The organism is Planobacterium oryzisoli (assembly GCF_015354315.1).
In the GTDB taxonomy this organism is placed as follows: domain Bacteria; phylum Bacteroidota; class Bacteroidia; order Flavobacteriales; family Weeksellaceae; genus Planobacterium_A; species Planobacterium_A oryzisoli.
This window is the reverse complement of record NZ_JADKYY010000007.1, coordinates 1-115343: the sequence shown is the minus strand read 5'-3', so window position 1 is coordinate 115343 and position 115343 is coordinate 1. Positions and strand designations below refer to the sequence as shown.

Annotated in this window: 107 protein-coding genes, 2 tRNA genes and 2 pseudogenes (1 of these 111 running past the window's edge); 47 read left to right on the top strand and 64 right to left on the bottom strand. The window is 45.2% G+C overall.

Going from position 1 to position 115343, the window contains the following annotated elements; all coding sequences use genetic code 11:
* Together thiL and IC612_RS07000 are read right to left on the bottom strand one after the other, a co-directional pair.
* Nucleotides 1-51, bottom strand: the 5' end (the start) of a protein-coding gene (gene thiL, locus IC612_RS07005; protein WP_194739465.1) for a thiamine-phosphate kinase. The gene continues 1005 nt to the left of window position 1, outside the view; the window shows 51 of its 1056 coding nt (coding positions 1-51); its start codon is at nt 49-51; its stop codon lies beyond the left edge, outside the window.
* 13 nt (nt 52-64) lie between these two features.
* Nucleotides 65-565: an acyl-CoA thioesterase gene (locus IC612_RS07000; protein WP_194739464.1), complete on the bottom strand. Its 501-nt coding sequence runs from the start codon at nt 563-565 to the stop codon at nt 65-67.
* Nucleotides 566-646: 81 nt separating this feature from the next.
* Between IC612_RS07000 and IC612_RS06995 the strand changes: the two genes are divergently transcribed.
* The gene (locus tag IC612_RS06995; RefSeq protein WP_194739463.1) at nt 647-1858 is read left to right on the top strand and encodes a BaiN/RdsA family NAD(P)/FAD-dependent oxidoreductase; all 1212 of its coding nucleotides are present in this window, start codon (nt 647-649) and stop codon (nt 1856-1858) included.
* A gap of 6 nt (nt 1859-1864) precedes the next feature.
* Here IC612_RS06995 and mutS read toward each other — a convergent pair whose 3' ends face one another.
* On the bottom strand, nt 1865-4444 hold the full coding sequence (gene mutS, locus IC612_RS06990; protein ID WP_194739462.1) for a DNA mismatch repair protein MutS: 2580 nt from the start codon (nt 4442-4444) through the stop codon (nt 1865-1867).
* A gap of 56 nt (nt 4445-4500) precedes the next feature.
* Between mutS and IC612_RS06985 the strand changes: the two genes are divergently transcribed.
* The 8 genes and pseudogenes from IC612_RS06985 to IC612_RS10010 form a co-directional block, all read left to right on the top strand.
* Entirely contained in the window at nt 4501-5052 is a 552-nt protein-coding gene (locus IC612_RS06985) for an RNA methyltransferase (protein ID WP_194739461.1), read from the top strand.
* 84 nt (nt 5053-5136) lie between these two features.
* Nucleotides 5137-5790 (top strand): CBS domain-containing protein, encoded by a 654-nt coding sequence (locus tag IC612_RS06980; RefSeq protein WP_194739460.1) that lies wholly within the window; start codon nt 5137-5139, stop codon nt 5788-5790.
* Between the two features lie 5 nt (nt 5791-5795).
* Nucleotides 5796-6662, top strand: coding sequence for an NAD kinase (locus tag IC612_RS06975; protein ID WP_194739459.1), 867 nt, complete (start codon nt 5796-5798; stop codon nt 6660-6662).
* 70 nt (nt 6663-6732) lie between these two features.
* Nucleotides 6733-7803: a class II fructose-bisphosphate aldolase gene (gene fbaA / locus IC612_RS06970; protein WP_194739458.1), complete on the top strand. Its 1071-nt coding sequence runs from the start codon at nt 6733-6735 to the stop codon at nt 7801-7803.
* A 72-nt stretch (nt 7804-7875) separates the two neighbouring features.
* Nucleotides 7876-8727 carry an acetyl-CoA carboxylase carboxyltransferase subunit beta gene (locus IC612_RS06965; protein ID WP_194739457.1) on the top strand — a complete coding sequence of 284 codons (852 nt, stop codon included), beginning with the start codon at nt 7876-7878 and terminating at the stop codon, nt 8725-8727.
* Between the two features lie 40 nt (nt 8728-8767).
* On the top strand, nt 8768-9289 hold the full coding sequence (locus tag IC612_RS06960; protein ID WP_194739456.1) for a DUF6973 domain-containing protein: 522 nt from the start codon (nt 8768-8770) through the stop codon (nt 9287-9289).
* Nucleotides 9290-9341: 52 nt separating this feature from the next.
* Nucleotides 9342-11069: a M14 family metallopeptidase gene (locus tag IC612_RS06955; RefSeq protein WP_228512920.1), complete on the top strand. Its 1728-nt coding sequence runs from the start codon at nt 9342-9344 to the stop codon at nt 11067-11069.
* 268 nt (nt 11070-11337) lie between these two features.
* Nucleotides 11338-11706, top strand: a pseudogene (locus IC612_RS10010) (SAM-dependent methyltransferase); the annotation flags it as partial.
* Between the two features lie 37 nt (nt 11707-11743).
* On the opposite strand, the gene IC612_RS06945 reads toward IC612_RS10010, so the two are convergent.
* A complete protein-coding gene (locus IC612_RS06945) occupies nt 11744-13870 on the bottom strand; it encodes an elongation factor G (RefSeq protein WP_194739455.1) in 2127 nt (708 codons plus the stop codon).
* A 239-nt stretch (nt 13871-14109) separates the two neighbouring features.
* On the opposite strand from IC612_RS06945, the gene IC612_RS06940 reads away from it, so the two are divergent.
* Nucleotides 14110-15513 (top strand): nucleoside recognition domain-containing protein, encoded by a 1404-nt coding sequence (locus tag IC612_RS06940; protein WP_194739454.1) that lies wholly within the window; start codon nt 14110-14112, stop codon nt 15511-15513.
* Nucleotides 15514-15576: 63 nt separating this feature from the next.
* Here IC612_RS06940 and IC612_RS06935 read toward each other — a convergent pair whose 3' ends face one another.
* From IC612_RS06935 to mraZ, 15 genes are all read right to left on the bottom strand, one after another.
* The gene (locus IC612_RS06935; protein ID WP_194739453.1) at nt 15577-15987 is read right to left on the bottom strand and encodes a BrxA/BrxB family bacilliredoxin; all 411 of its coding nucleotides are present in this window, start codon (nt 15985-15987) and stop codon (nt 15577-15579) included.
* 196 nt (nt 15988-16183) lie between these two features.
* Entirely contained in the window at nt 16184-16630 is a 447-nt protein-coding gene (locus IC612_RS06930; RefSeq protein WP_194739452.1) for a GatB/YqeY domain-containing protein, read from the bottom strand.
* A 15-nt stretch (nt 16631-16645) separates the two neighbouring features.
* Entirely contained in the window at nt 16646-18415 is a 1770-nt protein-coding gene (ftsZ, locus tag IC612_RS06925; protein ID WP_194739451.1) for a cell division protein FtsZ, read from the bottom strand.
* Nucleotides 18416-18429: 14 nt separating this feature from the next.
* Nucleotides 18430-19806 (bottom strand): cell division protein FtsA, encoded by a 1377-nt coding sequence (ftsA, locus tag IC612_RS06920; protein WP_194739498.1) that lies wholly within the window; start codon nt 19804-19806, stop codon nt 18430-18432.
* A gap of 32 nt (nt 19807-19838) precedes the next feature.
* Complete coding sequence (locus IC612_RS06915; protein ID WP_228512916.1) at nt 19839-20672, bottom strand: cell division protein FtsQ/DivIB; 834 nt, start codon at nt 20670-20672, stop codon at nt 19839-19841.
* The gene (gene murC / locus IC612_RS06910; protein ID WP_194739450.1) at nt 20669-22039 is read right to left on the bottom strand and encodes a UDP-N-acetylmuramate--L-alanine ligase; all 1371 of its coding nucleotides are present in this window, start codon (nt 22037-22039) and stop codon (nt 20669-20671) included. The genes IC612_RS06915 and murC overlap by 4 nt, the downstream gene beginning before the upstream one ends.
* Nucleotides 22026-23132, bottom strand: a complete 1107-nt coding sequence (murG, locus tag IC612_RS06905) for an undecaprenyldiphospho-muramoylpentapeptide beta-N-acetylglucosaminyltransferase (protein ID WP_194739449.1) — start codon at nt 23130-23132, stop codon at nt 22026-22028. The genes murC and murG overlap by 14 nt, the downstream gene beginning before the upstream one ends.
* A 9-nt stretch (nt 23133-23141) precedes the next feature.
* Nucleotides 23142-24380, bottom strand: coding sequence for an FtsW/RodA/SpoVE family cell cycle protein (locus IC612_RS06900; protein ID WP_194739448.1), 1239 nt, complete (start codon nt 24378-24380; stop codon nt 23142-23144).
* Between the two features lie 9 nt (nt 24381-24389).
* Nucleotides 24390-25718 (bottom strand): UDP-N-acetylmuramoyl-L-alanine--D-glutamate ligase, encoded by a 1329-nt coding sequence (murD, locus tag IC612_RS06895; protein WP_194739447.1) that lies wholly within the window; start codon nt 25716-25718, stop codon nt 24390-24392.
* A 1-nt stretch (nt 25719) separates the two neighbouring features.
* A complete protein-coding gene (mraY, locus tag IC612_RS06890) occupies nt 25720-26961 on the bottom strand; it encodes a phospho-N-acetylmuramoyl-pentapeptide-transferase (protein WP_194739446.1) in 1242 nt (413 codons plus the stop codon).
* Nucleotides 26962-26970: 9 nt separating this feature from the next.
* The gene (locus IC612_RS06885) at nt 26971-28431 is read right to left on the bottom strand and encodes a UDP-N-acetylmuramoyl-L-alanyl-D-glutamate--2,6-diaminopimelate ligase (protein ID WP_194739445.1); all 1461 of its coding nucleotides are present in this window, start codon (nt 28429-28431) and stop codon (nt 26971-26973) included.
* 12 nt (nt 28432-28443) lie between these two features.
* Nucleotides 28444-30435, bottom strand: a complete 1992-nt coding sequence (locus IC612_RS06880) for a penicillin-binding transpeptidase domain-containing protein (protein ID WP_194739444.1) — start codon at nt 30433-30435, stop codon at nt 28444-28446.
* Nucleotides 30419-30784 carry an FtsL-like putative cell division protein gene (locus IC612_RS06875; RefSeq protein ID WP_194739443.1) on the bottom strand — a complete coding sequence of 122 codons (366 nt, stop codon included), beginning with the start codon at nt 30782-30784 and terminating at the stop codon, nt 30419-30421. The genes IC612_RS06880 and IC612_RS06875 overlap by 17 nt, the downstream gene beginning before the upstream one ends.
* Nucleotides 30785-30792: 8 nt before the next feature.
* A complete protein-coding gene (rsmH, locus tag IC612_RS06870) occupies nt 30793-31689 on the bottom strand; it encodes a 16S rRNA (cytosine(1402)-N(4))-methyltransferase RsmH (protein ID WP_194739442.1) in 897 nt (298 codons plus the stop codon).
* Nucleotides 31690-31704: 15 nt separating this feature from the next.
* Complete coding sequence (mraZ, locus tag IC612_RS06865; protein ID WP_194739441.1) at nt 31705-32172, bottom strand: division/cell wall cluster transcriptional repressor MraZ; 468 nt, start codon at nt 32170-32172, stop codon at nt 31705-31707.
* Between the two features lie 251 nt (nt 32173-32423).
* On the opposite strand from mraZ, the gene IC612_RS06860 reads away from it, so the two are divergent.
* From IC612_RS06860 to IC612_RS06850, 3 genes are read left to right on the top strand one after another with little or no spacing between them, the layout of a single operon-like run.
* Complete coding sequence (locus IC612_RS06860; RefSeq protein ID WP_194739440.1) at nt 32424-33194, top strand: alpha/beta fold hydrolase; 771 nt, start codon at nt 32424-32426, stop codon at nt 33192-33194.
* Nucleotides 33195-33238: 44 nt separating this feature from the next.
* The gene (gene yihA / locus IC612_RS06855) at nt 33239-33862 is read left to right on the top strand and encodes a ribosome biogenesis GTP-binding protein YihA/YsxC (RefSeq protein WP_194739439.1); all 624 of its coding nucleotides are present in this window, start codon (nt 33239-33241) and stop codon (nt 33860-33862) included.
* Nucleotides 33855-34301 carry a GNAT family N-acetyltransferase gene (locus IC612_RS06850; protein WP_194739438.1) on the top strand — a complete coding sequence of 149 codons (447 nt, stop codon included), beginning with the start codon at nt 33855-33857 and terminating at the stop codon, nt 34299-34301. Before yihA ends, IC612_RS06850 begins: the two co-directional genes overlap by 8 nt.
* On the opposite strand, the gene msrA is transcribed toward IC612_RS06850, so the two are convergent.
* From msrA to IC612_RS06825, 5 genes are all read right to left on the bottom strand, one after another.
* Nucleotides 34298-34858 (bottom strand): peptide-methionine (S)-S-oxide reductase MsrA, encoded by a 561-nt coding sequence (msrA, locus tag IC612_RS06845; RefSeq protein WP_194739437.1) that lies wholly within the window; start codon nt 34856-34858, stop codon nt 34298-34300. The genes IC612_RS06850 and msrA overlap by 4 nt on opposite strands.
* A gap of 24 nt (nt 34859-34882) precedes the next feature.
* On the bottom strand, nt 34883-35854 hold the full coding sequence (locus IC612_RS06840) for an ROK family protein (RefSeq protein ID WP_194739436.1): 972 nt from the start codon (nt 35852-35854) through the stop codon (nt 34883-34885).
* A 150-nt stretch (nt 35855-36004) separates the two neighbouring features.
* Nucleotides 36005-39076, bottom strand: a complete 3072-nt coding sequence (gene secA, locus IC612_RS06835) for a preprotein translocase subunit SecA (RefSeq protein ID WP_194739435.1) — start codon at nt 39074-39076, stop codon at nt 36005-36007.
* A 107-nt stretch (nt 39077-39183) separates the two neighbouring features.
* The gene (locus tag IC612_RS06830; protein WP_002662059.1) at nt 39184-39405 is read right to left on the bottom strand and encodes a DUF2795 domain-containing protein; all 222 of its coding nucleotides are present in this window, start codon (nt 39403-39405) and stop codon (nt 39184-39186) included.
* Nucleotides 39406-39535: 130 nt separating this feature from the next.
* Nucleotides 39536-40582, bottom strand: a complete 1047-nt coding sequence (locus IC612_RS06825; RefSeq protein WP_194739434.1) for a GDP-mannose 4,6-dehydratase — start codon at nt 40580-40582, stop codon at nt 39536-39538.
* A gap of 77 nt (nt 40583-40659) precedes the next feature.
* On the opposite strand from IC612_RS06825, the gene IC612_RS06820 reads away from it, so the two are divergent.
* Both IC612_RS06820 and IC612_RS06815 read left to right on the top strand, forming a co-directional pair.
* Nucleotides 40660-41451 (top strand): DUF2797 domain-containing protein, encoded by a 792-nt coding sequence (locus IC612_RS06820; protein WP_194739433.1) that lies wholly within the window; start codon nt 40660-40662, stop codon nt 41449-41451.
* Between the two features lie 86 nt (nt 41452-41537).
* A complete protein-coding gene (locus IC612_RS06815) occupies nt 41538-44144 on the top strand; it encodes a hypothetical protein (RefSeq protein ID WP_194739432.1) in 2607 nt (868 codons plus the stop codon).
* An 18-nt stretch (nt 44145-44162) separates the two neighbouring features.
* On the opposite strand, the gene IC612_RS06810 is transcribed toward IC612_RS06815, so the two are convergent.
* Both IC612_RS06810 and IC612_RS06805 read right to left on the bottom strand, forming a co-directional pair.
* Nucleotides 44163-44510, bottom strand: a complete 348-nt coding sequence (locus IC612_RS06810; RefSeq protein WP_194739431.1) for a hypothetical protein — start codon at nt 44508-44510, stop codon at nt 44163-44165.
* 147 nt (nt 44511-44657) lie between these two features.
* Entirely contained in the window at nt 44658-46718 is a 2061-nt protein-coding gene (locus IC612_RS06805) for a prolyl oligopeptidase family serine peptidase (RefSeq protein WP_407676051.1), read from the bottom strand.
* A 155-nt stretch (nt 46719-46873) separates the two neighbouring features.
* On the opposite strand from IC612_RS06805, the gene IC612_RS06800 reads away from it, so the two are divergent.
* Together IC612_RS06800 and mnmA are read left to right on the top strand one after the other, a co-directional pair.
* A complete protein-coding gene (locus tag IC612_RS06800) occupies nt 46874-47068 on the top strand; it encodes a hypothetical protein (protein ID WP_194739429.1) in 195 nt (64 codons plus the stop codon).
* 96 nt (nt 47069-47164) lie between these two features.
* Nucleotides 47165-48352, top strand: coding sequence for a tRNA 2-thiouridine(34) synthase MnmA (mnmA, locus tag IC612_RS06795; RefSeq protein ID WP_194739428.1), 1188 nt, complete (start codon nt 47165-47167; stop codon nt 48350-48352).
* Here mnmA and IC612_RS06790 read toward each other — a convergent pair.
* The 3 genes from IC612_RS06790 to IC612_RS06780 are packed head-to-tail and all read right to left on the bottom strand — an operon-like array spanning nt 48349 to nt 50748.
* The gene (locus tag IC612_RS06790; RefSeq protein ID WP_228512914.1) at nt 48349-49122 is read right to left on the bottom strand and encodes a LytR/AlgR family response regulator transcription factor; all 774 of its coding nucleotides are present in this window, start codon (nt 49120-49122) and stop codon (nt 48349-48351) included. The two genes, mnmA and IC612_RS06790, sit on opposite strands and share 4 nt — an antisense overlap.
* Nucleotides 49073-49402, bottom strand: a complete 330-nt coding sequence (locus IC612_RS06785; RefSeq protein WP_194739427.1) for a 2TM domain-containing protein — start codon at nt 49400-49402, stop codon at nt 49073-49075. Before IC612_RS06785 ends, IC612_RS06790 begins: the two co-directional genes overlap by 50 nt.
* Nucleotides 49402-50748 (bottom strand): 2TM domain-containing protein, encoded by a 1347-nt coding sequence (locus IC612_RS06780; RefSeq protein WP_194739426.1) that lies wholly within the window; start codon nt 50746-50748, stop codon nt 49402-49404. The genes IC612_RS06785 and IC612_RS06780 overlap by 1 nt, the downstream gene beginning before the upstream one ends.
* A 177-nt stretch (nt 50749-50925) precedes the next feature.
* Between IC612_RS06780 and IC612_RS06775 the strand changes: the two genes are divergently transcribed.
* Nucleotides 50926-51429, top strand: coding sequence for a superoxide dismutase family protein (locus IC612_RS06775; protein WP_194739425.1), 504 nt, complete (start codon nt 50926-50928; stop codon nt 51427-51429).
* A gap of 34 nt (nt 51430-51463) precedes the next feature.
* Here IC612_RS06775 and IC612_RS06770 read toward each other — a convergent pair whose 3' ends face one another.
* The 4 genes from IC612_RS06770 to IC612_RS06755 are packed head-to-tail and all read right to left on the bottom strand — an operon-like array spanning nt 51464 to nt 55700.
* A complete protein-coding gene (locus tag IC612_RS06770; protein WP_194739424.1) occupies nt 51464-52390 on the bottom strand; it encodes a S66 peptidase family protein in 927 nt (308 codons plus the stop codon).
* 4 nt (nt 52391-52394) lie between these two features.
* Nucleotides 52395-53081 carry a LysE family translocator gene (locus IC612_RS06765; protein ID WP_194739423.1) on the bottom strand — a complete coding sequence of 229 codons (687 nt, stop codon included), beginning with the start codon at nt 53079-53081 and terminating at the stop codon, nt 52395-52397.
* A gap of 21 nt (nt 53082-53102) precedes the next feature.
* Nucleotides 53103-55256: a ribonuclease R gene (rnr, locus tag IC612_RS06760; protein WP_194739422.1), complete on the bottom strand. Its 2154-nt coding sequence runs from the start codon at nt 55254-55256 to the stop codon at nt 53103-53105.
* 15 nt (nt 55257-55271) lie between these two features.
* Complete coding sequence (locus IC612_RS06755; RefSeq protein WP_194739421.1) at nt 55272-55700, bottom strand: RpiB/LacA/LacB family sugar-phosphate isomerase; 429 nt, start codon at nt 55698-55700, stop codon at nt 55272-55274.
* Between the two features lie 640 nt (nt 55701-56340).
* Here IC612_RS06755 and IC612_RS06750 point away from each other — a divergent pair.
* Nucleotides 56341-57531, top strand: coding sequence for a phosphoglycerate kinase (locus IC612_RS06750; protein ID WP_194739420.1), 1191 nt, complete (start codon nt 56341-56343; stop codon nt 57529-57531).
* A gap of 99 nt (nt 57532-57630) precedes the next feature.
* On the opposite strand, the gene IC612_RS06745 is transcribed toward IC612_RS06750, so the two are convergent.
* The 6 genes from IC612_RS06745 to IC612_RS06720 are packed head-to-tail and all read right to left on the bottom strand — an operon-like array spanning nt 57631 to nt 65975.
* Nucleotides 57631-58446, bottom strand: a complete 816-nt coding sequence (locus IC612_RS06745; protein WP_194739419.1) for a class I SAM-dependent methyltransferase — start codon at nt 58444-58446, stop codon at nt 57631-57633.
* A 23-nt stretch (nt 58447-58469) separates the two neighbouring features.
* Nucleotides 58470-60332: a tRNA uridine-5-carboxymethylaminomethyl(34) synthesis enzyme MnmG gene (gene mnmG, locus IC612_RS06740; RefSeq protein ID WP_194739418.1), complete on the bottom strand. Its 1863-nt coding sequence runs from the start codon at nt 60330-60332 to the stop codon at nt 58470-58472.
* 26 nt (nt 60333-60358) lie between these two features.
* The gene (gene ybeY / locus IC612_RS06735; protein ID WP_194739417.1) at nt 60359-60778 is read right to left on the bottom strand and encodes an rRNA maturation RNase YbeY; all 420 of its coding nucleotides are present in this window, start codon (nt 60776-60778) and stop codon (nt 60359-60361) included.
* On the bottom strand, nt 60778-62937 hold the full coding sequence (locus IC612_RS06730; protein WP_194739416.1) for a patatin-like phospholipase family protein: 2160 nt from the start codon (nt 62935-62937) through the stop codon (nt 60778-60780). The genes ybeY and IC612_RS06730 overlap by 1 nt, the downstream gene beginning before the upstream one ends.
* Nucleotides 62934-65381: a bifunctional UDP-N-acetylmuramoyl-tripeptide:D-alanyl-D-alanine ligase/alanine racemase gene (locus IC612_RS06725; protein ID WP_194739415.1), complete on the bottom strand. Its 2448-nt coding sequence runs from the start codon at nt 65379-65381 to the stop codon at nt 62934-62936. Before IC612_RS06725 ends, IC612_RS06730 begins: the two co-directional genes overlap by 4 nt.
* A 9-nt stretch (nt 65382-65390) precedes the next feature.
* Complete coding sequence (locus IC612_RS06720; protein ID WP_194739414.1) at nt 65391-65975, bottom strand: thymidine kinase; 585 nt, start codon at nt 65973-65975, stop codon at nt 65391-65393.
* 60 nt (nt 65976-66035) lie between these two features.
* Between IC612_RS06720 and IC612_RS06715 the strand changes: the two genes are divergently transcribed.
* The 5 genes from IC612_RS06715 to IC612_RS06695 are packed head-to-tail and all read left to right on the top strand — an operon-like array spanning nt 66036 to nt 70392.
* Nucleotides 66036-66977: a hypothetical protein gene (locus IC612_RS06715; protein ID WP_194739413.1), complete on the top strand. Its 942-nt coding sequence runs from the start codon at nt 66036-66038 to the stop codon at nt 66975-66977.
* A complete protein-coding gene (locus tag IC612_RS06710) occupies nt 66978-68366 on the top strand; it encodes a UDP-N-acetylmuramate--L-alanine ligase (RefSeq protein ID WP_194739412.1) in 1389 nt (462 codons plus the stop codon).
* A complete protein-coding gene (rsmI, locus tag IC612_RS06705; RefSeq protein ID WP_194739411.1) occupies nt 68363-69043 on the top strand; it encodes a 16S rRNA (cytidine(1402)-2'-O)-methyltransferase in 681 nt (226 codons plus the stop codon). The genes IC612_RS06710 and rsmI overlap by 4 nt, the downstream gene beginning before the upstream one ends.
* Before the next feature lie 4 nt (nt 69044-69047).
* A complete protein-coding gene (fabG, locus tag IC612_RS06700; RefSeq protein WP_194739410.1) occupies nt 69048-69791 on the top strand; it encodes a 3-oxoacyl-[acyl-carrier-protein] reductase in 744 nt (247 codons plus the stop codon).
* A gap of 7 nt (nt 69792-69798) precedes the next feature.
* The gene (locus IC612_RS06695) at nt 69799-70392 is read left to right on the top strand and encodes a 5'-methylthioadenosine/S-adenosylhomocysteine nucleosidase family protein (protein WP_194739409.1); all 594 of its coding nucleotides are present in this window, start codon (nt 69799-69801) and stop codon (nt 70390-70392) included.
* A 4-nt stretch (nt 70393-70396) separates the two neighbouring features.
* On the opposite strand, the gene IC612_RS06690 is transcribed toward IC612_RS06695, so the two are convergent.
* Both IC612_RS06690 and surE read right to left on the bottom strand, forming a co-directional pair.
* Nucleotides 70397-71443, bottom strand: coding sequence for a GMP reductase (locus tag IC612_RS06690; RefSeq protein ID WP_194739408.1), 1047 nt, complete (start codon nt 71441-71443; stop codon nt 70397-70399).
* 2 nt (nt 71444-71445) lie between these two features.
* Complete coding sequence (surE, locus tag IC612_RS06685; RefSeq protein ID WP_194739407.1) at nt 71446-72213, bottom strand: 5'/3'-nucleotidase SurE; 768 nt, start codon at nt 72211-72213, stop codon at nt 71446-71448.
* A 134-nt stretch (nt 72214-72347) separates the two neighbouring features.
* Between surE and IC612_RS06680 the strand changes: the two genes are divergently transcribed.
* From IC612_RS06680 to tsaB, 3 genes are read left to right on the top strand one after another with little or no spacing between them, the layout of a single operon-like run.
* A complete protein-coding gene (locus IC612_RS06680) occupies nt 72348-74474 on the top strand; it encodes a carboxy terminal-processing peptidase (protein ID WP_194739406.1) in 2127 nt (708 codons plus the stop codon).
* Between the two features lie 10 nt (nt 74475-74484).
* Nucleotides 74485-75240 (top strand): SDR family NAD(P)-dependent oxidoreductase, encoded by a 756-nt coding sequence (locus tag IC612_RS06675; protein ID WP_194739405.1) that lies wholly within the window; start codon nt 74485-74487, stop codon nt 75238-75240.
* A gap of 9 nt (nt 75241-75249) precedes the next feature.
* Nucleotides 75250-75921 carry a tRNA (adenosine(37)-N6)-threonylcarbamoyltransferase complex dimerization subunit type 1 TsaB gene (gene tsaB, locus IC612_RS06670; protein ID WP_194739404.1) on the top strand — a complete coding sequence of 224 codons (672 nt, stop codon included), beginning with the start codon at nt 75250-75252 and terminating at the stop codon, nt 75919-75921.
* A 40-nt stretch (nt 75922-75961) separates the two neighbouring features.
* On the opposite strand, the gene IC612_RS06665 is transcribed toward tsaB, so the two are convergent.
* Nucleotides 75962-77185, bottom strand: coding sequence for a PQQ-dependent sugar dehydrogenase (locus tag IC612_RS06665; RefSeq protein WP_194739403.1), 1224 nt, complete (start codon nt 77183-77185; stop codon nt 75962-75964).
* Nucleotides 77186-77205: 20 nt separating this feature from the next.
* On the bottom strand, nt 77206-77583 hold the full coding sequence (locus IC612_RS06660) for a hypothetical protein (RefSeq protein ID WP_194739402.1): 378 nt from the start codon (nt 77581-77583) through the stop codon (nt 77206-77208).
* 45 nt (nt 77584-77628) lie between these two features.
* On the opposite strand from IC612_RS06660, the gene IC612_RS06655 reads away from it, so the two are divergent.
* Together IC612_RS06655 and uvrB are read left to right on the top strand one after the other, a co-directional pair.
* A complete protein-coding gene (locus IC612_RS06655) occupies nt 77629-79194 on the top strand; it encodes a S41 family peptidase (RefSeq protein WP_194739401.1) in 1566 nt (521 codons plus the stop codon).
* Between the two features lie 79 nt (nt 79195-79273).
* Entirely contained in the window at nt 79274-81271 is a 1998-nt protein-coding gene (gene uvrB, locus IC612_RS06650) for an excinuclease ABC subunit UvrB (protein ID WP_194739400.1), read from the top strand.
* Here uvrB and IC612_RS06645 read toward each other — a convergent pair.
* The 4 genes from IC612_RS06645 to IC612_RS06630 all read right to left on the bottom strand — a co-directional run bounded on the left by IC612_RS06645 (nt 81268) and on the right by IC612_RS06630 (nt 84165).
* Nucleotides 81268-81501: a DUF3820 family protein gene (locus tag IC612_RS06645; protein WP_194739399.1), complete on the bottom strand. Its 234-nt coding sequence runs from the start codon at nt 81499-81501 to the stop codon at nt 81268-81270. The genes uvrB and IC612_RS06645 overlap by 4 nt on opposite strands.
* Entirely contained in the window at nt 81498-82580 is a 1083-nt protein-coding gene (locus tag IC612_RS06640) for an AI-2E family transporter (RefSeq protein WP_194739398.1), read from the bottom strand. The genes IC612_RS06645 and IC612_RS06640 overlap by 4 nt, the downstream gene beginning before the upstream one ends.
* A gap of 89 nt (nt 82581-82669) precedes the next feature.
* Complete coding sequence (locus IC612_RS06635; RefSeq protein ID WP_194739397.1) at nt 82670-83392, bottom strand: beta-carotene 15,15'-monooxygenase; 723 nt, start codon at nt 83390-83392, stop codon at nt 82670-82672.
* A 47-nt stretch (nt 83393-83439) separates the two neighbouring features.
* Nucleotides 83440-84165, bottom strand: a complete 726-nt coding sequence (locus tag IC612_RS06630; RefSeq protein WP_194739396.1) for a hypothetical protein — start codon at nt 84163-84165, stop codon at nt 83440-83442.
* Between the two features lie 85 nt (nt 84166-84250).
* Here IC612_RS06630 and IC612_RS06625 point away from each other — a divergent pair, with 85 nt between their 5' ends.
* Both IC612_RS06625 and IC612_RS06620 read left to right on the top strand, forming a co-directional pair.
* Nucleotides 84251-85198 (top strand): aminodeoxychorismate synthase component I, encoded by a 948-nt coding sequence (locus tag IC612_RS06625; protein WP_194739395.1) that lies wholly within the window; start codon nt 84251-84253, stop codon nt 85196-85198.
* Complete coding sequence (locus IC612_RS06620) at nt 85182-85775, top strand: aminotransferase class IV (RefSeq protein ID WP_194739394.1); 594 nt, start codon at nt 85182-85184, stop codon at nt 85773-85775. The genes IC612_RS06625 and IC612_RS06620 overlap by 17 nt, the downstream gene beginning before the upstream one ends.
* A gap of 3 nt (nt 85776-85778) precedes the next feature.
* On the opposite strand, the gene menD is transcribed toward IC612_RS06620, so the two are convergent.
* Entirely contained in the window at nt 85779-87446 is a 1668-nt protein-coding gene (gene menD, locus IC612_RS06615; RefSeq protein ID WP_194739393.1) for a 2-succinyl-5-enolpyruvyl-6-hydroxy-3-cyclohexene-1-carboxylic-acid synthase, read from the bottom strand.
* An 85-nt stretch (nt 87447-87531) separates the two neighbouring features.
* On the opposite strand from menD, the gene IC612_RS06610 reads away from it, so the two are divergent.
* Entirely contained in the window at nt 87532-88479 is a 948-nt protein-coding gene (locus IC612_RS06610; protein ID WP_194739392.1) for an isopenicillin N synthase family dioxygenase, read from the top strand.
* Nucleotides 88480-88535: 56 nt separating this feature from the next.
* On the opposite strand, the gene IC612_RS06605 is transcribed toward IC612_RS06610, so the two are convergent.
* Nucleotides 88536-89576, bottom strand: a complete 1041-nt coding sequence (locus IC612_RS06605) for a PA0069 family radical SAM protein (RefSeq protein ID WP_194739391.1) — start codon at nt 89574-89576, stop codon at nt 88536-88538.
* A gap of 40 nt (nt 89577-89616) precedes the next feature.
* Nucleotides 89617-92145 (bottom strand): ATP-dependent Clp protease ATP-binding subunit, encoded by a 2529-nt coding sequence (locus tag IC612_RS06600; RefSeq protein WP_194739390.1) that lies wholly within the window; start codon nt 92143-92145, stop codon nt 89617-89619.
* Between the two features lie 149 nt (nt 92146-92294).
* Between IC612_RS06600 and IC612_RS06595 the strand changes: the two genes are divergently transcribed.
* From IC612_RS06595 to IC612_RS06585, 3 genes are read left to right on the top strand one after another with little or no spacing between them, the layout of a single operon-like run.
* Nucleotides 92295-92510 carry a uroporphyrinogen decarboxylase gene (locus tag IC612_RS06595; protein ID WP_194739389.1) on the top strand — a complete coding sequence of 72 codons (216 nt, stop codon included), beginning with the start codon at nt 92295-92297 and terminating at the stop codon, nt 92508-92510.
* A 31-nt stretch (nt 92511-92541) separates the two neighbouring features.
* Entirely contained in the window at nt 92542-92961 is a 420-nt protein-coding gene (locus IC612_RS06590) for a SufE family protein (RefSeq protein WP_194739388.1), read from the top strand.
* Entirely contained in the window at nt 92958-93935 is a 978-nt protein-coding gene (locus tag IC612_RS06585) for a glycosyltransferase family 9 protein (protein WP_228512909.1), read from the top strand. Before IC612_RS06590 ends, IC612_RS06585 begins: the two co-directional genes overlap by 4 nt.
* A gap of 52 nt (nt 93936-93987) precedes the next feature.
* Here IC612_RS06585 and IC612_RS06580 read toward each other — a convergent pair whose 3' ends face one another.
* From IC612_RS06580 to xth, 3 genes are all read right to left on the bottom strand, one after another.
* A complete protein-coding gene (locus IC612_RS06580; protein ID WP_194739387.1) occupies nt 93988-94179 on the bottom strand; it encodes a cold-shock protein in 192 nt (63 codons plus the stop codon).
* Between the two features lie 24 nt (nt 94180-94203).
* Nucleotides 94204-94641 (bottom strand): cold shock domain-containing protein, encoded by a 438-nt coding sequence (locus IC612_RS06575; protein ID WP_194739386.1) that lies wholly within the window; start codon nt 94639-94641, stop codon nt 94204-94206.
* Nucleotides 94642-94881: 240 nt separating this feature from the next.
* On the bottom strand, nt 94882-95643 hold the full coding sequence (gene xth, locus IC612_RS06570) for an exodeoxyribonuclease III (RefSeq protein WP_228512907.1): 762 nt from the start codon (nt 95641-95643) through the stop codon (nt 94882-94884).
* A 150-nt stretch (nt 95644-95793) separates the two neighbouring features.
* Between xth and IC612_RS06565 the strand changes: the two genes are divergently transcribed.
* Genes IC612_RS06565 through pdeM form a run of 6 tightly spaced genes read left to right on the top strand, consistent with a single transcriptional unit; the run spans nt 95794 to nt 103086 of the window.
* Nucleotides 95794-96789 carry a catalase family protein gene (locus IC612_RS06565; protein WP_194739385.1) on the top strand — a complete coding sequence of 332 codons (996 nt, stop codon included), beginning with the start codon at nt 95794-95796 and terminating at the stop codon, nt 96787-96789.
* A gap of 2 nt (nt 96790-96791) precedes the next feature.
* Nucleotides 96792-97823 (top strand): ligase-associated DNA damage response exonuclease, encoded by a 1032-nt coding sequence (locus IC612_RS06560; RefSeq protein WP_194739384.1) that lies wholly within the window; start codon nt 96792-96794, stop codon nt 97821-97823.
* A 5-nt stretch (nt 97824-97828) separates the two neighbouring features.
* A complete protein-coding gene (locus IC612_RS06555) occupies nt 97829-99409 on the top strand; it encodes an ATP-dependent DNA ligase (protein ID WP_194739383.1) in 1581 nt (526 codons plus the stop codon).
* The gene (locus tag IC612_RS06550; RefSeq protein ID WP_228512906.1) at nt 99406-101880 is read left to right on the top strand and encodes a ligase-associated DNA damage response DEXH box helicase; all 2475 of its coding nucleotides are present in this window, start codon (nt 99406-99408) and stop codon (nt 101878-101880) included. Before IC612_RS06555 ends, IC612_RS06550 begins: the two co-directional genes overlap by 4 nt.
* 30 nt (nt 101881-101910) lie before the next feature.
* The gene (locus IC612_RS06545; protein ID WP_317173998.1) at nt 101911-102441 is read left to right on the top strand and encodes a hypothetical protein; all 531 of its coding nucleotides are present in this window, start codon (nt 101911-101913) and stop codon (nt 102439-102441) included.
* 3 nt (nt 102442-102444) lie between these two features.
* Nucleotides 102445-103086 carry a ligase-associated DNA damage response endonuclease PdeM gene (pdeM, locus tag IC612_RS06540; protein WP_194739382.1) on the top strand — a complete coding sequence of 214 codons (642 nt, stop codon included), beginning with the start codon at nt 102445-102447 and terminating at the stop codon, nt 103084-103086.
* Nucleotides 103087-103090: 4 nt separating this feature from the next.
* Here the strand turns inward: pdeM and IC612_RS06535 are convergent, their stop codons facing one another.
* Nucleotides 103091-103702 (bottom strand): SOS response-associated peptidase, encoded by a 612-nt coding sequence (locus tag IC612_RS06535; protein ID WP_194739381.1) that lies wholly within the window; start codon nt 103700-103702, stop codon nt 103091-103093.
* A gap of 63 nt (nt 103703-103765) precedes the next feature.
* On the opposite strand from IC612_RS06535, the gene IC612_RS10005 reads away from it, so the two are divergent.
* The 3 genes and pseudogenes from IC612_RS10005 to IC612_RS06525 form a co-directional block, all read left to right on the top strand.
* The gene (locus tag IC612_RS10005; protein WP_228512904.1) at nt 103766-104032 is read left to right on the top strand and encodes a hypothetical protein; all 267 of its coding nucleotides are present in this window, start codon (nt 103766-103768) and stop codon (nt 104030-104032) included.
* Nucleotides 103951-104349: a DUF1003 domain-containing protein gene (locus tag IC612_RS10000; RefSeq protein ID WP_317173997.1), complete on the top strand. Its 399-nt coding sequence runs from the start codon at nt 103951-103953 to the stop codon at nt 104347-104349. Before IC612_RS10005 ends, IC612_RS10000 begins: the two co-directional genes overlap by 82 nt.
* Before the next feature lie 300 nt (nt 104350-104649).
* A pseudogene (locus IC612_RS06525) lies at nt 104650-105468 on the top strand (IS91 family transposase); the annotation flags it as partial.
* Between the two features lie 234 nt (nt 105469-105702).
* Here IC612_RS06525 and IC612_RS06520 read toward each other — a convergent pair.
* The 9 genes from IC612_RS06520 to IC612_RS06480 all read right to left on the bottom strand — a co-directional run bounded on the left by IC612_RS06520 (nt 105703) and on the right by IC612_RS06480 (nt 111617).
* The gene (locus IC612_RS06520; protein WP_194739380.1) at nt 105703-106425 is read right to left on the bottom strand and encodes a hypothetical protein; all 723 of its coding nucleotides are present in this window, start codon (nt 106423-106425) and stop codon (nt 105703-105705) included.
* Nucleotides 106418-106861, bottom strand: coding sequence for a hypothetical protein (locus IC612_RS06515; protein ID WP_194739379.1), 444 nt, complete (start codon nt 106859-106861; stop codon nt 106418-106420). The genes IC612_RS06520 and IC612_RS06515 overlap by 8 nt, the downstream gene beginning before the upstream one ends.
* Nucleotides 106862-107680: 819 nt before the next feature.
* Nucleotides 107681-107755, bottom strand: a tRNA-Val gene (locus IC612_RS06510).
* Nucleotides 107756-107808: 53 nt separating this feature from the next.
* A tRNA-Val gene (locus IC612_RS06505) sits at nt 107809-107883 on the bottom strand.
* 33 nt (nt 107884-107916) lie between these two features.
* Nucleotides 107917-109167: a bifunctional folylpolyglutamate synthase/dihydrofolate synthase gene (locus tag IC612_RS06500; RefSeq protein ID WP_194739378.1), complete on the bottom strand. Its 1251-nt coding sequence runs from the start codon at nt 109165-109167 to the stop codon at nt 107917-107919.
* Nucleotide 109168: 1 nt separating this feature from the next.
* The gene (locus IC612_RS06495) at nt 109169-110005 is read right to left on the bottom strand and encodes a ferric siderophore ABC transporter substrate-binding protein (protein WP_194739377.1); all 837 of its coding nucleotides are present in this window, start codon (nt 110003-110005) and stop codon (nt 109169-109171) included.
* A complete protein-coding gene (locus IC612_RS06490) occupies nt 110005-110403 on the bottom strand; it encodes an ExbD/TolR family protein (RefSeq protein WP_194739376.1) in 399 nt (132 codons plus the stop codon). The genes IC612_RS06495 and IC612_RS06490 overlap by 1 nt, the downstream gene beginning before the upstream one ends.
* Nucleotides 110403-111095: a MotA/TolQ/ExbB proton channel family protein gene (locus IC612_RS06485; RefSeq protein WP_194739375.1), complete on the bottom strand. Its 693-nt coding sequence runs from the start codon at nt 111093-111095 to the stop codon at nt 110403-110405. The genes IC612_RS06490 and IC612_RS06485 overlap by 1 nt, the downstream gene beginning before the upstream one ends.
* 60 nt (nt 111096-111155) lie before the next feature.
* Nucleotides 111156-111617, bottom strand: a complete 462-nt coding sequence (locus IC612_RS06480; protein WP_194739374.1) for a hypothetical protein — start codon at nt 111615-111617, stop codon at nt 111156-111158.
* A 171-nt stretch (nt 111618-111788) separates the two neighbouring features.
* On the opposite strand from IC612_RS06480, the gene IC612_RS06475 reads away from it, so the two are divergent.
* Nucleotides 111789-113603 carry a DUF885 domain-containing protein gene (locus tag IC612_RS06475; RefSeq protein WP_194739373.1) on the top strand — a complete coding sequence of 605 codons (1815 nt, stop codon included), beginning with the start codon at nt 111789-111791 and terminating at the stop codon, nt 113601-113603.
* A 149-nt stretch (nt 113604-113752) separates the two neighbouring features.
* Nucleotides 113753-114106: a response regulator gene (locus tag IC612_RS06470; protein ID WP_194739372.1), complete on the top strand. Its 354-nt coding sequence runs from the start codon at nt 113753-113755 to the stop codon at nt 114104-114106.
* On the opposite strand, the gene nth is transcribed toward IC612_RS06470, so the two are convergent.
* Nucleotides 114096-114725 (bottom strand): endonuclease III, encoded by a 630-nt coding sequence (gene nth, locus IC612_RS06465; RefSeq protein WP_194739371.1) that lies wholly within the window; start codon nt 114723-114725, stop codon nt 114096-114098. The genes IC612_RS06470 and nth overlap by 11 nt on opposite strands.
* Before the next feature lie 33 nt (nt 114726-114758).
* On the opposite strand from nth, the gene bcp reads away from it, so the two are divergent.
* The gene (bcp, locus tag IC612_RS06460; RefSeq protein WP_194739370.1) at nt 114759-115214 is read left to right on the top strand and encodes a thioredoxin-dependent thiol peroxidase; all 456 of its coding nucleotides are present in this window, start codon (nt 114759-114761) and stop codon (nt 115212-115214) included.
* Nucleotides 115215-115343 lie beyond the last annotated feature (129 nt).

Genomic DNA, 115343 nt, shown 5'->3' with positions numbered 1-115343 from the left:
TTCTCCTAGTGTGGAAATGGCAGTACGCTGGGGATTTTTTTCTTCTAGCATAATTGGTTGTTGGTTACTCCGTAGTAAAAAGGGCGGGATCTAAATCATTCGGCCGGAAAGGAAGCGCTTTGATATCGGCTTTGGTAAATATTTTGGTGTCCTGCGTTTTGAATTGATTAAGCACTTCCATGATATCTGCCGGAGGGGTCGTTGCTTTTCGGAGCATCATGTCGATCCATACTCCAAATGCCTCGGCGGTGGCACAGTGCGTACCGTCGGCCAAATAAAATTTGTGCAGAAACTGATAAATCCCTCCGTCTTCCGATACCCCGTCAATTTCCAGGGATACGTATACGGTCTGATCCATGTAAATCTCCTTAAAGAACGAGTAGCGCTCGTGCAGGATCACCGGCCCTATTCCCCAACGGTTCAGCTCTTTAAGCCCCATTTTATGTTGGGCCATAAAGGCCATGCGTGCCTGGGCACAATACTGGACATAGGAGGAGTTTGCCAGGTGCCTGTTGGCATCAATATCACTCCATCGTACTTCAAATTTATGGTAATATACAGACATGCTAATGTTTTATAAAGGTCCAAAATTACGCATTTAAAGGCGATAAGAAAAATTGTAGTTTTGCAACACTATAGAAGATACATGGCAAAGCAAACAGTACTTATTGTAGGGGGAGGAGCCGCTGGTTTCTTTACGGCAGCCAATCTGGACGCCAGCAAATTTCATACAATCCTGCTCGAGCAGTCGTCGGATGTGCTGCAGAAAGTGCGCATTTCGGGAGGGGGTAGGTGCAACGTGACGCACTCCTGTTTTGACCCCTCGGCCCTGGTCCAGTTTTATCCACGGGGCAACAGGGAACTGCGCAGCGTGTTTTCGCGGTTTCAACCACAGGACACCATCCAGTGGTTTTCGCAAAGAGGGGTCGTCCTTAAAACAGAAAAAGACGGCAGGATATTTCCCCAGACCAATAGTTCAGAAACCATAATAGATGTACTGAAAAAGCAGGCTGCTTTAAACGGTACGGAAATTAAGCTCCAACACCGCGTGCTGTCTATAACGCCAGAGGAAGGTCGTTATACGGTGCAGACCTCCCAGGGGAATTTTTGGGCAGACTGCATAGTATACACTCCGGGCAGCATTCCTAAAAGCTTAAAGATACTGCAGGACCTGTCTTTTTCTACGGTTGCTCCCGTGCCCTCCCTGTTTACTTTCAACATCTCCCATCCCCTGCTGGAGCAGCTTCCGGGAACCAGTTTTCCTAATGCACAGCTTTCCATCCCTGAGTTTAAGAGCAAAGAACAGGGGCCGCTGCTTATCACGCATTGGGGTCTTTCCGGCCCTGCAATTCTAAAAATATCGGCGTGGAAAGCCAGAGAGCTTTTTGCCGCCGACTACCGGTTTACTTTGCATGTGAATTTTCTTGCAGAACCTTTTGCCCAAGTACAGCAGCATTTTGTACTCCAAAAACAGAGCAGTCCTAAAAAATTGATGGGCGCCACAAAACCCGCGGCACTTACTCAGAGGTTTTGGAGCCGGGTTCTTGATTTGTGTGGAATCGATCCGACCCAGCAAATCGGGACAGTTAAAACCCCTGCTCTGGAAAAACTAACTGCCCTGCTAACCCAGTGCAAGCTGGAGGTAGTCGGAAAATCGACCAATAAGGATGAATTTGTCACGGCCGGTGGAGTAGATTTAAAGGAGATTGACTTTAGAACGATGGAATCCAAGCGGTATCCGAATTTTTTTCTGGCTGGCGAAATCCTTAATATAGACGGTATTACCGGTGGTTTTAATTTTCAGGCGTGCTGGAGTGAGGCTTTCGTAATAGCAATGGAATTGAATGCGCGGTTTTAGGAAGTTTTATTTTCCTACCATGTTCTTTATAAAGTTCAGTTTGGATAAAGCCTCCAGCGGAGTGAGTTGGTTGATGTCCAGACGGTCCAATTCTTCTTTGATATTCTCCAGCACGGGATCGTTGAGCTGGAAAAAAGAGAGTTGCATGCTTTCGCTCACTTCCGAAGCCTTTACCTGTAGCCCATCCTGCCGGTTTTTCTCCAGAGACTCCAGAATTTCACTAGCCCTACGGAGTACCGAAGAGGGCATACCGGCAAGCTTTGCGACATGGATCCCGAAACTGTGTGCGCTTCCCCCAGGCGCTAGCTTGCGCAGAAAAACGATATTTTCTCCGCTTTCCTTAATGGTCACATGAAAATTTTTGATACGCTTTAGTACTTGGCTCATTTCATTTAGCTCGTGGTAGTGCGTGGCGAAAAGCGTCTTGGGCTTGGAAGGGTGGTTATGGAGGTACTCTGCAATGGCCCAGGCTATGGAAACGCCGTCGTAGGTGGAGGTTCCCCTCCCTACCTCATCAAGGAGAATAAGACTTCTATCGGATAAGTTATTTAGTATACTGGCCGCCTCATTCATCTCTACCATGAAGGTAGATTCTCCCGCCGAAATGTTATCGCTTGCCCCTACGCGGGTAAATATTTTGTCTACCAGTCCTATGTGCGCATGCTGCGCCGGAACGAAATTCCCCGTCTGAGCCAACAGGCACACAAGCGCCGTCTGCCTTAAAACCGCCGACTTACCTCCCATATTGGGGCCTGTAACCATCAGTATTTGCTGGGTATCCCGGTCCAAAAACAAATCGTTGGGAATATATTTTTCTCCCAGCGGAAGCGACTGCTCAATAATGGGATGTCTGGCCTGCTTAAGGTCTATAGCATACCCCTCGTTAATTTCAGGGCGCGTATAATTGCACAGCATTGCCAGTTCGGAGGATCCTGCCGCTACGTCCAGCCTGGAGATCCAGTCTGCGTTGCTTTGCAGAAGTTGCGTGTAATTCAGTACAAAGCTGCAGAGCTCCCGGAACAAAGCCGTTTCCAGCTGCGCAATCTTGGATTCTGCGCCCAGTATCTGGTTTTCGTATTCTTTTAATTCTTCGGTAATATAACGCTCGGCATTTACAAGGGTCTGTTTTCTAACCCAACCTTCAGGCACTTTGTCGCGGTGGGTATTACGAACCTCTATATAGTACCCAAATACATTATTGTAATCAATTTTTAAGGAAGTAATGCCCGTGGCGGCTATTTCCCGCTGGCACATCTCATGCAAATAGCCTTGTCCTTCATTTTGCAGTGTGCGCAAGCGATCCAGCTCAGAATGAATTCCGCTGCGTATCACATTGCCTTTGGAAAGATGCACAGGAAGCTCTTGGTTAAGCCAGTTCTCTAAACGTTCTAACACTTCTTTCATGCTCTGAAAAATACCGAACAAAGAAGGGGCTACAGCTTCCATAGATACTATCCGGTCGATTTCGCTCATTAGTTTCGCGCTGTCGCGCAGCATTCCTAATTCTTTGGGAGAAATCTTCTCCGAAGACACTTTGGCAAGTAAGCGGTCCACATCGGAGACCCCTTTAAGGAGATCCCGTACCTGAAACCTTAGCTCGGGACGGTCATTAAAGAAAGCGACCCGATCCAACCGGTTTTCAATTTCTGCCAAATGTACCGTAGGCAGCAGGATCCGCCGGCGCAAAAGCCTTGCCCCCATGGGGGTGATGGTATGGTTGATGATATCCAAAAGACTTTTGCCTTCAGGGCTGGAAGCGCGCACAAGCTCAAGATTGGATACCGTAAAGGAGTCCATGGTTACGTAGTGCTCCTTGTTAATCTTTCTAATCGCGCTGATATGCGATAAAAGATTATGGTGCGTATCTTCAATTAGATAAGCCAGCACGGCCCCCGCAGCCGTAATTCCAAGAGGGCAGTCCTCTATTCCAAAGCCCTTAAGTGATTGGGTTTTAAAATGGGACGTAAGCTTTTCTTGGGCATAGGTATACTGATAGGCCCAATCTTCCAATTTAAAGGTATTCTTGCTTTTTAGTCCTAAAGGGAGCTGTTTGGTGCGCTGGTAAATAATCTCGCTTGGATCAAAACTGGAACAGATATGCAGCAGATGCTTCTCATCGCCCTGGGAGATTAGAAATTCTCCAGTGGAGACGTCCAGAAGTGCCATTCCGTACTCCTCTTTAACGCTGTGTACCGAAAGAAGAAAATTATTTTTGGAGGAGGACAACACCTGTTCATTAAAAGTCACGCCTGGAGTAATAAGTTCTGTTACTCCTCTCTTTACAATGCCTTTTACCATTTTAGGATCCTCCAGCTGGTCGCAAATCGCCACGCGAAGCCCCGCGCGCACCAGTTTGGGCAGGTAGGTATCAATAGAGTGGTGCGGAAAACCTGCTAGCTCGGTATGGGAATCTCCGTTGTTTCTTTTGGTAAGGACAATTCCAAGAATCTTGGATGCCTTTACCGCATCCAGCCCGAACGTTTCGTAAAAGTCCCCTACACGAAACAGAAGCAGAGCATCAGGATATTTGGCTTTGATGCTGTTGTACTGCGTCATTAATGGGGTTTCTTTTTTTGATTTCGCCATAGTTGTATAGTTCCGCTGGATACGTGAATTATCGTAGTTTTGCCAAAAATACAAAAATGTCAACCACAAAGAAACTTAAACTGGAGGAACTCAACCGCGTAGATATTCCTACATTTAAAAAGTTAGAGAAAATTCCGGTGGTAGTTGTCCTGGACAACATTCGAAGCATGCTTAATGTGGGCTCTTTGTTTCGTACGTCCGATGCATTTCTGGTGGAAAAAATGATACTCGGAGGAATTACCCCCCGTCCACCGCACAGGGACATTCAAAAAGCTGCCCTAGGTGCCACCGAAAGTGTGGACTGGATCGCTTGTGAAGATACGGCTGGGGCATTAAAAAAACTACTTGAGGACGGATACGAAATTGTGGGTATTGAACAGACAACCGCCAGCAAGCCTCTGGAAGAGTTTGTTATCGCTCCCGCTTCTAAATATGCCTTAGTGCTGGGAAACGAGGTAGAGGGTTTATCCCAGGAAGTAGTGGAGCTGTGTACAAGCTTTATTGAAATTCCGCAAAGTGGGACCAAACATTCCCTCAATGTATCGGTTTGCGGCAGTATCGTTCTGTGGGAGTTTTACCGGGAACTTCATTTAAATATAAAAAAGTAAGTCTTGAATTGCTCCGTTCCAATAGCTAATTTAATTCAGGCACGCAGGGGCTTGGGTATTTTTAAAAATTCCTAAATTAGCCTAATGTTTATTAAAGACTATATTTCGAAAGACTATCCGGCCTTTAACCATTCAGACTCCATTGAAGAAGCATGCGAAATGGCTAGAGAATTTGGGTACTCGCACGTCTTTATCAAAAGAAAGGGAGCGTATGTAGGTGCCCTTAGCCAGAACTTTCTGGAAGAGAGTCCTGAGGGGCCATTAAGTTCACTGGAACTGCACTTTGAGAAATTTGCCATTCTTGAAGACGGAAACCTTCTGGATACCGTCAAACTCTTTTACACTTTCAATGCGAACATTGTACCTATTATAGGTAAGAATGAGAAATATCTGGGTTATATATGCAGCGACGATATTTTTAATGAGTTTTCCAAGTACCCCCTTTTTTCCGAATCCGGCGCGATTCTTACGGTACAGACCAAAACCGTCCATTACAGCTTCTCGGAAATCACGCAGATCGTGGAAAGCAATAACGCCAAGATTTTCGGCTGTTTTGTAAGTGCGATCAACGAAGACAATATTGAAATTACGTTGAAGATCAGCAGCGAGCATCTGAGTTCCATAGACCAGACCTTTGAGCGCTACGGCTATGTAATTAAAAACAAACACTACGGGGACGAAAAAGAAGATCTCATGAAAGACCGCTACGGATTCCTTCAAAAATACATGGAATTATAATCAGAATGAAGGCAGCCATTTACACCCAAAAAAGCGACCTGGACACCTTTCTTTATCTGAGCAAGTTCATCTCTGAGCTCGACAAACGTGGTGTAACTTCTGTACTTTTTAAGCAGACTGCCACATCGATGCAGTTCTCCAAAGATTTTTCCACGTTCACATGCAAAGAGGATTTAAAGGACCAGGAGGTGGATCTGTTCTTTACTTTTGGTGGAGACGGAACACTGGTGACCTCACTACTGTATGTTCAGGACACACAGATTCCTGTAGTGGGGGTAAACACGGGGCGGCTTGGTTTCTTGGCCAGCTTCACCAAGGAGGATGTATTTAAGGAGCTGGACGTTATTATTGCCGGTGACTATAAAATTTCAAGGCGCTCGGTCATAGAAGTGGTAAGTCCACTACCCGAAGAGATTTTTCCTTTTGCTCTGAATGATTTGTCCATATCCAGAAAGGAAACCACTTCGATGATAACGGTGGATTCATTCATCAACGATGAATTTCTCAATGTATTCTGGGGAGACGGGGTAATTATTTCCACGCCCACGGGATCCACGGCCTACTCACTAAGCTGTGGCGGACCGATTATAGCACCCGACAATGACAATTTTGTCATTACACCTATTGCCCCGCATAATTTAAATGTACGTCCTCTGATAGTCAAGGACAACGCAGAATTTAGATTAAGGGTGGAGAGCAGGGTTCCTCAGTATTCCCTGTCGCTGGATTCGCGACTGGTGCACATTGACACCCAGACCGAGCTACGAATCCGAAAAGCCGGATTTGAACTGCTTCTAGTACAGCCCAACGAACTGAGTTTCTACGAGACCATACGCCAGAAATTACTCTGGGGTAAGGACAAAAGAAATTAGGGGGTTGCGGTCCTTTTTCTTAACTTTACAAGAGTAAAACGAACTGAATTTAATATAAATACCACACGTTATGAGCAGAATGTTTCCGGCCGGAGTTGCCACAGGAAATTTGGTTACTGAAATTTTTCAATATGCAAAGGAAAACCGATTTGCTTTGCCTGCAGTGAATGTCATTGGGTCAAGTAATGTTAATGCAACTATGGAAACTGCTGCAAAACTGAACGCACCCGTAATTATACAGTTCTCCAACGGGGGTGCTGCGTACAATGCCGGAAAGGGACTTAGCAATGAAAACCAGCGCGCCGCTATCCTGGGGGGTATTGCCGGCGCTAAACACATCCATACCCTTGCCGAAGCCTACGGGGCCACGGTAATTTTACACACCGACCACTGCGCAAAAAAATTACTGCCTTGGATCGACGGACTTCTTACCGCAAGTGAAGAATTTTACAAGCAGAACGGAAAATCACTTTATTCCTCTCATATGCTGGATCTATCGGAAGAAAGTCTTGAAGAAAACATGGACATTTCTACGGAATACTTCCAGAGAATGGCCAAAATGGGAATGACTCTGGAAATAGAATTAGGGGTGACCGGAGGTGAGGAAGATGGAGTGGATAATTCGGGAGTGGATTCTTCTAAACTCTATACACAGCCTGAAGAAGTGGCCTATGCTTATGAGCGTCTTAAAGGTATTTCAGATAACTTCACTATCGCTGCGGCCTTTGGTAATGTCCATGGCGTCTACAAACCGGGCAACGTGAAGTTAACGCCAAAAATCCTGGACAATTCACAAAAATTTGTTGAGGAGAAATTCGGTACTGGAAAAAAACCAATCAATTTCGTATTCCATGGAGGATCGGGTTCCTCTTTGGAAGAAATCCGCGAAGCCATTGACTACGGCGTAGTAAAAATGAATATTGACACCGATTTACAGTTCGCCTATACAGAGGGCATTAGAGATTTCATGATCCAAAATGTGGAATACCTGAAAACGCAAATTGGAAATCCGGAAGGCGACGATAAACCGAATAAAAAATTCTACGATCCTAGAGGATGGGTTAGAAAAGGAGAGGAAACTTTCAGTGCCAGGCTGACGCAAGCATTCGAAGATTTGAATAATGTGAACACTTTAAAATAATAGTAAATTAACTTTTATTAAATTTGCGGTTCCCTGGCATGTTACTGTGCCAGGGAACTTAAATAAAACATTATGGCATTTGATTGGTTTAAGCGCAAAACGAAAAACATAACCACTTCTACGGAAGATAAAAAGGACGTTCCGAAAGGCCTGTGGCACAAGACCCCTTCCGGGAAGATTGTAGAACACGAGGAATTAAAGAAAAACAACTTTGTATCTCCTGAAGATGGATTCCATGTGCGTATTGGCAGTAACGAATTTTTTGAAATCTTCTTTGACAATAATAAGTATAAGGAACTCGACGCGCAGGTAGAGAGTGTTGACATGCTGCATTTCAAAGATACTAAAGCGTACTCGGACCGTCTGAAAGAAGTCAAAGCCAAAACAAAACTAAGCGATTCCATAAGAAATGCTGTGGGCAAAGTGGATGGAAAGGAAATGGTTATTTCCTGTATGGATTTCGCTTTTATTGGAGGATCCTTGGGTTCTGTAATGGGAGAAAAGATCCGTCGTGCTGTAGACTACTGTATCCAACACCGACTTCCGTATATGATCATTTGTCAATCCGGTGGGGCAAGAATGCAGGAGGCAGCCTTCTCATTAATGCAGCTGGCGAAAGTACAGTCAAAATTAGCGCAGCTTGGGGACGAAGGTTTACTGTACATCGCCTACCTGTGCGATCCTACGTTTGGAGGAATCACTGCTTCCTTTGCGATGACGGCCGACATCATTATGGCGGAACCAGGAGCATTGATTGGATTTGCAGGACCGCGGGTAATTAGAGAAACGATTGGAAAAGACCTGCCTGAGGGCTTCCAGACTTCAGAGTTTTTAATGGAAAAAGGCTTCGTGGATTTCATTGTCAAACGAACCGAGGCGAAGGCGAAAGTAGGACAAACCATCTCCTTAATCCCTAGCGCATAATAAAACAAAATCTCATCCTTAACGATGGGATTTATTATTTATGAGAAGTGCATTATCGGTAGTCGTATCGTCATTGCGGAGTTTATCTCTGAAAAAGATTCTAAAGTTACTTTCTTTAGCACTTTCTCATCCCCTGTTTACACTTTTGAGCCTCTATGCGACCCTAAGAACCTTTAGCATTGCAAAGCGCTATTTCCCGTATACCAATTCTACCAGTGGGGTGGGAAATGCCTTCCGCCATGCCTTATGGTGTTGCCTTATCTTAATGTATTGCTCGAAGATTTCTTCCCCCGAAAAAGCGCGGCGCTACTGCAAGAAATTCACCGATCTCCATGAGGAACTATTTCCCAACGAGCCTCTGGAAAAGAAAATGGATCTGCACAACAACAGTGTAGGAATCCATCTCTATTTTGAACTGCTCGAAGGTGTCCACCGGCAGTTTTTTGAAACTGGTTTTTTTATAGAACACCTTTTAATCAAATGCCGCAGCGCACAGATTCTTGATTCCGACCACACCCCTGAAGCCAGCCAGCTGGTTTATCTTAGAAACGAGAACGATTAGTCCCGATTTAATTAGTTATTTTTACCGTACCTTTTTTGGTTAATCTCCTATTATGAACTGTACTGCCCTACGCTCTTTTCTTTCTTTCTTTTTATCGCTCGGAATCTGCTCAATCGTTTCTGCACAAGTTCTAGCCACGCCTTTCGAGCGTGGAAACAGAAACCAGACTGCTTCTTACCAGCAAATGCTTGATTTTTACGCCGAGCTGGAAAAATTTCCATCCATTACCACCCGCAAGTGGGGAACTACCGACAGTGGTGAGCCCCTGCTGATTGTATTTTATAATTACAATCCCAAAAAGACCTTTTCAGAAGACAGGGGGCTGGTACTGATAAATAACGGGATCCATCCGGGAGAACCCGATGGTATTGATGCCTCCATGCGGCTATTACGAGATCTTGCGTCGGGGAAGATTCCGCACCTGAAAAACACCTCAGTGGCCGTGGTTGCAAGTTATAATGTGGGAGGAATGCTAAACAGAAATGCCTTTACAAGGGTCAATCAAAACGGTCCGGAATCCTACGGGTTTCGTGGTAACGCCCGCAACTTTGACTTAAACCGGGACTTCATTAAAACGGATTCCCGCAACGCCGTTTCCTTCCAGGAATTGGTTCACGAATTAAAGCCTGAGTTTTTCATTGACAACCATGTAAGTAACGGTGCCGACTACCAGCATACACTCACCTATATCGCAACCAACAAAGAGCGCCTGGGAAAAACGCTGGGAGAGTTCTACCACCGTACGATGAACCCGGAAGTACTTAAGGATTTAAAAGCCAAAGGTATTGAAGCCATACCGTATGTAAATGTTTGGGGCACCACACCCGACAAAGGGTACGATCAATTTATGGATTCTCCACGCTATGCCACTGGATACACCTCATTATTCGATATACCCGGAACGGTAGTGGAAACCCATATGCTTAAGCCCTATGCAGAGCGCGAAGAAGCCACCTACCAGAACATGCTCTCTCATCTGCGCTATTTGGAAAAAAACTGGCAAAAGCTCCACAAGGCGCGCAAAGAAAACCGCCGGGAGTATACAGCGGGAAAAAACTATCCTTTGCAATGGAAAGTAGACCGCTCTGTTTCTGATTCTCTGCTGTTCAGCGGGTACAAAGGCCTTGAGGTTCCCAGTGGGGTTACGGGACTTACCCGTTTAAAGTACGACCGGAATGCGCCCTATACCAAACACATACCTTTCTACACAAATTATACGCCCACCCTGGCGGTCAAAGTCCCGCGTTTTTACGTGGTTCCCAAAAGTCAGTGGCCTATTATTGCGCATCTAAAGCGCAACCGAATCCAAACCACCGTCATTACCCAAGATACTTTAGTTACGGCGGAAGTGTACCGAATTAAAGATTTTAACACCGTAGCTGCGCCCTACGAAGGACACTATCTGCATTCCAACGTACAGGTAGATACTACCATGGAGTCCGTGCGACTGCAATTAGGGGATTTGCTCGTTCCCACTGCCCAGCCGGGCATTAAATACCTTCTGGAAACACTGGAACCTCAGGGCGTAGACAGCTTTTTTGCGTGGAACTACTTTGATTCGATCTTGGGACAGAAGGAGCACTACTCCGACTATGTATTTGAAGATACGGCCCTGGAACTCCTTTCTAAGAATCCGGACCTTCGGGAGCGCTTTAAAAAAATGCTTAAAGAAAATCCGGGCGCACAAAAAAGCAGCAGGCAGCAACTGGACTGGATATACCACGCCTCTCCGCACTACGAATCATCCCATAGGAAGTACCCTATATACCGAATCCATTAAATACAGATGAGTACAAGCAAAAACCCTTTGGGGCGAGCGCTATTCGAGCGCGGAGTATGTGTACGGGAAGCTTCCCAACCAGTTTTTCAAACAACAGCTCGACAAGCTTGCTCCCGGCGCTCTGCTGCTTCCGGCGGAGGGGGAAGGCCGAAACGCGGTCTACGCCGCAAGTAGGGGCTGGAGGGTGTAGGCCATGGATTCCAGCACAGAGGCTCGCAGTAAGGCCTTAGCTTTAGCAGCGGCGTAGGGCGTAGAAGTCCACTACCAAACGGGAAATTTCTTGGAGTTGGATTATCCTGAAAATTCCTTTGACTGCATTGCACTTATCTTCGCCCATTTTCAGCCAGAGATCCGAGCCGGCTACCACCAAAAGCTGGCAACGCTTTTAAAACCCGGCGGTACGCTGCTTCTCGAGGCCTTCAGTGAAGAGCATGCGGCCTACCAAAAAACCAATCCGAACATTGGAGGCCCCCGCCAATTGGAGTACCTATTTTCCTGCAAGCAGCTTCAAAACGATTTTACCATGCTTTCTATAACCCACCTACAAAGTGCGGAAACTTCCCTACGCGAAGGCGCTTTGCATCAGGGCGTGGGAAGTGTAGTGCACCTGCTTGCCACAAAACAGCAAAAGCCCTAAGCGGAAGGCAAAGGGCTTAATTTACAACTGCGATGTACTATTCGTGCAAAGTAAGGTCTGTGTATTTTGCTACAAGCTGTTGCTGCACATTAGCAGGCACTAGTTGGTAGGATGAAAATTTCATTGAAAATTTTGCCTTACCTCCCGTAATGGATCTAAGGTTGGAGCCGTAGTCGTTTAGCTCAGCCAGTGGAACATCTGCCATGATCTTTTGGTAATGCCCTTCGGTGTCCATACCTGTAATCATGGCCCTTCGGGTCTGCAAGTCGCCCATCACATCCCCTGTAGATTCGTCAGGACATAATATATCGAGGTGGTATATCGGTTCGAGCAACTGCGGATGTGCTTTTTCAAAGGCCTCACGAAATGCTCCGGATGCAGCAAGTTGGAACGAAATATCGTTGCTGTCCACACTGTGCATTTTGCCGTCGAAGACAATTACACGGATATTCTGACACGGACTACCGGTCAAAGGGCCGTTTTTCATTTGCGTCATGATTCCCTTCTTGATGGCTCCTATATAGCGATTATCGATTGCACCGCCCACGATGCACCAGTAGAAAGCCAGGGTCCCGCCCCACGGCAAGTCTTCAATTTCTTTTTGCCGTATACTGTATCCCTGTGGATCAGGCATCCCTTCGTAGTAGTTTTCCACTACCATATGAATTTCACCAAATTGACCCGCTCCGCCGGACTGCTTTTTGTGTCGGTATTCTGCAGATGCTTTGGAAGTTATGGTTTCGCGGTAGGAAATCCGCGGGTTTTTCATTTCCATCTCAATCCCAAATTCCTTTTGAAGCCTTTGTTTTACTAAGTCAAGATGCATCTGCCCCTGTCCTCCAAGAATCGCCTCCCGGGTTTCCTGATCGATGGAGAGCGCTACGGTAGGATCTTCTTCCTTTATTTTGTTTAGGGCAGCGAAAAGTTTCTCTGTGTCGGCTGCATTATTTGTGAAGATGGCTTTGCGAATAGTACTCTCCGGATACTCCATCGGGCGGATTTCGCGCTGAACGCCTTTTGCATTAAGTGTATTATTGGTATGGGCTGATTTTAGTTTCACAGTAACACCCAGATCTCCTGCCTGAAGTTTTTCAACGGGCAAGCGCTCTTTACCGCGTGCCACGAAAAGCTGCGCGATACGCTCCACTTCACCGTTTTGGGCATTGACGAGTTCATCTCCCGGTTTTACGGTACCGGCAAGTACCTTAAAATAGGACAGCATGCCTACTTGCGGCTCCGAAGTCGTCTTATAGATATAAAGTGTTGTTTTATCCTCTGAAGAGCACCCTAGAGCGGTTCCGTCGGTTAGGATGCGCGAGGGTCTGTCGGCAGGCGAGGGTCCTATATCATTCAAAAATCCCATAATTCTACCGGTACCCATATCTTTCCAGCCCGATGCCACGAACACTGGAAAGAACTGCTGATGCGCCAAGGCAATCGTCAGGCCTTTAGCCAGATCTTCTTCGGAGAGGGTTCCTTCTTCGAAATATCTTTCCATTAGACCTTCCTCGTTTTCTGCAGCAATTTCAACGAGGGCATTATGGTAGGCTTTGGCCTTAGGCAATTCACTCTCCGGGATTTCTTTCTTAAAAGGTTTACCGCCTTCTGCTGGGAATTCATATAGTACCATGCGAAGTGCATCTACTATTTGGTTAAACTCCTGACCGCTGTTCAGAGGATACTGTACGGGAAGCACTTTTGGGCCAAACCTTTGCTGGGCTTGCTGCAACGTACTTTCAAAATCGGCTTTTGGATGGTCCATTTGGTTTACCACAAATACGGCCGGTGTTTTAAACCGCTCTACATATTCCCAAACCAGTTCTGTACCTACTTCTACACCGCCTGCTGCGTTGAGCACAATAAGCGCTGTGTCCGCTACTTTAAGTGAACCTACGACCTCACCGACAAAATCATCGGCTCCGGGAGTGTCAATAACATTGATTTTATTTTCCCGCCAATGCACAAGCAGCTGGTGCGAAAATAAGGTGGCCTCACGCTCATGTTCAATATCGGTATTATCCGAAACCGTATTGTGCGCCTGTACTGTTCCGCGTCGTTTTATCTCACCACCTTCAAAGAGCATAGTTTCTGCCAGAGTGGTCTTGCCACTTCCGGCATGACCCAGAAGTACGACATTACGAAGATTAGAAGTGTTAGTAACCATAGTGTACATTTTTAATTGTTACGTCTCAAAAACCCATGATAATGTATCCTGCTGATTTTGATGTTAATAAAGTTACAAAACATTTTCAGACGAAGTATTTATGTACCATACTAAAACGTATGACATTTAGCACCCTAAAAATGCCATTACAGTAAAAACCCATTTTTAAGAACACTTCCCGACCGTCGGATACAAGGTTAATTCAAATTTTAATTTAAATTTATCCAAATTTTGATTCCATGGTGCTAAGTAGGATTTGGTCCGCATTTATAATAGTGGCAATTGTGGTTGCCAGCATTAAGTATTTGTTTTCTCCTAATTACAAGGCAATCTACAATGATATGGTGGTAGGAAAAGGGGGAGATACAGTCGCAATAGCTTCTCAGCCACTGGCCTCGCTTCCTATGAACGTTCAGTATGCGCTGGAAACTGCACCAGATACCAAAGTAGATCATATCGGATACAAAAAAGTGGAAGGTTCCTCCAGTGTGCAGATCTACCGCATTCAGTCGACCGACGGAGTCATTGGCACCTCGGAGACGGCCGTAAAAATCTGTCTGGGTTTAATTGGTATAATGACTCTTTTTATGGGATTTATGAGCATTGCCGAAAAGGCGGGAGGAATAAATCTTCTTTCGCGGATCATCCAACCTTTTTTCTCACGCCTATTCCCGGAAATACCTAAGAACCACCCCTCTTTTGGCCATATGACGCTCAATTTCAGTGCAAATCTACTCGGTCTGGACAATGCTGCAACGCCGTTTGGACTTAAGGCAATGGAAAGTCTTCAGACCCTTAACCCTTCCAAAGACACGGCCAGCAATGCACAGGTGATGTTTCTGTGCCTGCACGCCAGCGGTCTTACCTTAATTCCGGTATCGATTATTGCCATACGGGCATCGATGGGTTCACAAACCCCTACCGATATATTCCTGCCTTGTCTTATCGCTACTTTTGCCGCTACGATGGCCGCAATGATCATTGTTTCCATAAAGCAGCGTATTAATTTGTTTCAGCCCATTGTCCTTGCTTATATAGGGGGGATTTCTGCGGCTATTGCGCTGCTTGTGGTGTATTTGGTTCAGTTAAGCAAGGATGAATTGGATGGTTTCAGCAAAGTGCTCAGTAATGGAATGATTCTCTTTATATTCTTTGCGATTATCCTGGGAGGAATTTATAAGAAGATCAACATCTTTGACGCGTTTATCGAAGGAGCAAAGGAAGGTTTTTGGACCTGCGTAAAGATTATTCCGTATTTGGTGGGAATGCTCATAGCTATTTCGCTGCTACGCACCTCGGGCGTGTTTGAAATTATAATAGATGGAATGAAGTACGTAGCATCTGCCGCAAATATGGATACCCGGTTTGTAGATGGTCTTCCTACCGCTTTAATTAAACCTTTAAGCGGATCCGGTGCGCGCGGTATGATGGTAGATACTATGACCACCTTTGGTCCGGACAGCTTTCCTTCCCGCCTGGCGGGAATTCTGCAAGGAAGCTCGGATACCACTTTCTATGTGATTGCAGTGTATTTTGGAGCAGTAGGAATCAGAAATATCCGATATACAGTGGGTACCATGCTTCTTGCGGATTTAGTAGGTATTATCACTGCAATTAGTCTTGCCTACCTCTTTTTTGGCTAATTGAGGCATAAAAAAAGTCCTGGAAATCAAACTTTCCAGGACCCTCTTTTACGTTTCGTCTTTTTAGCAGTATTCCTCATAGGCTGCCTGCAAATTAGCCGCAATAGCTCCTGCAGGATTACCCTCAATGTGGTGTCTCTCCAACATGTGTACAAGCTCGCCGTCTTTGAAAAGGGCTACGCTTGGAGAACTCGGTGGAAACGGCGCGAAATGCTTTCTGGCCTCCGCCACGGCTTCAGTATCAAATCCTGCAAACACGGTAACTAACTGGTCCGGCTTCTTGCTCCCTGTCAGGGAGTGCACTACTCCGGGTCTTGCAGCACCTGCCGCGCACCCACAAACAGAGTTTACCATCACCAGAGTGGTTCCCTGCTTTTTAAGCGCCTCATTTACCTGCTCTGCAGTAGTCAGGTCCTCAAACCCGTTATTTGTAAGTTCTGCCTTCATAGGCAATACCAATTCTTCTGGATACATATCAATAAATTTTTAGTTATAAATAATCCTTTTGCAAAGTTACAGATAAAAATCCGATCCTTTCTTAAAGTACTAAAAGCAAAACTGTTCCATACCTACGTATAAGCCAAATTGACATAAAAAGCCCGGAGACGTACGCTCCGGGCTACAATCAAATCGATATGCAAAGGTTGAATATCCTGCCTAAACGTCCATTTTAGGACAATAGTTTTTTGACCATCTCCGAGATACTCTTTCCGTCGGATTTTCCGGCCAGGGTTTTAGTTGCCAACGGCATTACCTTCCCCAGATCCTTAATGCTTGAGGCGCCGGTCTGTTCGATCAGCATGCGGACCTGAACTTCCAATTCCTCCTCGGTAAGCTGCGCAGGAAGAAACCGTTCAATTACCTCCATCTGTGCACGCTCTACTTCAGATAAATCTTCCCTTCCTTGCGCAGAAAACTGCGTAATGGAATCTTTTCTTTGTTTTATCAGTCTCTGTAGTATGCTGATTTCCTGCTCGGAAGTAATCTCCTGATCCCTGTTCTCTGTTTTAAGAAGTTGAAGCTGGCTTTTTACTGCCCGCAGGGCATCCAGTGCTACTTTGTCCTTGGAACGCATAGCAGCCTTGATGGCTTCTGTGATCGTAATTTCTAAGCTCATAACACGAAATAGGTATTAATCCACGTCTTTATTTAGATACTGATTCTCCCGTACACGGGGCTCTTGGTCTTCCGTGAGGAATGAACCGATAGTGGAGGTCGAATGGTGCTGATCACCCAGGGAGATGTTTTTTCTTCTAAAGGCCGGAATAGTCTCAAATTCATTTTTTTCATCCACTACCTGATAGCGCGAGTTAAACTCCTTCAGCTTATTTCTTCTTTCACGAACTTTATCCTGATCCACTGGCTTCTCTATAAAGGTAAACTGCTGCTCCTCTACTTTTTCTTCAACCTGTGATGAAAGATCGGCACTTGTTGTAATCTGCTCTTGAGGCTTTGTAATGTCCTTAGCAGCGGCTTCCATGGATTCCTGCGCATCCTCAAGCGGCTGCTCCGCTATTTTAAAAGCAAATTCTACTGGAGTCTCCTGCGCACCGGTGTCCTGCGCCGTTGTATGCTGCTTTTCTTCGGTTTCAAACGTGAAAGACTCGGCCTGAAGGTCACCCTCAGATTCCTCAAAGCTAAACAAATCCAGTTCTAGGGACTCGGTTTGCGTTGGGGTTTCTGTCTGGGGGTCTTCAAGAACCATCATCGGATTTGCAGTGATACTCATGGCAGGACTGTTACCATCCAGCGGGCTAAAGCCTCTGTCTTCTTCGTCGTCCAAACGGAAGACATTCTGCTGGGAAGGTTCTGCTTTTCCTAACACTTCTGCCTTCGTTTTAAATGGGGATTCGCGGCGCTGCGCACTGGAATCCTCCAGAGAAAACCGAATTTTTTCGGTAGGGCCATCGTATTTGCGGTTGTCCTTAGCAAAACCTGTTGCTATAACCAGTACGCTAACGGCATCTCCTAATTCTTCGTCCGTCCCCACTCCAAAAATAATGTCTGCAGTATGTCCTGCTTCTTTTTGGATATGGTCCATAATCACTCCTATTTCGTCCATCGTAACTTCTTCGTTTCCGCTTCGGATGAGAAGAAGCACATTTTTCGCCCCAGTGATCTTGTTGTCGTTTAACAGTGGGGAGTCCAGTGCTTTCTTCACTGCCTCCTCCGCTTTATTCTCTCCCTGTGCGCGGCCCGTAGACATAAGTGCAGTACCGGAGTTTTGCAGTACGCTCTTAGCATCACGGAAGTCAATATTTACGTCGAAATATCCTGTGATTACCTCCGCCATACCTTTGGCTGCGTTGGTGAGCACTTCGTCCGCTTTTGCAAATCCCTGCTTAAATCCTAAATCCCCAAACTGTTGACGCAGTTTGTCGTTGTTAATTACAATGAGAGAATCTACATTGCTTCGTAATTTATCCAGGCCTATTTCTGCCTGTTCCAGCCTTCGCTTGCCTTCGAAACTGAATGGCACGGTGACAATTCCTATGGTTAGGATTCCCATCTCTTTGGCCACCTTGGCAATAACCGGTGCGGCGCCCGTTCCGGTACCGCCCCCCATACCCGCGGTTATAAAAACCATTTTGGTATTCTGACCCAGGGCAGCCTTAATCTCGTCCATGCTTTCAATAGCTGCCTTCTCGCCTACGTCCGGATCGGCACCAGCGCCCAGTCCTTCGGTCGTGGAAGCCCCAAGCTGTACTTTATTGGCTACGGGGTTATTATCTAGAGTTTGCGCATCGGTATTGCAAACCACGAAATCCACTCCGTGGATCCCGGTCTCGTACATGTGCTTTAGCGCGTTGTTTCCACCACCTCCAACGCCTATTACTTTTATTATTGAAGAATTTCCCTTTGGCAAATCAAATGAGAATCCTTGTGTTGCAAAACTTTCCATATTTCTATTTTTTATTATTCAACTTCTTCAAAAAATTTCTTTACACTTTCCATGATCTTCTGCCCTATCGTCAGCTTGCCTGCCTTTTGCTGTTCTACCTGCAGTTCTTGAGTCTCCATAGCTGGAAGATCCGTTGCTTCGGCCCCATCTTGACTAACGGGCTCCGATGGGTGCGAGGACTGAATCCCTTGGGTAGCACGATGCTCGTCCTGCACGCTTCCCTTTTTATCGCGTATTTTTAAGCTTTCCATGAGAAGGCCAATCGAAGTGGCATATTCAGGACCCTTTAAAAGCTGATTTTTATCGTTGGATATATATTCGTTGGCAAATCCCAGCCTGGAGTCAAAACCGGTACTGAAATTGGTTAAATGCCTCATATTCTTAAGATTGGAACCTCCACCTGTCAGTACAATGCCTGCAATAAGTTTTTTCTTCTGTTCAAATGCGCCATAAGCTTTAAGTTCTGTATTGACCATATCGAGAATTTCCTCCACTCTTGCATTAATGATCTTTGCAAGGGTTTTTAAAGAGATTTCCTTATCGGGTCTTCCGTGGAGTCCCGGTATGGTGACAAAGGTCGTATCGCGCTCCAGTTCCGGAACCGCGGATCCGAATTTCATCTTCAGTTGCTCGGCGTGTTTCTCAATGATGGAGCACCCCTCTTTGATATCCTCGGTAATGATTCCCCCTCCATAAGGAATTACGCAGGTATGGCGTATTATATTGTCTTTGAATATGGCGATGTCTGTAGTTCCCCCGCCTATATCTACAATCGCTACCCCTGCTTCCTTCTCTTCTGTGGTCAGTACTGCCTCAGAGGATGCCAGTGGCTCGAGTGTAAGGGCTTCCATTTCCAGTCCGGCCTCCCGCACGCACCGTGCGATGTTTCGGATACTGCCCATCTGACCTACCACTACGTGGAAATTGGCCTCCAGGCGTTTCCCGTGCATCCCTACAGGTTCCTGAATTTCGCCCTGTGAATCCACTTTATATTCTTGAGGAAGCACATGAATTATCTCTTCCCCAGGAAGCATAACCAGCTTTTTAACCTGCTCCTTTAGCATTTCAATGTCGGACTCGGTTATATACTGGTCTGGGTTTTCTCTCATAATATAATCGGAATGCTGAAGCGACCGAATATGTTTGCCCGCTATTCCAACCGTAACCTTTTGAATTTTAACTCCTGCGCTGCGTTCCGCTTCGCTCACGGCGGTCTTAATTGATGTAATGGTTTGGGAAATGTTGTTTACTATGCCCTTGTGCACACCTAAACTCTTGGACTTACCTACTCCCAGTACTTCAATTTTACCGTGCGCAGTACGGCGGCCTACGATGGCAACAATCTTGGTTGTGCCTATATCCAGACCTACTGAATACTCTTGATTTTCCATTGTATTTTCGATTTGATTTGTTCTCATTTATTTTACCTGTTTCGAATTGCCGCACGCTCCAGCGCTCGTAAACGCTCCAGTTCCGGAGCATTGGAAAGATCCTGTTCCTGTTCTTTAATTATCCTGTCGCTCTCCTTGAATGCGGGGTTCAACGTAGTAACTATCTGATTGTCGTAACGCACAGATATTTTCTTATACTTCAGCGGATTCTGATACACCAGGTATTTCTCCACAAACGTTTTAAAGCCTTTCACCTTAAAATCGATATTTTTTAAATTTCCAATCTCTACTTTATAATGTCCCTCACTGGTCAAAAGATGGTAGCTGCCTTCTTCTTTGGAAATTCCAATAAAATAAGTTCTTGAAAATCGATCTTCATTGATCTTCTGTACCAAACGGGCAAGGTCCACATATTCCTTGCGCTCCACATCACCGGTTACCAACATGCATGGATGGGAGTAGGTCTTAGAGAGTGGGAACTCATTTCCTTTAGCGTCCACGTAGAAATCGGAGTTTTTCTTCCTGAGTCTAAATACGGGAATCTTCTGTTTTATATCTACATTGAGGTCCCCATTGAGATTCAGATACACATTACCACTGTCCACACTAGGAAATGAGCGAACCTTCTTTTCTAATGCAGGAATATCTACATCTCCAATTTTACCGGTTGGCGTGGCAGACCTTATGTAGTTTACTACATTCTTCTCATCAATAAAGTATACCTTATTCTCTCCCGGTCTTTCCAGCAGTTTGACGCTTACTTTGCGCACCGGCTTTTCACTGAATCTCTTTAGGGAGAAACTCAGTAAAAATCCAAAGAGGATTACTGTAACTATAATTTTAAGAAAACGCCACTTATTTTTCATTCTGTACTTCTGTTTTCTTGGTCTAGCCACTGATACACCGGATCGTAGAGGGTGTCAATATCCCCTGCTCCTGCCAGGAGAAGGATATCGAATCCGTAGTTCTTAATAGATTCTAGTGCGTGTTCTAATTTCGTTGTATGTTTATTTTCTAGTTCCACTTTCTCAAGCAACCACTCTCCGGTAATCCCTGGATAGTCCTCTTGTATTTCCCGTGCCGGGTAGATATCGAGCAAAAGCAACTGGTCGGCCTGGCCCAGGCTTTTAGCAAAATCTCTCGCAAAGTCACGGGTACGTGAGTAGAGATGTGGCTGAAATACTACCAGGAGTTTTTTTCCTGGATAAAACGTCTTTATCGAGCCTATTACTGCATTTAATTCCGTGGGATGATGTGCATAATCATCCACCAGGATTTTGCCGTTCGAAAACGAATGCATTGTATAGCGCCGACGAATTCCTTTGAAATTTTCCAACGCTTTTTGAAGCTTTTCCATCGGTGCACCCAAGCTTAAAAGAAGGCCTAAAGCAGCTGTCGCATTTTCTACATTATGCGTTCCTGGAATTCTCCAGCGAAACGCTCCATTGCCCCAAGGAGAATGAAGCGAAAAGCTCATCCAGCCTTCATTAATGGAAAGGTTGTCCGAGTACACTTCTGCCTGCTCATTTACCGCATAGTACACCACGTCCCGCTTCATGGGGATACCTTTTCTTACGAATAGCTGCCGAGGATTAGAAACCAACGAAGAAAATTCATAGAAACCTTCTTCAATGGTTTTTGCATCGCCATAGATATCCAGGTGGTCCGCATCTATGGAGGTGAGTATTGCCCAATCCGGCGAAAGATTCAAAAAACTTCGGTCGTATTCGTCCGCTTCAACAACAGAGTACTTGTCTCCTGTAAAGTGAAAGTTGGATTTAAAATTCTCAGAGATTCCACCCAAAAAGCACGAGATAGGAAGTCCTACCTCTGTGGCCAGATGCCCCAGAAGCGTTGATGTGGTGGTTTTCCCATGGGTTCCTGCCACGGCGATGGACTGCGACTGCCGGGTTATCATTCCTAGTACCTTGGCACGCTTAAGCACTGTAAAACCTTGGGCAGAAAAATAATCCAGTATTTTCAGTTTCTTAATAGCCGGGGTATATACTACCAAGGTATCAGCCGGTGCTAGCGCATGGATCTTTTCACTTAGTTCATCCTGATAGGTCAGAGAAATACCTTCCTGTTCTAATGCACGCGTTAATTTGGTTGAAGTACGGTCGTACCCTAATACCTCTCTTCCCGATGCATGAAAGTACCGGGCAAGAGCGCTCATTCCAATTCCGCCTATACCTACGAAATAAAAGGATTTATATGTATTAAGTGTCTCCATTTCCGATGTTCAAATTATCTAATATATCGTCAACAATATCCTTTACTGCAGTGGGACGCGCCAGCATTTTGAGTTTTGACGAAAGCTCAGTGCGCTGCTCGGGGCTTTGAATCAGAGCGCTCAGTTGCAGCCAGAACTTTTCGTCCATTTCATTATCCCGGACCATCACTGCCGCATTCTTGCTGACTAAGCTTAATGCATTGGCCTCCTGATGGTTCTCCGCCGCCAGCGGGTACGGCACCAAAATGCTCGCCTTTCCTACCAGTGCTAATTCTGAAATGGCAATGGCCCCGGCACGCGATACTATTATATCTGCGGCACTGTAGGCCTGATTCATATCGGTAAGGAAATCCGTCAGGAAAATTCCTTCACTTGGAAACTGTTCTCTCTTAGATTGTATTTGGCCGTAGGAAGCTTTCCCGGTCTGCCAAATGAGTTGCGCCTCATAGCGCTTTAGGTTCTCCAGATTCTTTAACCACGCGTTATTTAGTGTCTGGGATCCCAGAGAACCCCCTACCGACAATACCACGAGCTTACCGGGATCCAAACCAAAGGACCGCACCGCTTCATCTCGTTCGTCCAGTCCGCGTCCTACAGTGGATCGAACGGGATTTCCCAAGTACACCGTCTTTTCCGCAGGAAAACCCTTTACGTCCTGGTAGGCGGTATAAATACGTCGGCTTCCTTTGGATAGTAGGCGGTTGGTTAAGCCCGCAAACGCATTCTGCTCCTGAATGAAGTACGGCACCCGTGCCCGGGATGCGGCATAAAGTGCAGGCCCACTGGCATACCCGCCGGTACCCACAACAAAATCTGGATTAAATTCTTTTATTATTTTGTGCGCGGCATTAATGCTTTTTAAAATTTTGAAAGGAAGACGAATGTTTTTCCAAAGTGCGGACCGGTCTAATCCCTGAATATCCAAACCTTTAATAGAATAACCGGCCTGAGGAACTTTCTCCATTTCCATTTTTCCGTTTGCCCCAATGAAAAGAAACTCCGCATCAGCGAAACGGCCTTTTAGCTCATCGGCTATAGCTACTGCCGGAAAGATATGCCCCCCGGTTCCACCACCACTTAAAAGTACTTTCATTCTTTTCACTTAGGCTATATCATTTATCTGTTCAATACTCTGTTTTTTTCCAATACCCTCCTCATCATAGAGCTGTATACGGGAACTTACATTGAGAATAATTCCCAACTGCAAGTAGGTAACAAGCATGGAAGTACCACCGTAACTGATGAGGGGAAGCGGTTGCCCCGTTACAGGAATGAGATTAACCGCTACGGCAATATTGACCGCAATCTGCACAAAAATCATCAAACCGATGGCTATCACCAGCAAGGACCCAAAGAAAGCGGGCATTTTACTGGCTATTATTACAATCCTTATGATCATAATCAGATACAGGGTAATGAGTGCAAAGGCTCCTACGAAGCCGTATTCTTCGATTATAATAGCAAATATAAAGTCCGAGGCGCTTTGGGGAAGCATCTGTTTAAGGGCGCTCTTACCTGGGCCCATGCCTGTAATCCCACCGTGTACGATGGCTGCTTTGGCCTGCATCACCTGATAGTTTTTGGTCTTGAGCTCTTCACTTGATAGACCCGAGGCTTCGTCCTTAGCGTTAAAAAAGACCTCGATTCTGCTTTTCCAGGTATGCACCCTGCTGCCTCCCATCCAGTCCGTGGTAAGGGCAATAGTTACAAACAACACTACCATGATCAGCGCAGAGCTGACAAATCCCGCTATATACTTCCAATTTAGCTGACCTATCACCAGTACGGCGAGCGAGACCAATAGAATCATAAGCGCCGTGGATCCGTTGTCGCGCGCCACCAGTACAAAAACAGCGGCAATGGGTAGGAAAATATATGCGACATTTTCCAGCAGTAACCGATCGCGGTTAATCTTCTTAGTGAGATACCGGCATAAGTGGATGATCAGCATTAAGTAGGCAAAAGAGGAAGGCTGGAATGACAGGGACGTTCCTGGTATTTTCAGCCATCGGGAGGCGCTCGCTCCGTCGATGGTTTGCCCTGTCATCATTGTTAAAATAAGCAGCACCATAGATAAGATAAGCAGCAGTGTGCTTAATTTTCCAATATGTTCGTACCGCACAAATCCAATGCTGCGCATCAGGACCAGCCCGAGCACCACGAAAAACATATGCTTCACTACGTGACCGGTTGTGGTACCGGTATTTACAATATATTCTAAATTAGAGCTTGCAGAATATACCGGAAACACAGAGAATGCCGAGATAAGTATTATAACAATCCATAATACTTTATCTCCCTTTAGTGTCTCCAGACGATTCTCAAGATTAAATCCTGCCATTTTTTCGGATTAATTATTTAAAACAAACTCTTTAAATCTATTTCCACGGTCCTGGTAGTTCTCAAACAGATCAAAACTAGCGCAGCAAGGAGAAAGCAGGACCGTATCCCCCTCAGATGCAATACCTTTGGCAATCGCAACGGCTTCTTCCATGGAGGAAGTATCGTAAATGAATTCTTTCTGACTAGCAAAAAAGTCTATTATTTTGGAGTTGTCCAGACCCAAACATACTATAGCCTTTACTTTTTTGCGTACCAATGCTTCGATTTCACTGTAGTCGTTTCCTTTATCTACCCCTCCCACGATCCATACGGTAGGGCTTCGCATACTTTCTAATGCATAGTAGGCAGCATTGACATTAGTAGCTTTACTGTCGTTTATATACTTCACTCCATTCAGTGTAGCCACTTCCTCGAGGCGGTGTTCCACGCCTTGAAACGTCATTAAGGAAGTGCGGATGCTTTCGTTACTTATATTGAGGATTTTACCTGCAAGCGAGGCGGCTAAGGAATTGGCGATATTGTGGTTACCTACAATGGAAAGTTCCTCCACCGGCATAGAGAATTTTCCGTTGTAATTAATGTAGATATCCTCTCCGCTCATATAGGCCCCTTCCGCTACTTTTGTTTTTAATGAAAAGGGAAGCGTCTTGGCATCGACCTCAATTTTTTCCAGAAGATTAATACTCATCTCATCGTCCCGGTTGTAGATGAAAAAATTGTCGTTTTCCTGGTTTTCCGTAATACGGAACTTAGCTAAAGCATACTCCTCGTAGTTGTAATTGTACTGGTCTAAATGGTCTTTAGATAAATTCAGCAGCAGAGAGATAAAAGGCCGGAAGTTCTGTATATCGTCCAACTGAAAGGAACTTACTTCCAGTACGTAGTACTGGTAATCATAATCGGCAACCTGCCGCGCAAAGCTCATTCCTATATTACCACCCAAACCCACGTGGAGTCCGTCCTGCTTTAAGAGGTGGTAGATTAAAGAGGTGGTAGTAGTTTTACCGTTGCTTCCTGTAATGGCAATTATTTTGGCTTGCGTAAACTCGGCCGCAAATTCAATTTCTGAGGAGAGCCTGATTCCTTTTTGCTGTATTTTATAGACTATATCTGCCTTTTTTGGAATTCCAGGACTCTTTACCACCCAGTCTGCATTGAGAACCAATTCTTCGCTATGCCCCTGCTCTTCAAAAGGTATTTCGTGCTTCTCAAGAAGCTCGCGGTACTTTTCCCTTATGGGACCGTTATCCGATAAGAACACTTCCATGCCTTTGGTCTTAGCCAGGTAGGCTGCACCAAAACCACTTTCTCCTCCTCCCAGTACAACAACTCTCATTCTATCTTGTTTTCAGCGTAATTAAACAAACAATTGCCAGCATAACCCCAATGATGATCATACGGTTGACAATCTTACTTTCGTGGTATCCACTTTTTTGGTAATGATGGTGCAGCGGGGACATCTTGAACAGACGGTTCATCTGCGCATATTCTAGTCCAAAGCGTTTCTTACGGTATTTAAATACCGCCACCTGAAGCATAACCGAGAGGTTTTCTATCACAAAGATCCCGCAGAGAACCGGAATCAAAAGTTCTTTGCGAAGAATAATTGCCAGCACCGCAATTACGCCTCCCAGCATCAGACTGCCGGTATCGCCCATAAACACCTGAGCCGGATAGGTATTGTACCAAAAAAATCCTATTACCGCTCCCACCATTGCTACGGCAAAAATGGTAGTCTCCCCCATATTGGGTAAGAACATTATATTCAGATAGTCGGAAAAGATCATATTACCCGAAACATAGGCAAAAAACGCCAGGGTCAGTAAGATTACTGCGCTGGTCCCCGCCGCCAGCCCGTCGATGCCATCGGTAATATTCGCTCCGTTGGAAACGGCCGTTACTATGAAAATAACTATAGGAATAAATACGATCCAAGCCCACTTTTCCGCGTCGCTTTCCTCCATCCAGAACAGCACCCCGCTGTAGTCAAATTCGTTGTTCTTAACAAAAGGTACAGTAGAGACTGTAGACTTTTCCGTCTCCATAAAGTTCTTTTCCACATTGTTTCGGTTCAATACCTGCGCATCGGCGTATTTTCTTTTAACAACCACATCGGAGTGAAAAAACATGGTAATCCCTACAATCAGACCAAGTCCCACTTGCCCTATGACTTTAAATTTTCCACTAAGACCGTCCTTATTCTTTTTCATCTTCTTGAGATAGTCGTCAAGGAATCCTATTGCGCCCATCCACACCACGGAAATAATCAGAAGAAGGATATATACATTGAGGACTTGGGTAAAAAGAAGTACAGGAATTAGAGTGGCCAGTATGATAATGAGCCCTCCCATCGTAGGAGTACCCTCTTTTTGTTTTTGTCCTTCAAGCCCAAGGTCCCGCACAAGCTCACCCATTTGCTTTCGCCGTAGGTAGTTGATTATTTTTTTTCCGTATAGGAGCGCTATTGCCAGCGACATTAATACGGAGATGGCTGCACGGAACGAAATATACCTGAGAAGATTAAGCCCAGGAATATGGATGTCTTGTGAAACTAGATATTCGTATAGATAATAAAGCATTCTGTCTAATTATTTACCCATTATGTACAATAATTCCATGATCTTCTTACGGTCGTCAAACTCCAGACGCTCAGAGCCAATTTCCTGATACGTTTCGTGTCCTTTTCCTGCCACCAGTACTATGTCTTTTGGTTCAGCGAATTTTATTGCCATTTTAATAGCCTGTTCACGGTCCGATATTTCCGTGTATTTGTTGAAATCGCTAGGGAGCACTCCACTGGCGATATCTTTAATAATTGCGCTGGGATCTTCTGTCCTTGGGTTGTCCGAAGTAAGGATCGATAACGTTGCTTTCTGCGTGGCAATTCTTCCCATTTCCGGCCGCTTGGCCTTATCCCGGTCGCCTCCACAGCCAAATACACAAATAAGGCGTTCGTTTTTGGTGCGGATGGCATTTATAGTATCCAAAACATTGGCTAGGGCATCGGGGGTATGCGCATAGTCAATTATGAAGTAGATTCCTGAATCGGATTTAAAGGTTTCAAACCGGCCCTTTACTCTTTCTAAAGTGGAAAGCACGGAAAGAATTTCTTGTTTTTCAAACCCCAGTTCACTTGCTACGGCAAATACCAGAAGAAGATTCGATACATTAAAATCACCGGATAGTCCCGTCCAGAAATCCGTTCCATTAAACCTCAGGTGCATGCCTTCAAATCCAGTCTCAATAAGGCGTCCCTGGTACGAAGCCACACTCTTGGTTGCATACCCCACTTTTTTTGCTGCCGTATTTTGAAGCATCACGTTTCCATTGCGGTCGTCCAGGTTCGTTACAGCTATGCTCTGTGGGCCCAAAGAATCAAAAAAGGCTTTTTTTGCTTTTAGATACTTAGCAAATGTTTCGTGGTAATCCAGATGGTCGTGCGAAATGTTGGTAAAAGCGCCTAGCTTAAAGGTAAGTCCGCTAATACGCTGCTGTACGATGCCGTGCGAGCTTACTTCCATAAACGCATATTCACAACCTTCCGACAGTCCTTTGGCCAGAATTTTATTTATCGTTACTACATCCGGAGTGGTGTGCGTGGCAGGTTCTTTTTCGCTGCCGATGCGATTTTCTACTGTAGAGAGCAGGATGCATTTCTTACCCAGTTTTGTAAAGGTATCGTGCAGAAGTGTAGCTACGGATGTCTTGCCATTGGTTCCTGTCACACCTACCAAGGTGAGCTTTGTGCTTGGGTGCCCATAAAATGCGGAGGCTAGCAGGCCTAAGGTCTTGTGAGCGTCTTCTACCACCAGATAGCATACTTGCTCCAGCAGGCTTTGAGGTAATTGCTCGCAAACTACTGCGGTAGCTCCTTTGCTTATTGCAGCATCAATATAGTTGTGCCCGTCGCTGAGGGTACCGCTTAGTGCTACATACAAAGAACCAAAACTAACTTTGCGGCTGTCAAATTCCAACGCCGAAATCTCTTGTGAAGTGCTGCCGACTGTCTCCTTTAAAGGTGTATTTCTAAGTAATTTATTTAGTTCCATCACTTTGCACATTTAATTTTGTAGGCGTAAGTAAATCCGCTGATTTCTATTTATAACGGTACCTGCCAGTGGAAACTGTTCCATTACGCGACCTACTCCCTTGAACTCTACCCGGTATCCGGCATTTTCTAATTGTGGAATTATATTCTTGCCTACCATGCCTGTAACAATAGGCATCACGTTTCCGGCAATGGAGAGTTTCCTGTCTTTTAAAGCCATTTTGCTCAAGTCCACTTTTTTGTCTACAAGCATTTCCTTTTCAATGTTCTGTGGGGTCTTTAGAAACGTTTTGCCGGCGATTTCTTTAAATACCGGAGCGGCCACGACGGATCCGTAGTAGCTCTTAGAATTGTCCGGCTGATTGACCATCACAATGCATGTGTATTTGGGGTTGTCCGCAGGGTAAAATCCTGCAAACGACGCCTGATACTTGGTCGGTCCCGGCTTCCAGTATTCAAACCGCGCCGTTCCTGTTTTTCCGGCCATTTTAAGGTTGGGCGTGAAGATACTCCGGGCAGTGCCCTTTTCCACTGCCTTGGTCAGCGCCGCTGTCATCATTCTAATGGCATCGTCGGAGGCCATCCGGGCAACCATCACTTCCGGTTTTGCTGTAAATATTTGGGTTCCGTCCTTGACAATCTTCTCGATAAACAAAGGTTTGACCATCTTTCCCTTATTGGCAATACCATTGTAAAAGGTAGTTAGCTGTAATAAATTAAAGCGTGAAGCATATCCAAACGATAGGGAAGCAAGGGCTCCTTTGCTCCAGCGTTCACTCTTAGGTGTCTGAATATACGGTTTGGTGATTCCCGGTAATTCGATGTCCATTTTGTCAAACATCTTCCATCTTCTCAGATGATCCAGAAATACTTCCGGTTTCTCTCCATAGTATTTGGTTATAAGCTTGGCGGATCCCACATTACTGGATTTTGCCAGCACATCACTGATATCGTAAACCCCGCTTCCGTGCCCGTCAGAAATGGGTTGACCTGCATAGACCCACCTACCGTTGCCTATATCCACTGTGGTACTGTCGTTAATGAAGCCATCGTCCATTGCGGCAAGGAGTGATACCGTTTTGAACGTGGATCCTGGTTCGGTGGCGTCTTTGAGCGCATAATTGTATGCATCCACGTAGACGCCCGGTTCTGTGCGCCTTAAATTTACCATAGCGCGTACTTTCCCGGTTTCCACTTCCATGACCAGTACACTGCCATGGTGCGCATCAAATTCTATCAGCTGCTTTTCCAGGGCAGAGCTTGCAATATCCTGAATTCGTAAGTCGATGGTGGTATAGACATCCTGACCGTCAATGGGTTCCTTTACTTTCCAGAAGTCTATCGGTTTCCATTGTGAAGAATTAATGCGCTGCTCCAGACGCGTTCCGTCGGTGCCGCGTAAATATTTGCTGAATGCACCTTCGAGTCCCGATTGGTATTGGCCGTTGTCCATTCCGATGGTTCCTGCCCCAATTTCGGTAGTGGCAAGTTCCCGCTTATAATTTCTGTCCACTATAAAACCGCCTCGGTTTTTTCCTTTCTTGAAAAGCGGAAATTTGCGGATTCTGTCGTACTGATCGAAATCCAGTCCCCGAACCAAATTATAGTACTGATTGCCTTTGGCTCTCTGGGCGTCGAATTTCTGCCGAAAGTAGGTTCTGGGCTTGCCAAACATCATACTGAGGGAATCGGTCAGCGGCCCAATGTTGTTTGCGTAGGCCGTGTCCCTAATCACCTTAAAATCAATAAAGATATCGTAACGCATGACCGTGGTGGCAAGGATCGAACCGTCCGATGCGTATAGGTTTCCCCGGGCTGCTTTCAGAGTGGCTTCCCTATAGTTTTTACTTATGTAATCTTGCCGTATTTCCTCCACATTGGTGTTTTGGAGTACCAGTATCCTTGCCAGAAAAACGACGAAAACAATAAAAGCAGTCAGCGCAAAGAGATATCCCCAGCGCAGTGCATACTTTCGTTTGGTTTCAAATTCATTTGGCTTCCGCATTCGTACTTTCTAACTTTATTAACAATTTGTGGGGATGGCTTTCCAGCGGCAGCAAAGAATCCTTAATCATTTCTTTGCTTAGTTCCGATTCCATCTTAACTTTTATCAAGCGGCTTTGCGCATAAGCGTTGCGCGATTTATATTCTTCGGCCTCTTCTTTTAAGGCGTTCACTGTTTCTATTTTCTGGTTCACCAAATGGTTACTGTATATCATGATGAGCATCAATACGAACAGGAGAAGAAAATATTTGTAGTGCGCCTTTAACTCCTCACGGTTCAGGAAATTTCCCTTCACAATATCAATGAAGGTTAGTTTCTGTTTGAATTTGCCCGAATTTTTTCTAACCATGTCCTCTGCTATACTTTGATTCCGGTTCTGAGTTTTGCACTTCTGGCTCTGGAGTTTACTTCCACTTCCTCCGGTGAGGGCACAAATGCTTTGCTACGGAGCAACTCAAAGGACTTTTTATAATTTCCGTAAATATCTCTTTCGGGCTGCCCCTCAAACATCCCGTTCTTTATAAAACGCTTTACCAGCCTGTCCTCCAGGGAATGGTACGAAATCACTACCAGGCGCCCCTCGCTCTTAAGAACTCGGTACGACTGCTGCAGCATTTCTTTAAGTGCTTCGAGCTCTTGATTCACTTCAATGCGCAGGGCCTGAAAAACTTGGGCGAAAAACTTATTTTGCTTGTGTGCGGGAATAAAGGCAAACAAATCCTTTAAATCCTGTGTTGATTCTATGGCCTTCTCCTTACGGGCATGGACAATGATGCGCGCCAGTTTGCGTGCGTCCCGAAGCTCTCCGTAATGGAAAAACAAATTAGCAAGATGCTCTTCTTCGTAGGTGTTTACGATGGTTTTTGCATCCAAGCTCTGCAGTGCATTCATCCGCATATCCAACGGTCCTGTCGATCGGGTGGAAAACCCTCTTGAAGAAGCGTCAAACTGGTGGGAGGAAACCCCTAAATCGGCAAGGATACCATCGACTTGGGATACCCCATACATCATCAGAGCATTCTCAAGATGCCGAAAGTTTTGATTTACTAGAGTGAACCGGGCGTCTTCAATAGTATTTTCCAGGGCATCCACGTCCTGATCAAAGGCAAACAAACGTCCTTTGTCGGAAAGTCTTTTAAGAATTTCCCGGGAATGCCCACCGCCACCAAAGGTACAGTCCACGTAGATACCCTCTGGGTTAACCACCAGATCGTCTACACTTTGATGCAGTAAAACCGGAACATGATACTCCATAACTGAGTTTGGATATTATAAAGATAAATCGGAAGGCAGATCTCCCATTACGTCCTGCGCCAATTGAGCAAAGTCGGCCTGTGAAACCGAAATAACTTCCTCGTAGGCCTGCTTGTCCCAGATTTCAAACAGCTCTCCAGCACTGGTAACCACCACCTCTTTGGTGAGGGAGGCAAACTGAGCTAAGTCTCTTGAAATCTGTATTCTACCGGCGTTGTCCACCTGTACAGTCTTCACCCCGGCGGTAAACATTCTGATAAAGTCTGCATTCTTCTTAACAAACCGATTCAATCCGTTAATTTTGTGCATCATTTTATCCCAATGTTTCATTGGATATACCTCCAGACAGGGCTGGAACACAGAGCGCTTGACCACAAAGCCGTCTTCCCCAAATTCTTCCATTTGCTTAGCTAAGGAAGAGGGAACTTTCAGACGTGCTTTATCGTCAATTTTACATTCGTATGTCCCAATAAAATTCTTCATTTGGGACAAATTTATATAAATAATTCCAAAAGCTCCCACTTTTTCCCACTTTTTGACTTAATGTGAATAACTTTTGGAATACCGTACTAACTACTTGAAAATGTATTTTTTAGACTGTAGAGCGATTCGTGTAAATTATCAGTGCTCGGTTTACACTTTAAATCATTTTTTTTATTACTTTTAAAGTATCTCGGGCAATTTTAATAAATACGTATCGAAATTTGTATTTTTGCTCTGCGCTAAAACAAACTATGTTATTTAAAGCTAAAAAAGATAAAAAATTCAACTATATAGCTGAAGGGGAAGGACAACCTATTGTTCTGCTCCAAGGTTTAATGGGAGGTCTTAGTAATTTTACTTCTTTGATAGCCTTTTTTTCTAAAAAGGGTTACAAGGTATATTTTCCCGAACTACCCATCTACGACCTTCCGGTTCTTAATACGAATCTTAGCAGCATTGCAAAGTACGTCGCCCGCTTTATTGAAGAAGTGGTGGGGGAACCTGCTACCGTTGTAGGAAACTCCATGGGCGGACATATTGGGCTCATACTTACTCTGTCGCGTCCTGATTTGGTAAAAAACTTAGTGCTGACCGGTAGTTCCGGCCTATATGAAAGGTCTTTCGGGGATAGTTTTCCAAGGAAAAGCGATCGGGAGTATATTAAGAAAAAAGCCCAGGAAGTTTTTTACGATCCCGCAGTAGCTTCCGAGGAACTGGTGGATGAGGTCTTTGCCATTGTAAATGACCGCGGTAAAGGAATAAAGACGGTCATGCTTGCGCGCAGTGCAATCAAGCACAATATGGAGAAAGAGCTGCACAAAATAATGGCGCCGGTTTGTATCATTTGGGGGAAGCAGGATAATGTAACGCCCCCTGAGGTGGCGGTGGATATGGATAAGCTCATTCCAAACTCCACACTTTTTTGGATGGATGAGTGCGGGCATGCTGCCATGATGGAAAAACCCGACGAGTTCAATGAAATTTTATTTAATTGGCTTTCTTCCGATAAGTCTGCCAAATAACTATAAGTGGAAGTCGTAGCTTCCATTTTTTTTTACACAGTACTATGATAATTAAAACTGCAGAATTCCTTAAGAGTTCACAACGATGGCAGGACTGCCCTGAGGGAAATCTGCCTGAGTACGCATTCATTGGCCGTTCCAATGTGGGAAAGTCTTCTCTTATAAATGCGATGATGAACCGGAAAGACCTGGCGAAAACCTCACAGACGCCTGGGAAAACCCAGCTGATCAACCACTTCCTGGTCAATGAAGAGTGGTACCTAACCGATCTACCAGGGTACGGATATGCAAAGGTCTCTAAAGTACAGCGCAAGGAGTTTGAAAAACTGATAACCAATTATATTCTCAACCGCAAAAACCTTGTGAATCTGTTCATCTTGGTGGATTCTCGTCACGAACCGCAGAAGATAGACCTGGAGTTCATGGAATGGTGCGGAGAAAGTGCCATTCCGTTCACTATAGTTCTGACCAAAACCGATAAATTAAAACCTGGGGCTGCGCAAAGAAATCTACAGGCCTACCAAACCAAGCTGCTTGAATACTGGGAAGATTTACCCCAAATGATTCTTACCTCCGCAGAAAAGAAGACCGGTTGCGCGCAAATCTTAGATATAATCAGTGAGACTAATGCCATGCTCAAAAAAAGCAATGTACAATTCAATGAATAACGTGCAGTGGTTCAATAAGTCCTTTGAAGAACTTACTACTACAGAACTCTATGGTTTACTGCGCTCCAGAGTGGATGTGTTTGTTGTAGAACAACACTGTCCGTACCCCGAGCTGGATCAATGGGATCAGAAAGCTACCCATCTGTGGGCAGAAAAGCAGGGACACATTGCAGCGTACTGCCGGCTGTTTGCACCCGGCGTACGTTTTGAAAATGCCTCTATAGGACGCGTCTTGACAACTACGCCTTTCCGAAGGCAGGAGCTGGGAAAACAATTAATGACCCGCGCTTTGGAAATTCTGGACTCTGCGTATCCTGGCCATAAAGTACAGATTTCCGCTCAGGATTACCTCTTAGAATTTTACTCCCGTTTGGGATTCGTCTCCACCGGAAAGCAGTACCTAGAAGACGGGATCCCCCACTCGGAGATGATCCGTTAACCCTGTTCTTTTAAGTAGTTCTTCTCGCCAAAATACGTTTTGAATTTCTGTATTTTGGGTCCTACCACTGCACTGCAATACGGTGTATTGGGATTGACATGGTAATAACCTTGATGGTATGTTTCCGCGGGATAGAAAACGCTAAACGGCGCCAACTCGGTTACGTAGTCCCCTTGCCAACGGCCTGAATTTTTTGACACGGAAATCGCCTCCAATGCCTCTTCCAATTCCTCAGGGCTCTGGTAAAAAATAACCGAACGGTACTGTGTTCCTACATCCTCCCCCTGACGGTTGAGCTGCGTAGGGTCGTGCAGAAAGAAAAATACTTCCATTAGTTGCGAGTAAGAAATCTGGGAAGGATCATAGGTTATTTTCACTACTTCGGCATGGTTGGTGGTACCGGTACATACTTCTTCGTACGTGGGGTTTTCGGTGGTTCCCCCAGAATATCCGCTCACGGCACTGACCACGCCCTTGAGCATATTAAAGCAGCTTTCCACGCACCAGAAGCAGCCTCCTCCAAATACTACTGTTTTATAATTTGTTTGTTGTTCCATTTCTATAACTCTCTATCTATATAATTACATATTCTCCCAGACCAAAGCGCTGGCTCCTAATATGGCCGCATCCGCTTCGTCCAGTTCACTGAAGACCAGTTTGACTTTTCCTCTAAAGATAGGCAATAGATTGCGCTCCATATGAAGTCGCGTAGGTTTTAATATAAAATCTCCTGCCTTTATAACGCCTCCAAAGAGCAAGATGGCCTGCGGAGAAGAAAACATTACAAAATTAGCAAGCGCTTCCCCTAATTTCTGACCCGTATATCGGAATACTTCAATGGCGGTAGGATCTCCCTCCAAGGCGCAGACATGTACCGTTCGGGAATTAATCTCGTCTTCATTGTAGCGGTTCAGCAAAGATTCAGGAAATTCTGCGCGCATTTTTCGTGCAGTGATGGCAATTCCGGTAGCCGAGGCATACGCCTCTAGGCTTCCTTCCGAGCCAGTGCTCCAGTGCTTTCTACCGTTAGGTTTTACTATGGTGTGTCCCAGTTCCCCAGCAAAGCCATCGTGTCCGTACACCAGGTTTCCCCCGCAGACGATACCGCTTCCCACACCGGTTCCAAGTGTCACCATAATAAAGTCTTTCATTCCCCGGGCCGCTCCGTACATCATTTCTCCCAAGGCTGCTGCGTTTGCGTCGTTAGTCATCTTACAAGGATACCCAAACTTCTCCGACATGAGCTTAGCAAAGGGAACTACGCCCTTCCATTTTAAATTCGGGGCATGCTCAATCGTGCCATTATAATAGTTCGCATTGGGTGCTCCTACGCCGATACCTTCCAAGACTTTATCCTGGCAGTGCTGTTGAATGAGAGGATGGATATTATCGTATAGCTCCTGGATAAAGTCCTCCACCACTTCGAACTTCTCGGTTCGTATTTTTCCTTTGGAAAGAATCTCACCCCGGTGGTTTACCAAACCGTATTTTGTATTGGTTCCTCCTATATCAATTCCTAAAGCTACCTGTTTGGATAAGTCTATTAACGCCATATGTACATATTGAAACCATAAATTTAATAAAAAATAAGTAGCCTGATTATTGTATAGGGACCATAAACCCATTATGTGATTATTTTCATATAGAAATGCCCCAGAAAACCGGGGCATTTACAAACAAAATAGGTATTTCTTCAGGGTTCCTTACGTGGGAATATCTCCTTTGTACAAGAACGAAATCGTCTCTCTGTTGATTTTTTCTACCATTTCGGTAAAAAGATGGAAGGATTCCTGCTTGTAGATTACGAGGGGGTCTTTCTGCTCATAGACCGCTCCTTGAGAAGATTTTCTTAAATCGTCCATTTCCCGAAGATGCAGTTTCCAGTTTTCATCAATAATGGAAAGAGTGATGTTCTTTTCAAAGTCATCCACCAGACTCTGGCATTTTGTATCATTGGCTTTTTCCAGATCTGTTACAACCGTAATGGTTTTATGGGAATCGGTGAACGGCACCTGAATCATTTTGAACATAGAACCTTGGTTCTTGTATACGTTCTCAATGATTGGAAAAGCCTTTTCTTTCATAAGCTGCAGACGGTTCTGGTAATCCTTCTCCGCTGCTTCGTACACAATCTTGGTTAATTCGGCTACGGTCTTGGATTTAAATTCCGATTCGGAGACCGGAGACTCCATGGTGAAATTCTTTATAATATCGAATTCAAATTCCTTGAAGTCGTTGGTTACTTTCCCCTGGTTTACAATGCTGAAGGACACATCGTAGATCATATTGGAAATATCAAATTTCAAATGGTCCCCAAAGAGTGCATTCCTCCTTTTTTTGTAGATAACATCCCTCTGCTTGTTCATTACATCGTCATACTCCAAAAGCCTTTTACGGATTCCAAAGTTGTTTTCCTCCACCTTCTTCTGCGCGCGTTCAATGGATTTGGTAATCATTGAATGCTGAATTACTTCTCCTTCCTTGTGGCCCATACGGTCCATCATTTTTGCGATTCTTTCCGAACCGAAAAGACGCATAAGATTGTCTTCCAAGGATACGTAAAACTGGGAACTTCCCGGGTCACCCTGGCGGCCTGCTCTACCGCGAAGCTGCCTGTCAACACGGCGCGAATCATGGCGCTCTGTTCCTATGATGGCCAGTCCACCTGCTTCCTTGACTCCTTCACGAAGTTTAATGTCGGTACCTCTACCGGCCATATTGGTTGCGATCGTTACCTGTCCAGGACGTCCGGCTTCTGCTACAATTTCCGCTTCCTTCTTATGCATTTTAGCATTGAGCACCTGGTGGTTGATTTTGCGTAGTTGTAGGGCTCGGGAGAGAAGCTGGGATATTTCCACTGAAGTGGTTCCTACCAGAACCGGTCTTCCAGCCGCAGTAAGTTTCTCGATTTCTTCTATTACCGCATTGTACTTTTCACGGTTGGTTTTAAATACCAGATCCTGTTTGTCTATACGCTGGATAGGACGGTTTGTAGGAATCACCACTACATCCAATTTATATATCTCCCAAAGTTCACCCGCCTCGGTCTCGGCCGTTCCGGTCATACCGGCGAGCTTATTGTACATACGGAAGTAGTTCTGTAGTGTAATGGTGGCGAATGTTTGGGTAGCGGCCTCAATGCGCACATTCTCTTTTGCTTCGATGGCCTGGTGCAGTCCGTCTGAGTAGCGTCTCCCCTCCATAATCCTTCCGGTCTGCTCGTCCACGATCTTCACTTCCCCTTCAATTACTACGTACTGATCGTCCTTCTCAAATAGGGAATACGCTTTAAGAAGCTGGCTAAGGGTATGAACACGTTCGGATTTTTCAGCAAACTTGCGGAAAAGTTCTTCTTTGGCCGCAAATTCCTGTTCTTTTTCCAGGTTTTTTGCCTCCAGTTCTGCAATTTCAGTACCTATATCCTGAAGCACAAAGAAATCTTTGTCTTCCATACCGGCAGACATATATTCCACTCCTTTATCGGTCAGATCAATCTGGTTGTTCTTCTCGTCGATGACGAAATAAAGATCCTTATCGACCTTGGGCATATCCCGGTTGTTGTCCTGCATATACTGCGCCTCCACTTTTTGCAGTAACGCTTTATTACCAGTCTCGGAAAGGAATTTAATCAGAGGGCGCGACTTGGGCAGTCCTCTAAATGCTTGAAGAAGTTTAAATCCTCCTTCCTTGGTGTTACCTGCAGCTATGAGTTTCTTTGCTTCGTTGAAAATATGGGTTACCGTCTTTTTCTGTACTTCCACAATTCGATCCACGGCCGGCTTCAGAACGTCGTACTCCTGACGGTCTCCTTGGGGCACAGGACCTGAAATGATCAGCGGCGTTCGGGCATCATCTACAAGGACGGAGTCCACCTCATCGACAATTGCAAAATTCAGCTCCCGCTGCACAAGCTCTGCAGGCGATGTAACCATGTTGTCACGCAGGTAATCGAAACCGAACTCGTTATTGGTTCCGTAGGTGATATCCGAATTGTACGCTTTTCTACGCCCATCGGTATTAGGCTGGTGGTTGTCTATACAGTCAATGGAAAGTTCATGAAACTGATACAGAGGACCCATCCAAGCAGAGTCTCTCTTGGCTAGGTAATCGTTAACGGTCACCACATGCACTCCTCTTCCAGGCAGTGCGTTAAGGTATATAGGTAAGGTTCCTACGAGGGTCTTTCCTTCTCCGGTGGCCATCTCGGCTATCTTCCCACTGTGGAGCACTACCCCACCTATAAACTGTACATCGTAGTGTACCATGTCCCACACAATATCGGAGCCGTGTGCATTCCAACGGTTTTTCCAAACAGCAACATCTCCGTCAATAGTGACAAAATCTTTGGAAGCGGCCAGCTCTCTGTCCCATTCCGTGGCCTGTACCCGGATTTCTCCGTTCTGGGCCCATCTACGTGCCGTTTCTTTTATCAATGCAAATGCTTCGGGAAGAATCTCAGCAAGCACTTTCTCCTCCACCTCATAGGCTTCTTTCTTCAGGGTTTCCACCTGTGTGAACAGCGCTTCCTTCTCATCTACATTGGTGCTTGACTTGATTGTTTCTTTAAGCTGATCAATTTGATCGGTGATGGATTTGGTAGCGTCTTTGATTTTAGATTTGAATGCTCTTGTCTTTTCACGCAGAGCATCGTCGCTCAGTTCCCCGATTTGCGGTTCCACTGCTTTAATTCTCCCAACAACTTTTTTTACTTCCTTTAGGTCTTTGGCATTTTTATCTCCAAGAAAACCCTTTAGGACCTGATCTAAAAAACTCATAAATAATTAATTTTAATCCCTTTAACTCACGTAAAAGGAAACGCACATATGGTGTGCATCGTATATGTAAAAAAGCTTTAAGCGTTTTGCCTAAAGCCTGGTAGGTGTTAATATTCGTCCTCGTTCCAGAGGAAATCTTCATCGGTTGGATAGTCGCTCCATACTTCCTCAATGGATTCGTAAATTTCTCCTTCGTCTTCAATAGCTTGAAGGTTCTCCACCACTTCCATCGGCGCGCCGGTCCTGATGGCGTAGTCTATCAGTTCGGCTTTTGTCATCGGCCAAGGTGCATCACTTAAATAGGAGGCTAATTCTAATGTCCAATACATATCTTTCGGTGTTATTTAATTTTTGCAAAAGTAAAAAAATAGATGATAAGTAATACTTTTTTATATCTGATTTTCAATCTTTTTCAGACGCCAGCCATTTCGTTTTCACTACATGCGAAATAGGATCTGTTTAATTATCCTGCGGGACTTGGCCTGATTTTTTCAAAAACCATTCCACAAAAATTTTTATGCCATTTTGGAACTTGGTACCCGGGGCATACTTTAAAATCCTCTTGGCTTTCGAGATGTCCGCATTGGTACGGTTGACATCCCCTTTAGGGATTGGTAAAGGAAGCGTCTCTGCACTCTGTCCGAGGGCGCTTTCAATGCTCGAGAGCATTTCTTTTAGCGATACCGTATGGCTCTCCCCCAGATTGATGATTTCAAATACGTGTTTTTCCTGCGCAATATAATCCAGGGCTTTGAGAATACCCTCAATGATGTCCTCTATGTAGGTATAATCCCTACTGGTTGTCCCGTCACCGTAAAAAGGTACAGGGGCACCTCTGTGTATCAGTGAAGTAAATTTATGAATGGCTAAGTCCGGACGTTGGCGGGGCCCATAGACGGTAAAAAAACGCAGATGAATCATGGACATTCCGTAAAGTTTATAATACACATGGCTTAGAATTTCTCCGCTTTTCTTGGTGGCTGCATACGGGGAAATGGGCGTATCTACATTGTCGAATTCACTGAAGGGCACTTTCTGGTTATTGCCGTATACGCTCGAGGAGGATGCGTTCACAACCTTCGAGACGCCATATTCTTTACACAGCTCCCAGAGATTTAGCGATCCAATGATGTTGGTATGTGCATAGGAAATAGGATCTTCAATGGAAGGACGTACACCGGCAAGAGCCGCCAAATGTACCACGATGTCAATGGGGTGGTTTTTAAAAACGTGCGAAAGTTCCTCCTTGTTTCTAATATCACAGGTGTAGAGCTGGTACCGCTCGGAGTTAACATGCCCCTTCAAAGCGCTGAGATCTTCTGTTTTATTCTTAAAGGAAAACTCTGCAGATTCTCCTAAGGATTCGAGCGTATTGGAAATTTTTATTTTATAATCGTAGTAGTCATCAAAGTTGTCCACATTAATGACATTATGTCCCATATTTAAAAGCCGCTCAATAAGATGGGATCCTATAAAACCGCTACCTCCGGTAACCAGATAGGTCATGTGTTAGATTTTATGCAAAGTTATAAATAACTCTGCTAAGTCAATTTTCCTTATTTTTACGCCAAACTACCTAGCGCATGACCTTTGAAGGTGTCCTAAAAAAAATGAGCACGCATCTGGAGCGTCCCATCCAATACTACTTACGTCTCGGAGGGGATCTTATACACTGCAACGCACTCATTGGACGCCAGATCCAGATCAAACACACCGGCTACCAATGCTTAGAATGTGGGAATGATGAGAAGATATTCAGGATGGGTTTTTGTAAAAATTGTTTTTTCTCAAGCCCGTACGCCAGCGGTACTATCATTCGGCCTGAACTCTCCAGGGCGCATCTGGGACAGCAAGAGCGAAACCTAGAGGTAGAACAGCAGATTCAGCTCGTACCCCATACGGTATATTTAGCATACAGCGGCGAAGTTAAGGTGGGTGTCACCAGAAGTGCACAGATTCCCACCCGTTGGATTGATCAGGGCGCCACCTTTGCGGTGGCCATTGCCCAGACCGAGAACCGCTACGAGGCTGGAATGATTGAAGTGGCGTTGAAGCAGAAACTTTCCGACCGGACCAACTACAAGAAAATGCTCCTGGAGGAATACGAAAGCAGCGTAGACTTGGAGAATTTCCGGACCGAGTCGCAGCATCTGTTCCCTGAGGAATTTTCCCGTTTCTTTAACAACGAGCAGCCCGTTGTTTCCCTGGATTACCCTTATACAGCTCCTGCACGGATACATACTCTATCCTTGGAGAAGGATGCACACTACAATGGAAAATTACTGGGCATCAAAGGTCAGTATTTTGTATTTGAAGACGGAACGGCCCTTAATATTCGTGGACATGAGGGTTTTATAGTGGAATTTACTCTCTGAAAAATATTGTAATACTAGTACCGATTCCTATAAGAAACTAAAGGTTTGCGCAAGTATCTTTGCACAAGACCGCAACAGGGCTCTATATGGTACAGAAATCCACGTTTCGAAAAATTGGAATTGCAATCTTGGCACTGGTCGTTGCCCTGGTTGCAGTGCAATTGGGGTTCAATTACTACCTGTACAAAAGAATTCCTCAGTTGGTCAGCACCAACACCGACTACCAGGTATCTTATAAAAATCTTGACGTAGGCGTTCTTACCGGACGCATAAAAGCCTCCGATGTGGAGATTCGAACCAAATCGCCTGACAACCCCAACGTACTTCGGGTGGAGGGAACCATTGATTCAATGAATGTTAGCCAGATTGGACTTATTGACGCTGTACTACGAAACGATTTAAATGCAGCCAATATCACGCTTCACCGTGCTACGCTGCTTTTACGGCTGAACAAACCGTTGGAGAAGCAGCAGGGAAAAAAGCGAAAGCCTGCTCGTTTCAGTAAAATAGCCCTTGTGGACAGTAATATCAAAGTTTTAAGGGATGATGCCTCGGATATGGTTGCAATTGAAGAGCTAAATCTGGAACTTTACAATCTGCAGCTGTCGGAAAAAGACGTGGAAGATAAACTGCCTATTGCTTTTGACCGCTACTCCATTTCGGGAAAAAAATTCTCCTTTCTTACCGACTCAAAGTACCGAATCACTATAGATGAAATTACCTCCAAAGCCAAAAACATGGTTTTAAAGAACTTTCATCTCAAATCAGAAATACCTTTCCTAAAATACAAGGCGCGCTATCCCACCTCTCAGAATTATTTCTCATTCTCGATTCCGCATTTTGAATTTCAGGAGCTCCTCCTTAAAGACCGACGCATTGCCCTGGAAAATGTTCTTCTTGAAAATCCTTCTCTGAAGGTTCATTCCACTGGCGCGCAGCGCAGTAAAAATACAAGTCCTTTTCTCTTTGACATTAATCTCAAAAACCTCGATGTAAAAAATGCAAAAGTTGATTTCTTTACCCCTAAAGGAGTCAAAATAGCAAACGCCGGGTCGCTTGATGTAAATATCAGCGAATTAGAACTGAACCAGGAAAGCCAAAAAGGAAATCTCCCTATAGATTACAAAGATTTTCGCATTGAGGGATCGCAAGTACAATATGCCACTTCTACGCAAAGCCTGTCAGCAGCAGCAATGGAGTTCACTCCCGCGCAGCTGCTGCTGCGCAGTCCCACCTACAAAAGCACATCGGGGTCTCGTGCAGACCTCCAGGCGCAGGAAGTGCTCCTTACATTCAAGAGTTTCCTGGGGAATAAGGAGGACTTTGATCTAGAGGGCACAAACTTGGGCGTGAAAGGGTTACGCGGCAAAATACAACTTGATAAAAGCAACGCGCAATCAAAAGCATACAAGCCTATTGCAGCGCGGCTCTCTCAGGTTCAAATCAATGCACCTGCCCTAACAGTAGTTAATTCCCAGGGTAAAACTTTCGATTTTAAAAATATTGATATTCGTGGCAATGGTATCGATTTGAGCCAACCGTCACAGCGAGGTGTACTGCCTTTTAAATACGGGCAGTCCCAGCTTAGTTTTTCAAGCCTACGCACCGTTTTAGACCGGAACTATACACTTTCTTTAGGTTCTACGCGAATGGACGGAAATCTATTGGCTTCCCAAAAGATACAACTTCTGCCCCGCCGCTCCAGAGCAGCATTTGTAGCGTCACTTCCCAAAGAAAAAGATCTGTATTCGCTATCCTTGGACCGATTGCAAGTCAATGGAATAATGGATTTGTGGGAGAACCGAAAGGTCTGGAATATTGAGAAGGTAACCCTTACGGGGCTTCGAGCGAGTATATTTCGAAGCAAGGTCCCACCGGATGATACCCAACACAAACCCTTGTACTCGGCTCTTTTGCGCTCAATCAAACAGCCCCTTACTATCGGCAGCCTATCCATTGGCAATTCGCATCTTACCTACGAAGAAGACACCAGAAAAAGTGAAGGCCCCGGTAAGCTCGTATTTGGCGCATTTAATCTAGAGGCATCCAACGTGCACACTGCGCATAGAAAGAGTGGCACCCAAATACCGATAGAAATTAATGCGCGATTTATGGATGTTTCTCCTATCGACATTAAATGGAATCTTGATACGGGTTCACCGACTGATCAGTTTTCTATTAGCGGCAATATATGGAGTCTTCCTGCAGCCTCACTCAATGCGTTTGTGGAGCCGTACCTAAAGATTCAGACCACAGGGCAAATCAACCATATTCGATTTAATTATACGGGGAATCAAAAACTGCTAAGTGGAAACTTCGCCATGAAGCATAAGGACTTGAAGGTGAGTATTCTAAACCAAGAGGGCGATAAAAACAAGCTTCTAAGCGCTGCAGCAAACCTGTTGGTAAAATCCAACAGCGGCAGTTTTCCGGCCACTGTAACCGTTGAAAATGTGGAGAGAGATCCGACCAAATCGTTTTTTAATTTTTTCTGGCTTGGGATGCAGGAGGGTCTAAAGAAAACCCTCATTGGAGCAAATGCAGATAAAACGCAGCAACGGGTGGAAAGCACGTTAAATAAAACAAAAGAAATTTCAGAAAATATAAAAGAAATCCGCACGGGAAGTTCCCCGGCGGATTCCGCTCAATCCCCTTCCAAAAAGGGGTTATTTAAAATTCGGCGAAAGCAATAACTGCTCCCAAACTAATCCTTACGTATCAAAATTCAGGGATTCGTCCTCCTCCACGGGAATTTCACGGATAAAATTATCAAAGCTCTCTCCGTCGTAATTACTGTCTGCGCCGTAGGAATCTATAATCATTCCTTTAGATCCGTTTTTATCTTCCGCAACATAAAGCACTGCATTGTCGTCCGGATTACTGTCTCCTTCAAATCGATAAGAACGCAGTATAGTCAAATCCTGTGGGTGGTACGTTGCCTCCTGATCCCTAAGATGCATCTGTCCTTGTTCGTTCATTATAAACTCATTGGTAATCCCCTTTTGTGCCAGCTTGGTCATTACTTGACTAAGCGTAAGCATAGGTTTTGGTTTTTCCATAATACTATTTTTTTGGTTGCATGATACCATACAAAATGCGTGCAATAGAAGAAAAGCCCTGCTACATAATTTCTACCTGGAAAAAAAAACAATATAAAAGCCTTTTACAGCGGTGTGTAAAAGGCTATTCTATTTTAAATACTTTTTTTAATTCAATGTTTTAATACCCATTTCCCAAAGTGTAAAACTTAGTTTGTCCGCATTTTCATTAATCATCTGTTCGGTGGACTTTCCTGCTCCATGCCCCCCTTTGGTCTCAATACGAAGCAAGATAGGGTTCTGGCATTTCTGTTTGTCCTGGAGTTCCGCGCCGAATTTAAACGAATGCGCTGGCACCACTCTATCGTCGTGGTCCCCAGTGGTAATCATAGTAGAGGGATAACAGACCCCTTCACGCACATTATGCAATGGAGAATAGGAGAGCAGGTATTCAAACATTTCCTTGCTGTCCTCAGCCGTTCCGTAATCGTAGGCCCAGCCCGCCCCTGCAGTAAACTTATTATAACGCAACATATCGAGAACTCCTACCGCCGGTAGAGCCACCTTAGCTAAATCCGGACGCATTGTCATGGTTGCCCCTACAAGCAGTCCTCCGTTTGAGCCTCCCGAAAGGGCCAAATAGTCCTTAGAAGTATACCCGTTAGATTGTAGGTACTCCGCGGCAGCAATAAAGTCTTCAAAAACGTTTTTCTTTTCCAGTTTGGTTCCTGCATCGTGCCATTTTTTGCCATACTCCCCTCCTCCTCTAATGTTAGGAACTGCATAAATTCCACCGTTTTCCATCCATACTGCGTTCACGACAGAGAATCCTGGAGTGAGGCTAATATTGAAACCACCATAGGAATAAAGAATGGTAGGATTCTTACCGTCCATTTTAAGACCCTTCTTGTGCGAAATAATCATCGGCACTTTTGTGCCGTCTTTACTAGTATAAAAAACTTGCTTGGAGACGTAGTCTTCCGGTGAAAACTTCACATTAGGTTTGTAATAAACCTGGGAGGAACCTGTTTTTGTATCGAACTTGTACGTAGTTCCTGGCATGATGTAGTTTCCAAAGGAATAGTACAGGGTGCTTTCTGATTCCTTCCCTGAAAAACCACCGGCCGTTCCCTTGCCAGGGAGCTGGATTTCACGAATGAGTTTTCCGTCATAGTCCATTTGCAGTACCTGTGAAACGGCATCCTTCATATACTTGGCAAATAAGTAGCCGCCCCCTGTGGAAACAGACAGTACATTTTGCGTTTCTGGTACTACGTCCACCCATGAAGATAGGTCATTGATTGTAGTTTTAACTAATTTTCGGTTTGGGGCATCCTTATCGGTAAGCAAATAAAGAACATCGCCTTTTGAGTCCACAAAATCCGTATTTACATTAAAGCCTGTTTGTACCGGACGAAAATCACCTCCATTCTTCAGATCTTTAATATAGAGTTCATTACCGTTTGTTGCATTCGCAGCACTTAAAATTAAATACCTTTCATCGTCCGAAACACCTACATTCATATAGCGGCGCTTGAAATTATCTCCCCCTATAATAAGTTGGTCCTCGGATTGTTTGGTGCCGAGTTTATGAAAATACACTTTATGGGTGTCGGTTTTAGCGGAAAGAGCACTGCCATCCGGTTTATCGTAACTCGAGTAGAAGAAACCTTCATCACCCAGCCAGGATATTCCACTAAACTTTACGTTTTCAATGGTAGTGTCCAGCTGTTTCTTTGTAACGGCATCAATAATGATCACTTTATTCCAGTCGCTGCCCCCTTCGGATATGGAATAGGCTGCCAATGTTCCTTTTTTGTTAAAGGAAAGACCTGCAAGGGATGTGGTTCCGTCCAGTGAAAATTTATTGGGGTCGAGGAAAACCTCGGTAGCGCCACCAGCATCTGTGCGGTAAATTACCGACTGCGCCTGCAGTCCATCATTTTTTGAATAGTAGGTATAATTTCCTTCCTTGAAAGGTGCTCCCACGCGCTCGTAATTCCAGATCTCTTTAAGCTGATTGTTTAGGGTCGCGCGAAAAGGTATATTCTCCAGATAATTTTCAGTAAAAGCCACCTGGGATTTAACCCATTCTTTGGTGTCCTGCGCCATATCGTCCTCCAGCCATCGGTACGGATCTTCTACGGAAGTACCGAAATACGTGTCGGATTGGGACACTTTTTTAGTTTGCGGATACTCGTGCATAGTTTTTTGCGTTTGGCAAGCCATCAGGGTCAGAGCGGCCACTGAAAGGGTTGCAATGGTACTTTTCATATCTTTATTTTAAGCATTATGACCAAAAATAGGCATTTTTAACAAAAGATTATTCTTTGAACTTCGAAAAGGGTATGCGATTTGTTTAATTTAGCTTAGAAGTACAGTATATGAAAAAAGAAAAAGAAATTTTATTATCCACTGCGCTAGGACTGTGTATGGTGCTGGGGGCAGTAGCCATTAGTAGGTTATTTCAACAAGAGAGCGGATCGGATTTTGATGAGGAAGATCTGCACCGCAATTATGCCACAGAAGAGTATATTGAGGAAGACAACCACGGAATCGAATACTATTCTTTACTGTAAAACAATTGATTAAGCAAATAACGCGTATAAATACCCTCGATTATCAGAGGGTATTTTTACGTTGTATTTAGTCGTAAATTTGAACAAAATTTAGAAATGAGAGTAGTTGTTGGATTGTCGGGAGGAGTGGATTCTTCGGTTACTGCATACCTTTTAAAGCAGCAGGGGCACGAGGTGATTGGTTTGTTTATGCGCAATTGGAACGATGCTTCTGTGACCTTGGAAGACGAATGCCCTTGGATCGAAGACAGTAACGATGCCCTTCTGGTAGCACAAAAACTGGAGATTCCCTTTCATGTGATCGATATGAGCGAGCTCTATAAGGAACGTATCGTAGATTATATGTTTTCCGAGTACCAGAAAGGCCGTACCCCTAACCCGGACGTACTCTGTAACCGCGAAGTTAAGTTCGATGTGTTTTTGGATACCGCTTTATCACTGGGTGCGGATAAGGTCGCTACTGGGCACTATGCGCGGGTAAAGGAAATGACGGATTCACAGGGTGAGAAAATCTACCGATTAATGGCCGGGGTGGATTCCAACAAAGACCAAAGCTATTTTCTCTGCCAACTAAACCAGAAGCAGCTTTCTAAGGCTTTATTTCCAATCGGCGAACTAACTAAACCGCAAGTGAGAGAGATTGCTAGGGAGCAAGGTTTGGCTACTGCAGAGAAAAAAGATTCGCAGGGACTTTGTTTCATTGGAAAAGTGAGTCTCCCGGAATTTCTAAAGCAACAGCTTGCACCAAAAGAAGGAAAAATTATTGAGATTTTTGATACTTTTTCGCAGTACCACAAGGAGTTGCCCGAGTTTGCTAGCAAAGAAGAAGAACTGGAGTTTCTTGCATCAAAAATAAAATACAGTTCCTCCGACGGAAAGGAAATTGGTACGCATCAAGGAGCCCATTATTATACCATTGGGCAAAGCAAAGGCCTTGGTATAGGAGGCCATAAAGAGAGCTGCTTCATCATTTCCAGAGATATGGAGTCCAATACTCTGTTTGTGGGAATGGGCAAAGAATTCCCTGGACTTTATCAGAAAGTTATAAAAGTGGTGGATTCCGATGTCCATTGGATCCGCAAGGACCTGCAACTAAAAATGGGCGAAACCATGGAGGTGCAAGCCCGGATCCGGTACCGCCAACCCCTTGAAAATGCGGTACTGCACCAAACCGAAAAGGGTCTTTATGTCGCATTTGAAAATCCCCAGTCTGCAGTAGCGGAGGGACAGTTTGTTGCTTGGTACCAAGGTGAGGAACTGCTGGGAAGCGGCGTAATCAGTTAGTTCGCTTTCAGCCACTGTTTAAACGGTTTTACCCTTTCCCGGCTTACATTCCAGAGGCGCCCATCTTTACCAGTTAGTTCTACGGCTACGCAGGGAGAAGTATGCACGCGTTTTATGGCGTTGATCTCAATGAGCACCTGGCGGCTGATGCGGAAATAGCAGCTGGGGTTCAATAGCGTTTCGAGCTCCTCCATAGTGTATTCCGTGGCGTAATCCCTTTCCGGGGTTACTGCATAAGTAATTTTATTTTCGGAATAGAATCCAAGAACATTTTGAATGGCCAAAACAATTAGGTGGTGACCGGTTTTTACTGTTAGCCTGCTTAGATACTGTTGGCTGGGTTTTAGCAGATCTTTATAGTTAATGCGCACCTGGGCGGTCTCTGAAAAACGGTACATTCGGAATTTATCCATGGCCTTTTTAAGTTCCTCGTCCACTACCGGCTTAAGAAGGTAGTCTACAGCATTGAGTTTAAAGGCTCTTAGGGTATAGCTGTCGAATGCGGTGGTGAAAATAATAAAGCTCTGTACGTCGCACTGTTCAAATATCTCAAAGGAGACACCATCCCCCAATACAATATCGCTTAAGATAAGATCGGGCATAGAATGGGAGGAAAAATATTCTATACCTTGCCTAACGGAGTGCAGAACGGCAACCACCTCCAGGTCGGAGAATGCCTGCAGATCCCGGACTAGCTTTCGTGCGGCAAGTTTTTCATCCTCAATTACTACGGTCTTTATAGTGCGCGTCTGAAGGGGAAGGTTTTCCATATTTATTAACTATTTTCTGTACCATCCTTTTTTCCCACGCGCTGTTGAAAAATACGTAGGGAATATATACGGCGCATCCGTGCGCCAGTACACCTATGCCCCAGAATAGAATCCCCCAGGAGATCCCAAAGGAGCTATCATCCTTACCTGTAAACCAGTCCATTGCTATAAGACCTACCACTACAGAGAAGTATACAAAGAGATGAATGTAAAATCCCTTTAGTTCCCGTACGGCCTTTTTTGCGCGCGCCCGAGGGTCGTTGTACTTTGAGTGTTGCATTATTTCCAGTTCTCTTTGGTTTCACCATTTTTCTCCATGTACTTTCTTATCTGTTTCTCTTCCCACTCTCTTCCAATGCCAAAGACTTTGAATGCATGGGATACTACTCCTATTCCCCACCCCAACATAGGCCAGAATGCCCACCAGTATGCTGTGGAAGTTTTCCAGTTAACAAAGAAAAGGAAAGGTATAAAAATACAGTAGGAAATTAGATTACCGTAAAAGCCTTTGAGTTCTTCTACTCTTTTGTAAGCTTTTTCATACTCGGTCAGAGGGGACGTGTTGTGTGTCATAACATTTTGTTTTTGCGTTAAAATTGGGATAACAACAGAAAAATACCTGGAATCGTCTGAGATTAGCACTTCTCTGTCTGTAAGTAAATTATATCGTTTTATAATATTTTGTAAGCCTATTCCCGTACCCATTTGCTCCTGGCTCTTACGCTGTATATTATTGCGTACACTCAGCGTGTTACCGCTAATTTCTATGCGTACAATTAAAGGCTCTTCACTGGTGGCCCGATTGTGCTTGATACAGTTTTCCAGTACTAACTGGAGTGAAAGAGGTACGATGTACCCATTCTCAGGCACTGATTGCGGGAATTCAAATTGTACACTATCGTCAAAACGGGTCTGAAGCATTTTGGAATAGAGCTTTGCAAACTCGATTTCTTCAGCCACTGTTGCTAGTTCCTTACTGTTCTGCTCAATAACATAACGGTAGACTTTAGACATGCTCTGGGTAAAACGCTGCGCTGCTGCTTGGTCTTCCTGAATTAAGGAAGTGAGCACATTTAGAGAATTGAACAGGAAGTGCGGGTCAAGTTGATTTTTTAATGACTGTACCTGCGTGGAGGCAGTGGTTGCAATAAATTCCTGCTCGACGACGCTTTGCTCGTAATTTTTGATTAGTTGCTTTTTATAGGCAAAAACCTGTATGAGCGCGGAAAATACTAATGAGGTATTGATTAAGAACCAATGGCTAAGAGCCATACGGCCCGCAAAGAAATTCTCTATGCTTGAGTTTTTAATTACTATAAAGTGAACGTAACTTACAATTAAGACCACTACTGTATTAACAAGTAGAGCCCCTACTATACTATATGCAATGCGACTGTAGTTGCTGCTGCTCCAAGCAAAACGTTTGCTCAAAAACCGATCTAAAAGTATATTGGTAGTGCCCACAAGTAAGACAAAAGGTATGGCCAGCAGGAGACTTACTAAAAACGATTCTACTGAAAGGACCTGATTCACAACTACATCATAGGCTAGGCCGACCACAGCGCTGCTTGCCAATAGGTACGGTAGTGCTTTTTGAAGTTTTTTCTTGGTATGCGACCAGTCCATGTGTGTAATGTTTAGTCAAAAGTATTTCTTCCTGATTTAATTCTGAAAAAAAACTTCCCCAGTGGTGATTTTTCAGTACTGAACTGTAATTTATGTATAGAAATAAGTGGAACTATGCAACGGGCAACTTATAAATTATATCTATTTTTAGCTAGGATTAAATAAAACCCGAAATCTATGAAAAATGTATTATTAGCTGGAGCGGCTCTCTCGCTTCTTTCTATTTCTTGTACTACCACCAAAACCTACACAATTAATTCTAAAAGTGGCACGCAGACACAGGGTACCGCAACCTTTGTTCAGAAGGGCAAAACGGTGGAGCTGGATATGAATGTATACAAATTAACACCTAATGGAGTACATGCAGCCCATATCCATGAATTTGGAGACTGTTCTTCGGCAGACGGAAGCTCCGCAGGAGGACATTGGAATCCTACAGGAATGGCGCACGGGAAATGGGGCCACGCTGAGCACCACGCAGGGGATTTAGGGAATCTAAAAGCCGATGCGGAAGGAACGGCCCGCTTGGTTATGAAAACCGACAAATGGTGTCTAGGATGCGCCGACCAGTCCAAGAACCTGATTGGTAAATCCATTATTGTACATGCCAAGGAGGATGATTTTAAGACGCAGCCGACAGGAAACGCAGGGGGAAGAATCGGGTGCGTGGAAATCAAATAAATGGGTAACAGGCCCATTGGTACGGTAATGCTTTCTATAAATCTTCAGGAGAAAGTGTACCATGGGTACTGTCCAAACGGTACCGAGCACCTACAATTAGGGGTCTATTATCAAATATATGCCCATTTGGGAACTGGTAAGCGACTGGAAAAGAATATTTTTCCAGTCGTTCACTTATAAGGGTATAGGCAAAAGGATCAAACGATGCTTCATAGTAAGGATTGGTATTTTCTTTACCCATGTTGATCATACCTCCTACAATAAGTCCACTTATTTGGTTAAATACCCCCGCATGTTCCAAAGACATCAGCATTCGGTCCAATGCATAAAATTCCTCACCGATTTCTTCAATAAAAAGTAAATTTCCTTCAAAATCAATAGAGTAGGGCGTCCCCAGTAGGGCATACACCAGCGCAAGATTTCCACCCACTATTCTGCCCGATACCTCTCCAGGCTTGTTGCTAGGATGAACTGAAAAAGAATATGAAGGCTGTGCGCCGCGTAAAATACTAAAGATGGAACTGTACGATGAAGGCGATACACCAAATGAGGAAGTCTTCAGAGTCTGGCCGTGAATTGAAGCTACACCCAACTGGTACATTTTACTTTGAAGTACCGTATTGTCTGAATATCCAATATACCATTTAGGATTTTGTAGCATTGCAGTGGAATCAAACTCCTGTAACAGGTGTTGGCATCCGTATCCTCCTCTGCTGGCCCATATAGCCTCTATAGAGGGATCGTTTAACGCCCAGTTTAGATCTTCTATCCGCTCCTTTTCTGATCCTGAGTACAAGTAGCCATGATCCCGTTTTCCGGTAACATAGCTTCCCAAAACAGGCGTAAAATTCTCGGAACGGATTAGATCCAGTGTTTTGCTAATTTGCTCATTTTCTACATATCCTGCAGGAGAAATAACAGCAATTTTCGATCCGGGATGTAGTGCGGGAGGAAATACCATAAGTTTAAAATAAATGAACGGATTGGGAAATTCCCGATTTTTGAACTTGTTCTAACTGGCGCTCAAATTGGTTAAAATTCTTGAAACTCTGAAGAAATATAAAAATTCCAAATAGCATAAGTACAATTCCTACACCCCGACGTAACGTGTTGGCAGCCTTCTGAGTGAGCTTGTAATGAAATTGCTTTGCCAACAGAATCTTCAGTAGATCCAAAAGAAGATAGGTACTTAAAACTATAGAAATATACAAAATAAACTCCGCAGGTTCCGGGTAGGAACTTCGAACAGAAATTACCGTTACAATCCAAAACAATACCACTCCAATATTGAGAATATTGAATAAAAAGCCATTGATAAAGGTACGAAGGTAGCTCTGCGAAATAATTTTTTCTTCATTTTTTACATGCATCTTTGTTTTGGTCACTACCATAATAATTCCATAAACAAATACCAGAAGGGCAGTAATTCGGTAAAAACTAGGATGCGAGTCGATTAAATGCACTATATCGCTGCTGGCATAGTACGCTGCCACTATACATACAATATCGGCTAATATAACACCCAGATCAAGTACTGCAGCATGTCGGGGACTTCTGGAGAAGCTGGTCTCTATCAGTAAGAAAAAAATAGGTCCTATAAACACAAAGCTTAGCATAATGCCTAGACCTACTGCAGAGAAAAATAGTTCCATAGTGTTCTATGCCCTCAAGTACTATTCCACAATTTTGAAATCCAACTGCTTTTGAATGAGATTGGCTTTCATAACTTTAATCTGGACTTTATCTCCTAACTGAAACACTTTACCATGACGGGTACCGTATACCGAGTGGCTTTTTGCCTCGTACATATAACTGTCATCGGTCAAATCACGCAGTTTTATTAATCCCTCTGCACCGTTTTCAGGTATTTGTACCCAAAACCCAAATTCTGCAACACCGGAAATGACCCCGTGGAATACCTCGCCTAAGTGCTTCTCCATAAATTTAACCTGCATGAATTTTATGCTGTCCCGCTCCGCATCTGCAGCAAGACGCTCCATTGCCGAGCAGTGTTTTGCCTTTTCTTCTACCTCGTTTTTATTGGGTGATTTTCCTCCATCCAAGTAGTGTTGAAGCAAGCGGTGGGCAATGAGATCCGGGTACCTTCGAATAGGAGAGGTAAAATGGGTATAGTACTCAAACCCCAGTCCGTAGTGTCCTATGGGATCTGTAGAATAAACTGCCTTGCTCATGGAACGCATGGCAAGCGTTTCAATCATATTTTCCTCCGGTTTTCCTTGCACACTTTTAAGCAGGGAATTCATACTTTCTGTGGTTTTCTTGGAGTTGGCCAAGTTCATTTTGTATCCAAAGGTGCCTACAAACTCTTTTAATGCCTCAAGTTTTGCAGGATCTGGATCATCATGAATTCTGTAAATAAAGGTGTTTCTCGTAGGCTCAAATTTTCGGGTAAGAGAAATAAACTCCGAGACCTTACGGTTGGCAAGAAGCATAAATTCTTCTATTAAATGGTTACTGTCTTTACTGACTTTGAAGTAAACTCCAATCGGTTCGTTATTTTCATCCAGGTTAAACCGCACTTCACTCCGGTCAAAAGTGATGGCGCCGTTTCTTATCCGTTCTGCCCGAAGAATTTTTGCCAATCGGTCCAAAGTGTTAATTTCCTGCGCAAGATCCCCTTCTTTAGTCTCAATTCGTTCCTGCGCTTCTTCATAACTGAACCTTCGATCGGAATGGATAACAGTACGTCCAAACCACTGCTTTACTACCTGTGCTTCATCGGATAACTCAAATACTGCTGAGAAGGTAAACTTATCCTCATTGGGTCTCAGAGAGCATACATCATTACTTAATATTTCAGGTAGCATTGGAACAACGCGGTCCACTAAATACACAGATGTGGCCCGTTGGTAGGCTTCCTTATCAATAATGGAATCCGGTGTTACGTAGTACGATACATCGGCTATATGAACCCCCACTTCCCAATTGCCGTTTTCAAGCTGTCTTATAGAAAGCGCATCATCAAAATCTTTCGCATCGTGCGGATCAATAGTAAAAGTAAGTACGTCGCGCATATCCCAGCGTTTCTGTACTTCAGCTTCCTGAATTGTTCGGTCTATACCGTCTGCGGCATGCTGCACTTCCTCAGGAAAATGGTACGGAAGTCCATAATCGGCAAGAATGGAATGGATTTCTGTTTCATGCTCCCCAGGGGTTCCCAGCACGGTGACAATCTCTCCTTCCGGATTTTTTTCTCCTTCGTACCAACCCGTCATTTTAACTACTACTTTATCCCCATGCACGGCACCATTGAAATTTGGTTTTTTCACAAAAATATCCGTGCTGAAACTTTTTCTATCCGAAACTACAAAGCCAAAATCCTTATGTTCAATATACTGTAGGGTACCTACAAACTCGGTTTTCTTTCTCTCCAGCACTTCCAGAACGGAACCTTCCATTTTTTTTCCCTTAAAGTTGTAGGTTACCACCAGGACTTTATCTCCCTGCATTGCATCCTTCACATTCTTTGAGTGTACAAATATGTCGTCCTCCAATCCCTCCACACTAATATATGCGTTGCCGGCCTGATTAAAATCAATTGTTCCGGTATGGGTACCCTTAATTTTAAGATTTACTGCATACTTTCCCTTCTCTACTTCTTTAATCCGGTCTTCCGACTGTAATTTGTGAAGCGACTGTATGACCTGTTCCCGTTGCCTCGGGTTTGTATATCCAATACCTTCAGATAGTTGTTTATAGTTAAATACCCGGGTACTGTTTTTGTTCATAAAGTCAATAATCTTTCTTCCTATATCTTGAAGCTTATGATTATTCTTATGACTGATAAATTTGGATTTTTTTGCCATCTGTAGGTCTTTTAATTAGCAGCTTATTTTTTGTACCCGTTGCTGGTGTCTACCTCCCTCGAATGAAGCATTGAGGAATGCTAGAACAATTTCCAATACAAACTCTTTAGCGAGAAAACGCGCAGGGACAGCAATCATATTGCAATTATTGTGCTGTCTTGAAAGTTCCGCTATCTGGGGCATCCATGCAAGTGCACATCTAATTTCTTTATGTTTGTTTGCAGTAAGCTGTACGCCCTGGCCGCTTCCGCAGATTAGAATACCCAGTTCATTCTTTTTATTTTCCACAGATTCTGCCGCAGGATGTACAAAGTCAGGGTAGTCAACACTTTCGCTACTGTGCGTACCAAAGTCTTCTATTATATAATCCTTACCCAATTGTTCCTTTAAATACTCTTTATATTCAAAACCTGCATGGTCTGCTGCAATTGCTATTTTTTTCATACTGCTTATTTATTTAGACAAATTTAGTGTTAAAAATACAGAAGCAATGTTTTCCACAAGGCTATATCAATAATTATATACTTTACTAAGCTTATTCTATCTGACAGTCAAATAAATACAAAATTTATACTTTAGTATCTACTACGTTTACAACACCTTATAAAATTGGTTAATAATTGTTAATATTTAAATAAATTCCTGTGGATAAGTACTTTCAATTATTTATTGCGCAATAAGGAAACATTATGTATGGAAATTTAGTAAATGCATTAGTTCCCTGTTTTATAAAGAATTTAAGAAAAGTTATACCACATGCAATGCTATGAATTTTTGAAATCAGGAAAGGTTCTTCCCACGCACTCGGTGTTCCGTACTGAATTGAATTAACTAATTAACCTTCAATCAATTAACAGATATATATCTTCTTCGAAACTCTTTGCCCTTTTTAATAGTTCTTTAATAAAAAAATTTTATCCACATTACTAACAACACATAACAACAAGCAACAATACTTTTTTTAAAAAAGATAAATTATGTATAACTATTGTGATCAGTGTAATGTGATTTATTTAATGCGCGAATTGTTACGGGGGCATTTTTTATTACTTAAATTTGTTCTGATCAATAGAAATAGATAAATATGAAAACAGTTGCCGATTATAACTTTAGCGGAAAGAGAGCTCTGGTACGGGTGGATTTTAATGTTCCTTTAAATGAGAAATTTCAGGTCACGGATACAACCCGAATACTGGCTGTTAAACCTACTATAGATAAAATTATTAAGGACGGTGGTTCGGTAGTTATTATGACCCATTTGGGAAGACCCAAAGGAGAGAAGAACAGCAAATATTCTTTAGCGCATATAGTTAAAGAGGTGGAAAGTGGATTGGGTTATCCGGTTCATTTTGTTGCGGATTCTATAGGGGAAGAGGTAGAGAAATTAGCAAATGATTTAAAGCCTGGAGAAATTCTCTTACTTGAGAATTTACGTTTCTATTCTCAGGAAGAAAAGGGTGATAGAGAATTTGCAGAGAAGCTTAGTAGGTTAGGGGAGGTGTACGTCAATGATGCATTTGGAACAGCCCATAGAGCGCATGCTTCCACTGCTGTAATCGCCGAGTTTTTCCCTTCAACTAAATTTTTCGGTTTACTTATGGCTTCCGAGCTGGATGCTATAGATAAGGTGCTTGGTTCTGGTGAGCGTCCAGTTACGGCCATCATTGGAGGTTCTAAAGTTTCCTCAAAGATTACTATTATTGAGAATATGCTGGAAGCAATTGACAATCTAATTATAGGCGGTGGTATGGCTTTCACTTTTATCCGTGCCTTAGGAGGAAGTATTGGAGATTCGATAGTGGAAGAAGATAAGATGGATCTTGCTCTCGATATACTAAATAAAGCGAAGGCGAAGAATGTTGAGGTATTATTACCGGTTGATGTAATTGTAGCGGACCGCTTTGCAAACGATGCGGAAACACAAACGGTTGATATTTACGAAATACCTGAAGGATGGATGGGACTTGATGCAGGACCGCGTACCCGCGCACTTTTCCACGATGCCATTATGAATTCACGCACCTTACTTTGGAATGGGCCAGTGGGTGTTTTTGAAATGCCAACGTTTGCAGAGGGAACTGTATCTGTAGGTAACAGCATTGCAGAAGCGACAAACTTAGGGGCCTTTTCACTTGTAGGAGGAGGAGACAGTGTTGCTTTTGTGAAACAGAACGGTTACGAAGATAAAGTATCGTATGTTTCTACAGGAGGAGGTGCAATGCTTGAGAGCTTGGAAGGTATAGAGCTTCCTGGCGTTGCTGCCATTAACAATTAATTTTTTCTTTTATAGCAACAAACCCGAATGTGAAATTCGGGTTTTTTTTATTCGTATGCTGAAAAAATGACCTCCAGAATAGGGTCAAAAATCTATTATCTAATTTTTTTCGACTACAAGTACCACGCTAGAAAATTCGTTATTTTTTAATGCCTTTATGTTCGAAATGGCTCCAACAATACCACCCTTAAACCAACGGAATGGATTTTTTTGGTATTTTTCGCTTATAATGGAAATATAAAATGCGTCCAGTAGCAAGGGCTTCCATTTTTTGATTTTCCATGAATTCGAATCAAATCTATTTTTCAAACCTTTAATTGTATAATGATGTACATGCCGTGGCACATCGTACGCTGCCCAATACGGTCCGTAGTATTTTGCATCATAGCTTCCATGATTCGGTACGGCTACAATCAGATGCCCCCCGGTTTTTAATTTTTTATAAAGCTTTTCGAGGATTTCTTCTGTATTGGGAATATGTTCCAGTACATGCCACATCGTTATTGTATGTATTGAGCCGTCCTTTATTTCCTCCAGTGAATGGATGATCGTAGCACTTGTTTTTTTGCTGGTAAAATTCACTCCCTGAGGATTTGGTTCAAACCCAACAGTATTGTAATCGCCTTCTATGTATTTAAGAAACTCGCCCGCGCCACAACCGTAGTCCAGAACGGTGCTGTATTTTGCAGTAACAGATGCGACAATATTTGCTTTAAAACGTAAGTTAAAAGACTGAAAAAATTTATAAATTTTTGTTGTTAGAGAACTATCGTCTTGATGGTGCGAGATGTACTCGGTACTGTCGTAGTATTTAGCTAAATCTTCTGGAATAGGGGAGGTCTTTAAAATGCCTTCTATACCAGTAGATTCTAAACTGAAAATTTCCTTGGTTAAAAAGTGGTCTTGAACCTTCATTGATTATTGTTTCACGTGAAACATTACCTACCTAAATAAATTAAAAGAACATTAATATCGGCAGGAGATACACCGCTAACACGTGCAGCTTGAGCTATTGTTTCTGGTTTAATTTGTGAGAGTTTTGTCTTGGCTTCAGAGGATAAAGAAGTGATTTTCTGAAAATCAAAATCGGCGGGAATTTTAATGCTTTCCATACGCTGGAGTTTAGCAACGTTCTCGCGTTCTTTATCAATATATCCTTTGTATTTTATGTTTATTTCCGCCTGTTCCTGTATCTCCTTGCTGTATTGTGAAGTCACTTCTCTTATTTGGGGAATGGCTTCGAGGATTGAGAGTTTCATAAACGGTCTGGTAAGAAAATGCGACGCGCGGTAGGCCTGATCCACAGGAGAAGATTCAATACTCTCTAAAATTGGGTTAATTGTTCCAGGTTTTAGGGAGGTTTCCCGAAGATAATTTTCCAGCTCGTTAGATAGTCTCAGTTTGTTCTCTGTTTGCTGCATGCGCTCGGCGGAAGCTAAACCTAAGTTGTAGGAGAGTTGCGTGAGGCGAATATCGGCGTTGTCTTGCCTTAATAGCAGGCGGTATTCGGCTCTCGAAGTAAACATCCGGTAGGGCTCCTCTGTACCTTTTGTTATCAGATCATCAATAAGAACTCCAATATATGCTTGGTCGCGAGTAAGCTGAAAAGGTTCTTTACCGTGTACTTTTAAATGGGCATTTATCCCAGCCATAATACCCTGTCCTGCAGCTTCCTCGTACCCGGTAGTTCCGTTAATCTGTCCTGCGAAAAAGAGATTGGATACAAGTTTAGTTTCCAGAGTGTGGGATAGTTGGGTAGGAGGGAAGTAGTCGTATTCAATTGCATATCCAGGGCGGAAAAATTTGACGTTTTCAAAGCCCGGAATATGGCGCATTGCCTTTAATTGTACCTCCTCTGGCAGGGAAGAACTAAAGCCATTCACGTATATTTCAATTGTGTCCCACCCTTCAGGTTCGACGAACAGTTGGTGTCGGGTGCGTTCTGCGAAGCGGTTGATCTTATCTTCAATACTAGGACAGTACCGGGGTCCTAAACTTTGTATGGTTCCATTAAACATGGGACTGCGGTCAAATCCTTCCTTAAGTATTTCGTGAACCGTCTCATTGGTATAGGTAATGTGGCAACTGCGCTGCTTAGTAAGGGGTTTTGTATGTAAATAGGAAAACTTACCAGGAATCTCATCTCCTTTTTGTTCCTCCATTTTTGAGTAGTCCAAACTCCTACCGTCTACTCTGGGTGGCGTACCGGTTTTCATTCTTCCTGCGTCGAAACCGATGGATGTTAATTGTTCAGTAATTCCGAAAGCCCGTGGTTCTCCCATGCGGCCTCCACCGAACTGCTTTTCTCCAATATGGATAAGTCCATTCAAGAAGGTACCGTTGGTTAGTACCACAGAGTCTGCTTCAATACGGATTCCCATTGCAGTTACAACGCCCTTGACGGTATTGTTCTCAATGATCAGCTCCTTGACCATATCCTGAAAGAAATCCAAGTTTGCGATGGATTCTAAGGCCATCCGCCATTCGTGTGCGAATAACATGCGGTCGTTCTGCGTGCGTGGTGACCACATCGCAGGGCCTTTTGAAAGGTTTAGCATCTTGAATTGTATAGCTGATTTATCTGCTATTATTCCGGATAAACCTCCCAATGCGTCGATTTCCCGCACAATTTGCCCTTTGGCAATTCCTCCCATGGCAGGGTTGCAGCTCATTTGCCCAATGGTCTGCATATTCATTGTAATAAGTAGAGTGGAGGATCCCAGATTGGCAGCCGCCGCCGCAGCTTCACAACCCGCATGACCGGCGCCTACTACTATAACGTCGTATTTTTTTGTAATCATAAGTGTTCATGTTTCACGTGAAACATTTAAGCAAAATCAGCGTACCTACCAATTGCAAATTCCTCTTTGCTTCGCATTAGAGCGGCCTGCTCAGGCGTTTTGTCCTTATAGCCGCAGAGGTGGTATACCCCATGAGCAAGGACGCGCAAAAGTTCAGAGTTAAATGAAACCGCGTGTACAACTGCATTTTCCTTAATGCGCGGCAAAGATACGAAAATATCACCGCTTATAACTTTCCCTCGGACCGTATCAAATGTGATAATATCTGTGTAATCATCGTGGTTTAAATACGTTCTGTTGATCTGGAGTAAATACGAATCATCACAAAGGATGTAGTTTATTTCCCCTTCTTTTTTGCCTTCTGATTGTAAAATGGACTGCAGCCACTCATCTACATTTGTGGGAAGGGCAATTGGTGTAATTTCTTCAAAATGGAATGTTATCATTAGAACCAGTGACCAAGGACTACACTAAAGATTCCTTTTTGGTCGGTATTTAGAGATTTGCTAAAATTAAGACTTATAGGTCCAAAAGGGGACCGGTACCCCAAACCAAAATCGGTGGATATGTATTGAATAGTGGTGGCATTTCGTAAAGAATAGTCGTCAAATAAAGCAGCTATTGATACACCTGGTGTAAAGTAAAGATTTCGGTACACATTAAATTGAAAATGGTTGGAAGCGGTAAGAATATTTCGGTTACTGCGGCTTCCTATTTTGTACCCAGGGAAAGTGACAAAATTAAGAATTGGCTGCTTAAAAATTCCCCCGAGATAGTACTGATACTCCAAGGGCACATCTTCACCAATGCTAAATCCTGCAAAAAGGTTCAAGCGGTTGCTTAGAAAAGATGTGACAGGCGTATTTAGCGTAAAATCCAATTTCGTTTGCACCGTGTTGAACTCGCTGTCTTTAAATACATCCAGTACCTTACCCTCTGCATTAAGTAAAATACCCCGGGTAGGAAAATTTTTGTCGTTCTGTGAATCGGTTTTAATAAATAAGTAAGGATTTATGTAGTTATTATACGTTTTATCCTGCGCTGATTCCGTTGCAATATAGTCATGACTCAGTCCCCCTCCAACGGCAAAGCGGTCTTTCCAGATGGACTGAATGAAGGCTTCATTTCGCAACCATCCATAGCGCTGCAAAGCTTCGGATGCACCATCTAGAAATTCAAACTGTGTTCCCGAAGCATACAGTCCAAAACCTGGGATGTACCCATTATCCACCGAATAGTTGAATATAAAACGCGGGAAGTCCCCCACAATTACATCCAGTGAAGTGGTGGAATTTTGAAACAGAAAGCGCCGCGCCGTAAAATTTACCAAAAGGCCCGTCTTAAACACTTCGTCGTAGTGTAAACCGAATTTTAGAAATATACGTGCATCGTCTTCTAATACATTCATACGCAGTACCGTGCCGCTCGAAGAGGGCACTAAATCGTAATTGATGATTTTGAAATTATTTGTAGAATACAGGTTTTCAATCATTTTATTGATGGACCCATAGGTATGAAGTGAAGGTAGTTTCAGGTTCATCTTACCCTGCAGATAACTGGCAGAAAAAATGCGGTTGTTAGTAACTTCCAATCGGTCTATCTTGTACACATTGGAAAAAACGGGATTTACCGGCGCGCGCAAGACGGGAATTTCCTTCTTTGGCAGCTTTGAAAGAGAAGGAACCATGGCCAGTGCAGCCTGGTATCCCGACTCTATGATGCTTTCTTTTTGATCGTAACTAGTTGCGGTAATTTCTTCTAAATCTGGTTTTATCCTAATGTCGGTGTATTGGTACTGATTTTCGGTCTCTTTGATGATACTGTAGTCGGTAACTTGATTTAGTATTTCAATCACTGAATTAAGCTTACTACGCTGCGCAAGACCTTGGTTCAGATCCACACCAATCACAATATCCATACCCTTCTGTTTTAATGGCTGTGAGGGGAAGTTCATGGTTAAAGCACCGTCAATATAGAGTGAATCGTTTATTTCCACCGGGTCCATAAGGGAAGGGAACGCGGAACTGGCCATAATTGCAGTCACTAGATCGCCTTCTTCAAATATCTTTATTTTACCGGACTCCAGATTGGTTGCAACCGACATAAAGGGAATGGGCAGCAGAGAGAAATCTTTTTGGGAAGAAACATTTTTGAATAGCTCTTTAAGCATGTAAATATTTTTCTGCCCGGAGGAAATTGCTGTAGGCAACACATTTATTTTTCCGTCCTTAACGGGAATGCTTATGAGGTATTTGTCTACGGACTTATTAAAAAAGGAGCTTGATTGGCGGGATTTTTCGTTGGCGATAAGGTCGTAGAAATCCGTTTCTAAAACAATATGTTCAATATCACGGGCGGAATACCCCGCGGCATAGAGACCCCCCACAATGGCTCCCATTGAGGTGCCTGCGATATAATCCACTTTAACTCCCAGACTGTCCAGTACTCTCAGCACTCCAATATGCGCAAATCCTTTAGCGCCGCCACCTGAAAGAGAAAGTCCAATGGAGGGCTTACCGTTAGGGTCGGCAGGGGGACTTTTCTGCGCTCTGAGGGTAGGGTGAAGAAACAAAGTAAGTAAGATGACCAGTACCGTAGTTCTCATGTTTTAATGTAGATTCGTTTGACCCTAGGGGAGATCGAGGTAAGGGCCTCGTAGGGAATAGTATTGCAGTCCCTGGCAAACTCAGTAAGGGTAGGACTGGCATTGAAGACAACCACTTCGTCTCCTTCCTTGCATTCTATGCCAGTAACGTCCAGCATCAGCATATCCATGCAAATATTACCCACAATAGGTACCCTGTGTCCCTCTATAGCAAAGCTGCCTACACCGTTTCCCAATAGACGTGGAATACCGTCGGCATACCCTACAGGAATTGTTGCGATTCTTCGTGGACTGGAGGCTTTAAAAGAACGGTTATACCCGACGGATTCGCCTTCTTCTATCTCAGAAATCTGAGATATGACGGTCTGGAAACGCACCACACTTAAAAGCTTGTCTTGCAAAGTGTTATCAGGGCTTATTCCCAGCATACCGATCCCGATGCGAACCATATCAAATTGGTACTCGGGATAGTTGGTAATACCTGCCGAATTTAAAATATGTTTTAGAAAGGGATAGGAAAGTTGCTTCTCCAGAAACGAGGTCATTTCGTTAAAGCGTGCGGCTTGCTGGTGTACAAAATTCTTCTCCGAAGGGAGGTCCGAAGTGGAAAGATGACTGAAGGCCGACTGCACGCGAACATCGAGCGAATTTAGTTTTAATGCCAACGCGGGCAAATCGTCTTTTCTAAAGCCCAGCCGGTTCATGCCTGTCTCCAGTTTTAAGTGTATTGGATAATTGCCTTCCTTGCTGTGCGCCCGCAACTTATCGATAAAAAGATCCAACACGCGGAAACTGTAAATTTCCGGCTCCAGACCGTATTCAATGATACTGTCGTAGCTGCTTTGCTCTGGATTCATCACCATTATGGGGGTGGTAATGCCTTTTTTGCGCAGTTCCACCCCTTCATCCGCATAGGCCACGCCCAGGTAATCAATGTGGTGGTGCTGAAGAAATTCTGCCACAGGATATCCCCCCATACCGTAGGAGTTAGCTTTTACCATCGCCATCATTTTCGTGGTCCGCTTAATATAGGTCCGGTGCATGTTTATATTATGCAGCAAGTGGTTAAGATTTACTTCCAGTACAGTGTCGTGCTTTTGCAGCTCGAGGGTGTTTTTTAACTTGTCAATTTCGAAAATACGGGCACCTTTGAGTAAAATGACGGATTTATCTATGGTATTTAACTTACCGCTATCGATTAGATGCTGCGTGGTGGGAAAGCGGTAGCATTCCGCATTAAAACGATATTTAGGATGGGTAATCTCATTTCCTACCAAAAACACGGTTTGAAAATTTTGCTGGTTGGTGAGTTCGGTCACTTTGCGGTAGAGTTGCTCTTTGTCTTTGGATTCCACAAAGTCTGTCAGAACCAGGCATTTGCGTTCTTTAGTGTATTCGTTTATAAACTGAAAGGCGATGGTTAATGAATCAAAGTCCAGATTAAAAGAATCGTTTACAATGATATTGTCGCGTAGTCCTACTACACTCTCCAGTCGCATTTCGATGGATTTCAGAGCACTGATTTTTTCCCTAATGGCACTTGGCGGATAGCCGAGTTCTTTTAAAGTGGCCATTACACAGAGTGCATTGGATAAAGTAGCGTGGTCTCGGGTTTTAATGGGTAAATAGTATTCTAGGGACCCGTCCTTTACCAGTGCATCAAGTCCTGGCCGCTCGGGTAAGGCAGCGAAATGCAGGGTGTTGTGGGGTGCTAAGCCAAAACTTACTTTTTTCGTACTTGGGTAGAGTTCTTGTACCAACTGGTGTACAAGAAGGTTGTCGCCGTTGTAGATAAGTGTGGAACAATGCGTAAATAACTTTAATTTTTCACGTACTTGCTCTTCTTGTGAAGCAAAATTAGAAAGGTGCGCCGTACCGATGTGCGTTAATATGCCAATTTGCGGAAGAAATAGCCCGGACTGGATGTCCATTTCCTTTGGTTTGGATATTCCGACCTCAAAGATACCAATCTCGTGGGCCTTTTCGATTTTTAGTAAGGAAAGCGGCAGCCCAAGCAGTGAATTATAACTCTTAGGACTCTTTACCACCCGATGCTCATTACATAAACTCTGGTACAGCCATTCTTTTAAAACGGTCTTGCCGTTGCTCCCGGTAATTCCGATCGTTTTCAACTCTGCAAACTGGGAAAAATGCCACTTTGCTAAAATCTGGAGAAAGCGCAAAGGATCCGTAGTTTTTATCCAGGTAAAGTCGGTTCTTTCTACGGGCAGCGATTTGGCAATAATGACTTGTACCCCTTTTTCCAAAGCCTCGGTTATAAAACGCTCGCCGCTGCTTTTTTCCGTAGTTAATGCGATGAACGCAACGCGGGTACTTGAAAAAATATTTCGGGTATCGAAGGCAATGTTTTCGACAGGAAGTTGTTCGTTTCCAAAAAGCTCCGAATTGGTAATGGATGCTAATTCTCCAGTAGTATAATTCATAACTGCCCCTTAGGTTTTGTCTTTGAGATACTCTACAAATATTTTCCGGCTTACGGCTTCGTAACTCTCCGTCTCGCCCAGTTCCACCAAATTCTGATTGCTTGAAATCCGCATGGAGTAGTTGGCTAGATTCCCGGTCCTGCGGCAGATAGCATGCACCTTTGTAACATATTCGGCCGTAGCCATTAGGTACGGAATCGGACCAAAAGGACGGCCTAGGAAGTCCATATCCAAGCCTGCAATTACCACACGTATTCCGTTATTTGCCAGCTCATTGGCTACCTCCACAATACCGTGGTCGAAGAACTGCGCTTCGTCAATTCCCACCACGTCACAGGTAGAGCCCAGAAGCAAAATTTCGGAGGAAGTCTCCACCGGCGTACTTGGGATTCGGTTGTAGTTATGCGATACCACTTCCTTTTCATCGTAGCGCACGTCAATCTTAGGCTTAAAAATTTCCACGGTCTGCCCGGCCATTTCTGCCCTGCGAAGGCGACGGATCAATTCTTCTGTTTTGCCTGAAAACATAGAGCCACAAATCACTTCCATCCATCCACTCTGCTTGGCGTGGTTAATTGTATTTTCTAAAAACATTTGTTAAATTAGCCGTAAGTTTGACCTTCCAAAATTACTGAAAATATAATAAGATTCCCCATGCACATTGTTGACGATATTCTCCAGCAACATTTCTCGGAATGTCAGTTACTTATTTCTGAGCTCCAAGGCATTGATAATGCGGAGAGCTTAATTTCCCATAAGTTTAAAGTGGAACGATTAGTGGAATGCGTGGCCGTGCTCAAAACACTGTCAGAGAACAAAAACAGGTTTTTAGGCGCTGGTACTGAAGAGTTTACCTCAATTGAGGAGGTGCAAGATAAGGAAGAAGATCCCGTTGAATTGGCCGATGACAAAACCAGCTATGAGCTGCCAACCGAATCCCGCTTTGAATTTGCCCGTTCCCAAGAAGTTTCCTCAGAAGAAACAACGGAGGTTAATTCGGGTCTAGATACTAATAATGAGGATGTTACAGTGGCAGAAACTACACTGGAAGCAGCCATCCCTTCCGAGTGGGATAGGGATTCACTACACGCCCAGGAATTAGCTGCTCAAGAGGAAAACTTTGCAATTATTGAAGAGAGTCCGGCGCTGGAAGCGGCACTGGCTGATGGGGACGATGCAACGCAGGAACACCAGACAACCGAGGCCCACCTTAAGGCCCACCAAGAAAAAAAACTAAAGCTTGCGCATATTAAAGCACTTAAATCGGTGCCCTCCCTCTTTGACCCTCTACAGACGACAGAGGAAGTGTCCGTAGCCCAGAGCTCCCCAGAAGGAAACACCTACAAAGTAGAAGTACCTAATAAAGTACAGCGCTCGGCGTTTAAGCTGGACTTAAACGACAGAATAGCCTTTACGAAAATACTTTTTGATGGAAGCCAGTCGTCCCTTAATGAAGCAGTGAGCAAGTTAAACACATTTCAGACGCTTGAAGAAGCCAAGGAATACCTCAGTGAGCTTTACTATGAGTTGGATTGGGGAAAGTCCGATGAGTACGCGCAGAGGCTGTGGAGTCTGGTGGAAAACAAATTTTACTAAATGGCCCACGAGGATAAAAATTTAAGTGCCTATCAGAATGTTTTTTTTGTAGGTATTGCCGGCGCAGGGATGAGTGCCTTAGCGCAGTATTTACAGGGTACGGGTGTGCAGGTTTCCGGGAGTGACCGGTTTTTTAACCAAAACCCCAACAGTTTAATTGAAAAGCAGCTCGAAGCGCAGGGTATCGTATGTTACCCGCAGGGCGCTTCACAGTTAGGAACTACGTGCGATTTGGTGGTGGTCTCTACTGCCATTGAAAACAGCGTTCCGGAAGTGCAGGCTGCCAAAGAACGTAGTATTCCTTTAATGCGACGCAGTGAACTGCTCGCTTTAATTTGCTGCTCAAAGAAAACTATTGCTATAGCCGGAACTTCCGGAAAAAGCTCTACGGCAGGAATGCTGTTTCAGATTCTAAGTGATGGGGGACTTGATCCCAGCGTCATCACGGGAGCAGGCCTTACCAGTCTGATTGAAAATGGACTGATTGGGAATGCGCATGTAGGGAAAAGCGATTGGCTGATAATAGAAGCCGATGAGAGCGACGGATCCATTGTGGGGTACCGTCCTTATATTTCTGTTCTTTTAAACATTGATAAGGACCACCAGGAGATAGATGAATTACAGACGCTTTTTTCGGTTTTTAAAGCAAACACTTCGTACCGGTTTATTACGAATCATGCCAATGCTCTATCTGCAGCATTTTCCGTGGATCCGAAGTTCGATTTTGCCTTTGAGGAAAGCTCTGTAGGCTATAACGCGGAACATTTCCGGCAAGAGGGTTTTATAATTCACTTTCAGATGCTTGGAGAGAACTTTCGGCTTAAAACCGTGGGCAGACACAATGTGGAAAATGCCTCAGCAGCTATTGCAGTGGCCCATCAGATTGGAATGCCGCTTTCGGCGATAGCCTCAAGTCTGTATAACTACCGGGGTATTTACCGGCGTCATCAGATTATAGGAGAGAAGGAGGGGATGGTAGTCATCGATGACTATGCACACAATCCGGCAAAATGCGCCGCATCCTTAAGGGCATGCCAACCACTGGGCAAAAAGCTTGTTGGCTGGTTTCAACCCCATGGGTATGGTCCTACCCGTTTTCTTAAAGACGATTTTATCCACGAGATTGCCCATGCATTACGCCCAGAGGACGAAATATGGATGAGTGAGATATTCTACGCCGGAGGAACCGTCGTAAAAGATATTTCTGCTAAAGATCTGGTGGAAGGAATTAAGAGGTTGGGCAAAAAGGCGTTCTTTGTTGAAGACCGCCAGGAACTCCTAGAAGCCATGCGCCCTTCGCTGGAAAATGCCGATGTGCTTCTGCTTATGGGAGCCCGGGACCCTAGCCTGGAAGAGTTTGGTAAACACGTAGTTAAATCGGTGCTATGAGTGGAGTTTTGTATTTTGTCCCCACACCCATAGGAAATCTTGAAGATATCACTCTGCGCGCTCTAAACGTTCTTAAAGAAGTGGACTATATCTTGTGCGAAGATACCCGAACTTCCGGCGTACTGCTTAAACACTACGGTATTTCCAAACCGCTGCGCTCGTACCACCTGCATAACGAGCACCATACCACCGAGCGCATTAAAAAGGATTTACTCGAGGGGCAAAATGTGGCCATCATTACCGATGCAGGTACTCCAGGCATTTCCGACCCCGGTTATTTACTTGCCAAGGCGGCGTCGGATGCGAAGATACCGATGACCTGTTTGCCTGGGGCGACCGCCTTTGTACCGGCTCTTGTCGTCTCCGGCCTCCCTAACAATGAATTTGTGTTTGCGGGTTTTCTTCCGGCCAAAAAGGGGAGGCAAAGTAAACTGCTGGAACTCGCTCAGGAAAAACGTACGGTGGTCCTTTACGAAAGCCCACATAAAATTGTAAAAACACTCGAACAGATACAGGAGTTTTTTGGCCCTGAAACCAGGGTCAGTCTAAGCAGAGAAATTTCCAAGAAATTTGAAGAAAGAATATTTGGAACCGTTCAGGAGGTGCGGGAAAAAATAAAAGACAGAACCCTCAAAGGAGAAATGGTTTTAATCATTAATAAAGAAATTGAAAAATAAGCATATGAAATTATTAGAAGGTAAAGTAGCGCTGATAACGGGCGGAACCCGAGGTATAGGAAAAGGTATAGTTGAGATGTTTGTGTCGCAGGGCGCTGAAGTGGCCTTCACTTATGCAGGTTCCAAGGAAAAAGCACAGAGCCTGGTAGCAGAATTTCAGGACGCTTCCAAAATTAAGGCCTACCAGTCCGATGCCTCCGACTTTCAGGCGGCCCAAGACTTAGTGGATCAGGTACTTAGTGATTTTGGAAAAATTGATATTCTAATCAACAACGCGGGAATAACCAAGGATAATCTAATGCTGCGCATGTCCAAGGAGGACTGGGACCAAATAATAAAAGTAAATCTTGACTCGGTGTTCAACCTCTCTAAAGCGGTAATAAAACCTATGATGAAGGCACGCGCCGGATCCATTATCAATATGACGTCTGTAGTGGGAATTAAAGGAAATGCCGGGCAGGCAAACTATGCCGCATCGAAGGCCGGCGTGATTGGTTTTACTAAATCTCTTGCATTGGAATTAGGGTCAAGAAACATACGCTGTAATGCCATTGCTCCAGGGTTCATTGAAACGGAAATGACCGCGGCGCTTGATGAAAAGACGGTAGAGGGGTGGAGAGATGCCATTCCTTTAAAGCGGGGTGGACAGCCGTCGGATGTGGCCAATGCGTGCGTTTTTCTTGCCAGCGATATGGCTTCCTACATCACCGGTCAGGTGCTGAGTGTGGATGGAGGAATGCATACCTAAAACAAAGATGGAGCCCGCTAGGTATTTTTCGTGGAAGGATTTTAAAAACCCCCTCCTGGTCTTTGCCCTGGAGCAGGAGGCAGGTACTTACTTTTCTTCCTTTAACGTTCTTTTTACGGGTTTGGGTAAGCTAAATGCAGCCCTTTCCTTACAGCAGGCCCTGGCGCAGTCCGCGCATGATATAGTGATAAACCTGGGCACTGCAGGAAGTAAGAACTTTTCCCGCGGCAGGGTTGTGTGCTGCGAAGGATTTCTGGAAAGGGACATGAATGTGGAGGCCTTGGGGTTTAAGCCCTACCAGACGCCTTTTTCCGATCCCTCGGAGCATCTGATAAAAGGACTGCTTGTGCGCGGTCTTCCTAGTGGGGTATGTGGTACGGGAGACAGTTTTGTCTCGGATAGGTATCCAAAGGACTACCAGTTGGTAGACATGGAGGCCTATGCACTGGCACTGGTATGCCACCGCAAAAAAACACCATTCCTGTCGCTAAAGTATATTTCGGACGGTGCAGACCAAGAGGCAGCTGCAGAGTGGAATACAAAGCTTCCCAGCGCCTCGGAGGAACTCGCACGGGTACTAAATACGTTGCGTAGTAGTTGAGGTCTTAGTCCTGCGGTCCAAAAATTCGGTTTTCCTGTTCGCTCACTCGGATAAAAGTAGTTCTTTTGGATAGTTCCCGGAGCTCTGAAGCGCCCACGTAGGTACAGGTGGAGCGGATGCCTCCAAGGATATCCGTGATGGTGTTCTGCACGCTCCCCTTATGGAGAACTTTTACCGTTTTTCCTTCCGATGCTCTGTATTCGGCAACCCCTCCGGCGTGCTTTTCCATGGCAGTTTGTGAGCTCATTCCGTAAAATAAGCGGTATTGCTTACCATTCTCCTCCACAACCGTACCGCCACTCTCTGTATGACCGGCCAGCATGCCGCCCAACATCACGAAATCAGCGCCGGCTCCAAACGCCTTTGCTACATCTCCAGGGGTTCTGCATCCCCCGTCGGCTATTATATGGCCTTTGAGGCCGTGCGCCGCATCCGCGCACTCTATTATAGCGGAGAGCTGAGGATACCCCACCCCTGTTTTCACCCGGGTGGTACATACCGAACCAGGTCCAATGCCTACCTTAATAATGTCGGCGCCAGCGAGAAGCAGCTCTTCAACCATTTCACCAGTTACTACGTTTCCTGCTATGAGAACTTTGGAGGGGTACTTGGTTCGGATCCGCTGCACAAAATGCACGAAATGTTCGGAATACCCATTGGCAACATCGATGCAGATAAACTGAATTTGCGGATGCGACTGAAGTATCCTATCCATCTTCTCTTCATCCTGAGAGCTTATGCCTGTGCTGATTGCCAGGGAATTATATACCGAGTCCGGCGCTTTAGAGAGGAAGCTGCTCCACTCCCCGGGTGTATAGTGCTTGTGGACCGCCGTAAACATCTGGTTTTCAGACAGAACGTTTGCCATCTCAAAGGTTCCTACCGTGTCCATATTAGCGGCAATAATGGGAATACCCTTCCACAAATGTCCCGTGTGTAAAAAACGGAATTCGCGCGGTAGACTTACCTGGGAACGGGACTGTAGGGTGGAGCGCTTGGGCCGGAACATTACATCATCAAAACCCAGCTTTAAATCCGACTCTATTCTCATAATTATCTGTTTAGTAATTCTTTAAGGGAATCGATATGTTCGTGCGCGGTGAGATCAAACTTTACGGGCACTACCGAAATGTACCCTTCGCCCAGTGCCGTTTCGTCCGCGTCCGGACTCTCATCCATATTATTGAAATAACCGGTGAGCCAGTAGTAGCGTTTGCCGTGTGGGTTTATCCGCTCATCAAAGCTCTCCTCCCATTTGGCATTGGCCTGCCTGCACACTTTAATGCCTTTTATCTCCTCTTTTGGAAGTTTAGGGATATTGACATTCAGAACGATGCCTTTGGGAAGAGGATTTTTAAGCGTCTTTAGAACGATTTCCTGAATAAATTCTTTGCTTTGGCTAAAATCGGCATCCCAACTGAAATCTAGCAGGGAAAAGCCGATGGCCTGCAGGCCTTCCACACCGGCCTCTACGGCAGCGGACATGGTACCGGAGTAGATGACGTTTATCGAGGAATTGGCTCCGTGGTTGATCCCGGAGACTACCAGATCGGGCTTACGGTCCAGGATCTTATCCAGAGCGAATTTTACGCAGTCTACCGGCGTGCCACTTAGCGAATAATCGTGCTGTGGACCCTCTAGCGATATTTCTTCGAAAGTAAGGGTGGAATTAATGGTAATCGCATGACCTTTACCACTTTGCGGGGAATTTGGCGCCACCACCACCACGTCGCCGATTTCATTCATAAATTCCACCAAATGGCGTATTCCAGGTGCTGTAATCCCATCGTCGTTGGTAACCAGTATTAAAGGTCTTTGCATAGAGTTGTTCAATTTTAACAAAAATAGAGAAAATATGGGGGAGTTTCTAAATAAGGTATTAAATTTGATTCTTTGTTGCATGCGCACTGCGCGTTAAGAGTGCGCTAACTTATTATATAATACGATCTTTACCTATGTTTAAAAAATTTAAACTCAATACCTTTCTTCTTTTTATTCCTCTAACCACTTTAATGTTCTGTTTCAATGCGCCGAAAAACGACGACGAGAAGATGCAGACCATTATGGTAAGCGTCAAGAATACGCTAAGTTATCTTCATTACAGCCCAAAACCTATAAATGATGCTTTCAGTCAGGATGTGTATACCAAATACCTGGAAATGATTGACCCTGCAAAACGCTATTTACTGGCAAGTGATGTGCAGGAATTTGAAAACCATAAATTAAAGCTGGACGATTACCTTAATAAAGGCGATCTGACATTCTTTAATCTAACGTACCAACGACTCTACGACCGTATGGACAAACTTGACAAAGCCACTCAGGAAATCTTTAAACAACCTATTGATCTTACCAAAGACGAGACGCTTGTTTTAGAGCCTAAGAATAAACCGTATCCAAAAAGCGAACAGGAGCAGTACGAGGAATGGAGAAAGTTCATAAAGTACAATATCCTTCAGGAAATGGAAACCCTCAACACCAAGGAGCAGACGCAGAGAAAGAAGAAAGATTCTGTGCAGCGCAACAACCTCAAGGATACGATTAAACTGGAAATCCTCACTCCGGAGCAGAAAAAAATCAAGGCTACCGAGGAGGTTAAGGACCTGGTCACCGAATCCTTCAAGCGTATCAAGAAACGTAAGAAAATGGACTGGTTCACGATTTATATGAACGCCCATACCGAAATCTTTGATCCGCACACCAACTACTTCTCGCCGAAAGACAAAGACGAATTCGATACGTTGTTCAAAGGTAAAGTCATTGGTATTGGAGCACTGATTCAGGAAAAGAAAGGCTACTTGTATCTCGGGCAGCTTACCATCGGTGCTCCTGCATGGAAGTCTAAACAGCTTAGCGAAGGGGATAAAATTCTTAAAGTCAGGTCCCTTCCGGACCAGGAACCCGTCAATGTCGTAGGTATGCTCGCTGATGAGGCTGTACGGCTAATCCGAGGCGAAAAGGGCACTAAAGTCACATTGACCGTAGAGAAAAAAGACAAGACCGTGAAGGAGGTCACTATGGTGCGCGAAGAGGTAGCCATTGAGGACACTTTTGCACGCAGTGTAATAATAAACGACGAAAACGGAAAAAAATTCGGCTTTATCACCTTGCCTAGTTTTAATGCGGATTTTGAAGATGAAAAAGGAAGAAACGCTTCCGACGATATAAAGGCCGAACTTATAAAACTTAAGGCAGAAGGTATTGACGGGATTATCCTGGATCTGCGTAACAACGGTGGAGGATCTCTAACGGAAGTGGGGGATATTATGAGTCTTTTTATGAATGAAGGACCGTATGTACAGGTGAAAGACGGGAATGGCAAGATTCAGACCCTGCGCAGTAAGACCAATAACCCGCTGTGGACAGGACCGCTGGTGATAATGCAGAACGAACTCTCCGCCTCGGCTTCCGAAATTCTTGCAGGGGTTATGCAGGATTACGGAAGGGCAGTAGTTATAGGCTCACCGCAAAGTTTCGGGAAAGGAACCGTACAGACGTTCGTTGACTTGAACCGCTTTCTAAGTACCAATGATGACTTTGGGTCGCTAAAGCTTACTATTCAAAAGTTCTATAGGGTAACGGGTGAGTCGACGCAGAAAAAAGGTATCGAGTCGGATATCAAGATGAACGATTTTTTCACCCACGCAGAGATTGGGGAACAGTATGACGATTTCGCACTGGCTTGGGATAAGATCCCCCCGGCGAGTACCATTAACAAGTTAACCTACTTTAATCTAGAGGAGCTTAAAAACAGAAGTGCGCAGCGCCTTTCCAGCAACAAATACTACCAGCTCATGCAGGAATCGGCCAAATGGAAGGAGGCCCTGGATAAAGAAGAGTCTATAACGTTGCAGCAGGATAAATTTAACGCTTTGATGGAGCAGCGAAAAGCACAGATAAAGAAATTTGAAGTGCTGGAAAAAGTGGACAACGGATTTAATTTCAGTAGGTACCAAGACGAACTGCAGCGTGAGAAAACAGATGAGGCATTCAAGAAAAAAACGGAGAACTGGCTGAAAAACCTGCAGAGGGACATCTTTATCCGGGAGGCTGTCAATGTGGTTCGTGAGATAAAACCGTAATCCAGTATATATGCAACGTACCATTGTAATAACGGGTGCTAGCTCGGGAATTGGGCTGGCATGCGCGGAAACGTTTGCCTCCCTTGGGGACAGGCTCATTCTTTGCGGAAGAAACAGTGCACGTTTAGGAGCTATTGCCCAGCGCCTTTCTTCGCAAACCCAGGTGGAAACCCTTCTTTTTGATGTCAGGGACCGGCATCAGGTTGTCCAGGCATTTGACCGCTTAGGGAATTTAAAGCACTCCATCGATGTTCTTATAAACAACGCGGGGAATGCCCACGGGCTCGACCCACTCGAATCTGGGGATGCCCAGGATTGGGACGCCATGCTGGACGGTAATGTGAAAGGACTACTCTATGTTTCCCAGCAGGTAATTCCTGTATTGAAGAAAAAAAAACAAGGACATATTGTGAACTTAAGTTCCGTTGCTGCCCGGCAGACCTACGCGGGCGGGGTAGTGTACTGCGCTTCCAAGCGCGCCGTAGATGTCATTTCTGAAGGAATGCGTCTGGAGCTTACCGAATTCGGCGTGAAGGTAACAAATATTCAGCCGGGCGCGGTACAGACGGATTTCTCCAATGTGCGGTTTAAGGGCGATTTAGCACGTGCAGAGGCTGTTTATCAAGGCTACCAACCGCTGCTTGCCCAGGATGTGGCGGATGCTATTTCCTACTGTGTAAATGCCCCGGAGCATGTCACGATTTCGGATCTGACCATTTATCCCAAAGCGCAGAGCGAACCCCGAACCTTATTTCGAAATATGTAAATTTGCAGTATGAAAATATTGCATCTTGAGACTTCGTCGCGCAATTGCTCTGTGAGCATATCCGAGGGCAAAACACTGCTTTCTACATGCGAAGAAATCTCTGAGAGTTTAAACCAGAGTGAAAAACTCCACCGTTTTGTGGAGTGGGCTTTAGAGGGCGCATCTTTAACCCTTAGAGACCTGGATGTTATCAGTTTGGGAAAAGGCCCAGGATCGTATACGGGACTGCGTATAGGAGCCTCTGCAGCGAAGGGTTTTTGCTTTGGATTGGAACTTCCTTTGGTTGCCAGTGAATCCATAGCCACCTTGGCCCATCCGTTCCTAGGAAAGGAGTACGATGTGGTTATTCCCTTAATTGACGCCCGCCGGATGGAAGTCTACACTGCAGCGTACGATGGCGCTACGGGCAAGGTCCTGGAGCCCACAACCAATAAGATTCTCAGCGAAAACACTTTTGAAAAGTACCAGGGTAAAAAGATTCTGTTTGTTGGGGACGGCGCTAAAAAAGCGCAGGAACTGCTAGTGCAGCAGGACAGCACATTTCTATCCGAGGTTTATCCAAGCTCCAGATATTTGGTGGACCCTGCCGTAGAGCGAATTACTCTGCAGCAGTTTGAAGATGTAGCGTACTTCGAACCGTTTTATCTGAAGGATTTCCACGGAGTAAAGAAAACAAAATAACAAACGCCTCACTTGGAGGCGTTTTGCTAATAATTCTCATTTACTTTGCGCGTACGCGGAAGAGTTTACCACTGTCCGTCACTGCGTAGAGATGTCCGTCCCTGCCGCTTAATACATCGCGGAAACGCTCACCGTAATTTTCAAGAAGCCATTCTTCGCCAACGACTTTATTGTTCTCAATTTTCAGTCGGATTATTTTTTCGCCGCTAAGGCACCCCACCATGAGATTATTTTTCCATTCAGCGATTGAACCTGTGTAAAAATCCATTCCACTTGGCGATACTGAAGGGTCCCAGAAGTAAACCGGCTGCTCTAGTCCTTCCTTCTGGCTAATACCGTCTCCAATGGTAAGTCCGCTGTACTCTTCACCGTAGGTAATAGTAGGCCAGCCGTAGTTCATTCCCGGCTGAATTCGGTTTATTTCATCCCCTCCGCGAGGACCCATTTCGGATTCCCAAATACTGCCGTCTGCAGGATGTATAGCGAGCCCCTGCGGATTTCTGTGCCCGGTGGAGTAGATTTCCGGTTTCCAGCCGCTGATTTGCGGATTACCCGGATAGGCTTTTCCATCTTGGGTAAGCTTCAGTACTTTTCCCAGATAGGTGCTTTGATCTTGTGCCAGCACCCGCATCGGCTTGTCGGAGCGTTCGCCTATAGTGGCATACAGAGCGCCCTGTTTATCAAACGCCAGTCTTGAACCGTAATGGAGCCTTCCGGCGTAGGACGGCGTAGCTCGGAATATAACCTGTACGTCTTCAACCCGCGACTCATCTGTGGAGAGCCTGGCTTTTGCGATAGCAGTATGGTTCACACCTCCGTAGGGCTCTGAATACGAGAAATAAAGGATACGGTTGGTAGCAAAGGACGGGTCCAGTGCCACATCCAGCAGTCCGCCCTGCGCATTAGCGTCCACTTGGGGCATTCCCGTTATTTTTTTCTTTGATTTACCGTCGGTAGAAACAATTAGTAGGTGCCCCGATTTCTCTGAAATTAGCAGACGGTTGTCGGGCAGATTCACCACCGCCCACGGACGCCCCAGGTCTTGGGCCAGGATATCTACTTCAAATGCAGTGCTGGTTTTGATTCCCTTTACGCGCGTTTGGCCATCAAAAGCAGGCGCAAAGTCGGTGTTTCGGGAAGCTGTTTCGGGGCCACTGGATTCCAGATCCGGAATTTTCCCCGTATCGGTTGTCGCAGTTCCGTTCTTGCACCCTAATTGCAGAAAAGAGAGCAGTAGGGCAGGTATTAAAATTATACTTTTCATATGTGCGTTTTTACATTTTACTATTTAGCAGGTTTAAACTCTACCTTCTTGAATACTTCGGCCGTGTCGGTTTTAAAGTAAATTCCATTTTCTTCATCTACCACAGTAGGTTTAAATCCGAAGATTTTTCTGCTTTGCGAAATCACATTCACTTTATAATGAAGGCCCTCTTTGGCTTCCGGAGGAACGGGCTGTTTGATACGGTTCAGTACCACACTCTGCGGCAGAATTGAATCATGGGATAAGTCAAATTCTACGTGGTAGCCTCGCTCCTGATCAAAATTGTAGGTAGTGTACTGGGCGTTTTTTATTTTTGGTAGACCTTTTGTTGTGCATGAGGAAATTAGAGCAAAAGTAATTGCTAATAAAAATCCGTTTTTTATAAGATTGAATTTCATATTTTTACGAAAAATTGGGAATATACTTACAAAGCTAACAAAAAAATGAAGATAAAAAAATTCGGGTTACTGTCCTTTACAGTACTTCTGATGGCCGTTTCGTGTTCAAGAGATGATGATCCCACTCCCGCGCCTACGCCCCCTCCTCCGGTAGCAACAATCACCCCGGATCCCATTAATAATTTCGTGTACAAGGCTATGAATTCCTGGTACTACTGGCAGGATAAAGTGCCGGTTCTTGCGGATAATTATTTCAAGACGCCCAACGACTATGCCATGTTTATCAACGGCAAGACGCCGGACAAGTTATTTTACGAGCTTCTGTACGATTACGGAAACACCGATCAGTTTTCCTGGATAGAGAACAACAATGAAATTATCAACTCTTCCGCCCGCGTGGCAGAGGTTGAAGATTTAACAGGGCTTGAGGTGTCGCTTTTCCCAAAAGGCGGAGGCTCCAATCTGTATGTTGCCTTAGTGAACTACGTGGTGCCTAACTCCAGTGCGGACCAGAAGGGCATTAAACGCGGAGATGTAATCACGAAAGTAAACGGTTCGTATCTTACTGCCAGTAACTACGGATCTTTGTTTTCCGGTTCCTTTACCGTCACCCGGGCAGAGACTGTTGCGGTGGCTACTGTTAACAATGCTTATGTTGTAACAACCACCGACAAAGCGGAAAATATTGCAATTTCCAAAACCAGTATTGAAGAAAATCCCATAGCGCACTATCAGGTGTTTAACATTTCGGGCCGTAAAATTGGCTACTTGGTATACAATGGGTTTAAAATTGATTTCAATGATGAGCTCAACGCAGTATTTGGCAAAATGAAAACCGACGGGGTGCAGGATTTAATCCTGGATCTTCGCTACAACGGCGGAGGCTCGCTTACTACCGCATTAGGTCTGGGGCAAATGGTAACGGGAGGATACACCGGTCAGCCCTACGTGTTTTTGGATTTCAACTCCAAACACAATGCCTACGACGACTTTGACAATCTTAAAGCCACTATTGACATTTACCGGATAAACAATGGTAATCAAGAGCGTACCGGAGAGACGCAGACCATAAACAGTTTGAACCTGCCACGTCTTTACACCCTGGTATCGTTCCAAACCGCTTCGGCAAGTGAACTAACTGTGGTCAGCTTAAACAAATACATTCCCGTAACTACCATTGGGTACGCCACGGTTGGGAAATTTGTAGGATCCAATACGCTGTACGACTCTCCGGCGCAGGATTATTTGAGTTACGAGAACCGCAATAAGAACCACAACTGGAAACTACAGCCCATTACCTTCGCCTACTACAACAAGGACAAGGATCCGCACCCAACGGTAAGGTACACCAATGGGGACGTGGTTCCCGGCATCTTACCTTCAGAGGGTAACCGGGTACATCCCTACGAATGGATAGGTAAAATAGGAGAGTTTGGAGTGACTACGGACCCGGAGCTTAAAAGAGCACTGGAACTGATCACGGGACAAAGTACTTTTGCCTCCACCAAGCGTTCGGTGCTTCAGGTGGACCGCCTTAAGGTACTTTCCAAGCCGATGAACCCAGCAAAGGGCCTCTTTATCCCAGACATGCGGGAATTTATAAAAGATTAATAACTAAAAAATCCGCTCTGAAAAAGCGGATTTTGTTTTTGTATTTTTGTGCACTGTTACCACAAACTCTAACACGCGTATGGAATTCCAGATCCACTCCGAATTCAAGCCCACGGGCGATCAGCCACAGGCGATTGAAAAGCTGACCCAAGGGATACTATCGGGTGAAAAATACCAAACCCTGCTGGGCGTTACCGGATCGGGTAAGACTTTTACGATTGCTAACCTGGTCAATAATATCCAAAGACCCACAATCGTTCTTGCCCATAATAAGACTCTTGCAGCGCAACTTTATATGGAGTTCAAGGAGTTCTTTCCCAACAATGCGGTGGAATATTTTGTGTCCTACTACGATTACTACCAACCCGAAGCCTATATAGCTACCACGGGAACCTATATTGAGAAAGACCTAAGTATCAATGAGGAGGTAGAGAAACTTAGGCTATCGGCAACGGCAAGTCTGCTTTCCGGGCGCCGGGATGTTCTTATTGTGGCTTCCGTCTCGTGTATCTACGGTATTGGAAACCCGCACGAGTTTCACAAGTCACTCATAACGCTGGAGCTCGGAGAGAATATTACCCGGACACAGCTGCTGCACTCCCTGGTGAGCGCATTGTACGCCCGCACACTTAATGAGTTTCAAAGGGGAACTTTCCGGGTCAAAGGCGATGTGGTGGATGTGTATCCTGCTTATGCGGATAACGGCATCAGAATACAGTTTTTCGGTGATCAGATTGAAAAGATCCAGTCTTTCGATCCTGTAACCGGGACGGTTATATCTAATTTTGATAAGATTCAGATTTATCCGGCCAACCTTTTTGTGACCTCGAAAGAAACCCTGCAAGGGGCCATACGTCAAATCCAGGACGATCTGGTGGAGCAGGTGGCGTTCTTTCAGAGTATTGAGAAACCTCTGGAAGCCAAGCGGCTGGAAGAAAGAACCGAGCTGGACCTGGAGATGATTAAGGAACTGGGCTACTGTTCCGGTATTGAAAATTATTCCCGCTACCTGGACGGACGCCTCCCTGGGTCGCGTCCTTTCTGCCTATTGGATTACTTTCCAAAGGACTATCTGATGGTAATTGATGAGAGCCACGCAACGGTACCGCAGGTGCATGCCATGTTTGGGGGCGATCGAAGCCGAAAAGAGGCGCTGGTGGAATACGGGTTCCGACTTCCTGCTGCCATGGACAACCGTCCACTGAAGTTTGAGGAATTCGAGCAGATGCAGAACCAGGTGGTGTACGTCTCTGCCACGCCCGCAGACTACGAACTGGAGAAGACCGGTGGGGAATATATCGAGCAGATTATACGGCCTACAGGTCTGTTAGATCCCATCATTGAGGTGCGTCCAACCCTGAATCAGATCGACGACCTAATGGAAGAAATACAGCAGCGCGCAGAAATAGACGAAAGGGTGCTTGTAACCACACTTACCAAGAAGATGGCCGAAGAACTTACCAAGTACTTCACCAGGGTAGGGATACGAAGCCGCTATATTCACTCCGATGTGGAAACCCTCGAGCGCATTCAGATCATGCAGGATCTTCGTACCGGGCTTTTTGATGTACTGATTGGGGTCAATCTCTTACGGGAGGGATTGGATTTACCGGAAGTATCGCTGGTGGCCATTCTGGATGCCGATAAAGAGGGTATGCTCCGCTCCCGCCGCGCCATGATCCAAACAGTAGGGCGTGCCGCCCGGAATTTAAACGGTAAAGCCATACTCTATGCCGACCAGATAACCCGCAGTATGCAGGCTACTATCGACGAGACCAACTACCGCAGGGAAAAACAGATGCAGTATAACGCGAAGCACGGTATTGTGCCCAAACAGATAAACAAAAAGATTTCGGAGAGCCTTGTAGGTCGCACGAAGGATTTTCCGGACGCGCGTTATACCCAGCGAGAGGTCGTAAAGGAAAAGCAGCAGCTGGTTTCCGATCTTTCCGGGGAAGAGGTTTTAAAAATCATTGAGCAGAAGCAGAAGGAGATGGAGAAAGCGGCCAAAAATCTGGACTTTATACAGGCCGCAAGACTACGTGATGAGATTCAGACTCTGCGCGGGGTCGACTAATTGTGCGAGGCGCTTTTACGAAGAGGTCTTAGTAGGGAGTCCAGTCCATTGAGCTTTATCTCGTACATGGTGGAGAGCAGCATACCAAGCTCCCCTTGGGGCATTCCCTTACGCGAAAACCATTCCAGATAGGAGATCGGTAAATCGCAGTACATGGTTCCTTTGTATTTGCCGTAGGGCATATATTCCTGGCACAAACGCATCAGGATGTGGGGTTTTTCCTGTTTCATATGGAAAGGTCAATTTTTTCCTCGATTTCTTTAGGCTCAGGCAGAATGAGTTCATTTTCGTCCGTACTGAATTCGTCGCGGTATACCTGAATCAAAAGAACGGTCATGGAGACCAGGATGGGGCCGAAAATCAGTCCCATAAATCCAAAGAGGTTCATTCCCATGATAATTCCAAATACGGTGTTGAGCGGATGAATATTCTCGAGTTTTTTAAGAAGCGTGAAGCGCAGAACATTGTCGGTAAGTCCTACGGCTATGAGGCAGTAGATTAAAACGCCCACTCCCTGCCCGGTACTTCCTTCTGCAATCATAAATATCCCTACCGGAACGTATACAATGGCGGCCCCCACAATAGGAATCATGGAGGCTACTGCAGTGAGTGCAAAAAGAAGCATTGGGCTGGGCGCACCAAAGATAAGGTAGCCAATCAATGCCACAATCCCCTGCCCGAGGGCTACTACAGGAATCCCCACCGCGTTGGCCATGACAAGCTTGCGGAACTTCTCGCCGATTAAATTTATATTGGCTCTTTTCAGAGGCGCTGCATTGGCCACCACACGTTCGAAGACGCGCGGTTTCTCCAGCATGAAATACAGCATAAAAAACATGGAGGCTACAACGGACAGCGTATTGAAGGTGCCGCTCAGGGCTGAAGTGGAGAATTTGGCGGCGCTGTTTTTAATGCCCTCCAGGTTGTCTTTACTCAGTAAATCGATTCGTGTTTTGGAGAACACATAATCGTGGATCTTATTGAGAAAGACATTGAATTTCTCCATATACGATTTGGAATCGCCCAACCGCTCTACAATCATGTCACCAAGCAGATACACTGGAATTATCAAAACAATCAGACAGAGTATAATTATCGCAGCGGCCGCCCATGGGCTTTTCCACTCCCTTTCTTCCTGCAGATAAAAATTAAGATTGCGGCATACCACATAAAGGGTAAGGGCGCCCAGTACAGAGGGAATAAATAAGGCTAGATTATATACGATTAAGGCAATCAGGGAACATATCAGCAAAAGCAGAAATACCTGCTTTATTTTCACTGCACTGATTTGCTGGTATCTATTAGGCATAAGAATATATTAAGGCACTAAGGTTACTGCAGGCAAATATAGCCAACCTTAGCGCCTGATATTTACATATTTAAACTAAATTGTTATTTCTATACGCTCCTAGGATCCCTGGCAAAGGCCAGATACGAGGAATACATTGCCGCATAAAGGAATGGGAACGAGGCTAAAATTCCTATAAGGCAGAATAACAGACCCGCCATACTGATCAGAAAGCCTACCACTGTAATGGCAAGAAACGACCCGTAGTTTTGCTTTGCAATGGTAAAGGAATGCTGCAGTGCTTCCATAGCGTTGGCATTTTTAAGGACCAGTAAGGGATACCCCAACATAAAAAGAGGCGCAATCAGAATCCCTGGAAAAAAGCAAAGGGCAAAACCTATGGATATAAGTACCGTGGAGAGCAGCGAGTAGATAAGGATATTTAACGTGTTGTGCCGGTATCCGTAAAAGAGATCACTGGTGGTAAGGGCTGCTCCACGCTGGTATTTATCGGCCATATAAATAAGACCTGCAAAGAGGGGCGCGATGAGTATACCCATTAATCCGGAAGCTCCGTAGTATAATCCTACACCCTCAATCTCTAAAATACGCTCCAGGGTGATGCTTTCAGGGTCTTCACCCATTTGCTCTACAAGCGACTGGGAATCGATTCCAAAAAGCAGTTGAATGGCAAAGCTGGCCACCACATAAAGCACCATCGCAAGAAGAGCGTACAGGAAGATTCCCTTGTAGATTTCAAACGAGTGGGAGAGCACACTTCCAAAGTTTCGCTCCGGTCTTTGGATAGGGTTTGGTTGATTGAGTATTTCCATAGTTACGAGTTTTAAACAAATTTAATTATAAAATCGTAACGCAGGGATTAATTTTCCGGCTTTTCGTTAAATAGGCTGCTGTACAGGGAATAGATAATAGCGTTCCAGAACGGATAGGTAAAGAGCGCCCCCACAATAGTAAATATGCCCCCGTATTTGAAAAGGACGGCCACCATGCAGCACAGCAGTATCTCCATGGGAAAACGTTTCAGTGCTTTGTAATTGAGCGAGAGGGTTTCCAGCATCTTCTTGTCCAAGAAGAACATTAGGGGCGCGGAGAACAAGGTGATAAGGACCCATACTACCGCAAGGATTATGGTAGGGACGGTGTAGATATAAATCAGAAGCCAGAAGAGGTAGAAGCTGGCAAAAATGAAGAAGTTCTTACCGGCATAGCCCAAAAACAGATCACTTACCTTCGGACGCTCCTGGGTGTCGAGTTTACGGTACACTGCAAAAAGGCCTAGGTTTAAAGGGTAGAGAAATACGGCAGTGGCTACCATAATCCAGTAAAAATTCATAAATCCCGGCTGGCTCATCATCTCCTGCACGCCCTGCTGGTACTGCTCGATGCCCTGCTGAAGCTTCTCAGACAGACCTAAATAAAGATCAAGTACTCCGTAGCGCAATGCCGCGTAGTAGCCAATGCTTAGAAATACTGACAGGCTAATAAGACTGAACAGGAGCTGGTAGACTATGGTTCTGCCCCAGTAGGTAAATGCTTTTTTGAGAATCTGGTGTGTTTTTACAGGAGTGGAACTTCCGGTATGCATGTATTGGATTGATTTTGTGCAAAAGTACGCTTTAAATATATATTTTTGCCAGGTGAGTATGGACCCTACTACGCAATTTTCAAGAATGGACGAGCTTTCCCTGGCGGGACGTCCCTTTCTTTTTTTTGTAGATTTTCTTTTGGAGCAAGTCCTTGTGTATCCCCGTGAAGCGCTTGTGGGGGAAGATATATGGGTTCGGTTTCCGGGATTTTCTTACCCCGAAAACACCCCCGCTCCAAGTGGCAAATCACTTGATTTACAGTCCTTTCCACAGTCCTTTACTCAATACGAAAAAGGTTTTACTTCGATCCATAACCATATACAGAAGGGCAACTCCTACCTGGTAAACTATACCTGCTGCACTCCCATTCAGTGCACGCTGGATTTTAAGGAGCTTTTTTCCCTTGCCGAGGCCACCTATAAAGTCCGGTATAAAGACGATTTTCTTTTTTTCTCCCCTGAACCGTTTGTTCAGGTGGAAGGCGGCCGTATTTCCACCTATCCGATGAAAGGAACCATAGACGCGGCGCTGCCTAATGCAATGGAGCTGCTGCGGGGCGACGAAAAGGAAAAAGCAGAGCATTACACAGTAGTAGACCTTCTTCGAAACGATTTGAGTATGGTAGCAAACGAGGTGGAAGTAGCTCATTTTCAGAAGATAGACCTTATAAAAACCAACCGCAAGAACCTCTATGCCATGAGCTCTGAAATTGTAGGTAGAGTCAAGCCGGAATACGACAAGCGTATCGGCGCGCTGATTGCAAGACTGCTGCCTGCAGGATCCATTCTGGGTGCGCCCAAAGACAAGACCCTGGAGATCATAAAGGAGGCGGAAAACTACGCGCGGGGTTTTTATACGGGAGTTTGCGGCTATTTTGACGGAGAAAATCTCGATTCCTGCGTAATGATACGCTTTATGGAGCAGCACCACGGAGCACTCTATTTCAAGAGCGGAGGGGGTATTACCGGAATGAGTACGGCGGCCTCCGAGTACCAGGAAATGATAAATAAGATTTATGTACCAATTTCTTGAAAGTATACGAGTAGAGGGCGGCGTGGTCCACAATCTCGAACTGCATCAACAGCGAGTGGATCGGGCAGTACGCGCTTTTATGCCGGGGCGTAAAGTGCTGCTGGAGGAAGTTCTTAAGGAGGTGATTCTTCCTTCCCAGGGACTTTTCAAACTGCGCCTGGTGTACGGTAAAGAGATTAAAACCTCCTATACTGTAGCGCCCTACGCGCCCCCTACTTTTGAGAAGTTTATCGTGCGCGAAGTTCCGGAGCTTTCCTACCCGCACAAATTTTTGGACCGCAGGGAGCTGGAGTCCTTCCAGCCGGATATCCAAACGCAGGTACTGTTCACACAAGAGGGTTTTGTGACTGATTCTATCTTTTCCAATGTGGTATTCTTTGACGGAACCGGCTGGTTTACCCCCAGCCGCTACCTACTCGGGGGGGTGATGCGCAGAAGATTACTCTTGGATGGAGCCGTTGCAACGCAGAGCATTCACCTTAATGATCTTAAGGGCTTCACGCACTTTAGGCTGATCAATGCACTTAACGGAATGGATTCTCCACTTCGGTATCCCGTAGAGATGCTTCTTGGATAGCTTTTATCCCAGAGTCTTAAAATAAGACCTTAGAATTTCCGCGTTGGGTGCTTCTGCGGTGTCTACTTCTAATATCTGGGGTTTCTCTGAGGGATTAAAAAAGCTGCCCAGTACTCTTTCCAGGGAATTTTCCTCTTCCACGCGTACGTATCCAAAGCCGTAGTGCCTAGCAAGCAGCTCCGCATTAAGCTGGTGCCGCGTGGCTATGAATTCGTCCAGAATATTGCTGTTGGCCTGGTCGGGACCCGGGATGATTTTAAAGATATTGCCTTCCGAGTTGTTGAAGATAATAATACGGGTATAGGGTGGGATATAATTATTCCACAGACCATTAATATCGTAGAAAAAACCAATGTCGCCCGTTATAAGTAGGACCGGATGCGCACTTTTACAGGCAAAGCCCATTGCGGTGGAGGTGGATCCATCAATTCCGCTGGTTCCTCGATTGCAATACACCTTTTGGGGGTATTCAAAGAGCTGTGCGTAGCGAATGGCAGAACTGTTTGAAAAATGAATGACATAGTCTTGGGGGATACTTTTGGCCAATTCTCTGAAAAGATAAAGATCGCTGAATTCTACGTTCTTAGTGAAGTTCTCATGGAGCGCATCCTTGAACGTGCGAAGCGTGTCCCATAGGGTAAAATAGGGAGAGGGCTCCAGATTGATTGTAGAAAGAAGCTTGTTGAAGAACAGTTCGGGCGCCATTTTTATGCGCTCGGTAAGAGCAAAATAGGTGTCCGGGTGCCAGTACGGATCCACATGCCAATGCTGGGATATATTTGATTTTCTAAGGAATTGCTTGACTTTCTTTGATACCACATTCTGTCCCACGGTGATCAGTAGGTCTGGTGCGTACAAAGCGTACTCCTGGGGCGTAAAATTATAGATATACCGGTCTATATGCCTAAAGAACTTAGGGTGCGAAAGATTGGAGTGGACTTCGGAGAGAACCACTGCGGAATGGTTCTTCACAAGCTGCGCAAGTTGTGCTTCCAAATCCTTATTGGGCGCCTGCGACCCGACAAGAATAAGGATACGCCGGGAGGTATTCCACTGGGCGGTAAGTGTGGAGCTTAGTTCATGGAACGGTTTTTTGGTCTGCGGCTCAATGGTTGGGAACACGGGAAGTTCCGTGGTGAGCTCGTATAGGGGCTCGGAAAGGGGGATATTGATGTGCACCGGGCCACTCTTTTCCAGACAGAGCTCAATGGCGCTGCGCACTGTCTGCCAGTTGTGCTCGTGGGCATCCGGATCAGAGTCTTCCAGGAGCTGAAAGTCCCCGTAGGAGTGCTGCTGAAACAACTCCCGCTGGCGGATGGTCTGTCCGTCAAAAATATCTATGTATTCGGTGGGCCGGTCCGCCGTTAAAATCAATAGAGGAATGTTCTGATAAAATGCTTCCGTTACCGCGGGATAGTAGTTTGCGGCTGCCGAACCCGAGGTGCAGCATATTGCGGTGGGCACACCGCAGCTTTGCGCCATACCCAGTGCTACAAATGCGGCGCTTCGCTCATCTACTATAGAATAGCTCTTAAAGAAGTCGTTTTCACCGAAATGAATAGATAAGGGTGCGTTGCGTGATCCGGGAGAGAGCACAATATTGGAAATGCCGTACTGCTGAAGTAGGTGGGAGAGGATTTGTATACTCCGTTTGGATGAGTATTTTTTCATTTTACAAAGGTAGGGGTTTTTAGGATTTGCAGGTCCAGTGGACTCCTGCAAAAAAACATATCTTTGCTCTTTTAATACTCGCAAAATGAACAAAATTCCAAGTGTGGATCTGCGTGATTTCCTGTCGGACGACCCGGCACGCAAGCAAAAATTTGTAAATGAAATCGGAAAAGCCTACGAAGAAATAGGATTTGTTGCATTGAAAGGACACTTTTTAGACGAGAAGCTCGTCGGTGACCTGTACCAGGAGGTGAAGAGGTTCTTTGACCTTCCGGAGGAGACCAAGAAAAAATACGAAATTGAAGGAATCGGCGGACAGCGCGGATACGTGGGATTTGGTAAAGAAACAGCCAAAGGGTTCAAAAGGGCAGACCTGAAAGAATTCTGGCATTTTGGCCAGTACCTGGAGAAAGATTCCAAGTACCGCGAGGTATATCCGGACAATGTATATGTTTCGGAGCTTCCGGAGTTCAATACCGTGGGCGAGGCTGCGTATAAAAATCTGGAAAAGACGGGTAAGTATGTACTTCGGGCTCTGGCACTGTACCTGGGCCTGGAGGAAACCTACTTCGATGGCTATATTCATGAGGGCAACTCGATTTTGCGCCCAATCCATTACCCTCCTATAACCCAGGAGCCGGACGACGCGGTACGTGCCGCTGCCCACGGAGATATCAATCTCATTACGCTTCTGATGGGAGCGCAGGGTAAAGGTCTTCAGGTACAGAATCATAAAGGAGAATGGATCGATGCCATTGCTCAGGACGATGAGCTTATGATCAATGTAGGGGACATGCTCTCGCGGCATACCAACAATAAGCTTAAATCCACGATCCACCGAGTGGTGAATCCACCCAGGGAGCTATGGTCCACTTCACGCTACTCCATTCCTTTTTTCATGCACCCGGTAAGTGAAATGAAACTGGATGCTTTGGAGAATTGTGTGGATGCGGACCACCCTAAGCTTTATGAAGATACCACCGCAGGGGAGTTCCTTCACGAAAGGCTCGTGGAGTTAGGTCTCATTAAGTAAAACAGAGCCTTATACACTAAATAGCCCCTGGGAAAGTACTCCCGGGGGCTATTTCTTTAAGGAAATAAACGCAGCTGGGTGCCTCCTGAGGGATCGAACAGGGTGGTAGTGAGCTGAGGTCTTTTTCGGTCCTGGAAGTACTTTTTCCTTCCCAGTGCAAAACTCTGCGCAATGGCCTCTGCTACGGGACCCGATCCTCTTGTGCGTATAAAGAAGCGTTTTTCAGAGACTTCCCCTTCGCGGCAGTCTTTTAGCAGGTTACGTACTTTGCGGGCCTTATCAGGAAAGTGCGTCTCGATCCACCGGGAAAAGACCGGCTCTACCGTATCATTAAGTCTTAATAACGCATAACCTGCCGAACGTGCGCCGGCCTGCGAGGAAGCTTTCAGAATGGACAAGCATTCGTGGCTGGTAAGGCCTGGAATGATGGGAGCAACCATCACGTGCACGGGTATGCCGTGGGCGGAGAGGGTCTGAATGGTTTTGATCTTATTGCTCGCCGTGGAGGTCCGCGGCTCCATTACCCGCCGTAGCGGCTCATCGAGCGTGGGGATGCTTAAGGTCACGTAGGTTAAATTGTGCTTTGCAAGCTCTGAGAGAATATCCAGATCCCGCAGCACTAGGGCATTTTTTGTAATGATGGACACCGGATTCTTGTAGCGAAGGGCAAGTTCCAGCAGTGCGCGCGTCAGTCCCAACTTGCGTTCAATAGGCTGGTAGCAGTCCGTGTTACCGGAGAGCATGATTGTTTTCGGAACGTAGGACTTTTTCGTAAATAGGGCCTCAAGCAGAGAGGGGGCATTTTCCTTTACCAGTATGGTGCTTTCAAAGTCCAGACCAGCGGAATAGCCCCAGTATTCGTGCGTAGGCCGCGCAAAACAGTAGGCGCAGCCGTGCTCACACCCTTGGTAGGGATTCAGCGAGTACTCGAAATTAAGATCGGGGCTCGAAACCTGATTGACAATGGTTTTTGCCTCTACAGGATGGTATTTGGTCTGTACCGGTTCCCACTCAGCCGCTTCCTCTTCCAAGTGGTAGGTGCTGTAGGGATTTACGGTATTGAAAAGACTTCCCCGACCCTTGGACTTATCGTTCATTAGTAAAAAACCACCTGCCCAGGTAGGCAGGTGGTTGGCATTAGGTTGTTTTTTCTTTTTTGGTTTTCCCCGGAGCGGCAAGTTTCTCCAGACCGTCCTGGGTTTCATTCACCTTAAGCACGATGGTTTCCTTCTCTTTGATTTGCTTATTGACAAGCATTTCTGCGATAAGGTCTTCAATGTACTTCTGCACGGCGCGTTTCAGTGGACGGGCTCCGAAATCCTTGTCCCAGCCTTTCTCTGCAATGAAATCCTTGGCTTCATCGGTGAGCTCGATCTTATATCCCAGTTTTTCTATGCGGGCATAGAGCTTACTAAGCTCCAGGTCAATGATCCTACGGATGTCGGCCTGTTCGAGGGCGTTGAATATCACAATATCGTCGATACGGTTTAAAAATTCCGGAGCGAACGCCTTTTTAAGTGCGCTTTCGATCGTGGCGCGTGCCCGGGCATCGCTGGTGGATTTCTTGGCGGTGGTTCCAAAACCTACCCCGTCCCCAAAATCCTTAAGATCTCTTGTTCCAATATTGGAGGTTAGAATAATAATGGTATTGCGGAAATCAATCTTTCTTCCCAAACTGTCCGTAACGTGGCCCTCATCGAGGATCTGCAGCAGGATATTGAAGACATCCGGGTGTGCTTTTTCGATCTCATCGAGAAGCACCACCGCATAGGGTTTTCTGCGCACTGCTTCGGTAAGCTGTCCCCCTTCTTCGTATCCTACGTATCCTGGAGGCGCACCCACCAAACGCGACACCGCGAATTTTTCCATATACTCGCTCATATCGATTCTAATGAGCGCCTCATCGGAATCAAATAATTCCCGGGCCATTACCTTGGCAAGTTCGGTCTTTCCGACCCCTGTGGTCCCTAAAAATATGAAGGTTCCAATCGGGCGGTTGGGATCTTTCAGTCCAGCACGGTTTCGCTGGATGGCTTTAACTACTTTCTTTACGGCTTCCTGTTGCCCAATTACTTTACCGTTTAGCTTCTCGTCCATATGGGCCAGTTTGTCCAGCTCATTTTTACCTACTTTTGTAACAGGAATACCACTCATCATGGAAACTACTTCGGCTACGTTTTCTTCCGTAACCACTTCTTTTTTTTCCTTCACATCTTTATCCCACTGCTCCTGCGCGGAGGCCAGCTCCATAGAGAGGCGCTCTTCCTCGTCTTTCAATTTACGGGCTTCCAGATAGTCCTGCGCTTTTACCGCTTTCTGTTTAAGCTCTTTTATCTCCTCAATCTTTTTCTCATTTTCGATGATCTCCACCGGAACCTTCATATTCTTAATGTATACGCGGGACCCGGCCTCGTCCATTGCATCAATCGCTTTGTCGGGAAGAAACCTGTCGGTAATATAGCGCGAGGTCAGATTTACGCAGGCCTGAATAGCCTCGTCGGTATAGGTGACGTTATGGTGGTCTTCGTATTTGTCTTTAATTTGGTTCAAAATCAAAACGGTCTCCTCAATGGTGGTAGGTTCTACCATCACCTTTTGAAAACGCCGTTCCAAAGCGCCGTCTTTTTCTATATACTGTCGGTATTCGTCCAGGGTGGTGGCTCCAATGCATTGGATCTCCCCACGGGCCAGTGCAGGTTTGAACATATTGGAGGCATCCAGACTACCGGTGGAGCTTCCTGCACCCACGATTGTGTGCAGCTCGTCAATAAAGAGAATGACGTCGCGGTTTTTTTCAAGCTCGGTCATAATAGCCTTCATGCGCTCTTCAAACTGTCCGCGGTATTTGGTGCCCGCCACAAGACTGGCCAAATCCAGCGTAATTACCCGTTTGCCGTAGAGGACGCGGGAAACTTTCTTCTGGTGTATTCTAAGGGCAAGGCCTTCCGCGATGGCGGATTTTCCCACACCGGGCTCTCCGATCAGTAAGGGATTGTTTTTCTTTCTTCTGGAAAGAATCTGCGAGACCCGCTCGATTTCCTTTTCACGTCCAATGACCGGATCGAGTTTTCCGTCGCGGGCCAGGGCCGTGAGGTCCCTTCCGAAATTATCCAGCGTAGGGGTCTTGCTTTTTCCGGTACCCAGCGCGCCTGCAGGCTTACGCATCTGTCCGTATTCTTCTTTCTCTTCGTCATCGTCGTAGGCGCTCATACGTGGAGACTCGCCCGAGTTTTTGAGCATAGTCAGATATTCCTTGCTTACCTTTTCGTAATCTACATCGTAGGCGCTTAGAATATTGGACGTAGGGTCTTCGTATTTATAGAGAATGCCGAGCAAGAGATGCACGGTATTGATTTCGGAGCTTTTATACTGGCGGCACTCGAGTTCTGCACGGCGCAGGGCCTGATCTGCCATTTTAGTAAAAGAAATGCTGGTTGGTGCATCCTGTAGAGCACTTAAGGAGCTGGCGCTCATGGTCTCAATCTTCCGGCGCACCTGGGTAAGGTCCGCATTTAAATTTTGAAGTATATCACGCGCCGAATTATCGGTCTTGATAATACCAAGCAGTAAATGTTCGGTGTTTAAAAATTCGCTTTTCAACCGCCGTACTTCGCTTTTGCTTTGTTTGAAGACCCGGTCCAGGCCTTCTGAAAATTTATAATCCATAATCTTTTAGCATATTAGCGCGGTCAAAAGCAACCGCGGTATACTCAAAGTTACAAATACTTTACCAAAATCCCTGTGATGACTTTCTGTCACACCAATTTTCTATATCCTGTTGTAAATGTTTACCTTTGCGCTTTAATTTTTATCTTATGAGCCCTGAAACCGCCAGTTATTTTGGGTATGCTGCCTCAGTATTTATTGTCCTAAGTTTTGTACTGAAAGATTTACAGAAAATCCGACTGGTCAATATGATCGGCTGTATCTGTTTTGTAGTGTATGGCATCTTTAGCGGATGGCTGTGGCCCATCATCATACCCAATGCATTACTTTGCGTGATCCAGGGATACCACTTACTGAAAAAATAATCCAGGAAAAGGTCCGTAACCCCCAAGTATTATGACTATAAAAGAAAAGCAGCAGCAGCTAATTGAAGACTTCAGTTTTATGGAAGACTGGGAGGCTAAATACGAATACATAATTGATTTAGGCAAATCCCTTGCAGGGATGCCGGCTGAGAAGAAGTCCGATGCCAACTTAATCAAGGGTTGCCAGTCCAAGGTGTGGATCGACGCAGAATTTAAGGACGGCAAGCTTTTTTTTAATGCCGACAGCGACGGCATCTTGCCCAAAGGAATCGTCTCGATGCTTGTTTCCCTGTACAGCGGACATACCACAGAGGAAATACTTAGTTCGGATTTTGATTTTATCTCCAAAATCGGTCTCCAGGAATTTCTCTCCCCCTCCCGCGCCAACGGGCTGATGGCCATGACCAAGCAGATTAAGTTTTACGCGGTGGCATACCAGATTAAGTCTTGAAACGAATTCTAGCATACCGATTTTCTGCCTTTGGCGATGTGGCAATGATCGTTCCGGTAGTAAAAGCGTTTCTAGCGCAGCATCCCGACTGCCAGATTGTTATGGTGTCCCGTAGGCAGTTTGCTCCTTTGTTTGAGGGTATAGGCGGGCTGGAGTTTCATGGCGTGAACCTGGACCACTACAAAGGCCCTAAGGGACTCTTAACTCTTTTCTCCCTTCTGGAATCGCAGTTCAAGCCGGACTTTATTGCCGACCTGCACGATGTGATCCGCACCAAAACCATTACCACGCTTTTCAGTTTTAAGGGGTATAAGACCAGTATTTTAGATAAAGGCAAAGAAGAAAAGAAAGAACTTATTCGGTTGTGGGATAAGAAGTTTCGCCCCTTAAAGCCTACTACCGAGCGTTATGCGGATGTATTTCGGGCGCTGGGCTTTGACTTTTCACTTTCCCATAACTTGGAAAGTACAGTGCTCAGTCGGCAAGGTATAGGTCTTGCGCCCTTTGCCCAGCATAAGGGTAAGATGCTGCCTTTGGAAAAAACCTTTGAGCTGGCGCGCCGGCTCTCAACGAGCGAGCACATTTATCTTTTCGGAGCCAAAGGCCTGGAGCAGCAGCAGCTTGAAGAGTGGGAATCGCTTATTCCGGGATGCACTTCGCTTGCGGGAAAGTTAACGTTAAAAGAGGAGCTCGAACGAATATCTGGGCTAAAGGTGATGATTTCCATGGACTCGGCCAATATGCATCTGGCAAGTCTGGTAGGTACCCGCTGCATCTCGATTTGGGGCAGCACCCACCATTATGCAGGTTTTTTGGGCTATGGCCAAAGCGAAAGTGATGTCCTTGAAATAAAAGAACTTACCTGCCGCCCCTGCTCGGTTTTTGGCGACAAGCCCTGTTTCAGGGAAGACTACGCCTGTTTGGAGGAGATCAGCGTGGAATCTATTGTAGCGCACCTGGACCGCACGCTATAAAAAAAGCTGCCCGAAGGCAGCCTGATCAAATAATAAATTATTCGGTTGATTGTTACGCTAGTGTTACGTTGATTGCGTTCAATCCTTTGTTTCCTTGTTTCACGTCGAAAGTTACTTTGTCGTTTTCACGGATTCTACCGTTCAGTCCAGAAGTGTGAACAAAAATGTCCTCACCACCGTTTGATGGAGTTATAAATCCGAAACCTTTCGTTTCATTGAAGAATTTTACTGTGCCTTCTTGCATGGTATTAAAAATTAAAAATTGTATTTATTGCTTGACGATCTGGATATTAATTGCGGAATATCCTTTAGGTGATCTTTCTTTTTCGTATTTGACTTTGTTTCCTTTTTTTACTTCCCCGGAAACATTATTTATATGGAAGAATACATTTTCCTTCGTATTATTTTCGGTAATAAATCCGTAGCCCTTGTCGCTCAGGAAGGTTACAATCCCGGTTTTCTGTGGGTCCTCTGCGATAATTGGAGCAGCGCCTAGCTGAATATCCTCTGCATTGATCTCCAGTTTCTCCTGCTCATCGGGTTTCACTGAAGTTAACTGTCCGTTGGCGTCCACATAGAGAAACATATCCTCGATCGCTTTTCCTTTGTTGTTTTGCGTCTTACGTTCTTCACGCTTGGCCGCTTTTTCTTTTTGCTTCTGTATTTTTTTCTTTAGGTTTTCTTTTTTAGAGAAAGAATCTGACATATATTATAATAAATTTTTTAGGTGTGGTTGGGTTGCATCTGTACCTTCAGATGCGGTTTTTATACTTTATTAAAAGAGGGTGCTGATGGGAGCGTAGAACTGGTGTTAGTGATATTGAAATATCCGACAGAAATAGCAGGACAGGATCCTTATTTAAAAATTATAGTGCAAAGATATAAAAAAATAAATAAATAGCAGAAAATAATTAATTTTCAATAATTTATCGGTCCTCTTCATTAATTATTTTAATTCTATCCATACGGGTGCATGGTCGCTGGGCCGGTCCCATCCGCGAACTTCCTTAAGTACTCCAGCCGATAGTACGCGTTCTTTCAGCTGCTCGTTAAAAAGTATATGGTCGATGCGCATTCCGGCGTCGCGCCCGTAGGCGTTTCGAAAGTAATCCCAGAAGGTATACTCCCCGGAGTCCGTAAGCGCATCGGTCCATCCCTGCTGGAGTATTTCCTGAAATTTCTCCCGCACTTCTTCAGTAAAAAGGGCATTTTTTAGGTATTTCTCCGGTTTGTACACATCCTTTTCGGTAGGGATAATATTATAATCGCCCACTACAAGTACGGGTCGCTCCATGGTAATGAGCGCTTCCATCCGCGCAGCAAGCCTTTGGAGCCACTGGAGCTTATAGGTATATTTATCGGAATCCACAGGATTACCGTTGGGTACATATATGCAGCAGAGAATGAGCTGACCGGTTAGTAGTTCCAGGTAGCGGCTTTGCGTGTCGCTGGAGTCGCCTTCCAGGGTATCGCTACGCAATTCCAGATCGTGGTTCTTGGAAAGTACAGCTACTCCATTCCAGGACTTTTGCCCGTTAACCAGAGCTTTGTATCCTGCTTTTTCTACTTCTTGAAAAGGGAACTGCGCGCTGGTGCACTTAAGTTCCTGAAGGCAGAGTATATCCGGACTGTAGGTTTCCAGGAATCGCAGCAGCAAAGGAAGGCGGGCATTGACACTGTTTATATTAAAGGAGTAGATGCGCATCATACAATAGTAGGGTTTTACCAGCGGTTTTGGGTTTCATTTAAATGGTCCAGCCTTTCAAAATTTCCCGCCAAAGCGTGCTATGCTGCGCTCTGGTCTGATTTTGGCAGTGGAAATGAGTAGGTTATAAAGATTTCCTAGCCTATACTAATTATGAACTTTGACACTCTGGTACGCTTTGACCGCTCGTATAATACCCTAAGCTCTAGTGAGGTGCAGTGGCTGCGTCGCACGGTAGAGTCTGTCGAGCAGTTCGTTAAAAAATCGCGCGCGATCAATAAGCAGCCTTTCGCTACGCGCAATGCGCACGCCCAAACGTTCTCGGTACTTAGGGGTTATCTTTTTACAAACGATAATTTACCTGCCCAGGTACGTAGCATCTTTGATAAGGAAAATTATAAGGTACTGGTTCGGTATTCCCACGGTAATCCTTTGATTCGCCCGGTTAACCAATTTCTACCCGCCTACGGAATGGCCATTAAGATTTATTCCGACGGAGAGGAGTGGTCCTTCCCACTAGTGAATTTTCCCATTTTTCCAATCAAATCCGTTAAGAAAGTACTTCAGATATTTACAAATTTCAACGCTGCCGTTAGTAGCGCTACAAAAACCAAGCGCACCTTCTCTCTGGCATGGCTGCTGAAAAATATAGTGAGTGTGGTACCGTCGGCTCTTTCTTGGAGTATGCTTAAAAACACGGTGAAACTGCTTTTTAGAAAAAATCAGAGTGCGATTGGATTTCCGTATTACTCCGTAGGTGTGTACCGGATGGGCTCCTATATGATGAAGCTAAAAGCTACCCCAAGTAAGAAAGTTCCTTTAACGAACACAGGCGACCACCAAAGCTCGATAGAACAGGCACTAAGCAGTGGCGATGTACATTTTGACCTTACCGTGCAGCTGTGCGCAGATTTGCAGAATCAGCCGGTAAACGACCTTAGCGTTGAATGGAAGAATGCTCCGGAGTTCACTCTGGGAAGAATTCAGTTTACAAAAGGCTCTCTCAAGGACAGCTCGCTCATTCCTGCACATAAAACCAGTTTTAATCCTTTTGAAAATCCGCAGGAGCTTCAGCCGGTGGGACAGATCCAGTATCTGCGCAAAGATGTGTACGATGCATCCATCTCCACCAGAAGAGCGGAAGAATGACTATGAACTATAAAAAAAGGCAGCCCCTCCTGGAATTTACTCCCGAAGGCATCTACTGTCCTGAGGGAGATTTTTATGTGGACCCCTTGCGCCCGGTGAAAAAGGCCCTCATCACGCACGCCCATGCCGACCATGCGCGCTGGGGGATGAAGCAATATATCGCACACCACTATACCAAGTCGATCCTGCATTCCCGGCTTCCCGACCCGGTGGAGGTGCAGGGTGTGGAGTATAATACTCCGCTTACTATTAACGGAGTTAAAGTATCGTTTCATCCCGCGGGCCATGTGATTGGATCTGCACAGATCCGACTCGAGCACCGCGGCTATGTAGCGGTAGTCTCTGGGGATTATAAACTGGAGGACGACGGGATTTCCGCTCCGTTTGAGCCTGTACGCTGCCACGAGTTTGTAACGGAGTCCACCTTTGGACTTCCCATTTACCGCTGGGAAACGCAGCAAGCCCAATCCAAGGAGCTGAGCGACTGGGTAGAACTAAACCAGGCGCAGGGTAAAACCTCTGTCTTTGTGGGCTATTCCCTTGGAAAGGCCCAGCGCCTTATGAAAATGCTGGAAGGCAAAGGACCATTGTATGTACACCGTTCCATTGGAAAACTAAATGAGGCCTTTACTGAGGCAGGCGTTGGGCTTCCTACCTATATAGAGCAGGACTTCTTTGCCGATGTAAAACATCTTAAGGGCGGAGTAGTACTTGTCCCTCCGGCACTAATGGACAGCAATGTGATTAAAAAAATTCCCGATGCGGCAATCGGCCTTTGCAGCGGATGGATGCGTGTGCGGGGCTCAAGAAGGTGGCGAAGTGCCGACCGGGGCTTTGCAATAAGCGATCATGCCGATTGGCAGGGGCTACTTAAAGCCGTTAAGCTCACAGAGGCCGAGCATGTGCATGTCACCCACGGGCAAACCGAAGTATTTGCACGGTATCTACGGGAGCAGGGAATATCGGCCTCTGCGGTACCGGTACCGGGGTACAGTGAGAAACGGGATGACGACGAACAGACTGAAAATTTTTAAGGAGGATGGATAGATTCACGGAGCTGTTTATGGTACTTGAAAGTTCCAACAAGACCAGCGCAAAGATCGCTGCCTTGGTGGAGTATTTCTCCAGTGCACCCGAGCGCGATGTGCTGTGGGTCATTGCGCTTTTTTTGGGACGCCGGCCCAAGCGTCCCATCACGACCACGCTTCTTAAAAAGTACGCCATGGAGACTGCGCAGATTCCGGAGTGGCTGTTTCAGGAATCCTACAGCTCGGTCGGTGATTTAGGAGAGACGATTGCCCTAATCCTTCCAGAGTCGGAAACGGGCGAGAGTTTTAGTTTGGATTACTGGATGCGCGCAGTAATCGATCTCAAGGACAAGACGGAAGAGGAAAAAAAGGAATTTATTTTAGCGGCCTGGGATTCTCTGGGAGGAGTCCAGCGCTTTATCTTCAATAAGCTTTTGGGAGGAAGTTTCCGCATGGGCGTCTCTTCCAAGATGCTCACCACCGCCCTTGCGCAGTACAGCGGAAAAGAGGTGAACCATTTAATGCATGCCCTAATGGGGGAATGGGACCCTACTACGGAATCTTTGCAGGGCCTTTTGGAGGGAAACCATATAACACCGGGAAATTCAAGACCGTATCCGTTCTGTCTGGCTTATCCCGTGGATAAAATAGTAGAGGAGCAGTGGGAGGATAACAGGTTTTTAGTGGAGTATAAGTGGGACGGAATACGCGCCCAGATCATAAGGCGCAGTGCGGAAGTCTTTATCTGGTCCCGGGGCGAAGAGCTAATCACCGACCAGTTTCCGGAGATCCGCGATGCGGTGCTTACTCTGGAGGGTGATTTTGTACTGGACGGGGAACTACTGGTGGGCGATCCGCAGCAGGTCCGGGACTTTAGTGATCTGCAGAAAAGGCTTAACCGAAAGAGTGTCACCAAAAAACTCTTAGAGGAGTTACCGGTCTTTAGCTTTGTGTACGATCTGTTGGAAAAAGACGGAGAGGATCTGCGGGAGCGACCTCTAGAGCACCGCCGCGCTGTGCTGGAGGATTTTATGGCTTCCTTAGGTCCATCGCCACTTGCCCTTTCTCAAGTCATCCGCCCTGAATCGTGGGAGCATCTGGACCTAATCCGCACTAATTCAAGGGAAATCAACGCCGAGGGAGTGATGCTTAAGGCTTTAGCAGCTCCCTATGAGTCGGGAAGAAAAAAGGGGATTTGGTGGAAATGGAAAACAGCTCCCCTTACCATTGATGCTGTACTGATCTACGCGCAGAAAGGAAGTGGAAGACGAAGCGGATACTACACGGATTATACCTTTGCCGTGAGAGATCAGGACCGGCTCGTAACCATTGCCAAGGCCTACAGCGGGCTGACCGATAAAGAGATTATGGAAGTCAGCCGATTTGTAAGTAAGAATGCGCTGGAAAAGTTTGGCCCGGTCCGCACCGTAAAGCCCGAACTGGTATTTGAAATTGCATTTGAGGGAATTGCTTTCAGTTCCCGACATAAAAGTGGGGTGGCGCTTCGTTTCCCAAGGATTGTACGCTGGAGAAGGGATAAATCAGTGGAGGAGATAGATTCTCTTGAAGATATAAAACAGCTGATTTCATGACCAAAAAAAAGTACTTTCAGTCTGTAGGTTTTACGATTGTTTCGGAGTGGATGGAAAAGGCCGGCCGCACTCCCTTCTCGTTTCAGAAAAATACCTGGCACGCCTACTCAGAGGGTCTTTCCGGTATGGTGGTGGCCCCAACCGGTTTTGGAAAAACCTACTCGGTATTCTTGGGCATACTCATTGATTTTATGAACCGTCCCGAAAATTATGGCAAGGGGCTAAAGATGGTTTGGGTCACGCCCCTGCGCTCCCTTGCAAAGGATATAGGACTAGCCATGCAAAGCGCCATCGATGAAATTGGGCTCGACTGGACGGTAGGAGTGCGCAATGGAGATACCGATATTAAGGTGCGGCAGAAGCAGCTGCGTTCTATGCCGGACATTCTTTTGGTTACCCCGGAAAGCTTTCAGCTTCTCTTTACACATAAAAATTCATCCAGCTATTTTAAGTCCCTACGCTGCGTGGTAGTGGACGAGTGGCACGAACTTTTGGGAACCAAGCGAGGGGTGCTTACCGAACTCTGTATAGCCCATGTGCGCTCCTATAATATAGCACTGCAGGTTTGGGGTATTACGGCTACGATCGGTAATTTACAGGAGGCCCAGGAGGTGCTGCTTTACCAGCAGCGTAACACCTGCCAGATAGTTGCTAAAGAAAAAAAGAAGACGCAGATTATTCCGGTGCTTCCCGATGAGGTGGAGGTGCTTCCCTGGGCGGGGCACTTAGGGGCGAAAATGGCCGGAAAAGTAGTGGATATTATTCTGGGGTCACGCTCCACCATCGTTTTTACCAACACCCGCAGCCAGAGTGAGATGTGGTACCAGCTTCTGCTGGACGCTTATCCGGATTTTGCCGGTCAGATTGCTATTCACCACAGCTCTATTGATGCAGAACTCAGGACATGGATTGAAGAGAGCCTTTCCAGTGGAAAGCTTAAGGCCGTGGTTTCCACTTCCTCTCTGGATCTGGGAGTAGATTTTAAGCCGGTCGATACCGTGATTCAGATCGGATCGGTCAAAGGCGTTGCGCGCTTTATGCAGCGCGCGGGCCGTAGCGGCCATTCCCCATTTGAAGTGTCCAAAATTTACTGCGTACCGACGCACTCGCTGGAACTTATTGAAGTAGCGGCGGTAAAACAGGCTGTTAGGGATGGAGTTGTGGAGCGGCGGGATCCTATGGTACTGACTTTTGACGTACTTGCACAGTTTACGGTCTCCCTTGCGGTTGGCGAAGGCTTTTACAAGGAGGATTTATGGACAAAGGTTCAGCGGACCCATGCGTTTTCGTATATGAGCGAGAGTGAATTTCATGAAATTGTCGATTTCTTGGTTACTGGCGGAGGGGCACTTAAAAACTACAGCGAATTTAAAAAGATAGAAATACTTTCGGACGGACTTTTCAAAGTGCAGTTGCGGAAAATTGCCATGCTGCACCGCATGAACATGGGGGTGATTGTAAGTGATGCTATGATGAAGGTCAAATTCATTTCCGGAGGCTATATCGGAATGGTCGAAGAGTACTTCTTATCACGACTTAGAAAGGACGAGAAATTTATTCTTGCGGGAAGAGTTCTGGAACTGGTGATGATAAAAGAGATGACGGCGTACGTACGAAGCTCCAAGGGCCAGGCCGTAGCGCCGAGTTATCTGGGAGGAAGGCTTCCCTTAAGCTCGGATCTGGGAAGGTATTTGCGGGAAAAGCTATCGGGCAGCCTTTCGCCGAAGATTTCTGAAAAGGAACTTAAATTTCTTCATCCTGTAATGCAAAAGCAATTGGAATCCTCGCATCTGCCCCAAAACGATGAGTTTTTAGTGGAGGTAATTGAAAACCGCGACGGACACCATGTGTTCATGTATCCTTTTGAAGGGCGCGCCGTCCATGAAGTAATGGCCACGCTCATCGGTCTTAGGATATCCCGGATATCTAACATTTCGCTCTCTATGGCTATGAACGACTACGGGTTTGAACTCTACAGCGACAAGCCGATTCCCGTATCGCAGGAGAATATAGCAGAGCTGCTCCGCTCGGAGGGACTTATGCGCGATGTGGAGGCCAGTATCAATGCGGCGGAAATGGCGCGCAGGAAATTTCGGGATATTGCAGTGATTTCCGGACTGGTGCTTCAAAACCTATACGGAAAGCAGCGTAACAACAAATCCCTGCAGGCGTCTGCCGGTCTGATATTCAGTGTGCTGGAAGAGCATAATCCGAGCCACATACTGATCCGTCAGGCGTATAATGAGGTGTTCAACCAACAGCTCGAGGAGGTTCGATTAACTCAAGCCTTTGAGCGCATCAACAGCTCGAAAATAATCGTGGTTCAATCCCCGACCTTCACCCCACTTAGTTTTCCAATCAAGGTGGACAGCCTTCGCTCTATGATTTCCAGTGAGACCCTCAAAGAACGTATCCACAGGATGCAATTGGCTGCCTTAAAGAAGAAAGGCTCGCGAAGCAGCAAGAGATAACGTGTGGTTATCTTTTTGTAATTTTGGAGCGTGAAAATAAAACCGGAAGAGCTTTCGTATAATTTTCTGCAGAAATGCTGTGATACGGAAAATCAAATCATCCTAACCAATTACTTTCAGGCCGACTGGGAAGCCGATATACTGCTCATTGATGCGATGGGATACACGCATGAAATTGAGATCAAACTCTCCAAGGCGGATTTCAAAAACGATTTTAAAAAGCTCTATACACATTCCCAGACCGGGGAGCGTTTTCTAAAGCATGAGAAAATAAGCTGTGGTGACTACGCTTTTAATTCCTTCAGCTTTTTAGTTCCTATGGGTATGGTCCCCTACGAGGACATCCCCAAGCACTGCGGCATTATAGAATTTTACCACGACCAGGACCGGTGGGAAACGGAATTTACGGTAGTACGTCCTGCAGAAAAGGTGCATTCCATTCCGTATTGGGATCTGGTGGATAAGGACAGTTTTATGCGCAAGATGGCTTTAAACTTATTACATAAAAAGCTCCAGCTAAAAGGTCAGGACAGTGAGCTCATTTTAAAATCTTCCTATTAACGTATGCAAGTAGCTGAAAAGGACATCCATTTGAGGGGTGAACACTTTGTACTGACCAACCAGCGCGCATTGTACTGGCCAAGGTACCGCTCCTTGGTGCTCTCGGATCTGCATGTAGGAAAAGCGGCCCATTTCCGGAGAAACGGAATTGCGGTTCCCTCTAGCGTGATGCACAAAGACCTGGACCGACTTAAGGGACTTTGCGAATTTTTCGATGCCAAGGAAATCGTTGTCGCAGGAGATTTACTTCATGCCAGTGAAAACAGTGATGTGGCGTATTTTTCTCAGTGGCTTGAAGAATTACAAGGTATAGAGATCATTTTAGTAGAAGGAAACCACGACCGAATTTCCAAAAAGCGCTGGATAGAAATTGGGATAGGAGCGGTTTTGCCTGAACTAACCAGAGGCCCAGTTACGGTAGTGCACGAATTTAAGGCGGATTTCACTGGTTTTCAAATAAACGGCCATGTCCATCCGGGCGTAGTTTTGCAAAGTAAAACTGGCCGCCTTCGCCTTCCCTGTTTTCTTCATAATCCAGGAAGTTTACTGCTTCCCGCATTCAGCACCTTCACGGGCCTGGATACCACCAGAACCCCCAAAGGGGATGTGTACTGCTTCGACGAGGATTCGATATTCACTATCTAGCCCATCAAAGAAGGGGAAATGCCTTCAAACTGGGATCATAGTGTGGAAACGAGAAATTTTCCATCTTCGCTCCCTGTAGCCATTGGGATTGCATGGTTTCGTTAAGTACTACAGGCATACGGTATTTCGTGTTGTGGATAGTGGCCATAAGTTCGTTTGCCGAGGTTGTCACTATAGAGAAAGTGGGACAAGTGGCATGCGGAGATTCTGAATAGAGTCCTGCCAGAGCAAACGGCATATTACCGTTATCGAGCTGAATAAGGTGTTTTACTTTTTCTTTTCCCAGGGTATCCTGCCATTTCCATTCGTAAAAACCATTTACTAATACGAGGCAGCGATTGGAAACCGAATTTTTAAAGCTGGGTTTTTCTTCCAGGGTTTCAATACGTGCATTAAGGGTGGATCGTGCTATTGAAGTATCCTTTGCCCAGGAAGGAATGAGTCCCCACCTACCTGCTTTGCACTCTGTGGGATTCTCATCATAAATTAAGGGTAGAAGAGGATGCGAAAAACCATTTATAAAACCCGAGCGCGTAAAATTTTCTTCTACAGTATCGGCACCAAATACGGTCTTGATTTCTTTTCTGGAGAGCTGCGAAGATACGTAGTAGCACATAGGATTGGGTTATAAGGCTAAGGTACAAATCTTTAAGCGGCGCAAACTAAATATTGACTAATTTTGAGAAGAACCGCAAATATTTTTCCCATGGCTACTTCTTCCAACCGTTACGTCAGTGAGCTTCTTGCCAGCAAGGATGAACATCTGGATAAAATTCACCGAATCATACACAAATCTTTGAGTGAGGACTCCTTAGTTACGCAGAAGATTTCCGAAGTGGAGAAGGATAGCCAACGCCGGGAGAAGTGTGGGCAGACCGGATCGCTTCCTTTGGTGGCAGTTGGAAATTCATTTTACTCTTTGGTATTGTTCTCCTGGGGTGGATAAGTGCCAATGCGCTGTTTAAAGCAAGTGCTTTCGATCCCTACCCATTTATACTTCTTAACTTGGTGCTCTCGTGTCTTGCAGCACTCCAGGCTCCTGTAATTATGATGAGTCAGAACCGACAGGAAGCTAAGGATAAAACACGGGCAATTCAAGACTATATGGTTAATCTAAAATCCGAGATTGAAATTCGAAATCTTCATGAAAAGCTGGACATCTCCATTATAGACCAATACAAGCACCTTTGCCACATACAGCAGAAGCAGTTAGAAATGCTGGAAGAGATAAATGAAAAATTAAAAAAGAATCGAGGAATTTAAAATGCCTAGATTTGATAAACGTGAAAATTAAAATTTATCCCCTACTATCGATAACGGGTTGCGGCTTTGCGTTGTGGGGCATTTTTAGCACTACTGTTCACACGAAGCACAAATGTTGAATTTTGCACAAAAGTTTCTGCGAAGCACGTCAGCCCCCATAACGCAAAACCGCTGTTGAACTAAACCTCCGGTAGCTTTTCAGGTTTCTGCTTATTTAAAAGTAAGTTCAAATTTATTATTTTGTTTTTTTGAGTTTATGAAAATCAAGATTATAAACGGAATTAGAAGTGGATATCCAAATTCCATTTGTTTAGAAGGTTGAACGCTCTGGCAATCTCTCAACCACAAATCATTTACTGGATCTTGTTTGAAGCCGCCTGGGGTACTTTAAACCAATTCGGCATAACCGAAGGGTTGGAATTGGGAATGATTGGTGTTTTGCACACGTGGGGACAAAACCTAAGCCTTCATCTTCATTTACATTGCATTGTTCCGGGGGGTGGTATCAACAGGCAGGGAAAATGGAGAAAGAAAGTACGAACCGACAAATACCTGTTTCCGGTGAAAGCGATGAGCAAAGTGTTCCGTGCGAAGTTTGTGGCATTTATAAGAGCTTGTGGAATTACTGACCGGGATTTAATGGAGAAACTCTTCACCAAAAACTTTGTCGTCTATGCCAAAAGACCTTTTGGCGGACCGAAACAGGTGATCAAATACCTGGGGCGATACACCCACAAAGTCGCCATCAGCAACCATCGGATCAAAGAGGTAACGGATCAGCAGGTCCGCTTTGGCTACAAGGATTACCGGAAAGGCGGGGAGAAAAAGGAAATGACCCTGAGCAACCAGGAGTTTATTCGGCGCTTCAGTCTTCATATTCTACCGAGAAGGTTTGTACGAATCCGGCATTACGGGATCCTGAGCAGCAGCTGGAAAAGCGGGAAAATCCAGGCACTGCAATCCGATTTAAAGATCAAGATCCTGGCGGTAACACCCACAACGCTGCTCAATAAATGCCGATGCTGCAAGGAAGGAAACCTGATCACCATTACTGTTTTCGGTCAGCGTGGTCCGCCGCAGGAATATCTTTTCGTCACCCAACCTTTGTCTGCAAACTAAACTTTGTGGGTAAGGGAATCTGTGTTCTACAGCGAAGAAAACTCCGCAGAAAACACTCATAAAAGGCTACCAAATGCCACAAAAAAAAGCAGTCATTCTAAAAAACTGCTTTCTGTATCTAAATTCTAAAAACGATAACTCCATAGACTGCCAAAAAGCTACCGAAGGTTCCGTTCAACGGACTTTCATCTCATGCCCTGCGGACAAGACGAAAGCTTAGTTATTTGCCGTTTTTTATACTCGTTTAATCCTATTTATTGCGTGTCTTCCAAAAGTTATTCCTCCGATATTAAACAAGTCAGATAAGACGTTGATGTGGTATCTACTTTGCAAATTTGCTATTATTCTATCAGCGTGCTTATTAGACTTTCCAGACACCATTAAAGTTGTCGCAATATGAGAATTACCACTACTTCTAACCTGTCTCAGTAAGTGAGGTCTTAACTCATTTACTACTCCAATAAAATTAAACAATAACTCAGGATAGGGATTAAAATTCTTTACCTCACAAAAAGATATTAATGCTTTATTTTCTATGTAATAATATTTCATTTTACTATCATAAAAATCATCACTATCTAAAATCGAATTAGGTTTTATTATGCATATGTCTGGCGTTGTATAAGTGTCATTACTATGATAGGATTGAACGTTAATATTGTGTCTTATTTCAAAAATTAATTCCAAGTTTCCCTTTTTTCTCTTTACTTCAAAATAAGAGTACTTCGAAGGATTGCCTGCTGTTGTGCATTTATAGTTGAATTTGGTTTTTTGGAGATTTTTTATTTCAACTTCGTAGCCGTTGTTTTCATAAAAACGTACAATGTTGTTATAACAAGCCATTTCGAAAAAGTCACTTATCCTCTTCGAATTGTTGTAGATTGCAGACCGATTTTTTCGCAAATACGTTTCCACATCTCTTGTTAGCTCTTTTATATCTTTAAATGGATTAGCCATTGTCTTTATTTCTGTCTAATCCGTCTTTATAAACTTTGATTTTTCGAAGAAGTTCCTTTGTTTCTAAATACTCAAAAAGTCCCAACGGGATTGAATATTCTTCCATAAGTTTCTTGAAGGTCAATACAGTTTTGTTCAGTTTGAAAATTTCATTAGCAGACAAATCGTATGTTCCCAACTGCACGGAAACAGCTTCACTTTTGAAAACAACACGAGAAGTAAATTTCGTTGCAGAGTCAAAGTTCGAGAGAACACGCTTGTAGAAAATCGATAACGCCAAAAGAAGTTGAATTGTCTCAATGTCTTTTTTTAGATGAGCATAATAATCGTATCTACCAGAAATAAAGTAATTGATGTCGCTAAGTCTTCGATTATACTCAAACCTCATTTGCTCGCTTAATTTGTATGGTAGATTTTCTGTGAACAAATGTATCATCGATGTTCGGTCTTAAAGTGGCATATAACTCCAAATATACGCAATTGCGCTTTACAAGATTCATTAAAAATATTCTCCCAAAGACCTGTTATTAAAGGCCTACAAACATATTAAGCATTTGTAAGTACTTACAATTATTGCGTATGTTATGTAATAAACCTTACCGTGGGAAGACTGGATTTTTTATTTATTCTTTCATGAATCGTGAAGGGGTTGCTGAACTAGCAGTATGTCAGTAATACTGGCTGCGTACTTTTGCGAATAATCCTAGCTTTTTTGTGAATTTAAAGTTGTCGCTGCCGTAAGGTAGTAGTAAATTAGATTTTTAGGTGGGTATAAATAGGAAATGAGCCCAGCAAAAAAAGATAGTTGTCGAACGATAGGTGAAAATAAGAAAATATCCGTTTTCGTATTGCAGGTTAAAAAGTAGTATATAGGTACTAAGTGTACCGATATGCAGAACATCCCCCCGTCCAATGGTTGATTTTGAGGGTGCCCCCTACTTGGTAAATCAAAAATTTATTACGTGGAAAATTAGGATTTACGTATAAAAATTTTGAAGTAATATCTCATGGTGGGGACAGCGTGGAGAACAAAATGATTGAATAAAAATAACCACCTGCAAGACAAGTGGTTATAATTTTAAAAGTGGAGTTGGAGGGATTAGAACCCTATTATATTCTTTAAATTAATGAATTTTAAGGCGTACTGGCGATATTAAAACTTTTTGATAATGCAAATTATCGTCCACGTTTAATTTGGCAGAAAAAATGTTTAGAATAAATAAATCTCCTCATTTCTGGGAGATTCTAATTAATGTGGGCGGTACTGGGCTCGAACCAGCGACCTCTGCGATGTCAACGCAACGCTCTGAACCAACTGAGCTAACCGCCCCTTGCGGCAAGAAAAAATCCCACTAAAAAAAGCGGGATTTTTTGTTAAATAAGTGGGTCCTGAGGGATTCGAACCCCCGACCCTCTGGGTGTAAACCAGATGCTCTGAACCAACTGAGCTAAGAACCCTTATTTTTGGTTCGGCAAATATACGACGATTTTTTATTTCTCCAAATTTTTTTCAAGAAATTCGCCTACTACAAAGTTGCTGCCGCCGATAAATAGAACGTCGGATTTCTTAAGCCGCTTTAATGCAGATAAATAGGCCTGCTGAATACTTGGAAAAAAATTATAGCGTAAATCTTCTTTTTTTAATAATTCTTCATAGGTTTTGGGATCACGTCCTCTTGCTACGGAAGGAGCAGCAAAATAATAGTGCGCTTCTTTTGGAAGTAGGGAAATAATTTCCTGTACATCTTTATCCTTTACAAAGCCTAAAACAAGGTGGAGCGGTCGCTCTAACGCCTGAAGTTGCCTAAATACGTAGTTGAGGCCTGCGGGATTGTGCGCCGTATCGCAGATAATGAGAGGATCTGTGGAGAAAATCTGCCAGCGACCCATTAGCCCCGTGGATGCACTAACCGTAAGCAGGCCTTCTTTTTGGTCCTCCGTGGAAACTTCAAAGCCCAGTCCTGTAAGCTGCTCGACGATAGCAATAGCTACTTTTATGTTCTTTTGCTGGTACTTGCCTTCTAGATCCGACTGCATTGTAGTAGACACTGAAGTAGCGTCCACAAATCGAGCATTAAGCATAGAGGCTCTTTTCTGAATCACTTCGCGCACGATGGGATTCTCATCCCCACAGACGATGGGAACGTCCGGCTTTATTATTCCCGCTTTCTCCGTTGCTATTTCCTCCAAGGTAGAACCCAGTAAATCGGTGTGGTCAAAATCTACATTGGTTATGGCGCCCACCAGTGGGGTTATTATGTTGGTGGCGTCCAGGCGTCCTCCCAAGCCCGTCTCGATTACTGCAATATCCACTTTGCTGTGCTTAAAATACGCAAAGGCCATTACAGTAGTAAATTCAAAAAAGGACGGCGAAACGCGCCCAGCAATAGCTTGCAGCTGCTCAATAAAATCGGTTACAAATTCTTTATCGGCCGGAGCCCCGTTTACCTTAATGCGCTCGGTAAAATCGATTAAATGCGGTGAGGTGTAGAGCCCCACTTTGTATCCCGCGCGTTGGAGCATGGAGGCCACCATACTGGAAGTAGATCCCTTTCCATTGGTCCCTGCGATATGCACGGTAGGGAAGGCAAGTTGTGGATTTCCAAAGTGCGCACAAAGAGCGCTGATGTTTTCTAGACCCGGCTTGTAGGCCGAAGCGCCCTGCTGCTGGTAGTTGGGGATTTGAGCAAAGAGCCAGTCCACTGCCTGTTTGTAGCGGAAAAGGTCCCTGGTGTCTTCCATATTAAAAAGTAATTCGGTACGAACCGGTAGAGGTAGTTGTACTGCGTTCGGCCTTTACATAGCGTTTCACCCATTCTACGGTAACGGCAGTAATGCACGGGTCGGAAAGTCCCGAGGCGCGGCGCGCAGAGGTTACATTTCCGGCCTGATCGACCGTATAGTTGATAGTGATGGTTCCTGAAGCATCGCAGTCGTGGCTTGGCTGGGAGCCGCCCCGCCCCATGGTTCCGGGGATAAACCCTATGAGCTTGCGGTCCACCCCAATTCTACTGTCCCCGTTTCCGCTGCCGCCCACAGGATCGCCTGCATTGCCACTGGTAGTGGAACTTCCCTGGGATCCGGTAGTGGCCCCTTTCCCTTTAAGAAGGTTTCCTACGGCGGCCGTCCCCCGGGCATCGCCCTGGGATTTGGTCTGTGAGGTGGTCGAGCTTTTAGAGGTAGAGACGGTTTTTCGCTGCGTGGTATTCTGTGTGTTGGATGGCTTCGTAGTCTTTCTGGGCTCTGTGCTGGCCTTTTGCACGGCCGCGGTCTTACTTGTGCCTACAAGCACTTTTTCCACAGTTTGTATCTGCGCCTGGGCGGCAGTCTCTGTAGTGGTAGTCTGCTCCATAGAGGAGGCCGATCCCAGCTGGTTAGCGGGTTCTATCTCGCCGTTTCCGTCGGTATTATCTCCAAAGTTCAGGAGCATGGTGGTAACGGAGGGTGCGCTTTCCACGCTACGGGAAAAATTGTAGTAGTAAAGGAAAATCAGAAGCAAAACAGCGAACAGGGCCGTTAAAAAAGCGCTCAGCCTTCGGTCCCTTGTTTCCTGCAGTGTTCTGGTAGTTCTAGTGGCCATTAATTATTCTGTAGTGTTGCAATTGCAAGGTTATACTGGTGTTTCTCGGCAATTTCCATCACAAATACCACGTCTCCGTGCGGGGTCTGCTTATCGGCTCGAATGGTAAATGTTTTGTCTTGCTGCCCGCTAAGTACTGCTACCAATTTCTGTTCCAACAGCGTGCGCTCTATAGACTCGTCGTTTAGGTAAAAGGCCCCTTCCTTCGTTATGGATATGGTGGTGGGGTCCTGCGCCGGTACCGCCTCGGTGGAGACTTCCGGAAGTTTCACATCAATGGCGCTCTGGCTGATGGCAGAGCTGGTGATCATAAAAAAGATAAGCAGCAGGAAAATGATGTCCGTCATGGAGGCCATACTGAATTCCGCGCTTATTCGGTTTCTTCGTTTCAGCTCCATTAGATAGGTTTGTTTAAGGTGTCTAGAAATTCATTCACGTGCGTCTGGATCTTAAGCACCATGCGGTCTACTTTGGTCACCAGGATATTGTAAAAGAAGTAGGCCGGGATGCCCACTGCAAGTCCCGCTGCGGTGGTAGCCATCGCCGTATAGATTCCCGAGGCAAGAAGCTTGGGACTCACCGCACCGGTAACATTGGAGATCTCAAAAAAGGCCATGATCATTCCTATTACCGTACCTAAGAATCCCAGCATGGGCGCCGCTCCGGCGGCAGAGGCCAGCAGGTTCAAATTCTTTTCAAAGCGCGATACCTCGAGTTGCCCCTGGTTTTGCATCGCGTTGGATATATCGGCAATGGGGCGCCCGATCCGGGTCAGTCCCTTTTCGATCATCCGCGCCTCGGGCGAGTTAACGCTCTGGCAGTAATCTACGGCGGCCTCTATTTTGCCCTGCTGGACAAAATCATCAATATTTTCCAGGAAATCCGGTGTCTGCACCGAGGCCCTGGAGAGAAACAGATAGCGCTCAATAAAAACATAAAGCGCGAGCAGGCCTAGAAGGAAAATGAGCACCATGATGATATTTCCGACCACTCCGCCACTGGTAAGAATATCCCAAAGAGAGAATATTTGTTGTGAGGGCTGGCCTGCGGGTAGGGTAATGTTCTGTATGGGCGTAGAATTTTCCTGCATTTTATTTATTTTTTAATACCGTTTTGTCTAAAATAAGGGGCTAATATATAATAATCGAAATTAATCTTCCTCAATATCGAGGGTTTCCGGCGAAAAATCGCATTTCAGTTTAAAGTTCAGGGGATCTGTGGAGCCGGTGAGAAAATCCGAGATCTGGCCTTGCCAGTGAAGGGTTAATACGCCCTCTGAATTGTTTTGAAAAGAAAGTGTATTCTCCGTAACAAAGGCGTCTTCATCGTCGTACAGGTCCACCTCGCAAAAGCTTTCCTCAGCGTTCTCCGGCAGTTCAAGAGTAAGGCCCGAAAGCTCTTCACCAGGCACCGGAAAATCCGATATTTTAAATGCCAACTGGGGGAAGTGGTACTGAAGCGAATCGTCCTCCACATGATCCAGGGAATCGTCGGTTACAATATCCAGTTCTAAAAGGTGTTCCATATTACTGAAAACCGCCTTGCAATAGGTGTGCTGAAGATGGTATTTGAGTGTTTCTTCCGGATGGTAAATTTTTAAAATCCCTTTCATGAAACTACAAGTTCATTGTTAGTGTTAATAGGTGCTGTAAATATGCAAACAAAGATAGAAAATTGTCGTAAAGTGCGCGCGACTGAACCTGTTTTTCTCTAAAAGTAGGCGGCAATTCCCGATTGCCCCATGTAGGCATAAATTGCTATTTTAGCGTAAAATATAGAAGTTATGTGGCACCACTCTTTAAAGGTTTCAATTCTGCTAGGAATTTTACTGTTTTCCCTTGTAGGGTGTAAGCGTAAGGATTCACCATTAACGCGCGTGACTCCTGTGGAAATTGACTCCATCGCCAAGAATTACTACGAGCAGTACCTGAAGATGTATCCCCTGGAGGCCACCATGCAGGGGGACAACCGCTACAACGATTTACTTCCGGTGGATATCGACGAGGAATTCATATCGGGGGAAATTGCCTTCTATAATGAGGTGCTCAGTCAGATGAAGCAGATCGAGTACAAGAACCTCTCGGAAGAAAAAAAGATCATCTACGATGTTCTGGATTATACCTTGAAAGAAAAAATAGAGCGCTACGCCTACCATCCCGAGTATATTCCTTTCACGCAGTTTTCCGGCCTTCCGCTGGATTTTCCGGTACTGGGAAGCGGTCAGGGCGCACAGCCTTTCCAAACCGAAAAAGACTATGAGAACTGGCTCAAGCGGATGAACCAGTTTCCCAATTGGGCAGACACCGCTATAGAGAACTTCAGAAAAGGGATGCAAAGCGGCGTGGTGCTTCCCAAGGTTTTGGTAATTAAGATGATCCCCCAACTCTTAGCCGATGAAATCACTTCTTCGGATTTGCAGAAGAATATTTTTTACAAGCCCCTTATGGATTTCCCCGAGTCGTTTGGCGATAACGCTAAAGTACGTTTTACCCGGGAGTACCAGCAAACCATCAACACGCGAATAATCCCTTCCTATAAGAAACTGGCGGAATTTCTAGAGAAAGAATACCTTCCCAAAGCACGCGATACCCATGGCTATAATGCCAACGCCAAGGGTGAGGAGGCCTACGCATTTTACGTGAAGAGCTGGACTACCACCGATCTGACGCCGGAGGAGATCCATCAGATAGGACTCAGCGAAGTGGCGCGGATCGAAAAAGAAATGCAGGCGGTTCAAAAGCAGCTGAGCATTGGAGGCTCCCTCCCTGCGTTTCTGGAATACATCAAGACCGATCCCAAGGCCATGCCGTATGAAAATGCCGAGGAGGTACTCTCTGCTTTTGAGAAGATACATAATAAAATTAAGCCCAAGCTTAAAACCATGTTTAGCAGCACCCCCAAATCGGGCTTTGAAATCAGACAAACGGAAGCTTTCCGCGAAAAATCGGCAAGCGCCGAATACCGGCCCGGAACTCCGGATGGCGAGCGCCCCGGTATTTTTTATATCCCACTTCCGAGCCCTGCCACGTTTAATGTGACCTCCGGGATGGAGTCTTTATTTCTGCACGAGGCCATTCCCGGGCACCATTATCAGGTTTCCCTGCAGCAGGAAAACGAAAAGCTCCCTGCCTTTATGCGGTTTTCTTGGATCGGGGCGTACGGAGAAGGCTGGGCGCTTTATACCGAATCGCTGGGACCGGAACTGGGCCTCTACTCGGATCCCTACCAGAAAATGGGCGCTTTAAGCGATGAAATGCTGCGCGCCGTGCGTCTGGTGGTAGATACCGGTCTGCATACCGGAAAAATGAAACGCGAAGAGGCCGTGAATTACTTTTTAAGCAAGATTGCCTACGAAAAGTCCGCGGCCATTGCAGAAATTGAACGCTATATGGCACTACCGGGGCAGGCATTAAGCTATAAGATCGGCGCAATGAAGATTATGGAGCTTCGTAAAACACTTGAAAAACAGATGGGTGAGCGCTTTTCCCTACCGGAATTTCATGAAGAGGTCTTAAATAGTGGCAGTCTTCCGCTCGGAGTTTTGGAACGTAAATTAAAGCAGTGGGCAAAAGCGGAGCGGGAGTCCTCGAATGGATAATTTTAAATGCGCTCGGTGATTTGATGTAAAATGTGGAACGGAATTTGCCAAATATTTTCGGGTATTAATTAAAAATTGGTATCTGTTTTAAAAATGTTTATTTTTGAATGCGCCAATTAAGGCACTAACGGAAAATTAGTTAGGGGTTTATGAGTATAATTATAATCGATGACAACGTAGAGATCTGCACTTTGATAGAAGATGTGCTCACCTCGGAAGGATTTAAGTGCCGGAGCTGTACGAATCCCATCATTGTATTTGAAATGATCAAGCAGCAAAAGCCCCGACTTATCGTAACGGATATGCTTATGTCTGGAATCGACGGCCGCGAAATTGTCAAGCAGTTGAAGGGGGACGATTCCACCAGCGATATAAAGGTCCTTTTAATTTCTGCCCATCCCCATGCGGGACCGATCAGCTCGGATGTAGGGGCCGACGCGCACCTTTCCAAACCGTTTGAGATTTCGGATCTCACCGACCGCGTACGCGCCCTTATGTCGTAGGTTTTTCAAAGAGCATGCGCGTAATATAATCCCCGGCGCGCGAACCTCTGGCAGGGGAATATTCCCTTCCGTAGTAAATAATTTGTAGGTGCAGTGTGTTCCATTTCTCTTTTGGGAAAAGGCTTTTGGCGTCGCGCTCTGTTTCCACAACGTTTTTACCCTTCGTTAGTTTCCACTGCTTCATGAGCCGGTGAATATGCGTATCCACCGGAAAGGCTGGAATTCCGTAGGCCTGACTCATCACCACCGAGGCCGTTTTATGTCCTACTCCGGGAAGCGCTTCGAGTTCCTCGTAGGTTTGGGGCACAATCCCCCCGTGTTTCTCCACGAGCATTTGGGCCATGGCTTTCAGATTCTTGGCCTTGGTGTTGGAAAGGCCGATTTCCTTGATTAGCTCTTTTATTTCGTGTACTTCTAAGCGCGAAAGAGACAGTGCGTCCGGCGCTTTTTGAAAAAGAGCAGGAGTAATTTGATTAACCTTTTTGTCGGTGGTCTGCGCCGAGAGGGCTACGGCGACCAGAAGCGTGAAGGGATCGCTGTGGTCCAGAGGAATAGGCGTTACGGGGTAGAGTTTTTCCAGCTCCTGCTGGACAATCTGGGCTCTTTGCTTTTTTGTCATAAGAGATGTACTTTAGTGCAAAAATAATCTAATATGGTGACAATAGGATCTTCATTGCCGGAGTTCAAGTTGGAAAATCAGGAAGGGGTGTGGGTAGAATCTGCCGATTTTGCAGGCCGTCCCCTGGTGGTGTTCTTTTACCCCCAGGCCAGTACGCCTACCTGCACGGTAGAGGTATGTAATCTGCGGGACCATTTTAAGGAGCTTGAGAAGAAAGGGTACCGGTTGGTGGGTATTTCCGCCGACCCGGTAAGCAAGCAGAAAAAATTCCACAGTAAAAACACTCTGCCGTTTGATTTATTAAGTGATACCAGCCACGAGGTACTGGAAGCATTTGGGGTATGGCAGCAGAAAAAAACCTTTGGCAGGGAATATATGGGGATTGTACGAAAGACATTTCTCTTTGACTCCAAAGGAATCTGTACGCACATCATTGAAAAAGTGCGCTCCAAAGAAGCCTCCGAGCAGATCCTCTCCTTACCACAGTAAAAAAACAAGAGGCTGTCCCCATAACTAAAAATGAGGACAGTCTTTTGTTTTTAGCCAATTGGGGTTAAAAAAGTAGATTTTGGGTTTTTAGCCCAAGCAGAAGGACGGTTTATGCCGTCCTTTTCTTGA

Excerpts from the sequence above, each read along its gene's own strand:
- IC612_RS07000 (WP_194739464.1), bottom strand. The coding sequence starts at position 565 with ATGTCTGTATATTACCATAAATTTGAAGTACGATGGAGTGATATTGAT.
- IC612_RS06995 (WP_194739463.1), top strand. The coding sequence starts at position 647 with ATGGCAAAGCAAACAGTACTTATTGTAGGGGGAGGAGCCGCTGGTTTC.
- mutS (WP_194739462.1), bottom strand. The coding sequence starts at position 4,444 with ATGGCGAAATCAAAAAAAGAAACCCCATTAATGACGCAGTACAACAGC.
- IC612_RS06985 (WP_194739461.1), top strand. The coding sequence starts at position 4,501 with ATGTCAACCACAAAGAAACTTAAACTGGAGGAACTCAACCGCGTAGAT.
- IC612_RS06980 (WP_194739460.1), top strand. The coding sequence starts at position 5,137 with ATGTTTATTAAAGACTATATTTCGAAAGACTATCCGGCCTTTAACCAT.
- IC612_RS06975 (WP_194739459.1), top strand. The coding sequence starts at position 5,796 with ATGAAGGCAGCCATTTACACCCAAAAAAGCGACCTGGACACCTTTCTT.
- fbaA (WP_194739458.1), top strand. The coding sequence starts at position 6,733 with ATGAGCAGAATGTTTCCGGCCGGAGTTGCCACAGGAAATTTGGTTACT.
- IC612_RS06965 (WP_194739457.1), top strand. The coding sequence starts at position 7,876 with ATGGCATTTGATTGGTTTAAGCGCAAAACGAAAAACATAACCACTTCT.
- IC612_RS06960 (WP_194739456.1), top strand. The coding sequence starts at position 8,768 with ATGAGAAGTGCATTATCGGTAGTCGTATCGTCATTGCGGAGTTTATCT.
- IC612_RS06955 (WP_228512920.1), top strand. The coding sequence starts at position 9,342 with ATGAACTGTACTGCCCTACGCTCTTTTCTTTCTTTCTTTTTATCGCTC.
- IC612_RS06945 (WP_194739455.1), bottom strand. The coding sequence starts at position 13,870 with ATGGTTACTAACACTTCTAATCTTCGTAATGTCGTACTTCTGGGTCAT.
- IC612_RS06940 (WP_194739454.1), top strand. The coding sequence starts at position 14,110 with ATGGTGCTAAGTAGGATTTGGTCCGCATTTATAATAGTGGCAATTGTG.
- IC612_RS06935 (WP_194739453.1), bottom strand. The coding sequence starts at position 15,987 with ATGTATCCAGAAGAATTGGTATTGCCTATGAAGGCAGAACTTACAAAT.
- IC612_RS06930 (WP_194739452.1), bottom strand. The coding sequence starts at position 16,630 with ATGAGCTTAGAAATTACGATCACAGAAGCCATCAAGGCTGCTATGCGT.
- ftsZ (WP_194739451.1), bottom strand. The coding sequence starts at position 18,415 with ATGGAAAGTTTTGCAACACAAGGATTCTCATTTGATTTGCCAAAGGGA.
- ftsA (WP_194739498.1), bottom strand. The coding sequence starts at position 19,806 with ATGGAAAATCAAGAGTATTCAGTAGGTCTGGATATAGGCACAACCAAG.
- IC612_RS06915 (WP_228512916.1), bottom strand. The coding sequence starts at position 20,672 with ATGAAAAATAAGTGGCGTTTTCTTAAAATTATAGTTACAGTAATCCTC.
- murC (WP_194739450.1), bottom strand. The coding sequence starts at position 22,039 with ATGGAGACACTTAATACATATAAATCCTTTTATTTCGTAGGTATAGGC.
- murG (WP_194739449.1), bottom strand. The coding sequence starts at position 23,132 with ATGAAAGTACTTTTAAGTGGTGGTGGAACCGGGGGGCATATCTTTCCG.
- IC612_RS06900 (WP_194739448.1), bottom strand. The coding sequence starts at position 24,380 with ATGGCAGGATTTAATCTTGAGAATCGTCTGGAGACACTAAAGGGAGAT.
- murD (WP_194739447.1), bottom strand. The coding sequence starts at position 25,718 with ATGAGAGTTGTTGTACTGGGAGGAGGAGAAAGTGGTTTTGGTGCAGCC.
- mraY (WP_194739446.1), bottom strand. The coding sequence starts at position 26,961 with ATGCTTTATTATCTATACGAATATCTAGTTTCACAAGACATCCATATT.
- IC612_RS06885 (WP_194739445.1), bottom strand. The coding sequence starts at position 28,431 with ATGGAACTAAATAAATTACTTAGAAATACACCTTTAAAGGAGACAGTC.
- IC612_RS06880 (WP_194739444.1), bottom strand. The coding sequence starts at position 30,435 with ATGCGGAAGCCAAATGAATTTGAAACCAAACGAAAGTATGCACTGCGC.
- IC612_RS06875 (WP_194739443.1), bottom strand. The coding sequence starts at position 30,784 with ATGGTTAGAAAAAATTCGGGCAAATTCAAACAGAAACTAACCTTCATT.
- rsmH (WP_194739442.1), bottom strand. The coding sequence starts at position 31,689 with ATGGAGTATCATGTTCCGGTTTTACTGCATCAAAGTGTAGACGATCTG.
- mraZ (WP_194739441.1), bottom strand. The coding sequence starts at position 32,172 with ATGAAGAATTTTATTGGGACATACGAATGTAAAATTGACGATAAAGCA.
- IC612_RS06860 (WP_194739440.1), top strand. The coding sequence starts at position 32,424 with ATGTTATTTAAAGCTAAAAAAGATAAAAAATTCAACTATATAGCTGAA.
- yihA (WP_194739439.1), top strand. The coding sequence starts at position 33,239 with ATGATAATTAAAACTGCAGAATTCCTTAAGAGTTCACAACGATGGCAG.
- IC612_RS06850 (WP_194739438.1), top strand. The coding sequence starts at position 33,855 with ATGAATAACGTGCAGTGGTTCAATAAGTCCTTTGAAGAACTTACTACT.
- msrA (WP_194739437.1), bottom strand. The coding sequence starts at position 34,858 with ATGGAACAACAAACAAATTATAAAACAGTAGTATTTGGAGGAGGCTGC.
- IC612_RS06840 (WP_194739436.1), bottom strand. The coding sequence starts at position 35,854 with ATGGCGTTAATAGACTTATCCAAACAGGTAGCTTTAGGAATTGATATA.
- secA (WP_194739435.1), bottom strand. The coding sequence starts at position 39,076 with ATGAGTTTTTTAGATCAGGTCCTAAAGGGTTTTCTTGGAGATAAAAAT.
- IC612_RS06830 (WP_002662059.1), bottom strand. The coding sequence starts at position 39,405 with ATGTATTGGACATTAGAATTAGCCTCCTATTTAAGTGATGCACCTTGG.
- IC612_RS06825 (WP_194739434.1), bottom strand. The coding sequence starts at position 40,582 with ATGACCTATCTGGTTACCGGAGGTAGCGGTTTTATAGGATCCCATCTT.
- IC612_RS06820 (WP_194739433.1), top strand. The coding sequence starts at position 40,660 with ATGACCTTTGAAGGTGTCCTAAAAAAAATGAGCACGCATCTGGAGCGT.
- IC612_RS06815 (WP_194739432.1), top strand. The coding sequence starts at position 41,538 with ATGGTACAGAAATCCACGTTTCGAAAAATTGGAATTGCAATCTTGGCA.
- IC612_RS06810 (WP_194739431.1), bottom strand. The coding sequence starts at position 44,510 with ATGGAAAAACCAAAACCTATGCTTACGCTTAGTCAAGTAATGACCAAG.
- IC612_RS06805 (WP_407676051.1), bottom strand. The coding sequence starts at position 46,718 with ATGGCTTGCCAAACGCAAAAAACTATGCACGAGTATCCGCAAACTAAA.
- IC612_RS06800 (WP_194739429.1), top strand. The coding sequence starts at position 46,874 with ATGAAAAAAGAAAAAGAAATTTTATTATCCACTGCGCTAGGACTGTGT.
- mnmA (WP_194739428.1), top strand. The coding sequence starts at position 47,165 with ATGAGAGTAGTTGTTGGATTGTCGGGAGGAGTGGATTCTTCGGTTACT.
- IC612_RS06790 (WP_228512914.1), bottom strand. The coding sequence starts at position 49,122 with ATGGAAAACCTTCCCCTTCAGACGCGCACTATAAAGACCGTAGTAATT.
- IC612_RS06785 (WP_194739427.1), bottom strand. The coding sequence starts at position 49,402 with ATGCAACACTCAAAGTACAACGACCCTCGGGCGCGCGCAAAAAAGGCC.
- IC612_RS06780 (WP_194739426.1), bottom strand. The coding sequence starts at position 50,748 with ATGGACTGGTCGCATACCAAGAAAAAACTTCAAAAAGCACTACCGTAC.
- IC612_RS06775 (WP_194739425.1), top strand. The coding sequence starts at position 50,926 with ATGAAAAATGTATTATTAGCTGGAGCGGCTCTCTCGCTTCTTTCTATT.
- IC612_RS06770 (WP_194739424.1), bottom strand. The coding sequence starts at position 52,390 with ATGGTATTTCCTCCCGCACTACATCCCGGATCGAAAATTGCTGTTATT.
- IC612_RS06765 (WP_194739423.1), bottom strand. The coding sequence starts at position 53,081 with ATGGAACTATTTTTCTCTGCAGTAGGTCTAGGCATTATGCTAAGCTTT.
- rnr (WP_194739422.1), bottom strand. The coding sequence starts at position 55,256 with ATGGCAAAAAAATCCAAATTTATCAGTCATAAGAATAATCATAAGCTT.
- IC612_RS06755 (WP_194739421.1), bottom strand. The coding sequence starts at position 55,700 with ATGAAAAAAATAGCAATTGCAGCAGACCATGCAGGTTTTGAATATAAA.
- IC612_RS06750 (WP_194739420.1), top strand. The coding sequence starts at position 56,341 with ATGAAAACAGTTGCCGATTATAACTTTAGCGGAAAGAGAGCTCTGGTA.
- IC612_RS06745 (WP_194739419.1), bottom strand. The coding sequence starts at position 58,446 with ATGAAGGTTCAAGACCACTTTTTAACCAAGGAAATTTTCAGTTTAGAA.
- mnmG (WP_194739418.1), bottom strand. The coding sequence starts at position 60,332 with ATGATTACAAAAAAATACGACGTTATAGTAGTAGGCGCCGGTCATGCG.
- ybeY (WP_194739417.1), bottom strand. The coding sequence starts at position 60,778 with ATGATAACATTCCATTTTGAAGAAATTACACCAATTGCCCTTCCCACA.
- IC612_RS06730 (WP_194739416.1), bottom strand. The coding sequence starts at position 62,937 with ATGAGAACTACGGTACTGGTCATCTTACTTACTTTGTTTCTTCACCCT.
- IC612_RS06725 (WP_194739415.1), bottom strand. The coding sequence starts at position 65,381 with ATGAATTATACTACTGGAGAATTAGCATCCATTACCAATTCGGAGCTT.
- IC612_RS06720 (WP_194739414.1), bottom strand. The coding sequence starts at position 65,975 with ATGTTTTTAGAAAATACAATTAACCACGCCAAGCAGAGTGGATGGATG.
- IC612_RS06715 (WP_194739413.1), top strand. The coding sequence starts at position 66,036 with ATGCACATTGTTGACGATATTCTCCAGCAACATTTCTCGGAATGTCAG.
- IC612_RS06710 (WP_194739412.1), top strand. The coding sequence starts at position 66,978 with ATGGCCCACGAGGATAAAAATTTAAGTGCCTATCAGAATGTTTTTTTT.
- rsmI (WP_194739411.1), top strand. The coding sequence starts at position 68,363 with ATGAGTGGAGTTTTGTATTTTGTCCCCACACCCATAGGAAATCTTGAA.
- fabG (WP_194739410.1), top strand. The coding sequence starts at position 69,048 with ATGAAATTATTAGAAGGTAAAGTAGCGCTGATAACGGGCGGAACCCGA.
- IC612_RS06695 (WP_194739409.1), top strand. The coding sequence starts at position 69,799 with ATGGAGCCCGCTAGGTATTTTTCGTGGAAGGATTTTAAAAACCCCCTC.
- IC612_RS06690 (WP_194739408.1), bottom strand. The coding sequence starts at position 71,443 with ATGAGAATAGAGTCGGATTTAAAGCTGGGTTTTGATGATGTAATGTTC.
- surE (WP_194739407.1), bottom strand. The coding sequence starts at position 72,213 with ATGCAAAGACCTTTAATACTGGTTACCAACGACGATGGGATTACAGCA.
- IC612_RS06680 (WP_194739406.1), top strand. The coding sequence starts at position 72,348 with ATGTTTAAAAAATTTAAACTCAATACCTTTCTTCTTTTTATTCCTCTA.
- IC612_RS06675 (WP_194739405.1), top strand. The coding sequence starts at position 74,485 with ATGCAACGTACCATTGTAATAACGGGTGCTAGCTCGGGAATTGGGCTG.
- tsaB (WP_194739404.1), top strand. The coding sequence starts at position 75,250 with ATGAAAATATTGCATCTTGAGACTTCGTCGCGCAATTGCTCTGTGAGC.
- IC612_RS06665 (WP_194739403.1), bottom strand. The coding sequence starts at position 77,185 with ATGAAAAGTATAATTTTAATACCTGCCCTACTGCTCTCTTTTCTGCAA.
- IC612_RS06660 (WP_194739402.1), bottom strand. The coding sequence starts at position 77,583 with ATGAAATTCAATCTTATAAAAAACGGATTTTTATTAGCAATTACTTTT.
- IC612_RS06655 (WP_194739401.1), top strand. The coding sequence starts at position 77,629 with ATGAAGATAAAAAAATTCGGGTTACTGTCCTTTACAGTACTTCTGATG.
- uvrB (WP_194739400.1), top strand. The coding sequence starts at position 79,274 with ATGGAATTCCAGATCCACTCCGAATTCAAGCCCACGGGCGATCAGCCA.
- IC612_RS06645 (WP_194739399.1), bottom strand. The coding sequence starts at position 81,501 with ATGAAACAGGAAAAACCCCACATCCTGATGCGTTTGTGCCAGGAATAT.
- IC612_RS06640 (WP_194739398.1), bottom strand. The coding sequence starts at position 82,580 with ATGCCTAATAGATACCAGCAAATCAGTGCAGTGAAAATAAAGCAGGTA.
- IC612_RS06635 (WP_194739397.1), bottom strand. The coding sequence starts at position 83,392 with ATGGAAATACTCAATCAACCAAACCCTATCCAAAGACCGGAGCGAAAC.
- IC612_RS06630 (WP_194739396.1), bottom strand. The coding sequence starts at position 84,165 with ATGCATACCGGAAGTTCCACTCCTGTAAAAACACACCAGATTCTCAAA.
- IC612_RS06625 (WP_194739395.1), top strand. The coding sequence starts at position 84,251 with ATGGACGAGCTTTCCCTGGCGGGACGTCCCTTTCTTTTTTTTGTAGAT.
- IC612_RS06620 (WP_194739394.1), top strand. The coding sequence starts at position 85,182 with ATGTACCAATTTCTTGAAAGTATACGAGTAGAGGGCGGCGTGGTCCAC.
- menD (WP_194739393.1), bottom strand. The coding sequence starts at position 87,446 with ATGAAAAAATACTCATCCAAACGGAGTATACAAATCCTCTCCCACCTA.
- IC612_RS06610 (WP_194739392.1), top strand. The coding sequence starts at position 87,532 with ATGAACAAAATTCCAAGTGTGGATCTGCGTGATTTCCTGTCGGACGAC.
- IC612_RS06605 (WP_194739391.1), bottom strand. The coding sequence starts at position 89,576 with ATGAACGATAAGTCCAAGGGTCGGGGAAGTCTTTTCAATACCGTAAAT.
- IC612_RS06600 (WP_194739390.1), bottom strand. The coding sequence starts at position 92,145 with ATGGATTATAAATTTTCAGAAGGCCTGGACCGGGTCTTCAAACAAAGC.
- IC612_RS06595 (WP_194739389.1), top strand. The coding sequence starts at position 92,295 with ATGAGCCCTGAAACCGCCAGTTATTTTGGGTATGCTGCCTCAGTATTT.
- IC612_RS06590 (WP_194739388.1), top strand. The coding sequence starts at position 92,542 with ATGACTATAAAAGAAAAGCAGCAGCAGCTAATTGAAGACTTCAGTTTT.
- IC612_RS06580 (WP_194739387.1), bottom strand. The coding sequence starts at position 94,179 with ATGCAAGAAGGCACAGTAAAATTCTTCAATGAAACGAAAGGTTTCGGA.
- IC612_RS06575 (WP_194739386.1), bottom strand. The coding sequence starts at position 94,641 with ATGTCAGATTCTTTCTCTAAAAAAGAAAACCTAAAGAAAAAAATACAG.
- xth (WP_228512907.1), bottom strand. The coding sequence starts at position 95,643 with ATGATGCGCATCTACTCCTTTAATATAAACAGTGTCAATGCCCGCCTT.
- IC612_RS06565 (WP_194739385.1), top strand. The coding sequence starts at position 95,794 with ATGAACTTTGACACTCTGGTACGCTTTGACCGCTCGTATAATACCCTA.
- IC612_RS06560 (WP_194739384.1), top strand. The coding sequence starts at position 96,792 with ATGAACTATAAAAAAAGGCAGCCCCTCCTGGAATTTACTCCCGAAGGC.
- IC612_RS06555 (WP_194739383.1), top strand. The coding sequence starts at position 97,829 with ATGGATAGATTCACGGAGCTGTTTATGGTACTTGAAAGTTCCAACAAG.
- IC612_RS06550 (WP_228512906.1), top strand. The coding sequence starts at position 99,406 with ATGACCAAAAAAAAGTACTTTCAGTCTGTAGGTTTTACGATTGTTTCG.
- pdeM (WP_194739382.1), top strand. The coding sequence starts at position 102,445 with ATGCAAGTAGCTGAAAAGGACATCCATTTGAGGGGTGAACACTTTGTA.
- IC612_RS06535 (WP_194739381.1), bottom strand. The coding sequence starts at position 103,702 with ATGTGCTACTACGTATCTTCGCAGCTCTCCAGAAAAGAAATCAAGACC.
- IC612_RS06520 (WP_194739380.1), bottom strand. The coding sequence starts at position 106,425 with ATGGCTAATCCATTTAAAGATATAAAAGAGCTAACAAGAGATGTGGAA.
- IC612_RS06515 (WP_194739379.1), bottom strand. The coding sequence starts at position 106,861 with ATGATACATTTGTTCACAGAAAATCTACCATACAAATTAAGCGAGCAA.
- IC612_RS06500 (WP_194739378.1), bottom strand. The coding sequence starts at position 109,167 with ATGGAAGACACCAGGGACCTTTTCCGCTACAAACAGGCAGTGGACTGG.
- IC612_RS06495 (WP_194739377.1), bottom strand. The coding sequence starts at position 110,005 with ATGGCCACTAGAACTACCAGAACACTGCAGGAAACAAGGGACCGAAGG.
- IC612_RS06490 (WP_194739376.1), bottom strand. The coding sequence starts at position 110,403 with ATGGAGCTGAAACGAAGAAACCGAATAAGCGCGGAATTCAGTATGGCC.
- IC612_RS06485 (WP_194739375.1), bottom strand. The coding sequence starts at position 111,095 with ATGCAGGAAAATTCTACGCCCATACAGAACATTACCCTACCCGCAGGC.
- IC612_RS06480 (WP_194739374.1), bottom strand. The coding sequence starts at position 111,617 with ATGAAAGGGATTTTAAAAATTTACCATCCGGAAGAAACACTCAAATAC.
- IC612_RS06475 (WP_194739373.1), top strand. The coding sequence starts at position 111,789 with ATGTGGCACCACTCTTTAAAGGTTTCAATTCTGCTAGGAATTTTACTG.
- IC612_RS06470 (WP_194739372.1), top strand. The coding sequence starts at position 113,753 with ATGAGTATAATTATAATCGATGACAACGTAGAGATCTGCACTTTGATA.
- nth (WP_194739371.1), bottom strand. The coding sequence starts at position 114,725 with ATGACAAAAAAGCAAAGAGCCCAGATTGTCCAGCAGGAGCTGGAAAAA.
- bcp (WP_194739370.1), top strand. The coding sequence starts at position 114,759 with ATGGTGACAATAGGATCTTCATTGCCGGAGTTCAAGTTGGAAAATCAG.